The organism is Vibrio sp. J1-1, from assembly GCF_021728395.1.
Taxonomy (GTDB): domain Bacteria; phylum Pseudomonadota; class Gammaproteobacteria; order Enterobacterales; family Vibrionaceae; genus Vibrio.
Map to the genome: position 1 here is coordinate 75010 of NZ_JAKKCM010000007.1, position 115343 is coordinate 190352.

Sequence of the window (115343 nt, forward strand, 5' to 3'; positions counted from 1 at the left end):
ATACCTGTAACGCAAAGGCAAGTGAGACGGTTCTGATCTTTATATTTTTTCTATTTGTAGAAAGTAGCCATGCTACGAAGAGTATGGCTACGATACCAATAAGTGAGTTCATAAATTGAGTCCGACAGAATGGAGGTATGAAAGGCGTCGGATTGTATAGCGGACTCAGAATGCTGCAACTTGAGGTTGTTAACAGTGTGAAAAGTTTCAGCGGTCAATATTTACACTAAACATTAACCCATTGAATTTATTATTGATAAACGTTTGCTTTTTCTTTTTATTTCTATATGGAAAAATTGTTTCTAGATTCGGAAAAATTTTTGTGACAAAAATCACCTTATGTATGCGCTCATCATGACTTAGGAATGGAGATATACTGCGCTAATCGTTGATCCCAATGACACGGGTTACCAATCTTCTGTTTTATAAAGTTGATCACCGCGGATATTTTTTTCGGCATGTGCTGTCGGCTCGGATAAACCGCATAGAAAGGCATCGACTGGCTGGCCTTCCATTCAGGGAGCAATTGAATTAGCTTCCCAGTTCTGAATTCATCGCCAAGCAAATATGTCGCAAGGTAAGCTATCCCCCACCCTGCAATCGCTGCATCACGAACGGCTTCTGCCAAATCTACAGAATAATTACCAGAAACTTTCACGTTGAGTTCCTGATGTTGTTTTGTAAACGCCCAACTGGTGTAATCACGTTCCCAACTTCTGTAAATCAGGCAGTTGTGTAAAGATAAATCGTTCGGCTCTGTTGGCTTATCGTGTTTAAGCAAGTAATCCGGGGATGCCGCGACAACAAACTGACAATCTGTCAGCCGCTGGGCAATGTAACCTTCGGGCAAGTGTTCATTGTTGGTTACCCATAAGTCCAAACCTTCAGCTAACATATCCACCTTGTAGTCGAACAAGTGCACTTCAACCTCAAGCTGAGGGTATAGTTCTCTTAACTCCTGAATCGCAGGGATAATATGTAACGTGCCGAAGGATTGTGATATGCCTAAGCGAACTAACCCAGCCACTTCATCTCTCTGGCTTTCCATTTCCAGCGTCGCGCTGCTGACAGCCTGAACGACCTGCTCACAATGATGATAAAAGGTTTTGCCCGCTTCAGTCGGAGTAAAACTTCGCGTGGTGCGTTGGACCAGCTTGATACCAAGTGAGTTCTCTAATTGGCTAAGTTGTTTACTCACATGGGAGACGGATACGCCGAGGCTTTTTGCTGCCGCCGTAAAGCTTTTGTGTTTGATCAATGCAGAGAAAATGACCATTTGCGCGGCGCGTTCAGATAACACGAATTACCTCGATTTAAATGCAGTAAAAACTAAGGGCTCCGAAGAGCCCTTATTAACGAAAGTTTAATTAATAGGTGATGCGATCTGCTAAATGGCTGACAGCAAGAGCGAAGTAGTAAGAGCGGTTCCACTTCATCAACACATTGTAGTTGTTGTAAACCAGATAAGTCCGACCGCTTTCATCGTCTGGCATAATCAACCACGCTTTGATGTCTTCATCCAGTTTAGGTAACGGGCTACCATCAAACTTCGTGATGCCTAACTTAGTCCACTCTTGCAGGTACTTACCTTTCTCTTCGGTTCGACCTTCCAAGTGATGGTCAATGCCTTTCGGGACTTTTACCTGACGTCCCCAAGTGTACTTGTCATCCCAACCAGACTTGCTCAGGTAATTGGCCGTTGAAGCAAACACATCCGCTTCGGTCTGCCAGATGTCTTTCTTGCCATCGCCATTGCCATCGGCAGCAAAACGCAGGAAGGAGCTTGGCATAAACTGACACTGTCCCATCGCACCAGCCCATGAACCTTTGAAATTCTCAAGTTCAATATGGCCTTGATCCAGAATTTGAAGTGCAGCCATGGTCTCTTTGCGGAAAAATTCTTCACGGCGACCTTCAAACGCCATGGTAGAAAGCGCATCGATTACACGGAAATTACCCGTAAACTTACCGAAGTTACTTTCCACGCCCCACAACGCAACAATAAAGCGTGGCTGAACACCAAAGGTATCTCCAATGCGTTTAAGTTCAGTGTAGTGCTCTTTGTATAATCCTTTAGCTTGTTTAACCTTCCACTCAGGTACTGCGCGTGGGATGTATTCATCCAGCGTCAGTTTTTTCTCTGGTTGGTTTCGGTCTGCTTTCACCGCTCGTGGTTTATATTCCACATTAGCGAAAGCGGCGCTGATGACCTGCTCGGAGATGCCTTGAGCACGCGCTTCTGCACGCAACTTATCTAAGTATTCCTCAAAACCTTCACTACTTGCAAAAGCTGAGGCACACATGCCAACGCTAAGCAGTGAAGCCAGTATTTTTTTCATATTGCCCTCCTTGAGCAAGGCAGAAGTCTCAGCAAGATATGGAATTACTTCCCGTCTTTTTGCTGAGCTTTTTGTTCTTTATATTTTTCTAACAGATTTTCCGGTGGCGGTGGAACCTGCAGGAAGAAACCATCGTTAATCAACGAGGCTTTCACTTTCTCGATGTCCACCTGAGCCAATGTACGACCATCAAGTTTAATCGTCATGACAGCGATAGGCTTACCGAACATCTGCATCAAGGTGTCAGGAACCTGTGAAAAATCGTCCTTTTTCGGAATGTAGAGATAAGTACCTTCTTTTTTAGAGCTTTTATAAATAGAACAAAGCATGACACGCCTTTTATGCTGATTTAGCCGTTTTTATTACGGAATGAGTTGGAAACGTAAAATTGCCGCAAACTTAATAGCAAATTTGAGATTAATTCACCGAATTGCTTGCTAGAGAACTTGCTGCGTTAAAAGATGAAATATAACATGATAGACCTAGTTTAAGGCAACGCTCTTTCAACAGAGGCAAGAAGTCCACGATGACCCATTCACCAGACCTTAAAGGTAGCAGCTTTACTTTGTCAGTTTTACATCTTTCTGACAGCAAGATAGAAAAAACTATCGAATTTTTGCAAGAAAAAGTGTCTCAGGCCCCTTCTTTCTTTGCATCGGCACCTTTGGTTATCAACATATCGAAAGTCGAAGACGACATTGATTTTCCTGTACTCAAGCAAGGCATTGCCGATGCTGGGTTTATTCCGGTCGGTGTAACGGGCTGTAAAGATAAACGTGTACAAAACCTTGCTTCTGAAGCTGGCTTCGCCATCATGTCTGCAAGCAAATCGCCAAGCCAGGCACCCGCGAAAATGGCACCGACTAAATTCGTTCGTACACCGGTTCGCTCTGGTCAGCAAATCTATGCAAAAGATGGGGATTTAGTAGTACTCGCACATGTTAGCGCTGGGGCGGAGGTTATTGCCGATGGTTCTATCCATATTCACGGAACTTTGCGCGGGCGCGCAATAGCAGGCGCAAGTGGGCAGAATGAAGCGCGGATTATTTGCCACGATTTACAAGCAGAACTAGTATCTATTGCTGGAGATTACTGGTTAAGCGATCAAATTGAGAGTGAGTATTGGCAGAAGAAAGTAATGATCAGTAAATCCGAAGAATCATTACATCTCGAAACACTCACGATTTAGTATAAAAAGGAAAACAAATGGCACGCATTATTGTAGTAACGTCTGGTAAAGGTGGCGTCGGTAAGACCACTTCAAGCGCAGCCATCGCCTCTGGCTTGGCTCTAAAAGGCAATAAGACGGCGGTAATCGATTTCGATATCGGTTTACGTAACCTCGATCTTATTATGGGTTGTGAGCGCCGCGTGGTTTATGACTTTGTGAACGTCATTAACGGTGAAGCGACACTAAACCAAGCGATGATCAAAGATAAGCGCACTGAAAACTTATTTATTCTCCCTGCATCACAAACGCGCGATAAAGACGCACTCACGAAAGATGGCGTACAGCGTGTATTTACCGAATTGGACGAGATGGGTTTTGACTTCATCATCTGCGATTCACCAGCAGGTATCGAGCAAGGTGCTCTAATGGCGCTGTATTACGCGGATGAAGCCATTGTGACCACCAACCCTGAAGTCTCATCTGTACGAGATTCAGACCGTATTCTGGGTATTCTGGATTCGAAATCACTACGAGCAGAGCAAGGGTTAGAGCCGGTCAAGCAACACCTTTTGTTGACTCGATACAATCCGATGCGCGTAAACCAAGGTGAAATGCTGAGTGTTGAGGACGTTGAGGAGATCCTTCATATCCCGCTACTGGGTGTGATTCCTGAAAGCCAAGCGGTGCTTAACGCATCAAACAAAGGTGTGCCGGTAACGTTTGATGAAGAGACAGATGCGGGCATGGCTTACTCTGATACCGTAGACCGCTTACTGGGTAATAAAGTAGATTTTCGTTTCCTTACAGAGGAGAAGAAAGGACTCTTTAAACGACTGTTCGGAGGCTAGACATGTCACTATTAGAATTTTTCCGCCCACAGAAGAAAAAATCCGCAAGCCTAGCCAAAGAGCGTTTGCAAATTATCGTAGCAGAACGCCGCAGCCAAGATGATCCGGCACCGTCTTACCTGCCTCAGTTAAAAGAAGATATTCTGAAGGTGATCGGCAAATACGTAGACATTGACCCGAACATGGTCGATTTAACGTTTGAGCATAAAGATGATGATATCTCGGTGCTAGAGTTGAATGTAAAGCTACCTGACGACGAGAAGTAATTCGACATTACAAGTGGCATAAAAAAGGTTGGCGATATTGCCAACCTTTTTTGCGATTATCTCAGCGCTTTATTCATTTTCTCGCCGATAAGTTCTAGACGCCAGTTTTGCATCACGTCAGGCAATCTTGCCGGATCACGATCCTTTTTCCATACCCAACTAAGCAACTGATTGATTTGCTTTTTAGAGGCGAGAAACTCGGTCGCTAAGCCAGATTTCTGTGATGCACTTTTCACAATATCTTTCATGTTCTTGAAGACCTGCTTATAGCCTGGGTAGTCCATAAGACGTTCAATTTTCTCAGGGTATTCATCCGCAGGTGTCTGCTTGGCTTTTTTAACGATGTCAGCAATCTTAGCCCCGTGACGGTTAACCGCACGGATATCAATGTCTTCCGCTTCCATTTTCTTAAAGCTTGTTAGGCCAAGTCGGGCAACCGTTAATAAGTCCCCTTCTTTGAAAACAAAGTTCAGAGCGAGGTCACGTTTGATTGCCTGACGGTAACGCCAAGTGGCCAGAGGCTTTAAGATAGCTAACTCTGACGGTTTCAGTTGCCATGCACCTTTGATATCAAGATAAGCATTTTCTTCGTTCACTTCACGAATTCGCTTCGAAACCAGCAAATCGCTCTCCTGCTGCACCGCATGCCACCAGCCCGCTTCCGTTACTTTATCGAGCAAGATTTCGTAAAGCGGCAGCAAGTAGTGTACGTCAGCCGCAGCATAATCAAGTTGCTTTTGCGTCAGCGGACGAGCCATCCAGTCTGTGCGAGACTCACTCTTATCCAGTTCAACACCCAGATATTCTTCCACTAGCGTTGCAAAACCTGTTGATAGCCCATGTCCAAGAAACGCAGCCATAAGCTGGGTATCGACCATCGGAAATGGCGTGCAACCAAACGCATTTTGGAACACTTCGAGATCTTCACCACATGCATGCAGGACTTTTAATACCGAGGTATCTTTCAAAAGTTCAACAAAGGGTGACATGTCCGTCAATTCTGTCGGATCGATTAAGGAAAGGTTATTGCCGTCGAAAAGCTGAATCAAACCTAGCTGTGGATAGAAAGTTCTGATCCGTACAAATTCCGTATCCAACATAACGACATCTGCGTCTCTGGCTTGAGCGCAAACTTGTTCTAGGTCTTTGTTTTTAATAATAATCTTATAATTCACATGCTTCTCGCTATAAAAAATGCCAGCAAAACGCTGGCATTCTATCATTTTTTAATTCCGGCGACTTCACGAAATCGATTTATGCGCTCTTCTTCGCGAGCTCCGCATCGTTTTCTTCACGAAGAACACGACGTAGAATCTTACCCACATTAGTCTTCGGTAGTTCTTCACGGAACTCAACCAGTTTTGGCACTTTGTATCCCGTTAGATGTTCTCGGCAGTGAGATATCACTTCATCTTTGGTTAAGCTTGGATCACGTTTAACAACATAGATTTTCACTAGTTCACCAGAGACATCGTTAGGCTGACCAATCGCCGCAACTTCCAGAACTTTACCGTGCAACGCAACCACATCTTCGATTTCGTTCGGGTAAACGTTAAAGCCAGAGACCAAAATCATATCTTTTTTGCGGTCGACAATATGCAAGAAGCCTTCGTCGTCAAACTTAACAATATCACCAGTTGATAACCAGCCTTCTTGGTTAATGGTGTCTTTGCTTACTTCCGGACGCTGCCAGTAACCTTGCATCACTTGAGGGCCACGAACCTGAAGCTCACCCGTTCCTGTGTTAGGCAGAGCATTGCCCTCTTCATCAACGATACGAACTTCTGTCGACGGAACAGGCAAACCGATAGAACCATTGTATTCGATAAGATCATGCGGGTAAGCAGCCACCAGAGGAGAACATTCTGTCAGACCATAACCTTCTAGCAGATAGCAACCTGTTGTCTTCAGCCATTTTTCCGCAACGGCGCGCTGAACGGCCATGCCACCACCGACAGACAGACGTAGATTGCTAAAGTCCAGCTCATGGAAGTCTTCATTGTTAACCAGAGCGTTGAACAGCGTATTAACCCCTGTTATAGCTGTAAATGGATGCTTTTGTAACTCTTTTACAAAACCCGGAATATCACGTGGATTGGTAATGAGCAGGTTACGGCCACCCATTTCGATAAACAGTAAACAGTTCACGGTTAATGCGAATACGTGATAAAGCGGTAATGCCGTCACAACCAGTTCTCTACCAGGAGTCAGCACCGGGCCATATGCCCCTTTTGCCTGCAATACATTTGCGATCATGTTGCGATGGGTCAGAATTGCCCCCTTCGCTACGCCCGTTGTACCACCGGTGTATTGTAAAAAGGCAATATCATCACCAGACAAAAATGGCTTCACGTACTGCAAACGACGGCCTTGATGCAACGCTTTACGCATTGAAATTGCGCCAGGCAGGTTATATTTAGGCACCATACCTTTAACGTATTTCACAACAAAATCGACAACCGTTCCCTTCGCTCGCGGCAACATCTGCCCAAGGCTGGTCAGCACAACATGTTTTACTGAAGTATTATCAACGATTTGCTCTAACGTATTGGCAAAGTTAGAAACAATCACGATCGCCGTCGCACCAGAGTCGTTCAACTGGTGTTCAAGTTCACGAGGAGTGTATAACGGATTGACGTTTACCGCGATACAACCTGCACGCAAAATCCCAAACAACGCAACCGGGTACTGAAGCAAGTTAGGCATCATCAGAGCGACTCGATCACCCTTCTTTAGCTTTAACTCATTTTGTAGGTAAGCGGCAAATGCGCGGCTACGCTCTTCCAGCTTTCGGAAGGTCATAACCGAGCCCATGTTCATAAATGCTGGTTGGTCTGCGTACTTTTGTACAGACTGCTCAAACATTTCAACCAAAGACTCATATTGGTCTGGGTTAATGGTTTCAGGTACGTCACTTGGATAACGTGAAAGCCATGGTTTATCCACGATATTACTCCTCGTTCATCGCTGTCTTACGATAACAGCCTTTTTATTTTGAGGGCCATTACAGCACAGCGAAGGTGCTTGAGCACGAAACTCTCAAACACTTGTTTAAATTTTGTTAACTACACCAAAAATTCCGTCTGAAACTTCGAGCATTTGCTCTAAATGACAGTGATGACCTCCCGAGACAGTCATCACTTGTGGTGAATTCTGCCCCCAATCAACTTGGCTGGAGGGTAAATTTTGAAATCCTTGGTCGCCCAATACGATCAGGTGTGGACAACGTATTTGGCTGGTGATTGAGTTCGCATGCTCTTGCGCCATACGGTAAAGCGAAGCGCATTTTAACTTGGAGTCATGACGCCAATACCATACGTTTCCACGCTGCACAGTTCCGCGTTCTACGATTGGCAGAAGCTGTTCAGCGGTCAACTTGTTGGCCTGCATGCGTAACTTTAAAGCCAGATCAAAGGAAGATAAGGATCGTTCAGGCTTGTTTTGTTGCCGATGTCGACTTATAACGCCATCACGAAGTCTTTGCAAACTATGAGAAGGCTCCTCAGTGAGAGGGCCCGCACCTTCGATTTGCACTAACGCTTCGACCTGCTCAGGAAACGCAGCACTATAGCAACTTGCGACTAAAGCACCAAGTGAATGGCCTACTAATATCAGCCTGTTTGGCGACAATTCATCCAATAACTCATATAAGTCGGCAATATAATCATGGAAGAGGTAATAATTGTCGGATGATTTGTGGCTAGACAAACCGTGTCCAAAGTGATCAATGGCCAATAGGTGGAAAGCTGGATTGAGCTGATGCATCTGCTCCATCAACGCTTTGAAACTGCCTGCGTTGTCTAGCCAACCATGAAGAAAAACGACTGACAAGTCAGCCGTTTTTTCATTCCCTATTTCAAGGGCTGCCATTGTCCCTGTAGCAAGTTCAAATCGACGCTCATGCATGGCAGATTACTTGACCTGTTTGATGACTCTGCCATCTTGCGGGAAATCATGACGTAGCATACGGCAGTTAATAGAATAACAAGGATAGAAATAGCTTGGCGTATCGTACGTTCGTACTCGCTCTTCTATCTTCCATAAGCGGTAACCCTGACCTTTAATCAGCGGGAAGATATATTCATGCTCACCAATTTTTCCTTCTTCTTCACCCGCACTCTTACCAACCACAGTGACTAGTCGCCCCTGACTAAATGCCACAGGCTCTAAATACCCATCGAAGTAAACCGCAAAACGGCCTTCGGGTTCATCACTAATATCAGGCTTACCAGACTCGCTGATGGGTAGATTGACTATCTCAACACGCGTTTTGTCTTTGAAGTTATCGACTTTAGCAATGATGCCCCCAAGGCGAACATCATGGTTTGCCACTCCTTGAGACTCAGCAAATGTTTTATAGTCTGTTAATACTTGTTCAGTCCTTGCATTCAACTCTTCAGGAAGAGAGCTGCACGCTGACAGTCCAACCACCGCAAAGAAAGCCAGGAAGATGTGTCGAGATAAAGTCATAATTCACCATCTAAATCTATTGTTCTTGAACGAAACCGTTCCGCCCTTTACACATAAATATCGACACCAAGTAATTGAGCCAGTTCCTCTTTTTTCGCTCGATTCATAACATCCATATACTGTTCCATCGCTTTTCGTGCATTTCCCTCAGGAAGATCGTATTGCACTTGTGCACGGTGAATCTGAGACTCATCAACTTGTTTTATGGAGTGAGCAACAGCATCAGCAACCTTAGAAGGCTGGCCTACCGATTTCTTTGTCTGAGATTTTTTTACCTGATTCTTTTTACTGATTTTGTTCGTGCGAGTTGCACTTGTTATCAGTGAGGGTGGTAAACCATTAATTGATGCCATAACGCTCCATAAAAAGGCGGGGCAACAACCGCCCCGCCCTTATGTCATTCTTCTGATTACTCGCGCCCCGGAAGTTTCTTCCATGTCACGTTATCACGCAGATAAACAGGGCTTGATTCTTCAACTGGAACCGTGTTGCCTTTTTCTAACTCTTGCTTAGCCAGAATAACGATGTCTTGTGAATCTGGATATAGCACATCACTTGAACTAACACTGAATGGTAGGTTAGCCAACTCTTCCTGATAAGCCCCCCAACCTGTACCTGCTGTTGTCCAGGTTTTATCGTCGGCTTGAGCGTCTTCAGCCAGACGTGCTGGAGGAATCACACACTCTTCATCCACACCGGTCCATTCACCATTTTCTTGGCGAGAGTAACGAGCCCAGTACACTTCACTCATGCGCGCATCAATCGCGACGGCAACATCAGTCGAGCCATGAAGACGGTAGCTTGCTTGCGCCATCGCGGCGAGTGTTGAAATACCAATCATTGGCAACTCTGCACCAAACGCTAAACCTTGTGCAATACCAATACCGATACGTACACCCGTGAAACTCCCCGGACCACGACCAAATGCCAGTGCGTCCAGTTCTTGTAGAGTCAAACCCGCTTCTTTCAACACTTCGTCAACCATAGGTAAGACTTTTTTCGTGTGATCACGCGGTGCGACTTCGCTGCGTGAAATCACTTGGTCATTAACCAGTAGCGCAACTGAACAGTTTTCAGTTGCTGTATCGATGGCAAGAATTTTTGCGCTCATTTAACTCTCTACAACTCTATTTATTTGGTTAGGCCACAACATTCGTCTGTGACCGGCTATTCTGCTTTAAGAAAAGCTTTGATTCGTTCTAAATCTCGTGTTCTTGGAATTGGCGGTAAGCTTCCTAAGAAGGTGCCACCATAATCTCGGGTCACCAAACGATTATCACAGATGATCAATGCTCCATGATCGTTCTGATCCCGAATCAAGCGTCCTACGCCCTGCTTTAAAGTAATCACCGCATCTGGAATTTGCACTTCAGCAAAAGGCTCTCCACCACGTAATCGACAATCTTCGATTCGGGCTTTGAGTAACGGGTCATCAGGAGCTGTAAACGGTAATTTGTCGATGATAACACAGCTCAGTGCATCACCTCTAACATCGATCCCCTCCCAAAACGCGCCCGTTGCCACCAGCACCGCATTTCCGAGCTCCATAAACTCTGCCAAGGTCTTTTGTTTACTCATTTCACCTTGCATAAGAACAGGCAAATCCAGTTTTTCACGGAACTGTTCTCCCAACTCACGCATCATGCTGTGAGAAGTGCAAAGAAAGAAGCAGCGACCTTGGTTCTCTTCAATTACTGGCGCCAACATTCTCACTAATTTGTCTGCCAAGCCAGGACTATTTGGTTCCGGTAAATAACGAGGTACACATAGGCGTGCTTGCTTCTCATAATCAAACGGGGAAGGCAAAGAAAACTTCTGTTTGGGTTTCAAACCTAAGCGATCGGTAAAATGTTTAAAATCTCCCGACACGGCCAAGGTTGCGGAGGTAAATATCCAAGCCCCCTGCTTAATTTCTATTTGCTCATGAAACTTGTCGGCAACGGAAAGCGGAGTGATGTGCAACGCAAAATGACGTGGTGAGGTGTCATACCAATACGAATAACCTGTGATGTCGACGTCACATACCCGGTCAATCCGTCCTTTAATCAAATTGGCGCGTTCAAACGCCACATCCAGTAACTGGCTGCGACCTAAAGCAATTTTGAGAACATCAATGGCAAGCTCAAGGCTATCAGTTAGCCGAACGAGTTCACGTTTAATTGGTTCCGACTGCATCGCTTCTCGCCAGTTGCCACGAAAACCGGGTTCACCAAGAACAATACGCATGTCCATTGCACTTTGCAGCAATTTATCCCCGACCTTTTGCAGTTGACGCATGTCTTTTGCTTCAGTGCGGTAAGCGATTTCAATATCTTTAGCCAGATCATGAATTTGACGGCTAGAGACCGTCTGGCCAAAATATTCACTGGCAATGTCTGGTAACTGATGCGCTTCATCGAAAATAAATACATCTGCTTCTGGGATTAACTCACCAAAGCCGGTTTCTTTAATCGCAAGGTCAGCAAGAAACAGGTGATGGTTTACAACCACAACATCGGAGTCCATCGCGCGTTTACGCGCTTTCAACACAAAGCAGTCCGTATAACTAGGGCACTCTTTGCCCAAGCAATTATCATTCGTCGATGTAATCGTTGGAATGATCATGCTGTCTTCCGGCAAATCCTCGCAGTCACCCAAGTCCCCCGTTTTAGTCTCAGAAGACCACGATCTCACCTTAACCAATTGAGTCAGCAATGTAGGATCAGATTCGTTGGTGTGGCTTTCGACCATCTGACGACTCAGGCGATCCAGGCAAAGGTAATTTGCACGCCCTTTCAGCAGTGCTACCTGACCATAAAAGCCTAACGCACTGACCATTAGCGGTAAATCTCGATGGTACAGCTGCTCTTGCAGGTTTTTAGAGCCGGTACTGATGATGACTTTCTTTCCGCTTAGTAGAGCAGGAACTAAATAAGCAAAAGTTTTGCCTGTTCCAGTCCCGGCTTCCACCACCAGTTGACCTTGATCTTTGATCGCACTACTGACGGCTTCTGCCATATCAATTTGTGGCTGGCGAGCCTGAAAGCCCGGTATAGCTTTACCTAAAGCGCCCTCAGAGGAGAATGTTTTTGCGATCATATCTGGGTCTGATTAGTAAAATTGCCGAGATTATAACAGACGATAGGCGGAGACATCAGCCCACATTATGGCCTGCTTATTACTCATCGTTGATATTTTGTTGAAACCAGTCCCAGAATAGATTATTTATGGTGGAACATTGCAGTACGGTTGGTTCGTGTCAGCCAACGCTCTTTTCGTACGCTTCATTTTTATTGTATGGAAGTCCCCAATTTATGGAAAAGAAAACCCTGTTAACCCATTGTTCAGACGCTCCGGGTTTAATCTCAAAAATCACTAACATTTGTTACAAGCATCAATTAAATATCGTTCACAATAATGAGTTTGTTGATAACACCAGCGGGCACTTTTTCATGCGAACGGAGTTGGAAGGTTACTTCAACGATCAAACTCTTCTCGCCGATTTAGACCAAGCTTTACCTGTCGGAGCAAAACGTACATTGGTTAGCTCTCGCCGTAAGCGCATCGTTATCTTGGTAACCAAGGAAGCGCATTGTCTGGGCGATATTCTGATGAAAAATTACGATGGTGGCTTAGATGTTGAAATCGCGGCAGTGCTTGGTAACTACGACAAACTGCAAACGCTGACTGAACGATTTGATATTCCGTATCACTATGTGACTCATGAGGAGCTCAGCCGTGAAGAGCATGAACAAAAAATGCTCGAAGTGATCGACCAATACGACGCGGACTACATCGTACTAGCGAAGTACATGCGTGTATTAACTCCGTCATTTGTTGAGAAATATCACCACAAGATCATCAACATTCACCACAGTTTCTTACCAGCGTTTATTGGTGCGAAGCCTTACCAACAAGCCTATGACCGTGGGGTGAAGATCATCGGTGCTACAGCGCACTTTGTGACGAATGATTTGGATGAAGGCCCAATCATCAAGCAGGATGTCATTCCAGTCGACCACAACTTTAGTGCTCAGGACATGGCGCAGGCTGGTCGAGATGTTGAGAAGAACGTCTTAAGTAAAGCGCTGAATAAAGTGCTGAACGACCATGTCTTTGTCTACGGCAATAAGACTGTGATCCTGTAATAACCTCTTCCGTCACATACCAGAACGACAAGTAAACCCGCCTCATCGGCGGGTTTTGTCTTTTCAACATAATCCTCAGCTTTTAACGTCAAAACATAAGCGATCTGCGTCGAAACTTTTTCATTTCCCTACAATCATTTGTCTCATGAATGATTCGATTTATCATCCAGCCACCTTATAATAACCCCCTTTAATACCAAGGAATTGAAATGCAAAAAACGTTAGTGGCTTTTCTGATTGGGCTGACTTTACCTGCAACCGCAATCGCAGATAACCTTAAGCCTGTTCAGAATGATGTATCCACACGAATTATCGGCGGAGAGCCAGCCAATACTACCGACTGGAAATTTATTGCCTCTCTGGTACGTAAAGAAAAGCCTGCTTCTATTGGTCACTTCTGTGGCGGTAGCTTCCTGGGTGGGAAATACGTATTAACTGCGGCGCACTGTGTTGAAGGCACCAATGCGGGTGATATCGATATCGTTCTTGGTCTTTATGACCAAAAAAACGAGTCCCAAGCGCAGCGTATCGCGGTGAAAAATATCTACACACATACCTCATATGATAATCAGAAAGTTAGCAACGATATCGCCCTTATCGAACTAGAACGCAGTGTCGATGGCGCTACTATCGAGCTGGCAACCCCAACGGTGTTGGATAGTGTGCGTGCAGGGGATAACGTTATTGTGGCTGGCTGGGGCAACACCTCGACAACAGACACGGTATACCCAACTGTGCTACAACAAGTAGATCTGGAATATGTAGACCGAGCCACGTGCCAAAGCCTGGAGGGAAGTTATACCAACGTGTCAGATGATGGCATTTGCGCTGGATACTCTTCGGGAGGAAAAGACAGCTGCCAGGGCGATAGCGGCGGGCCGCTCATTTTCAATGATAACGGCATCAATAAGCTGCTGGGAGTGGTTAGTTGGGGTGCAGGATGTGCTCAACCTGACGCTTATGGCGTTTACGCCAACGTGGCTCACTTTCAGCAAAACGGCTGGATAGATAGCCATCGCAATACCATCAGCTATACCCAGTACCGCGACCTTCATCTGGTTGAGAGAAAAGCTCAGCAAGAGACCTTTACCATTCGTAATGACGAGGTAGATTCTCCACTCAACATCACTGGGGTCACCCTATCAAGCGGACTCACCATCGCCGAAAATACTTGTACTGAGACGCTGAGTCCTTCTGAAAGTTGTCAAATTACGGTGGGTTACTACCCTAGCTATAGGCGTTCAGAGGAAACGATCGAAGTCACCACAGATCACCCGAAACTATCCAAGCTTTCGACCACCTTTGAGTATATAGGTGTTGATAAGGCCAGCGATTCGCTGAGCAGTGCTGTTCCGATAACAAGCGCTAATGTTTATACCAATGGCTACGCTTGGACAGCCGTAAATGGTGAACTTCAGTCTGCAGATATGGGGACTTCTATCGGCGCGTCTATCTTGTATCTCACCGATCTGCCGAAAGGTAAACTGACGATGGACCTAAGTGTGTTGTCCAATGGTTTCGACGATTTTGTCGTCTACATCAATGGCCAGATGTATGATCACACCAACCAGCTTCTCGATTACACCGAGGTTTCCGCTGATCTATATAGAACGTCAAATACGGTTATGTTTGCTTACCTAAAAAACGACTCATCGACCGGTGGTTATGACGCACAAGCGTATATTCGCAATATCAAAATGTCAGTTAGCGCAGATACCAATAACGACAACAGTGCAAAAAGCAAATCCAGCTCAGGCGGCAGTTTATCTATTGGCCTGGTGATGTTGCTCGCTGCTGGCTCATTCCTTCGCCGTAAAAAAGGATAATCAGATGCAACATGCATTCAAGATAGTACTGCTTGGTTTGAGCTCTATCAGCTTAGCCGCTTGCTCAGCGAATGCGGAGATGCAGGAAAGCCCGGAACCTGAGCACCAGACAATGATGGTAGAAGCTTACCGTACGAGCGGGAGTACGATTTCATTTATCGCCGAGTCTACCGGCTGTAGTCAAAACGATGACTTTAGCCTGAAAGTAGAGCAAAGCTCGCAAACGGAGGCTCTGCTCACCATCGTTAGAGACAAAGTGGATCATTGTAAACGAATGCCGTTTTCCAAGACCTTCACATTACCACTGGACGAAGAGTTAAAAGGCAAAAAGCTTTCCATCACAAACCCAAAAGGCAAGTCACTGACGAAGTAGTGATTAGCTTATTTAAAGGGAGCCCTCGCTCCCTTTTCATCTTCTACAACTCTACAACAAAGAAAAGTACGAACGAACCTAATGAGATGACAATGATAAGCCTACATCTCAGTTCTGACCCTCTCGCTTTTATGCTTCAGACTCAACAATCGCCTTTAGTGAATGCGGATGAAGTTTGATACATACCCCTTGGTATTTAAATGCAACCGTTGGGTTGTTCAGTCGCTCACCCTCACCTTTAGGACTGGAGAGTTTGATTTTCACCCCCATTGCTTCGAGTTGAGCAAAACGCCCACCAAATGCGGGGTAAGTGTGTTTTAGGTCAGCTAGAAACTCATCCGCCGTCTCCGCATGAGACGGAATGACAAACTCTACGTGCTCCCAGCCTTCTGTTGGGTAAATTTTACCCTCAGCCGGATACGGTAACTCCAAGCACTCAATTTTCCAGCCCCGACTTTCTAGCATGTTTTCAAACTCAATCACGATGATTGGACGGCCATTGATTTGCGCTTGAGAAATGACTTTACCATACTGACTCCATGCTTGATGGGCTTGTTGCGCCGTTTGAGTATCGTTGATACGCAACGCAATATGGTCGGCTTGAGCCAAACTCAAATCCAGGCTAAGCATTGAAGCCAGTGCTTCAATTTTTTCCACAAACGCATCCAAGTCTTGGAGCATCAACTCGGGTGTTAAGCGTTTTTCTACTAATTCAGTCGTCATCGGTATTCTCTAAGAGGAGGATTTTGTCTTTTATACAGGCGCAATAGTAAACCCAAAGAACGTTATACCCAAATAGCTTCGCTATGATTGGTTCAGTAAGGATGAGGTTGTTTGGATGTACATATCCATTCATTCGAAAAAGTATAAATTTCCCCAAATCCTCTCTGTATGAAAAGCAATAAAGTTGTTATCATTAGCGCCATTTTTGTGAACTCCAACAGAACTCGACTCCGATTATAACGAGTTCTTAGTCCTCGAATTGAAGGAAACGCGTGTGAATATCCAAGCACTTATTAATGACAAAGTATCTCAGGCTCTAGAAGCCGCTGGCGCACCTGCAGGCAGCCCTGCAGCCGTTCGTCAATCAGCAAAGCCACAATTTGGTGACTACCAAGCAAACGGCGTAATGGGCGTTGCTAAAAAACTGGGTACTAACCCACGAGAATTTGCACAGAAAGTACTGGATGTTCTAGACCTTGACGGTATCGCGAGCAAAACAGAAATCGCTGGCCCTGGTTTTATCAACATTTTCCTAAGCGAAGAGTTCTTGGCGAAACAAGCGGATGCAGCTCTGGCAGATTCACGTCTGGGCGTGGCAGAAGAAGAAGCGCAAACTATCGTTGCTGACTACTCTGCGCCAAACGTTGCAAAAGAAATGCACGTTGGTCACCTGCGTTCAACCATCATTGGTGACGCTGTTGTACGTACTCTTGAGTTCCTGGGCCATAAAGTGATTCGCGCCAACCACATCGGTGACTGGGGTACTCAGTTCGGTATGCTGATCGCAAACCTTGAACGTGTACAGCAAGAGTCTGGCGAAGTGTCTATGGAACTGGCTGATCTTGAAGCCTTCTACCGCGAATCTAAAAAGCTATATGACGAAGACGAAGAATTCGCAGTTAAAGCGCGTAACTACGTTGTGAAACTACAAAGCGGTGACGAGTTCTGCGCAGAAATGTGGAAGAAACTGGTTGACGTAACCATGATCCAAAACCAACGCAACTACGATCGTCTAAACGTATCACTAACTCGTGATGACGTAATGGGCGAGAGCATGTACAACGACATGCTACCTAAGATCGTTGCAGACCTAAAAGAACAAGGCCTTGCGGTTGAAGATGACGGCGCACAAGTTGTATTCCTAGACGAGTACAAGAACAAAGACGGTGAGCCTATGGGCGTTATCGTTCAAAAACGCGATGGCGGTTTCCTGTATACCACAACAGATATCGCATGTGCGAAATACCGTTACGAAGAGCTAGGCGCGAACCGCGTACTTTACTTCATTGACTCTCGTCAACACCAGCACCTAATGCAGGCTTGGACTATTGTTCGTAAAGCTGGCTACGTGCCTGAGTCAGTCTCTCTTGAGCACCACGCATTCGGCATGATGCTAGGTAAAGATGGTCGTCCATTTAAGACTCGTGCAGGTGGTACGGTTCGTCTTGCTGATCTTCTGGATGAAGCAGAAGAGCGCGCAGCGAAGCTGATCGAATCAAAGAACCCATCACTAGACGCTGAAGAGAAAGAAAAAATCTCTCGCACAGTAGCGATGGCTGCCGTGAAATACTCAGATCTTTCTAAGCACCGTACGACTGACTACGTGTTTGACTGGGACAACATGCTTGCATTCGAAGGTAACACAGCACCGTATATGCAGTACGCCTACACTCGTGTTGCTTCTATCTTTGCAAAAGCAGGTGTTGCCATGGATGACCTTCAAGGTGATATCCAAATCTCTGACGAGAAAGAAAAAGCGCTCATCGCAAAACTTCTACAGTTCGAAGAAGCAGTTCAATCTGTTGCTCGCGAAGGTCAACCACACATTATGTGTAGCTACCTGTTTGAGTTAGCAGGTCAGTTCTCAAGCTTCTACGAAGCGTGCCCTATCCTAATTGCAGAAGACGAAGCAGTTAAGCAAAGCCGCCTGAAACTTGCAGCACTAACAGCGAAGACCATCAAGCAAGGTCTGTCTCTACTAGGTATCGAAACGCTCGAGCGCATGTAAGCTAATCTTAGCTAAAGCTTAACAACAAAGGCTGACGTGAGAGCGTCAGCCTTTTTGTTTATACTGAACTCAATCAATACAATTAAAAATCAACTGGAAAACAAAATGAGTTTCGAACTGCACCCTCAATTAGCAAAAGACACCACTGTTATTGGTCATTTTCCACTCTGCGTTGCTCTGCTACATAAAGATAATGCCGTACCTTGGGTCATTCTGGTTCCCAAGCGTGCTAATTTAAAAGAGCTGCACCACTTACCTATGCACGATCAGAGACAGTTTTTATTAGAATCTCAAGCGGTAAGCCAAGCGCTCGAAGCGACATTTCTTCCAGACAAACTCAACATGGGGGCACTGGGTAACATGGTGCCTCAACTGCATATTCATCATATCGCGCGCTTTAAAGATGACGTCGCTTGGCCAGGGCCTGTATGGGGCAACACCAAAGGTGAGTTTCGTAGTGAAGACGAACAGAACGAAGTGCTTGGGCGCATTCAGAATGTGTTATCACTCAGCTCTATTTTCCAAAAAGTGTAAACCTTGACAATGACTCCAGAGACTAAAAAGCCGCCTGTTAATGAGGCGGCTTCTTTCTGTCCGACGGTTTACATCGTCACGGTCAATGATAATCCATCTTGTCTTGTCACTGCATAACGAACGCGAGTCACATGATGTGCTTTATTGGTGTCAATCAAACGGGTGATACGGCCTTTGTTGATCCACACACTCAGCATTGCGTCGGCACCATCTTCACTCATCCCAAACTGCGTTGCCAGCTCTGACTGCGACACCGCCCCGTGGTCTTCAATATAGTTATAAAGCTGTTTTAAGATCATGCCACTTGTACCTCCAGCGAACCTTGCTGTTTCTTACCAATGCGCTTAAAGACACGATAAGTACCAAAGAAGATCGCTACGATCACTGCCATCCATATCCCGCTTGTAATTGGACTGTCTGAAAAGTGCATCATTTGATGATAAAAAGTCGCCGTTAGGTAGGCCAACCCCATCGTCCAAACCGCAATAAAGCGAGCAAAGTTATTACCAAATTCGCGCACATATGCCCCCATTGCAGCAACACACGGTGTGTACAACAAGATAAAGATTAAGTACGCAAACGCAGCATGACCTGAAACAAACTGAGATTTAATGTTGCCAAAAATAGAGGCGTCAATTTCTTGTTCTTCTGCTACCGCATATGAATCGGTTAAGTCACCAACCTCGATGCCTAATGGATCTGAGTAACTAAGACCTGCAAGATTCTCAGGTATACTCATTACCGCGGCTTCTAGGCTACCGATTAAATCGTATTCAGCTTCGTCACCATCCGTTGGCGTGGTATATAAACTATTCAGCGTACCAACGACGGCTTCTTTCGCGAAAATACCGGTAATAATGCCTACAGTCGCTGGCCAGTTGTCCTTTTCGATACCAATTGGCGCAAACACTGGTGTGACAACTTGTGACGCTTTTGAAAGGACAGATTTCTCACTATCTTCATTACCGAAGCTTCCATCAGTACCAAGTGAGTTTAGGAAACTGAGCAGTGCAACCACAATAACAATGGTTTTACCTGCACCTAGTACAAAACGCTTGAGCTTTTGCCAGGTTTTAATCACAACATTCTGTAATGTCGGTAGCTCGTAATTCGGTATTTCCATCACAAAGCTATCACTACTGCCTGGGTAAAGGGTCTTTTTCAGAAACAGGCCAGTGAAGATGGCAGCCACAATACCAAGCAGGTAAAGCGCAAATACGACGTTTTGACCAGAGTCGGGGAAGAACGCTGCCGCAAAAAGTGCGTAAACAGGCAGGCGAGCACCACAAGACATAAAGGGCACCATAGAGGCAGCCAGTTTACGTTCACGTTCTTGATCGAGTGTTCGGGTTGCCATAATAGACGGAACATTACAGCCAAATCCTAAAACAAGCGGTACAAAGGCTTTACCTGGTAAGCCAATTTTCTGCATCACTTTATCCAGAACAAATGCCGCACGAGCCATATAACCAGAACTTTCAAGTACCGCGAGGAATAAGTATAAACAGGCAATGACTGGAATAAAGGTAGCGACCGTCTGAATACCACCACCAATACCATCAGCAAGAACAGTCACTAGCCATACGGGTAAGTGATCATCAAGCAAGTAATGGCCACCATCAACCAGTAACGCACCGACTCCGATATCAAAGAAATCAATAAATGCACTGCCGATGTTAATCGAGAACATAAACATCAAATACATGACAGCCAAGAAAAATGGAATACCGACCCACTTATTTAAGATAAATTGGTCTAGCTTTTCTGTCACACTACGGCTGAGTTTGCCCTCACTACGGCGAATCTTCTTACACTGCTCATGCAAATGCGTATATTTGGTATCCGCAACATGTAAATCAATATCCAGACCGAGCTTTGCAATCGACTCTAAAACCATGCTTCTATCACTTTCTGAAAGACTGTTCAGAACTAACGCGTCTTTTTCTAAGGCGCGAACAGCAAGTGCACGATGAGAGACCGTTTGATCACTAAAAAGCGTCGAGACTTTTTCAATCGCCGCTTCCATTTGTTGACCATAGTTCAACGACAAATCTTTAAGAGCAACACCCTGAATGATGGATTTATGTAATTGTTCTTTAAAGTCTGCGACTTGTGCTTTGTCCGTTGCTGACAAGCTGAGAACCGGACACCCCAACATTTTCTCTAACTCGGCCACGTTAATTATTTGACGTTCGCGCTTTAACGCATCCATCTTATTCAAAACGACAATCATCGGACGGCCAAGCTCGCGAAGCTGCAGCGTCATATATAAACTGCGCTCTAAGCTTGTTGCATCAACAACATTGATGATCAAATCCGCTGGATGAGTTAGTACCGCACTCGAAGCAATTGACTCATCGATACTGTTGCTATCATTTCCGCTATCTAGTGAGTAAATGCCAGGAAGGTCTGTAAGCAAAAACTGATCACTGGCATGTTTAAATTGACCAGTCTTCTTCTCGACAGTCACACCAGCCCAGTTACCAACCTGTTGTTTTGCGCCCGTTAAACCATTAAAAAGAGTTGTTTTACCACTATTAGGATTACCTACCGTGATTACTTGATACTGCATTACACCCTCTCCACTTCGATTTTTTGAGCAATCGTATCTCTTACTGCAACAGACACACCACGCACTTCAACTTGTAATGGATCGCCCATCGGAGCGCGCCTTATTACTTTGACTACTGTATTAGGCAATAGCCCCATTACCATTAGCTTTTTTCTTACGTCAGGTGAAAGACCATCTAATAAACGAATAGTCACCGAATCGCCGGGTATAATTTCTGATAGCTTCATGATGGCTCCAACAAGGTTATTGCTAATGATAAATATTTTCATTTAAAGAATTAATGCTGCAATACTACTCCTATATATCCATTATTTTATTGTGTGAAATCAAAGTTATCACAAATGTTCAAGCCCTTACTTAAACGTCAACTCCGTCAACTTTGACCACGTCAATTTTGTCAAAACTATCTTCATGGGCGACTTTCAATTTTAGGAAAATGATAGAGATTAAAAGAAAAAACATAATTAATTCATATATATCATCAACTTAAATTGTAGCCCTGAATATTGTCGCTTTTTTCATATGAATGTGTCGTTATTTTTATAAGAAAAATAAGTAACCCCTCGTATAGTTAACCCATCGAGAGGGCGACCTCTCAAATGTATTCCAGAGGTGGCATGTCTCATGCCACTCCGGCAGCAAGCGAAGGTGTCATTGACACCCGTGGTATAGTCCCCCCGGCTATACCACGATATTTTTTTACTTATCCCTCCCCCCTTTAAACAACTACCCAATCCACTCAGTGATTTCCTCAATTGATATAGCACTATACTGGTGTACAAAGACTCCTTTTGATTTAAACATGTCAGTACTTATCTGATCTCGCATTAACCACATAAGCGTGGACAGCGCGATGACAACTCCATCCTACGAAGGCTATGTGGGACCAAGCACTGAATACATTGAGTTGAGGTACTAGATAGGAAGAAGCGTTGAACTTAGGAAGGGAAAATGGGGATTGTTCTCATGGGCAAAACACGGCTTTAATTTATGCAAGAAAAGAACCGATAGATAAAGCCCCCACACTTAGCGTAGAAACTATGGGATCCAAAAGAGTGAATAGCATAACGTGACTTATTGGTTCTCTTGAGTCAGTGCAAACTTCGAAGGAGGCAAGCCAAAATATAATCTGAACTTCTGGCTAAAATATGACGGATCGTTGAAACCGCAATTAAATGCAACTTCACTGATTTTCTCTCCGGCTAGTAGCTGCTCACAGGCGGTCTCTAAGCGTACTTCCGTTAGGTAATCTTTTAACGTTCTTGATGAGGCTGATTTGAAACGCCTTTGCAAACTGCGTTCAGACATAAATAACATCTTTGCCGCTGATGCAGTACCAAACTCAGCATCGTGGTAATGCTCAGCCACGAGCTGGTAAACCTTTTGCAGCCATTCATCTTCAGGACTAACCAAATCGCCACCCTCTTTTTCTGGCTCAAACTCTGACAACGGATCTTCTACGTGACTAAGCTCTTGAGCGACTGGCCATGTGATCTCAATTTTGTTCTGTGCATCAGAAGAAAATACAGCTAAATGACCACCACTCTCGCTGACTAATTGTGTGATACTGTCTATTCCTAGATCGGTAGTATTCCCATTTGATACCCGACCTAACGATATTTTGTTCGTCAATTGACTACCGTAATCTATAAAACTTAACCAGACGGATTCACTTCTCTCAGACAGCATGATCTTGACCGTTTGCCCACGATAAGAACGCTTAATGATATTGGCAAAAATGCTGTTAAAAATGACGTCTAAGTTGAAGCATTCCAGAGCAATTCTACTCGACTTGTTCTCATCAATAATCTCGGCCAGAATACCTGCTTTCGCAAAATCTTCTTTCCATACATCGACTACGGATTGCGTTATTTGACTCAAATTGTAGTTGTGGCTGCCACCACAGGATTCATCCGGAACACTTCTTAATTCATTTAATTGCCAATAGGCTTTAACAAAGTGATCTTGTGTTGGAGCATCCATCGCTTGGGGAAATTTAGAGGCAAGATGATCAACGCTTGATTTGATTGATTGAGCGACATGATCGACCAATAAGTTTCTTACTTGGATCTGTTTACGAAGTTGTTGGTTGCTGGTTAGCAGTACACGGCTTTGGTGTCTAAGTTGGTTGGTTTTGAGAGTAACTTGCGCGGCCAACGCACGATTGACTTGCACCATATAACGAGAGCGCCAATATGTGAGTAAGCCCAAAATTATGAGCGTTGCTGCTAGGAAAGCAAAAATAGCCAGTGAAGATAAATACCATGGTTGCTTAACCTTAAAGCGAGACTCTAATCCAATCAAACCTGCAGAAACTTGAGACTGGCTACTTACTTGAAGATGGTACTCGCCGGAATTAAGGTGTTCTAAGGTAAGTTGTCCGCCTTCCAATGTTTGCCAGGGCTCACCTTCACTCAATCTATAATACAAGTTTTGGCTATCGGGTCTTGGCATGGTACCAAAGCGGAAGCTTAATGATGAGCCATAAGGTAATTCAACGCCATCAAGACTAGCACTTCCTACCTGAAGAACTTCATTTTCATGCACTACCTGACTAACGATAAACCTAGACTCGGGGGCATTGGATACCAGTAAAGTTGAGGCTTTGGCTTTGACCAAGCCATATTTCGAGCCGAGTACTAGCTCGCTATCCTGGCCTTCTTCTCCTTGTATTACGGTACATACTCCTGGTAGAAACTCATTGTTTAACAAACCGGATGAAGAAGAGAAATGCTTTACCAACTCTCCAGAAAGATCGTAGTAGCTCAACCCGACAGACGAAGCAAGCCAGACACCTTGAGCGTCACTGATCATGCAGGCAGGTCTGGTATTAGAGACACTCAATTCTACGACTTGTTCTGAATCACCGACATTAACCGTTTTAAATAAACCATAAGAGGAAGCAAACCAAAGTTTGCCATCAGTAGCAGTAAGAATATCTAGGGATTCACCAAATTTTTCCGAAAATCGCTTGAAGCGAATTTGTTCATTGTCGTATTCATAAACACCGTGATCGGTGCCAATCAATAATCGATCTTGCGTATCGTATAAGCTAGTAATCTTTGCAGGTAAGTACTGGCTAACTAGCCATTCACTGCCAAGGCTCCTTACCCGTTGATTAGCGATATCAACGCTATACAGTTGATAACCACTTACTACCCAAAGACGTGAAGCATCATCGGCAGCAAGGTGTTCAACAGCATGTCCGGCCATAACTTGTAAGTAAGGAAAAGTGACCTCTTTTAAGCCATCAAGGTCGAATACTTTTAACCCTTGTGAGGTTGCGAGCCAAAGCAGCCCCTCTTGAAACACTAGATCATTGATTGGAGAGTGAGACTCTAGGATTATTTCATTACCTTGCAACCCTCTCCGATAGAGTTTGTAATCATCAGCAAACCACAACGCACCATCAGGTCCAGTCACTGTTTTTCTGATTCTTCCCGATAGTGTTTGTGAATCGTAACTACTGAAGGTAATCCGCTCAAACTTTTTACTGAACATGGAGTAGTAACGAATTCCCTGTCCAGTTGCTATCCACATCCCCCCCATGTTGTCGCTCAACAGTGAAAATATCTTGTTACTATCTAGCTCTAACTCAAGGAAACTTGAGGATTCAACTTCCGTCACCTCCCCGGTCAAAAACGAATATAAGTACAGACCATGTTCGGTGCCCACCCAATACTCTTGGTTGGTCTCTGCAAACGTTAACACATGTGAGCCTCCTACTTGGGTGACTTTCTTATTCGGCTCATTAATGTTGAAAACTAACGCACCGCGAAGCGTCCCAAGCAATATTTCACGTCGCGTAGGGGAATAGTAGATTTTTTCAATGTAGTTTTGGCCAGATTCAGCGACATGATCAAAGGCGTTTCCTTCGGACAGATAAAAGCCCGAAGTAGTGGCAAGTGCCCATTTACCTTCTATAAAAATCGCATCATTAATATAGACGTAACTATTGTTGCTATGGTGATAAAGATGGAGTAATGATAACGTTCTCAACTCACTAGTTTCGGTATTGTAAGTATAAAAATGTGCACCATCACTGACCCAGATATAGTGGTCTGAAGCGCCGATCTTTCTGATTTGGGAGCCAGGATTAAGGCTGAACACCAAACGCCGCTCTTGATTTGGATAGGTTTGGTAGACTTCATTCTCCACGAAAGTCCAAAACGCGCCTTTATTGTAGGCAAGTTGTTTGACAGGGTTCTTCAAAAAACTGCCTGATTTAGGGAGTATATTCTGACCATCATAGAACAAAACACGTCCATGAACGTCGTGTATCCAAAGGCCACCTTGCTCGCCTAAATACAAATTTTCCGCTGCAACAAAAGTCCCCTTAACCTGAGTAGGCAAAGGGTAAAAAATCGCATTAGCTTTATTAAACGCGAATGCATGACATGAAATAACCGCTCCAACGAGTAAGAGAGCCAGATAGCGTAGCAAGACGAAACCTTTAATATCTAAATTTATGCCGACTCGTCATGCTTCATGACTTCCTTAACATGGTTATTTCGAGTCGCTAATTATTAGGTAATAATATCTCAATTGGTTCTTGAGAAAAGGCTCGCCTTACCAAAGGTTGTAATTCTTACTGCTGGATCACGTAAAAACAGAAAATTCCGACAAAGAATAACAACCCCATAACTATTTGTTGCCTAAACACTGCTCGAAGCTATCTGCCATACCAGACAGGAACACGAAGTAACTTCCAGGTTTAGTTTCAACTGCGCTCCCTAATGGATCCAGCTCACCTTTAGCCACATTACTTCCACGCATAACACTTTCAACAACGGCTGGCGTAAATTGTGGTTCAGAGAACACACAGGCAACATCCCCAGACCTAAGGGCTTTGCGAATTTCAATCAGTGTTTTTGCTCCAGGCTTGCGATCAGGGCTTACGGTAAAGGCACCAAGTTGATTAAGTTGATACCTCTCTTCAAAGTAACCATAAGCATCATGAAATACAAAGTAGCCTTTATCTTTTACTGTATCGAGTTTGCCCTTAATTTCACTATCAGTCGCCGCCAATTGAGCTTCGAAGTGAGAAAGGTTCTCTTTGTACTTATTCGCATTGGTTGAATCAATCTCAATAAGTTTTTCCGTCAGCGCTTCAGCTACTTGTTTGACAGGTTCAACTCCTAGCCAAAAGTGCGGGTCGTAAGAGCCATGGTTATGCCCGTCGTGATCATGATTGTGCTCATTATCAAATTCACGTAATGCTAAATCCGGAATAGCACTGATCGTCATTGTATTTGCTTTGCCTGCCACGACTTTCTCAAGAAAAGGCTCTAGGTCATGTCCGTACCAAATGACCAGATCAGCTGAGGCGACTTTCTTCACGTCTGAAGGACGCAGAGCATAATCATGCGGGGAAGTATTTGACTGTAGCAATACCTCTGGCTCCGTCACGCCTTGGGTAAGTTCTGTCACCACCAATTGGATAGGTTTTATACTGGTAAGCACTGTTACCGCGTGCGCAGGTAACGTTAGCATTGCCGAAGCAATAAGAATTAAGGCTCTTTTCATAGTTTTACTTGGGATATCGAGTGGAAAGTGCAATAATGTTACATTATAACATTATTGATTTGCAAACGAGTTTCATTCATGTCCTCATTAGTCCATCTGGAACACTTATGCGTCGAATTCGATGAACGCAAAGTTCTGGACAACATCAGCATGGAATTAACCAAGGGTAAAATAACCACCCTGATTGGCCCCAACGGCGCTGGGAAATCAACTCTAGTAAAAGTTATTTTAGGGCTCCAGAAGCCGACTAGTGGGAAATTATCTAAAAAAAAGAAATTAAAAATTGGTTACGTCCCACAGAAGTTAAAGCTCAATGACTCTTTACCATTAAATGTCACTCGATTTTTAAATTTGGCAGGCAAATACAGCAAGCAAGAGTGTATTGATGCACTGAGACTTGTCGGAGCTGAGCACCTAATCAGCAGCAATATGCACAGCCTGTCTGGTGGTGAAAATCAGCGCGTCCTCCTTGCAAGAGCTTTGCTTCAGCGTCCTGAGCTTCTTGTTCTTGATGAACCCGCTCAAGGTGTGGATATTCAGGGACAAATCGACCTGTATGATTTAATAGAGAACATTCGTCACCGATTTGACTGCGCTATTTTTATGGTTTCCCACGATTTGCATTTAGTGATGGCCAAAACAGATGATGTCATTTGCTTACATCACCACGTTTGCTGTTTCGGTTCTCCTGCAACGATTACTCAGGATCCATCCTACATCGCCTTATTTGGTCATGCTGGTAGAGAATCATTAGCGTTTTATCATCACGACCATCATCACCATCATGACCTGTCCGGTGACCCAGTTTCTGGTGATGCGTCTTCTTGCGCCAAGCATAACCACGGACACCATCACCATGATTGAGTTTCTTCTCCCCTCTATTCTTGCCGGTATTGGCATCGCAATCATCGCTGGGCCATTAGGTTCATTCGTAGTGTGGCGGAAAATGGCGTACTTTGGCGACACGCTAGCCCACGCATCTCTGATGGGTCTGGCGCTTGGCTTTTTGCTTAATGTGAACATTTACCTTGCTTTACTTGTGTGTTGCCTCGCTCTAGCCGTACTACTGGTAACACTGCAGAAGCAACAGTTAGTCGCCACTGACACCTTACTCGGTATTTTGGCTCATAGTTCCCTATCGATAGGCTTAGTATCGGTTAGCTTTCTGGATAACGTGCGCGTTGATTTGATGAGCTACTTATTTGGTGATTTGCTGGCTGTTTCATTGCAGGACTTGGTATTTATTTATGCTGGTGTTGTTGCCGTTAGTGCGTGTTTATATATTTTCTGGCGCCCATTGCTATCGAGTACAGTCAGTGAAGAGCTTGCCGCTGTTGAAGGCGTGAATACCGATCTTGTACGTCTGGTACTAATGTTAATGGTGGGCGTAGTGATTGCGGTGGGCATGAAGTTTGTCGGTGCGTTAATCATGACATCACTGCTTATTATTCCTGCGGCAACGGCTCGAAAACTATCTTCTACGCCTGAACAGATGGCGCTGTTTGCCTCTATTATAGGCTCGATTTCTGTGTTGATGGGGTTAAGCCTATCTTGGCACTTTGACACTCCAGCTGGTCCTTCCGTTGTGATAAGCGCAACTTCGCTGTTTATGCTAAGCCAAATAGTCCAACGTAAAGCATAACACTGACATCAGTATGAGCTTGATGGTTAAGAACTTTAGCTCACTTTACTTATCCTCATTCTTAACCAAACTCCACGATCAAAAAAAGCCTGGCAATGCCAGGCTTTTGCAATCAAACAAGTTGGCATTACCAGCCTGTTACTTCACGTAGACCTTGACCGATCTCTGCTAGAGACTTAACCGTCTTAACGCCAGCCGCTTCTAGTGCAGCGAATTTGTCTTCAGCAGTACCTTTACCACCAGAGATGATCGCACCAGCGTGACCCATACGTTTACCAGGAGGCGCAGTTACACCAGCGATGTAAGAAACTACTGGCTTAGTCACGTTCTCTTTGATGAACGCTGCCGCTTCTTCTTCTGCTGTACCACCGATTTCACCGATCATTACGATCGCTTCAGTCTCTGGGTCTTCTTGGAACAGTTTTAGGATATCAATGAAGTTTGAACCTGGGATTGGGTCACCACCGATACCAACACACGTAGACTGACCGAAGCCTTCGTCTGTAGTTTGCTTAACTGCTTCGTAAGTTAGTGTACCAGAACGAGATACGATACCTACTTTACCTTTCTTGTGAATGTGACCAGGCATGATACCGATCTTACACTCATCAGGAGTGATAACACCCGGACAGTTAGGACCGATCATGCGAACGCCAGTTTCTTCTAGCTTCACTTTCACGTCGATCATATCTGTTGTAGGGATACCTTCAGTGATGGTTACGATTAGCTCGATACCCGCGTCAATCGCTTCTAGGATTGCATCTTTACAGAAAGGTGCTGGTACGTAGATGACTGTCGCTGTTGCGCCAGTTGCTTCTACTGCTTCGCGAACTGTGTTGAATACAGGTAGACCTAGGTGAGTTTGGCCGCCTTTACCTGGAGACACACCACCAACCATTTGCGTACCGTATGCGATAGCTTGCTCTGAGTGGAAAGTACCTTGACCACCAGTGAAACCCTGACAGATTACTTTAGTGTCTTTGTTAATTAATACAGACATTATTTAGCCTCCGCAGCAGCAACAACTTTCTGAGCAGCATCTGTTAGCGACTCAGCAGCAATGATATCAACATCAGAATTAGCAAGAACTTCGCGACCTAAGTCAGCGTTTGTACCTTCTAGACGAACAACAACAGGTACGCTTACACCTACCTCTTTAACCGCACCGATAATACCTTCTGCGATCATGTCACAACGTACGATACCGCCGAAGATGTTTACGAGTACCGCTTTCACGTTGTCATCAGATAGGATGATCTTGAATGCTTCAGCAACACGTTCTTTGGTTGCGCCGCCACCTACGTCTAGGAAGTTAGCTGGTTTGCCGCCGTGTAGGTTTACGATATCCATCGTACCCATTGCAAGGCCTGCACCGTTAACCATACAGCCAACGTTACCGTCTAATGCTACGTAGTTCAGTTCCCACTGAGCCGCGTGCGCTTCACGCTCATCTTCTTGTGATGGATCGTGCATTTCACGAAGTTTAGGCTGACGGTATAGAGCGTTTGAGTCGATGTTGATTTTGCCGTCAAGACATAGCAGGTTACCTTCACCAGTAACCACAAGAGGGTTGATCTCTAGTAGAGCTAAGTCGTACTGAGCGAACATCGTGCCAAGACCCATAAAGATCTTAACGAATTGTTTGATTTGGTCACCTTCGAGACCCAGTTTGAACGCAAGCTCGCGACCTTGGTAAGCTTGTGGGCCTACTAGTGGATCGATTGCTGCTTTGTGGATTAGCTCCGGCGTTTCTTCCGCAACTTTTTCGATTTCCACACCACCTTCAGTAGAAGCCATGAAAACGATCTTACGGCTAGCACGGTCAACTACCGCACCTAGGTATAGTTCGTTTGCAATGTTTGATGCTTCTTCAACAAGGATTTTTGTTACAGGTTGACCATTTGCATCTGTTTGGTAAGTTACTAGGTTCTTACCTAGCCACTTTTGCGCAAACTCTTTTACGCCATCTTTTGTATCGTGTAGTTCTACGCCGCCCGCTTTACCGCGGCCACCAGCGTGAACCTGACACTTAACTACTTTCTTAGCTGTGCTGATACGGCCTGCGGCTTCAAAAGCTTCTTGTGGTGTATCACACGCGTAGCCTTCTGGCACAGGCAAACCGAATTCTGCAAACAGCTGTTTGGCTTGGTATTCATGCAAATTCATTTCGATATTCCGTTTGTTTTTCCCCAAAGGGATTTATTATTTCCATAACGCCGCAGTCTTGGCTGCTTGTACGTCTGTAGGGTCTTCTCAAATCAATCACTAAGTGATTCAGATGAAGGCCAGACGTCGAGCTAGTCTAGCCATTGAAATTTTTAACGTCTAGCCGCCAAAGGCAACTAGACGTTTTAGCGATATTAAACGTCTAATAGGAGACGTGCTGGATCTTCTAGTAACTCTTTAATGGTTACTAGGAAGCCAACAGACTCACGACCATCGATTAAACGGTGATCGTAAGATAGCGCTAGGTACATCATTGGCAGGATTTCAACCTTGCCGTCCACAGCCATTGGGCGCTCTTGGATTTTGTGCATACCAAGAATCGCCGATTGCGGTGGGTTGATGATAGGTGTAGACATTAGTGAACCGAACACACCACCGTTAGTGATAGTGAAGTTACCGCCCATTAACTCATCTACTGTTAATTTACCGTCACGACCTTTAATCGCTAGCTCTTTGATACCTTTTTCGATATCAGCAAAACCCAGTGTGTCACAGTCTTTCAGTACTGGAGTTACCAGACCACGTGGCGTAGATACCGCCATACTGATGTCGAAGTAGTTGTGGTAAACGATCTCATCACCATCGATAGACGCGTTTACTTCTGGGTAACGTTTTAGCGCTTCTGTTACAGCTTTCACATAGAAAGACATAAAGCCTAAACGTGTACCGTGACGCTCTTCGAACTGGTCTTTGTACTGCTTACGAAGATCCATGATTGGCTTCATGTTGACTTCGTTAAACGTCGTTAGCATCGCTGTGCTGTTTTTCGCCTCTAGCAGACGGTTTGCAACAGTCTTACGTAGGCGAGTCATCGGTACGCGTTTCTCACTACGTGCCGCTGCAGGTGCTTCAACGATTGGCGCTTCAGCTTTTGTTGCAGCTTTTGCGTTTGCTAGGTGCGCTTCAATATCTTCTCGAGTGATACGACCGCCAACACCAGTGCCTTTTACTTGGCCTGCTTCTAGGTTGTGTTCAGCCAGTAGTCGACGAACTGCTGGACTTAGCGCATCGTTGCTCTCTTCAGTAAGTGCCGCTTTGTGACGCTTATCTGGAGATGCTTGTGTACCTTCCGTTTTATCTGTGGTTGGCTCACCCGCTACTGCACCAGGCTTCAATTTAGCAATCAGCTGCTTTGAAAGTACCGTCGCACCTTCGCCTTCAACAATAGCTTCTAAAACACCAGCTTCCGGAGCTGGCACTTCTAGCACTACTTTATCTGTTTCGATATCAACCAGTACTTCATCACGCTCGATAGTGTCGCCTGGTTGTTTGTGCCATGTCGCAACGGTTGCATCTGCAACTGATTCAGGTAAATCTGGAACCAGAATTTCAATTGTCATATCTGTTTCTTCCTTTAACTTCTAGTTCTTAATTCGAAGTTTTTGAGTTCACGTTCAGAGCGTCTTCAACCAACGCTTTTTGTTGTTTCAAGTGCACCGACATGTAGCCAACTGCTGGCGAAGCAGAAGCTGGGCGACCTGCGTATTTAAGATCTGCACCTGCAGGAATAGCGGCACGGAAGTTATGTTGACTACAGTACCAAGCACCTTGGTTCTGAGGCTCTTCCTGACACCACACAAAGTCTTCAACGTTTGTGTATTGAGCAATCGCTGCTTGCACTTCTTCCATTGGGAATGGGTACAGCTGTTCAATACGCACAATTGCAACGTCTTCTTGCTCGTTGTTGCGACGCTGTTCAAGTAGGTCGAAATAAACCTTACCAGAACAGAACACAACACGTTTCACTTTGCTTGGTTCCAAATTATCGATTTCTGGAATAGCCGCCTGGAAAGTACCTTCTGCAAGATCTTCGATAGTAGACGTACAAAGTGGATGACGAAGCAATGATTTTGGAGACATCACAATCAGTGGTCGACGCATTGGACGTACAACCTGACGTCGAATCATGTGGTAAACCTGCGCTGGAGTTGAAGGAACAACCACCTGCATATTTTGCTCTGCACACAATTGTAGGTAACGCTCTAGACGCGCAGATGAGTGCTCTGGTCCCTGACCTTCATAACCATGTGGCAGCAGCATAGTTAAGCCACATAAACGAGCCCACTTCTGTTCACCAGAAGAAATAAATTGGTCGATAACCACTTGAGCGCCGTTAGCAAAATCACCAAACTGTGCTTCCCAAATCGTTAAGCCGCCAGGCTCTGCTGTTGCGTAACCGTATTCAAACGCCAATACCGCTTCTTCTGACAATACAGAGTCGAATACCTGGAAAGGGCCTTGCTTATCATGAACGTTTGCTAACGGAATGTACGTGCTTGCATCTGTTTGGTTGTGAAGAACCGAGTGACGGTGGAAGAAAGTACCACGACCCGAGTCCTGTCCAGAAATACGGATACGCTTACCATCGTCAACCAATGTTGCGTAAGCCAGTGTTTCTGCCATACCCCAGTCAATTGCTTTTTCACCAGTCATCATTGCCAGACGGTCGTTGTAAAGTTTGTTTACACGACTTTGTAGCTTATGACTTTCTGGGTACTGACATAGACGGGTACCAAGCTCAACCAGACGTTGCTTGTCGTATTGAGATTCCCACTGCATGTCCCACTCGTGGCCTAAATAAGGAGACCAGTCAACCGAGTGCAATGCCATTGGACGCCACTCTTTCACCACAACTTCACCGCGGTCCAGCGCGTCACGGTATTCATTGACTAACTGAGTTGCAGTTTCAATATCTGATTCATTTTTATCGATCAGAACATCAGCGTAAAGCTTACGTGGTGTTGGGTGTTTCTTGATTTTTTGGTACATCAAAGGCTGAGTTGCATTTGGCTCATCTGCCTCGTTGTGGCCATGACGGCGGTAACATACCAAGTCAATTACAACATCACGTTTAAACTCGTTGCGGTAATCCAATGCGATACGCGTAACAAACGCAACTGCTTCTGGATCATCGGCATTAACGTGGAAAATCGGTGCCTGTACCATCTTAGCGATATCAGTACAGTACATGGTCGAGCGAGTATCACGTGGATTAGATGTCGTGAAGCCTACTTGGTTGTTAACAACAACGCGAACCGTACCACCAACACAGAAACCACGGGACAGAGACATGTTGAATGTTTCCGCAACCACGCCCTGACCAGCAACTGCTGAGTCACCGTGAATAGTGATAGGAAGAACTTTACTTCCTTCTTTATCACCTAAACGGTCTTGACGAGCGCGCACAGATCCGATAACCACTGGGTTTACGATTTCTAAGTGCGATGGGTTAAATGCTAGTGCTAAGTGAACGTCGCCACCCGGAGTCGCGAAGTCGGCAGAGAAACCTTGGTGATATTTAACGTCACCCGTTCCCCACGTTTCATCATGCTTGCCTGCAAATTCGTCGAACAGATCTTGTGGCTTTTTACCGAGTACGTTCACCAACATGTTCAAACGACCACGGTGTGCCATACCAATAACCACTTCACGCATACCACTTGAGCCAGCATGACGAATCAATTCTTTGGTCATCGGGATAAGCGCGTCACCACCCTCTAGAGAGAAGCGTTTTGCACCAGGGAATTTTGCGCCTAAGTAACGTTCAAGGCCTTCCGCTGCTGTCAGCTCTTCTAGGAAAGTACGTTTCTCATCGTTGTTGAATGATGGCTGGCCTACGACAGACTCAAGACGTTGTTGAATCCAACGCTTTTGCTCTGTGTCAGTCATGTGCATGTATTCAGCACCGATGGAACCACAGTATGTTTTTTTGAGGGCTTCGTAAATGTCTCTCAACTTCATGGTTTCTTGCCCAACAGCAAAAGAACCTACGTTGAAAGTTTCTTCGAAATCTTCTTCGGTAAGATTATGAAATGCAGGGTCTAGCTCAGCAACGGTTGCACGTTGCCATAGACCTAATGGATCTAATTCTGCAGCTTCGTGTCCGCGGAAACGGTATGCGTTGATTAGCTGTAGAACTTTTACTTGTTTTGCATCGACATCAGGGTCACTAACTTGGACATTGTAATGCTTTGTTTCTTGAGCGAGTCGTCGGAAGTAGTCACGGACACGTGAGTGCGGCTGTTCTGCCACTTCTTTTGATGGCTTAGGCAAGCCGTCAAAAACACGTTTCCACTCCTCACTTACCAGATCGGGATCACTTAGATACAGTTCGTAGAGTTCCTCTACGTACGTTGCATTGGCGCCAGCCAAGTGTGAAGACTCGAGCCATGCCTTCATCACGCCGTTGTGCATATTTTCCCTTAACCAGTAGTTTTCACGTTTGCTTCGGTCTACGCCGAGCTATAAATAGCCGACTCAAATAATCGGCAATTTTGATATTCTTCTACTCGAGTTATGCAGTTGCAGCGAAGTGACGGGGTTTTCTTTACACAACACTGCAACTGTATCATTTACGAGTCAATTACACCGAGCGATTTACCAGCATCGACTTAATGTGGCCGATAGCTTTCGTCGGGTTAAGTCCTTTAGGACAAACACTTACACAATTCATGATGCCGTGGCAACGAAAAACGCTAAATGCGTCATCAAGATCTGACAAACGTTCATCTGTCGCTGTATCACGGCTATCAATTAACCAGCGGTAAGCCGCTAGTAGGCCTGCAGGACCAATAAATTTGTCCGGATTCCACCAGAATGACGGACAAGAAGTTGTACAACATGCACACATGATACATTCGTACAAACCATCTAGATGCGCACGGTCATCTGGTGACTGCAGATTCTCACGCGATGGTGGCAATGCACCATCATCGATTAAGAATGGCTTAACTTTCGCATAGTTATCATAGAACTGCGTCATGTCAACAATAAGATCACGTACCACAGGTAGACCTGGTAAAGGACGAATTACGATCTTATCGCCTTGAAGTGCAGACAAAGGTGTTATACATGCCAAGCCGTTTTTACCGTTCATGTTCAGACCGTCAGAGCCACACACACCTTCACGACATGAACGACGGAATGCGATGCTTGGATCTTGCTCTTTAAGCAAAATTAGCGCATCCAAAACCATCATGTCTGAGCCTTCATCAACTTCGAGCGTGTACTCTTTCATGTAAGGCTTAGTGTCTACGTCCGGGTTGTAACGGTACAAAGAGAAGTTCAGTTTCATAGTCATATCCTCCCTTAGTATGTACGTACTTTCGGCGGGAACGCGTCACGGTGTACAGGCGTCATGTTAACATCACGCTTAGTCATCGCTTCTGTTTCCGGATTGTAGATTGAGTGGCACAGCCAGTTCTCATCATCACGCTCAGGGAAGTCAAAGCGGGCGTGTGCACCGCGGCTTTCCGTACGGTAGTTCGCAGCAACTGCTGTTGAGAATGCTGTTTCCATTAAGTTATCTAGTTCCAGACACTCAATACGCTGAGTGTTGAACTCTGAAGACTTGTCCGCTAGGTGAGCATCTTTTAGACGTTCACGGATAACTTTAAGCTCTTCCAGACCTGTTGCCATCGCATCACCTTCACGGAATACCGAGAAGCTATTTTGCATGCAGCTTTGCAGATCTTTACGGATTTGTACTGGGTCTTCGCCACCTGTGCTGTTTTCCCAACGCATCGTGCGCGCCAGAGAAGCTTCGATGTCAGATTCAGTTGCAGGACGAGCTTCAACTTGTGCTGCGAGTGTTTCACCTAGGTGAAGACCTGTCGCACGGCCGAATACAACCAAGTCTAGTAGTGAGTTACCACCTAGACGGTTTGCACCGTGAACCGATACAGAAGCGATTTCACCACAAGCGAATAGACCTTGAACTTCCGCTTCGCTGCCGTCAGCCTTCTGTGTAATTGCCTGACCAGAAACCTGAGTTGGAACACCACCCATCATGTAGTGACAGGTTGGGATAACTGGAATTGGTTCTTTCACTGGATCAACGTGTGCGAATGTGCGAGATAGCTCACAGATGCCTGGTAGACGAGATTCAAGTACGTCTTTACCTAAATGATCAAGTTTCAGCTTGATGTGTGGACCCCAAGGGCCGTCGCAACCGCGGCCTTCGCGGATTTCGATCATCATTGAACGAGCCACAACGTCACGACCAGCAAGGTCTTTTGCGTTTGGTGCGTAACGTTCCATGAAGCGTTCGCCATCTTTATTTAGAAGGTAACCACCCTCACCACGACAACCTTCTGTTACAAGAACACCTGCGCCAGCAATACCCGTTGGGTGGAACTGCCACATTTCCATGTCTTGCATTTGAACGCCAGCTCGTAGTGCCATGCCAACACCATCACCAGTGTTAATGTGTGCGTTCGTTGTCGAAGCGTAGATACGACCTGCACCACCAGTAGCCAGGATAGTTGCTTTTGATTTGAAGTAACAGATTTCACCTGTTTCCATACAAATCGCAGTACACCCCATGATCGCGCCGTCTTGGTTTTTCACCAAATCTAACGCATACCACTCAGAGAAAATGGTTGTTTTGTGTTTAACGTTTTGCTGGTAAAGCGTGTGTAGAAGCGCGTGACCGGTACGGTCTGCCGCTGCTGCTGTACGTGCAGCCTGCTCACCACCAAATTCTTTTGACTGACCGCCAAATGGACGTTGATAAATACTGCCATTATCAAAACGAGAGAATGGAAGACCCATTTTTTCTAGTTCGATAACAGACTCAGGTCCATTTTTACACATGTACTCGATAGCGTTTTGGTCACCAATGTAGTCCGAACCTTTTACGGTATCGTACATGTGCCACTGCCAATCATCCTTATGCGAGTTACCTAGAGCAACGGTGATACCACCCTGCGCAGATACTGTATGAGAACGAGTTGGGAATACTTTAGATAGCAAAGCACATGAAAGGCCTTGCTCTGAAATTTGTAGTGCAGCGCGCATACCTGCACCACCAGCGCCGATTACTACGGCGTCAAACTCACGAACTGGAATAGACACTTACGCACCCCACAAAATAAATAGACCAGAGAAGACATAGCCGAATAAAACGGCAATAACACCAAGTTGCAATGCGCCACGAAGTTTCGCGCACTTAATATAGTCGGTGAATACTTGCCACATACCAACCCAAGCGTGAATCAGTACCGAAACAAGAGCCAACATGGTGAATACTTTGGTGAAATTGCCACCAAAGAATTGGGTCCAAGATGCGTAAGAGATATCTGAGAATGCGCAGAAGCTAACCAGATAAATCGTATATAGAGTCATAATGATGGCAGTAGCACGAATCAGTAGGAAATCGTGTACGCCGTTACGACCAAATGAAGAGACGTGTTTTACCATACCATTATCCCCGCCAATAGTGACAATACTGCAGTAGCACCAAAAGCAACTTTCGCGCTCATCGTGCCTGAATCTAGCTCTTCAAAATAGCCTAGATCCATCATCAGGTGACGGATACCACCAGCAATGTGGTACGCAAGTGCAGTTAAAATTCCCCATAGGATGAATTTTACGAAGAAGCTATCGACGATATCGGCGGCTTCCATAAAACCCATTGGGGATGACAGAGAAATGGACAGTAACCAAAGTAGTATACCCACCGCAACAAACGTAATTACCCCGGACACACGGTGCAGGATGGATGCGATTGCTGTGATAGGAAAGTGGATGGTCTGTAAATCTAAATTAACAGGTCTTGACTTTCTTTCTTTCACGGGCTTGCTCACTCAGCTCCATTGAGCATTTATTGTTATAACCAATTTCAGCGTCCAAATGTACAAAAGTTAACATTTATTTAACAGATAGAACCGATAATTACCGAGAATATTGTAAACAAGTTGTTAACACCGGGAGCCATCACCAAACCTCACACTTTGTTATAGCCCCGTATTTATAAGGATTTAACTAAAATTTTCTTTGCCAATATACGGCGAGCAACATTCTAATACAATTGGTGTAACAAATTATGCTACATAGAACAGATTTTTAACGATTTCCAAAGAAAAAATCATAACAAGTGCACACAAAGATGTAGAAAAATTGACTTTATGCCTTAACAACAGTAAAAACATGGCACACAAACATCCTGGACGGATTAAATAATAAACAAAGGAGATTGTTATGGCGGATAAGAAAGCGACCCTTCATGTTGAAGGTAAAGCGCCAATCGAACTGCCAATTATGGATGGCACGTTAGGTACCCCTGTAATTGACGTTCGTAAACTAGGAGCCAATGGTTACTTTACTTTTGACCCTGGTTTTCTTGCCACTGCATCCTGTGAATCATCAATCACGTACATCGATGGCGGCAAAGGTATTCTTTTGCACCGCGGTTTTCCGATTGATCAATTAGCCAATAACGCAGATTACCTAGAAGTATGTTACATCCTTCTTTATGGTGAAGCCCCTACCCGAGACCAATACGAGCAATTCAAGAAAACTGTTACTCGTCATACTATGGTACATGAGCAAATCGCAAGCTTCTTCCACGGCTTCCGACGTGATGCTCACCCGATGGCGGTAATGTGTGGCGTAGTCGGTGCATTAGCAGCCTTCTACCACGATTCGCTCGATGTGAATAACGACGAACACCGTGAAATTACGGCGTACCGTCTGATTTCGAAAATGCCAACACTGGCGGCAATGTGTTACAAATACTCTGTCGGTCAGCCATTTATCTACCCACGCAACGATTTAAACTACGCGGAAAACTACCTACACATGATGTTTGCAAGCCCATGTGAAGAGTACGAAGTGAACCCTGTCGTAGCGCGTGCAATGGATAAAATCTTCACACTCCACGCGGATCACGAGCAAAACGCGTCAACATCAACAGTACGTCTTGCTGGTTCCTCTGGCGCTAACCCATTTGCATGTATTGCCGCTGGTATTGCATCTCTTTGGGGCCCAGCGCACGGTGGTGCTAACGAAGCATGTCTGAAGATGCTGGAAGAAATCGGCAGTGTCGATAACATTCCAGAGTACGTAGACCGTGCGAAAGATAAAGATGACCCATTCCGTTTGATGGGCTTCGGTCACCGTGTTTACAAGAACTACGATCCACGTGCAACCGTAATGCGTGAAACGTGTCATGAAGTTCTAAAAGAGCTAAACATCCAAGATCCTCTACTAGACGTAGCAATGGAACTTGAGCGCATTGCGCTTTCTGATGAGTACTTCGTTTCTAAGAAATTGTACCCGAACGTAGATTTCTACTCAGGTATCATTCTTAAAGCGATTGGTATCCCTGTATCAATGTTTACGGTTATCTTCGCGATTTCTCGTACTATTGGCTGGATTGCTCACTGGAACGAAATGCACAGCGATCCACTAAACCGCATTGGTCGTCCTCGTCAGCTTTACACTGGTGAGGCACAACGTGAATTTTCTCCTCTTCATGAGCGCGAATAATCACTTAGTGAAATGCTAAAGAAAAGAAGGGTTGAGATTCACATCTCAACCCTTTTTATTTTTGCTTATGGTTCTGCGCTAGACCGGATTATCAATATCCACAAACTCGACTTGTAAACCGTATTCATCGGCCAACCACTTACCAAGCGCTTTAATACCGTAACGCTCTGTTGCATGATGTCCCGCCGCGAAGTAGTGAATGTCCATCTCTCGCGCGGTGTATGTTGTGCGCTCAGATATCTCACCTGAGATAAAGGCATCTAACCCGTACTGAACCGCCAATTCGATAAAATCTTGCCCGCCACCAGTACACCAGCCTACGGTTTCAATCATTTTATCTGCATTTTCTGGTGCAATATGCAGGGGTTCTCTCTCAAGTGCTTGGTTGATCTTGCTCGCAAATTCAGCACCTGTCATCGGTTTTTTCAAACGTCCATACATCGCGACCGACTGCGGGTGACCTTCCAAACCACCTTCAACATCAATTTCCAGCAATTTTGCCAGCTCAGCGTTGTTGCCAAGTTCAGGATGAATATCAAGAGGAAGATGATAACCGTACAAGTTAATATCATTTTTAATTAAACTACGGATTCGCTTTCCTTTCATACCGCGAATTGGCTCTGGTTCGCCTTTCCAAAAGTAGCCATGATGTACCAGCAATGCATCGGCATTAAGCTCAACCGCTTTGTCGATCAAAGCCTGTGAAGCCGTCACACCAGTGACAATACGGTTCACCGTTGGCACCCCTTCTACCTGTAACCCATTAGGTGCGTAATCTTTAATTACCTGTGGTGATAGTTTGTCGTTAAGAACCTGTTCTAGCTTTAAGTTATTCATCATCACTTCCAATTTCTAATGCATGTTTAAAGTGTATATCGAACCTAGATACTGATGCCAGACATCGTGTCCCCATCGTTGGCAAATTTCGTTACAATAATACTGCGTCGTCACTTTATTGCTAAAGCTAAGGGTTAAAAGGAAACGGGATGAATCAACTGCAACGCTTTTATGATTGGATCGCAACATCACCACCACTTTTTCAGTTGTGCCCACCGTTTGCAACATTAGAAGATTTATCCGTAGCGCCCTTATGCGAATCTGAACAATATTGTGGTAATCCAAGACTGGGCTTTTTATATCAGCATTTGTGCACGGCTGTACTTTCTAATTCCGAACGATACCAAGTTGTCGCAGAGGAGATTCAACTCAATGACCACACTGGAAGAACGATTGGTGCGGTGGATTTAGTGTTGCAAAATACGGAGTCAGGTCTGTTGGAGCATTGGGAAGTGGCGATTAAGTTCTACCTACTTCATCAAGGCGTTTGGTATGGCCCCAACGCCCATGATCAACTACATAAAAAATTGGATAGAATGCTGACTCATCAATTAAAAATGAGTGAAAGGCCTGAATTCCAGCAAATTCTTCCACTAGACACACCGCCAGAAGAGCGATTGCTGATGCAAGGCCGTTTGTATATTAATCCGTTTTCATCGGAGACGACGCCAACAGAGTGTTTGGGCTATGAGCTGAATGCCTCTCAAATAAGCGGATATTGGTGCTACCAAAGTCAATGGGACTTGATTCCAAAGCCGCTTTATCACCTGAGCAAACCTTGCTGGGCAATGGGCACGGATGACTTTTCACACCCAATTGAGAAACCGTCTGACCGATTTGAACATGTACAAACTGCGAATGGTGAATTCTGGTTTATTGTGCCGGATCACTGGCCAAGTCAGCGCTGAGGCTTGAAACGTTATGTTTCTTTAATCTCAGAAAACCAAAAGAAAAAGGGCTGATGCGTTCACATCAACCCTTGTCTTTACCATTTATAAAAATTGTCGCGTTTTACAAACCAGCTGCTGCAAATACCTGGTTAACAATTTCTTGTGCTTCGGCTTCAATTTGTTTTAGGTGTTCTTCACCCTTGAAGCTCTCACAGTAAATTTTGTAGATGTCTTCCGTACCAGATGGGCGAGCTGCGAACCAACCGTTTTCAGTCGTGACTTTTAGACCGCCGATCGCCGCACCGTTTCCAGGAGCATGAGTGAGTCGTGCCGTTATTACATCACCAGCCAATGTTTCTGCTGAAACCATTTCAGGAGAAAGTTTCTTCAGTACATCTTTTTGTGGGCCATTCGCGACCGCTTGGATGCGGTTGTACTTAGATTCACCGTGTTTAGCCGCTAACTCTTCATAGTACTCTTGAGGGTTCTTACCGGTCACTGCTGTAATCTCAGCAGCTAAAAGGCAAAGTAAGATGCCATCTTTGTCAGTAGACCAAGGCGTGCCATCTTTGCGTAGGAAAGAAGCACCCGCACTTTCTTCACCACCAAAGCCGAACTGACCTGTGTAAAGGCCATCAACAAACCATTTAAAACCAACGGGTACTTCACACAGCTCGCGACCAAGATCCGCAACAACACGGTCGATAAGTGCACTAGATACCAGTGTCTTACCAACCGCAACATCTTTACCCCATGCATCACGATGGCGGTATAAGTAGTCGATACATACAGCCAGATAATGGTTTGGATTCATCAAACCTTTTGGTGTAACAATACCGTGGCGGTCATAATCTGGATCATTACCAAACGCTAGGTCATATTCATCTTTCAGTGCCAACAGGCCTGCCATAGCGTAAGGAGAAGAACAGTCCATACGAACAACGCCATCTTTATCCAGTGACATAAATTGGAAGGATGGGTCAATTGCTTCACTAACCAGTGTAAGATCTAGGTTGTAAGCTTTGCCAATTTGGCGCCAGTAGTCGATGCCGCTGCCGCCCAGCGGATCAACACCAATTTTTAGATTGGCTTTTTGGATAGCTTCCATATCGATCACGTTAACCAGATCATCGATGTATGGTTTTACTAAGTCGACTTCCACAAACAAATCAGAAGATTTTGCTTCTTGTAGAGGCAGACGTTTCACGCCTTTTAGATCTTCTGCAATCAGTGCATTCGCGCGGTCTTCAATCGCTTGAGTCAATTCCGCTTCCGCAGGTCCACCATGAGTCGGGTTGTATTTGATACCGCCATCTTGTGGTGGGTTGTGCGAAGGGGTAATCACAATGCCATCCGCTTTTTCATCGTGTTTGATGTTATAAGTCAGAATAGCGTGAGAGATACCAGGGGTTGGTGTATAGCCATTGTCTTGCTGAACGATCACTTTTACACCGTTCGCAATCAATACTTCGATAACACTAGAAAAAGCAGGTTCTGATAGTGCATGGGTATCTTTACCGACAAACAGTGGCCCTGTCGTGCCCTGCTCTGCACGAACTTCTGCAACCGCCTGTGCAATGGCTAAGATGTGATTCTCATTAAAGGTATGCTTGTCTGCAGTACCACGGTGACCTGATGTACCGAATAAAACCTTATGATCTGAGTTAGTCGCATCAGGTTGAAGCAAGAAGTAATTAGCAACTAACGCCGGAATATTATGAAGATCTTCCTGCTGCGCTTTTTGCCCAGCACGAGGGTGCATAGCCATGTTTGACATCCTTTCTTTAAATATAACAAACTAAAAAGCCTCATAATATCCGCTAAATGCTACACATTATGAGGCTTCTATCAGGTTTCTTATATTGAACCTGTTACTTTTTCTATTAAGTCCGGCTGGAAACCCATGTGCGTCATCACTTGCTCAACCATCTGTCTCTTACGGCTGGTATTGTTATTCGTGATAACCCAAAATGGCGTTTCTGGAATGGCTTTAGGTTTGGTTGTATTGCCGTTAGCCAGCAAGGTTTCTTCATTGTCCGCAAAGTAGACGCGCTTACGTCCCTTCACATTTGTCGCTTGCGCGAACCCTTCTGGATTTAATTTATGTAATGTTGATAGAACCAACATGAAGCGATCAATCGCTTTCTTAAGATCTGCAAACTCATCAGAGATTAACAGTGAACGCATTGCTTTCACTGTATCAACCTGCTCAGTTTTACCTGCATCCTTACTTACTACAATCCCTTGTGGCTTCTCTACTACAGGAGCAGCTTCTGCTGCCTGCAACTGACCATCAAGGTTTAAAAGGCGTCGCAAAATATCCGAGGCACTTTCACCGATATGCTTAGTTTGACCAGCAATGTAACGGTATAGATCCTCATCAACCTCAATTGTTTTCATTCGCTTTTCACATTCTCAATGTTTAAACTCTGGGGGATTATAACGAGATCCTCTCGGATACTCCACGTTAAACCCATCACGAATAAGATAAAATGTCAGCATTACTCAACTATAAGCAGGAAGGCCAAGGCCAAACAGTTGTTTTGATTCACGGATTGTTTGGCAGTTTAAGTAATCTGGGCCTTTTGGCTCGTGATCTTATCCAAGATTACTCTGTGATCAGTATTGATCTACGCAACCATGGCCTTTCTTTCCACTCGGATACCCACACTTACAGCGATATGGCGCAAGACGTTGCCGAGTTACTTCGCCACTTGAACATTGAATCAGCAATCATTGTCGGGCATTCCATGGGGGGTAAAGTCGCGATGAAACTTGTCGATATCGCCCCGCAATTTGTCAAACAACTGGTTGTATTAGACATGGCTCCCGTTGCCTATACAACGAATCGTCATGATAACGTGTTTAATGGTCTTCAAGCCGTCATTGCCCAAGAGCCAGCAAGCCGCCAGCAGGCGATGGACGTACTCGCACAACATGTGGAGATAGATGGCGTGAGGCAGTTTCTTTCGAAGTCACTGTATAAAGACGGAGATACAATGGCATGGCGCTTTAACGTAAAAAGCTTGTTGGAGAATTACGCTGAAATCATCGGCTGGCAAGAGATAACACCAACCGAGATCCCAATCCTCTTTATTAAGGGTGGTGACTCAGATTATATAACGCCGGAGCATCAACCTGCCGTAAAGAGACAGTTTAAGCGGGCCAAAGCACATATCATCGCCAACACAGGCCATTGGCTACATGCAGAAAAGCCAGCTGAAGTTATGCGAGTGATCAGGAAATACATTTCGGGTTAACAATTTCACCAACAACCCTTGATTATTGGGATAACCGCTCTGGTATTGCATTAACTTTACTGGTTAACAGTGGTATAGTGCGCGCAATAATTTTCGGCATGAAGGACTACAATGCTCTACGACTACATGGATATGCTCGAATCTATCGGGCTCGATCTTCTTTTTGCTGCTATCTTCTTCTTCATCGGGATGGCAATAAAAGATGTGCTAAAGCAAGGCAATGTACCTGTTTTCGGTCGTCGTATTGTATGGTTAGTCCTTTTTCTAGGCTGCGCTGGTTTTATCGCGAAAGGGATAATTCAGCTAACGTGGGAAGGCTCAGGGTTAGGCTAAACCCTTAGTACCATCGCCAACAACAAACAATGTAAAGGTATAGACTCTATGGCAAGTGTAGGTATCTTCTTCGGTAGCGACACAGGTAATACTGAAGCCGTTGCAAAGATGATTCAAAAGCAACTAGGTAAGCAACTAGTTCACGTTCAAGACATCGCGAAAAGCAGCAAAGAAGACATTGATAATTTTGATCTTCTACTTCTAGGTATCCCAACTTGGTACTATGGTGAAGCGCAATGCGATTGGGATGATTTCTTCCCTGAACTTGAGCAAATTGACTTCTCTACAAAGTTAGTCGCTATCTTTGGTTGTGGTGACCAAGAAGACTACGCAGAGTACTTCTGTGATGCGATGGGTACCGTACGTGACATCGTCGAATCAAAAGGCGGCACTATCCTAGGTCATACATCGACTGAAGGCTATGAATTCGAAGCATCGAAAGCGCTAGTAGAAGGTGACGATAGTCAGTTCGTTGGTCTGTGTATCGATGAAGACCGTCAACCAGAGTTAACGGATGATCGCGTTGAGAACTGGGTAAAACAGATTTACGAAGAAATGTGTTTAGCTGAGCTTGAAGGCTAATACAGATTCTGAGTTAAGACCTCCTTTCCCGGAGGTCTTTTTGTATGTAACGGTTACGAGGCTTCCGTTACTGCCTCTTCCTCTCGGTACTGAGGCTTTTTACGAACATACATCTTGCGTTTGACTTCAGAGACCACATTCCCGTCCCTGTCTTTGACATGAATAATAAACTCAGGGAACCATTTATCGCCATTACGTGTCTTTTTAAATATCTCTTCCATCATCCCTTGTGAGATTTCAAAATCTGCAAACAAGTCACTATGGCCAGGTTTGATAAAGTTAATGCTCGCTTCTTTATCCCAGACATAATATTCCTCCCGTAATATCCCGATCAGCATCATCGAATAAATGGGGTCAGTAAGAGAGAAGATACTTCCACCATATTGAGTTCGATTGGCGTTTTTATTCCACCAATTCAGCTTCAAACGTACTTTAACCAGACGAAAGTCATCAGAAATATGTAAGATTTTGATTCCAGCTCCCCAGAATGGGGGCCAAAGATTGAGTCCAAATTTAATGATTCCTGGCTTATAAATTTTGGCAATCCGCTTATCCATTGCAATCCTTGCTCTCCACGCGATTTATGTTACTAAATTGTAACAGGTAAGAGCTCTAATATAATTGACCGATTCCTAATTTACAAAGAAAGAATATATTAACCCTTTGAAGTTCGTGGTTTAATGTTTTTTGCCATTCGCCTATAATGGTATCAATATTGAATTCTGTTAAATCGCTGCAGATGATCCAACGGGAAAGTATATGTCAGATAATAATCAGGCGCTGAAAGACGCGGGTTTAAAAGTAACCCTTCCAAGGCTAAAAATTCTAGAAGTACTTCAGCAGCCAGACTGCCAGCACATCAGTGCTGAAGATTTGTACAAAAAGTTGATTGATCTAGGTGAAGAAATCGGTCTAGCAACCGTTTATCGAGTACTCAACCAATTCGACGATGCTGGTATCGTCACTCGTCACCACTTCGAAGGTGGTAAATCAGTCTTCGAACTGTCGACTCAACATCACCATGACCACCTAGTATGTCTCGATTGTGGTGAAGTTATTGAGTTTTCAGACGATCTTATCGAAGAACGTCAAAAAGAAATCGCGGCTAAATACAACGTAAGTCTTACAAACCATAGTCTTTACCTGTACGGTAAATGTGGCGATGGTAGTTGCAAAGACGATCCAAACGCACACAAGCCAAAGAAATAATCATTAATTAAAAATAAAAGTGCTCAATGAGCGCTTTTATTTTAACGCTTATCTGTTTGCCAAATATAAAAAATGCCAGTCCTAGGACTGGCATTTTTATTTTCATGTTCAATTATTTAGCTTCAATTTTCGCCCATGTATCACGAAGGCCGACAGTGCGGTTGAACACTAAGTTATCTGAACTTGAGTCTTTCGAATCAGCACAGAAGTAGCCCATGCGCTCAAATTGGTAACCTTTTTCTGCTTCGACAGACGCTAAGCTCGGCTCAACGAAACCATTGATCACTACAAGTGACTCTGGATTAATCGTCGTAGCAAAGTCTTCAGCTGCAGCAGGGTTTGGTACTGTAAATAAGCGGTCGTACAGGCGAACTTCCGCAGGCAGTGCTTTATCCGCTGATACCCAGTGGATCACACCTTTGACCTTACGGCCATCAGCTGGGTTCTTACCTAGTGTATCAGCATCGTAAGTACAGAAAATCGTAGTGATGTTGCCTTCCGCGTCTTTTTCAATACGCTCAGCTTTGATCACGTAAGCACCACGCAGACGAACTTCTTTGCCTAGCACCAAACGCTTGTACTTCTTGTTCGCTTCTTCGCGGAAGTCTTCACGCTCAATCCAAACTTCACGAGTAAACGGCACTTCGCGCTCACCCATTTCTGGTTTATTCGGATGGTTAGCAAGAGATAGGCTTTCTACCTTGCCCTCTTCAAAGTTCTCTATAACCACTTTCACAGGGTCGAGTACAGCCATTGCACGCGGTGCATTTTCGTTCAGATCATCACGAATACAAGATTCTAGCGAGCTAAACTCAATCATGTTGTCTTGTTTTGTAACACCGATACGTTTACAGAACTCACGAATAGATGCTGGTGTGAAGCCACGACGACGCAAACCAGAGACAGTTGGCATACGAGGATCATCCCAACCGTTTACCAATTTTTCAGTCACTAGTTGGTTCAGCTTACGCTTAGACATTACTGTGTATTCTAAGTTTAGGCGACTGAACTCATACTGATGAGGGCGACAAACAATGGTGATGTTGTCTAGTACCCAGTCGTAAAGACGACGGTTATCCATAAACTCAAGAGTACAAATTGAGTGAGTGATACCTTCTAATGCATCTGAGATACAGTGAGTAAAGTCGTACATTGGGTAAATGCACCACTTGTCACCTGTCTGATGGTGAGTTGCGAAGCGGACACGGTATATTACCGGGTCACGCATGACCATGAATGAAGACCCCATGTCAATCTTAGCTCGAAGACAAGCTTTACCTTCTTCAAACTCACCCGCGCGCATTTTTTCAAACAACGCTAGGTTTTCTTCTACAGGGCGATCACGGTACGGGCTAGGTTTCCCTGGCGCTTTTAGTGTGCCGCGGTATTCGCGAATCTGCTCTGGACTTAGCTCATCTACGTACGCTAAGCCTTTATTAATCAATTCAATTGCATATTCGTAAAGCTTATCGAAGTAGTTTGATGAGTAACATACTTCACCACTCCACTCGAAGCCCAACCAGTTTACATCTTTCTTGATAGACTCAACGTATTCGATGTCTTCTTTTTCAGGGTTTGTGTCATCAAAACGTAAGTTACATTGACCCTGGTAGTCCTGAGCAATACCGAAGTTCAAACAGATAGACTTAGCATGACCGATGTGCAGGTAACCATTCGGCTCCGGCGGGAATCGAGTATGCACGCTAGTGTGTTTGCCATCCGCTAGATCCTTATCAATGATCTGGCGAATAAAGTTTGATGGACGAGCATCAGCTTCACTCATCTATAGCACCTCAAATATTAGTATTGTCAGAGAAAACGGAACTCTGCACCCAAGTAAGGATTTGCAGAGTGAATTACTCCTAATGATCCACAATTCTAAGCAATTAGACAACAAGAACTCGTGTTAAATCGGCAATATTTATCGAGTTAGCATGAAACCTCAGCAGAATAGAAACCACAATATAAAAAAAGACCTCCCGAGGGAGGTCTTTTCCAATTCATTCGTACAATGTGATTATGGTAGTTTCACATTCGAAAGGTCTTCATTAGCACCGATTGCTTTCATTTCACCGGCAACGATTTCCGCTAGGGGACCAAGGATAACTTGAAGGTTGTTCTCACCTAGTTTCACAACACCTTTCGCACCCAGTTTCTTCAGCACATTTTCATCAGCTACTGAACGATCTTTCAGAGTCAGACGTAGTCGAGTGATACATGCATCGATTGCAGTTAGGTTCTCATGACCGCCAAGTGCTTTAAGGTATTGGCGAGCCAAGTCACCACTCTTCGCTTCACCAGATGGTGCAGCTGCTGTCTCTTCATCACCTTCACGACCAGGCGATTTCAGGTTGAACGCGCGGATAGCGAATGTGAATGTGAAGAAGTATAGAGCACCAAAGCCAAGACCAACAGCACCAAGCAGTAATGGTTTAGTCGCCAGGCCGAAGTTAAGTCCGTAGTCAATCAAACCAGCAGAGAACGTAAAGCCGTGAAGCGTACCAAGCATGTTAGTCACAACTAGCGACAGACCAGTAAACACTGCGTGCATCGCGTAAAGCGCAGGCGCTAGGAACATGAACATGAATTCTAGTGGCTCTGTGATACCTGTTAGGAATGAACAGAATGCCACTGAGAATAAGGCACCACCCACTTGGTGACGTTTTTCAGCAGGAGCAGCAAAGTACATCGCCAGAGCTGCACCAGGCAGACCAAACATCATGATTGGGAAGAAGCCGTTCATGAATGTACCAGCACCCTTATCGCCACCGAAGAAACGGTGTAGGTCACCAGATTTAACCGTTTCAGTCACTTCTTTCACTGTTGCTGTGATTTCAGGAGTTACTGAGTTAGCGAATTCAAACGTGTGAGTTTGGCCAGCAACAAGCGTCTTAGCTAGGGCCGGGTCAACACACAACTGCTGTACTGCTGGTAGAGCTTGACCCGCAGCAGAAGCACCTGCAATTACGATTTCCTGGCAAGAACCCATGCCAAACCAGAAGAAAGAGTTCAGTACGTGGTGTAGACCTACAGGAATAAGTGCACGGTTAAGCGTACCGTAGATGAACTGACCAATTGCGCCAGAAGTTGAGATACCGTGAGCAAGCGCATCCAGACCACCTTGGATCGATGGCCAGACGATACCGCCAACAGCGCCAGCAACTAAAGCGAATAGACCTGCCATAATCGGAACTAGACGTTTACCAGAGAAGAAAGCAAGCCACTCTGGAAGACGTGTAGCATGGAAAGCGTTGTAAGAGTGGCCAGCAATAATACCAGCGATAATACCACCAAAGAACGACATGTTAACTGATGGATCAATTGTTTCCGCTGTAGCTTTGAGCACAAAGTACGCAACCGCACCAGCAAGACCAGCCGCACCTTGACCGTCTTTAGATAGGCCGATCGCAATACCTAAGCCAAACAACAATGGAAGGTTAGAAAAGATTGAGTTACCTGCTTGTGCCATAAACGCGATGTCAAATACATCTGGCTGGCCCAAGCGCAGTAACAAGCCTGCGATTGGCAAGGTCGCGATAGGAAGCATAAGAGCTTTACCCAACTTCTGCGCGTATCCGAGAATATTCACCTTTAGTTCCCCCTATAGGATTAGATGTTATGTTGAATAACTTATTTTAGTCGTTCAATTTAGTCCTGTTCAGTTTATGACATTAATTTTGCCCCGCAAATTAAAAGCTCACTGTTTGTGATCCCAATCACCAGAATTCACCCCAAAAGAAGGTTTTTGCTAGCGGGATCATAAAACTTATTTTATCATACGAAAAAATGGCATTTCAAAGATAACATCCTCGCACTTTATGCAAGGAAGAATCAGTGTTATTTTAGTCTCCAGCGAGTAATCTACGGTAACTTCGCTCTGAAAAAGAATCCGTTAAAAGTAGTTCATTTAACATTTTCAGTCCGTTATGGTTAGTTACTCCACCATGGTCGAAATAAACACAACTTGCCTTATGTAACTCGTTATCTAATTTCATGGTACAGACTAAGTAGCCACATGACTCAAAACGTCATCCTTTAGATAGCATTACAGACATGAATTCTCACTATAAGGACTAGCTGACTATGTACGCGCTAAGTAACTGTAAAATCTATACCGGTAGTGATGTTCTACACGAACATGCGGTCATCATCGAAAACGACCTAATTCAATCCGTTGTACCAGTTGCCGAACTACCGAAAGGCATCGAGGTGAAAGATCTAAATGGTGCGAACCTAAGTCCGGGATTCATTGACCTTCAACTAAACGGTTGTGGCGGAGTGATGTTAAATGACGACATCACCCCCAAAACAATGCAAATCATGCATGAGGCAAACCTCAAGTCAGGCTGCACCAGCTACTTACCGACACTGATTACGTCTTCAGACGAAGACATGCGTGCAGCGATCAACGCAGCTCGTGAATACCACAATCAATACCAAAATCAATCTCTAGGTCTACACTTGGAAGGCCCGTACCTTAACGTCGCGAAAAAAGGTATCCACAATGTCGACTTTATTCGCACCTCAGATGAAGACATGATTGATCTGATTTGTGCAAATAGTGACATCATCGCGAAGGTGACTCTCGCACCAGAGCAGAATAACCCTGAGCATATTCGACGCTTAAAATCAGCAGGTGTGGTTGTTTCTATCGGACATACTAACGCTACGTATACTGAAGCTCGTAAAGGCTTTGAAGCTGGCATTTCTTTCGCAACGCACCTGTTCAACGCGATGACACCAATGGTTGGCCGTGAACCTGGAGTGGTTGGTGCTATTTACGATACGCCGGAAGTTTATGCTGGAATTATCGCGGATGGTTTCCACGTTGACTACGCAAACATCAGAATTGCTCATAAAATCAAAGGTGAGAAGCTTGTTTTGGTGACGGATGCCACAGCTCCAGCAGGTGCTAACATTGATCACTTTATTTTTGTCGGTAAGAAAGTATATTACCGAGATGGTAAGTGTGTTGATGAAAATGGCACACTAGGCGGCTCAGCCCTGACTATGATTGAGGCAGTTCAGAATACGGTTGAGCACGCAGGTATCGCTTTAGACGAAGCTCTACGCATGGCCACATTGTATCCAGCAACCGCTATTGGGGTTGAGGATAAACTTGGCCGAATTCGAACAGACATGGTAGCAAACCTGACTGTTTTCGATCGTGACTTCAATGTAAAAGCGACGGTTGTTAACGGACAATACGAGCACAATTAAGCATGAATGGCGGACAAATTGGTAATGTAGATTTAGTAAAACAGCTTAACAGCGCTGCGGTATACAGGCTGATAGATCAGCAAGGTCCTATCTCCCGTATTCAGGTCGCGGACGTTAGCCAGCTGGCTCCCGCGAGTGTTACCAAAATAACCCGCCAACTTTTAGAGCGTGGCCTAATTAAAGAGGTCGCGCAACAAGCTTCTACTGGTGGTCGTCGAGCTATCTCGCTGACCACAGAAGTGAAACCTTTTCATTCGGTCGCAGTTCGCCTAGGACGCGACTACATTCAGTTCTGCTTGTATGACTTAGGCGGTACAGCACTTGCCGAAGATCAGCACGAACTGCACTACACCAATCAGGAAGACTTGATTGCCGGATTAATCGACTTGCTGAAAAATTTCATTAATCGCAATCAAGATAAAATTGATCAGTTGATTGCCATTGGCATTACCCTGCCGGGCTTAGTTAACCCTTCCACAGGTGTGGTTGAGTACATGCCAAATACGGACGTTGATAACCTCGCCCTTGGTGAAATTGTCAGCGAGAAGTTTAATACCGCTTGCTTCGTTGGTAACGATGTTCGCGGGATGGCTTTGGCAGAGCATTACTTTGGCGCAAGCCAAGATTGTCAAGATTCCATCTTAGTCAGTGTCCACCGCGGTACAGGCGCAGGTATCATTGTTAATGGCCAGGTATTTCTCGGCTTTAACCGTAACGTTGGCGAGATTGGCCATATCCAAATTGACCCGCTGGGTGAACAGTGCCAATGCGGTAACTTCGGTTGTTTAGAAACGGTGGCAGCAAACCCTGCAATCATACACCGTGTAAAGCAGCTCCTCGCGCAAGGTTACGAATCCAGCTTGGCTGAGCTTGAAAACATCACAATTCAGGACGTATGCGCACACGCAATTAACGGTGATGAACTCGCAAAACAGAGTTTAGTTCGTGTTGGTAATCAACTAGGCAAAGCGATTGCTATCACTATCAACTTATTTAACCCACAGAAAATTGTTATCGCTGGTGATATTACTGCGGCGCAAGAAATTGTATTCCCGGCAATTCAACGTAACGTTGAAAACCAATCTCTAAAAACTTTCCATAACGCTCTTCCTATTGTTGCCTCACAAATCGATAAGCAGCCAACCATGGGGGCATTCGCTATGATCAAGCGTGCAATGTTAAACGGGGTTTTGTTACAAAAGTTATTGGAAGACTAAGTATATTTCATCAATTGAGTTACAATCTCGGGCTGTGCTTGCACAGCCCGTTTTTGCATATCAGGAAACTCAACCCAATTACTGCAAACTTTGCCTTGCTCTAAACGATTTTTCCTGCGCAATTACCTGACGTTAATTTACTGGCATGGGTATTACTTATCAGCATGGAAATAATTCTAATAACAACAGCATTTTTGGCTGGCTTCATTGCCCTAAAGTGCTCACTTCCTCCTCTAGTTGGCTTCTTACTCGCAGGATTTGGACTGCACGCGTTTGGCTATCAAAGCAATGAAGTGATCGTTGACCTAGCCGATCTCGGCGTTACCCTCTTATTATTCACGATCGGCCTAAAACTCGATGTAAAAACGCTGTTATCAAAAGAGATATGGGGAGGCGCTACAGCACATAACATCCTCTCCACAACGGTGTTCACCATCGCGCTCGCGGGATTAAAACTACTCGGCCTTACCTCTCTGTCAGGTATGGATATTGGTCAGGTTCTGCTACTGGCTTTTGCTTTGTCGTTTTCGAGTACCGTTTTTGCAGTCAAAACACTGCAAGAAAAAGGTGAGATGAGTGCCACATATGGCACCATCGCGATCGGCATACTCGTGATGCAGGATATCTTCGCTGTCGTATTTTTAACCGCTTCTACAGGTAAAATTCCTGAATGGTACGCCATAGCACTGTTCGGCCTTCCCCTACTTCGACCAGTTTTTTACAAATTACTAGACAAGGTTGGCCACGGTGAGATGTTGGTCTTATGCGGTATATTCTTCGCTCTTGTCGTCGGTCCTGGTTTATTTGACCTCGTAGGCATGAAGCCAGATCTTGGTGCACTGATTTTAGGCATGTTACTGGCTGGTCATCGAAAAGCATCTGAGCTCTCAAAATCGCTGTTTAATATGAAAGAGCTCTTCTTAGTTTGCTTCTTCTTGAATATTGGCTTATCGGCATCACTGAGTTTTACCAGCATCGCACTCGCCATTTTATTCATCCTCTTACTACCGATAAAAGGCTTGCTGTACTTTTTAACCATTAACTATTTTAACTTTCGGGTCCGCACATCGTTACTCGCATCATTGTCCCTGTTTAACTACAGCGAGTTCGGCCTAATCGTCGGCGGTCTGGCGTATAAAATGGGCTGGATGCCAAGTGACATGCTCGCCGCAATCGCTGTTGCCGTATCAATTTCATTTATTATCTCTGCGCCACTCAACCGTCTGAGCAATAAAATTTATCAACACTCAGGCAAGTGGCTACAAGAGACAGCAGCGGAAAAACTTAACCAACGTGATCAGCTGATCAACCCTGGGCATGCTCAGGTTCTAATCCTTGGTATGGGCCGAATAGGGACTGGTGCTTATGATGAGTTGTGCTCTCGTTACGGAAAGATCTCGCTTGGAGTGGAAATTCGGGAGGATGCCGCCGTTAAGCACCGCGCCGAAGGCCGTAATGTCATTTCTGGTGACGCAACTGACCCAGACTTCTGGGAGCGAATCCTCGATACAGGACACGTCCAGCTGGTGTTATTAGCAATGCCTCATCACCAAGGTAATCAAACTGCATTAGAACAGCTGCAGCGCCGACACTATAAAGGCCAGATAGCCGCAATTGCAGAGTACCCAGACCAGCTTGATGGTCTGCTGGAACAAGGCGTGCACGCTGCGTTCAATATCTATAATGAAGCTGGTAGTGGTTTTGCAAGACATGTTTGTCAGCAATTAGAACCCAAGTTTACACCAGCGAAATAAGCACTCAAGTGAATACCTAACAAAGCCTTCATGCAAAAAGAAGGCTTTTTTTGTGTTCTTTTTATACCAAACCTTGATTTTATCCATTAAAAGCAAGGAATAATTAGAAATCATTCACCCACAAGGGTCTTTTATCAATTTTTTAATCACAAAGCGTTGCTTTTTTTACTCAAACTGGCAAATTGAAGCCATACCGATTAGAAATTGTTTAGTTTAAAAGGAAGTTGTATGTGTTCAGTATTTGGCATTTTAGACATTAAAAGTGACGCAGCAGCGTTGCGCCCTATCGCATTAGAAATGTCGAAAAAGCTTCGTCATCGAGGCCCAGACTGGTCTGGTATCTATTCTTCAGATAAAGCAATTCTGGCTCATGAACGCTTGGCCATTGTTGGTCTTAATAGCGGAGCACAACCACTATACAGCCCTGATAAAAATCTAATTCTTGCAGTAAACGGTGAAATCTACAACCACAAAGAGATCCGTGCACGCTACGAAGGCAAGTATGAGTTCCAAACTGACTCAGATTGTGAAGTTATTCTTGCGCTTTACCAAGACATGGGCGCAGACCTTCTTGAAGAACTAAACGGTATTTTCGCTTTCGTTCTTTACGATGAAGAGAAAGACGAGTATCTCGTAGGCCGTGACCATATCGGTATTATTCCTCTTTACCAAGGTCATGATGAACACGGCAACTTCTATGTTGCTTCTGAGATGAAAGCGCTAGTGCCTGTCTGTAAAACAGTGAGTGAATTCCCTCCAGGTAGCCACTACAGTTCTAAAGACGCAGAGCCACAGCGCTACTACGTTCGTGACTGGAACGAGTACGCGGCAGTTCAAGGTAACAGCACGAGTAAAGAAGAGCTAACTGAAGCACTAGAAGCCGCGGTAAAACGCCAGCTAATGACTGACGTACCATACGGCGTACTTTTGTCAGGTGGTTTAGACTCTTCTATCACATCCGCGGTTGCTAAACGTTTTGCGGCAATGCGTATTGAAGATGACGAGAAATCAGCAGCCTGGTGGCCACAACTGCACTCATTTGCAGTTGGCCTTGAAGGGGCTCCAGACTTAAAAGCGGCGCGCGAAGTTGCAGACCAAATCGGTACTGTACACCATGAAATGACTTACACCATTCAGGAAGGTCTTGATGCGATTCGCGATGTGATTTACCACATCGAAACGTATGACGTAACCACAATCCGTGCTTCAACGCCGATGTTCCTGATGGGACGTAAAATCAAAGCGATGGGTATCAAAATGGTACTTTCAGGCGAAGGCGCTGATGAGATCTTTGGTGGTTACCTATACTTCCACAAAGCACCAAACGCGCAAGAGTTCCACGAAGAAACCGTTCGTAAACTGCTTGCTCTAAACATGTTTGACTGTGCTCGTGCAAACAAATCACTTGCAGCATGGGGGGTTGAAGGCCGTGTACCTTTCCTAGATAAAGAGTTCATTGATGTAGCAATGCGTCTGAACCCAGCCGACAAAATGTGTGGCAACGGTAAAATGGAAAAACACATCCTACGTGAGTGTTTTGAACATTACTTACCAGAATCAATCGCTTGGCGCCAGAAAGAGCAGTTCTCTGACGGTGTAGGTTACAGCTGGATTGATACTCTGAAAGAAGTAGCAGAACAGAAAGTAACGGAGCAACAAATGGAAACGGCTAAATTCCGCTTCCCTTACAACACGCCAACCACTAAAGAAGGTTATGTGTACCGTGAAATCTTTGAAGAACTATTCCCACTGCCATCAGCAGCAGAATGTGTTCCAGGCGGCCCATCTGTAGCTTGTTCTTCAGCAAAAGCGATTGAATGGGATGAGTCATTCCAAAACTGTGTAGACCCATCTGGTCGAGCAGTACAGGCCGTTCACAACGACGCTTACTAATTAATTAAAAGACACGAATGAAAAGCAAAAGGGCTGGTTTAACCAGCCCTTTTATTTATATATCAACATGTTATTTTAAGTCTAAATCATTATTGTCGATACTGACTGGAACACGTTTGGTAATCATCTGCACGAGCATAATTGAACGCTTCTCCCCATCTTGCTCCTGGAAAATAGCATCAATACCAGCAAACTGACCACTTTTGACCCGAATCTGATCACCGCGCTTGGGCATGCCTTCACAGGCCACTTTTTCATGAACGCACTTTTCTATTTTCTTCAGTTCAAAAACCAAATCGCCCTGAATTTCTTTTGGCTGAGCGCCAAAGCGGACAAAATCAATAACCCCGCGGGTAGAACGAACGGATGTAAAGTTCGGCCCTTCCTCGTAATCAAAACGAGCAAACATGTAGGAAGGGAACAGTGGTTCTTCGACTTTCTGTCTTTTACCACGTAATATTTTTTCGACTTCGACAGTCGGATAAAAGCACTCTACCCCTTGATTTTCAAGGTGTTGCTTCGCCCTAACCTGCTCTCCTCGTTTACAATAAAGTAGATACCAACGTTTCATTTTTTACTAGCCAATTCTTTTTTTTAGCATCCTAGCATTAAGCCAGAGTTGAGTCATGAGCAATTACTTTATCTATAGAATTATAAATAAATTATCGCTCACAGAAATCAAATTCTCTTCAATATTTGTACAGACATCCTCCATACCCAAAAATGGAAAATTAGTTTTAACTACATACCAACCCTTCAATTATTCCATAAATAAAATTAAAAACAGAGACTTATACAGGTATAGATGCAATTGTATAAAATTTTTTGTTTGTTAATTGTTAAATTTAAAGGTATATATTTTCTCCGGAAAATGTAACAACTATTACTAAAAGATACTATGTCAAACCAACATCAATATTTTGGCCATCCACGTGGCTTATTTTTACTGTTCGGCACAGAATTGTGGGAGCGTTTCTCTTACTATGCAATGCGTGCCATTCTCGTCCTCTACCTCACAGATACCACAATGAATGGCGGTCTGGGCTGGTCGACTAAAGACGCACTAGACCTATACGGCACTTATACTGGCCTTGTTTACATCACACCACTGATTGGTGGCTACCTGGCAGATAACTACTTAGGCCAACGCCGCTCTATTTTACTTGGCGGTGCACTGATGGCTATTGGTCAATTTACCTTAGCATTACCAGCAGATGCGCTGGGCCTTGGCTATCTTCACACCTTTTATTTAGGCCTTGCGCTTTTGATCGCAGGTAACGGTCTGTTTAAGCCTAATATCTCGACTATGGTTGGTGACCTATACAACGAAGGGGACAACCGTCGAGATGGTGCATTCACCATCTTCTACATGGGTATAAACCTTGGTGCTCTGCTTGCTGGTGTCGTTTCTGGCTCGGTGACCGACTCATTCGGTTGGAAAGCGGGGTTCGTCGCTGCAGGTATCGGTATGCTTATGAGCCTTGTGATGCAAATAACCTTCGCTCAATCTTGGTTAGGTGACATCGGCCGCGAGCCAGCTGCCAAACGTGCATTAGCGAATCAGAAATCAACTAAGAAACAACCACTAACTAAAGAAGAAGTGGATCGGATTAAAGTGATTCTGGTCATGAGCCTTTTCACTATCGTATTCTGGGCTGGATTTGAACAAGCAGGTGGCTTGATGAATATCTACACCCAGCAATACACTGACCGTATGATAGGCAGTTTCGAAGTCCCTGCGGCCTGGTTCCAGTCACTTAACCCGTTCTTTATTATTACGCTTGCACCTGTGCTTGCAGTGCTGTGGGTGAAACTTGGAAAACGCGAGCCAAACTCACCAGTGAAGTTTGCATTGGCGATGTTCTTCCTCGCTCTGGGCTTCCTATGTATGGTTGGTGCCGTACTTGAGCAAGGCGGTGATACCACGGTGAAAACTTCAATGCTGTGGCTGGTTGGTGCTTTCTTCTTCCATACACTGGGTGAACTTTGCCTATCTCCAATTGGTTTATCTCTGGTAACTAAGCTTGCGCCTCTACGTTTGGCATCATTAATGATGGGGGCGTGGTTCGGATGTAACGCGATTGCGAACTACGTAGCTGGCTATGTAGGTTCTCACGTTGGTGAGCTAGGTGCGATGGCAATCTTTAGTGGCATTGCAGCGAGTGCAACTATCAGTGGACTGATTCTGCTATTGTTCTCTAATACACTAGTGCGCTGGATGCACGGTGCTGAAAGTTCAGCGAGCAACGCTGAACAAGTAGAAGAGCAACAAGTACAAGTGGCTTAATACGCTTATTCAAACTGAAAAGGGTCGCACTTGCGACCCTTTTTGTTAAGAACGTTTCATAACAACAATTAAAGCTTATTACGTACCAACTCAGCCATCATATCGATATGTCGGTCATCATCATTCAGGCAAGGAATGTAATTAAACTGCTCACCGCCTGCTGCTAAGAAAATTTCTTTGTTCTCTCCCGCGATCTCTTCTAACGTTTCCAAACAATCCGAAGAAAACGCTGGTGTCATGATGTCGATCTTTTTCACGCCTTTTGCAGGTAACGTTTCCAGAGTTTTATCAGTATAAGGCTTTAACCATTCTTCACGCCCAAAGCGGGACTGATAAGATATCCCTATCTGCGTTTCTTTTAATCCCAGTGCTTCACCTAGCAAACGGGTGGTCATTTCACAATGCTGAGGATAAATGTCACCGTTATCTGCATAACGTTTTGGAATACCGTGGTATGAACATAACAGATAGTCCCCTTGTCCATGTTCAGCCCAGTACGCTCGAACAGATTGAGCCAAGGCATCAATAAACATTGGATGATCATGATAATCACGAATTAAGCTAAATGCTGGTATGACTGGTAATCTCTTAAATGCTTTGGTTATCCCATCAGAAACCGCTGCTGTTGTCGTACCTGAATACTGAGGATACAAAGGCAATACGATGACCTCATCAACACCTTGCGACAGTAAGGCTTCAAAACCAGCGTGCAAACTTGGGTTACCATAAGTCATACCGAGTTCTACTGGTATATCTAACTGCTGAGCAAGTTTCTTCGCTTGGCGCTTTGAGTACACCATGAGAGGGGACCCCTCTTCCATCCATACGGACTCATAAAGCTTTGCAACTTTTGGCGCACGTATAGGCAAAATAACCCCGTGCAGAATTGGACACCACAGCCATCGTGTCATGTCGACCACTCGGTGATCATGAAGAAACTGGCTCAAGAAGCGCTTTACAGCAGGAGCAGTTGGTTCGTCAGGTGTACCCAAGTTAACCAGAAGCACACCTTGTTTTTTTATTTTTTGCATAGCGTCCCTTTGTTTCCAGCGTATACCAATGCCAGCTATTTTAACCAGCAAGAATGAAAAGATAATGACTGGAATTGGTATTATAAAAATGTATAAAAAAAGCGACCTTACGGTCGCTTAACTATAACAAAATTCTTAAAAATTTTGATAATAGGTATTACCTATTATGCTAATGCCTTCTCGATATCAGCACTTACTTCAGCAACTTGCTTAGTACCATCGAATTTTAGGTACGTAGTTTTACCAGCTTCTGCTTCTTTACCGTAGTAGTTGATAAGTGGCGCAGTTTGCTCATGGTAAACACCTAGACGTGCACGTACTGTTTCTTCTTTGTCGTCATCACGAACAACAAGGTCTTCACCAGTTACGTCATCTTTACCTTCCACTTTAGGTGGGTTGTAAACAGCGTGGTAAGTACGACCTGAAGGAAGGTGAGCACGACGACCAGCCATACGCTCAACGATCACGTCATCAGCAACGTCGAATTCAATAACGTAATCAACGTCAACACCCATTTCTTTTAGGCCATCAGCCTGAGGGATAGTGCGAGGGAAACCGTCTAGTAGGAAGCCTTTTGCGCAATCGTCTTGAGCGATACGCTCTTTGATAAGGCCCAGGATGATTTCATCAGAAACTAGCTGACCAGCGTCGATAACGGCTTTCGCTTGTTTACCAAGCTCTGTACCTGCTTTGATCGCCGCACGAAGCATATCACCAGTGGAGATTTGTGGAATACCGTACTTTTCCATGATGAAGTTTGCTTGTGTGCCTTTACCTGCACCTGGAGCACCTAGAAGAATGATGCGCATGATTTATCCTCTTTAATATTTAAGATTTATACCGAAGCTCACAATAGCCTGCCTTCTCAGATTTCAAACCTAAGAAGCGCTCGCAACGATAAGTTTCGGTATAACGTTAGGCGGCAAAAATACACGCCTTGTGACTGACATTCAAGTCACAGATTCTAACACAGGTTATGTGAGCAAAGAGTGAATTAAGACTAAAGAATGTTAACAACCGCATCTTTCTGTCGCTATTGACTATTAACTCAACACCTATAGTGCAAATTTATGCGATAACAAACAAAAAGCTCGCTATATGCGAGCTTTTTAATGTCTAGCGACTATTAAACCTTAGTCAAAAGTTGGTTGATCGCGCCTAAGAACTGCGCAGGGTCTTCCATTGAACCTCTTTCAGCAAGCATCGCCTGCCCTAGAAGTACCTCAACCCAGCGGCCAAACGCTTCCTCATCAGATTCGTCAGCCATGCGCTTAACCAGTTCATGTTCCGGGTTGATTTCGAAGATGTACTTCACTTCTGGCACTGCTTGACCTGCTGCTGCAAGAAGCTTCGCCATTTGAGTCCCCATCTCATAATCATCCGTTACCACTACGGCTGGAGTTGAAGCCAGCTTAAACGTGGTACGAACTTCTTTTACGCGATCGCCTAAGTAAGATTTAGTGCGTTCAACGACTGACTTAAACTCTTCCTCAGTCTCTTTCTGCTTTTCTTTCTCTGCTTCATCTTCGAAGTTGCTCAGATCCAGGCCCGCCTTAGTGATTGACTGGAACTGCTTACCATCAAACTCTGTCAGGTAATTCATCAACCATTCATCAATGCGGTCGTACATCAGGATAACTTCGATGCCTTTTGCTTTGAACTGCTCTAGGTGAGGGCTGTTTTTCGCTGCAGCATAGCTGTCTGCTGTCAGGTAGTAGATCTTATCCTGACCTTCCTTCATGCGCTCAACGTAATCAGCTAGTGCAACAGTTTGCTCAGCAGAGTCAACCTCAGTAGACACAAAACGCAACAGACCAGCGATCTTCTCTTTGTTTGCGAAGTCTTCAGCCGGGCCCTCTTTTAGTACAAGACCGAACTCTTTCCAGAATGACAAATATTGTTCTGAATCATTCTTTGCCATGCGCTCTAGCATTGTCAGTACACGCTTGGTACAGGCATTACGCAAAGATTGCGTTACTTTGTTGTCTTGCAAGATCTCACGCGATACGTTCAGCGGAAGATCGTTTGAATCTATCAAACCACGAACAAAACGCAGGTAAGACGGCATAAACTGCTCAGCGTCATCCATGATAAATACACGTTGAACATACAGTTTCAAACCAGACTTATGGTCACGGTTCATCATGTCCCATGGTGCTTTAGATGGGATGTACAGTAGGCTGGTGTAGTCGTTTTTACCTTCTACACGGTTATGACTCCAGGTCAGTGGATCCGCGAAGTCATGAGAAACATGTTTGTAAAACTCTTGATACTCTTCTTCTGAGATATCAGATTTATTGCGAGTCCATAGCGCTTGAGCCTTGTTAATTTGCTCCCACTTTTTCTCGCCAGTTTCGTTACCTTCTTCATCGCGTACCGCAGTTTGGATAGAAACCGGGATACCAATATGATCAGAGTACTTACTGATCACTTCACGCAGACGCCATTCGCTCAGGAACTCTTTACCTTCTTCACGCATGTGCAGAATGATGTCAGTACCGCGAGACTCTTTTACGATATTTTCAATCGTGTACTCACCTTCGCCGGCAGAATGCCATTGCACGGCTTCTTCTGCTGTTACACCTGCTGCACGCGTGCGCACAGTAACGGCATCTGCCACGATAAACGCAGAATAGAAGCCCACACCAAACTGACCAATCAGTTGTGAGTCTTTACTTTGGTCTTCAGACAGTTTTGAGAAGAAGTCTGCCGTGCCAGATTTTGCGATGGTACCCAGATGCTCGATCACATCATCACGGCTCATACCGATGCCATTGTCAGAAATCGTTAAGGTATTTGCGCCTTCATCAAATGACAATTTTACGCCAAGGTCAGCATTACCCTGATACAACTCTGGGTTAGATAGCGCCTGAAAACGCAATTTGTCTGATGCATCTGATGCGTTAGAAATCAGCTCACGCAAAAAGATCTCTTTGTTGGAATAAAGAGAATGGATCATTAAATGCAGTAGTTGTTTTACTTCTGATTGAAAACCACGAGTTTCTTTATTTTGAGATACAGTTTCGCTCATGTTTGCTCCATAACATCTAAACTAACAAACCATCTCACGGAGAAAAGTAAACCCCTCAACTCCATAAAATAGCTTTTCTAATATGTCATGTAACATGTGGCTGACAAATGTAAATTCAAGGTCAATCCAACTAAAAACAGTGTTTTTTTACAAAAATTTAATTATCCTACCCTGCTAAAAGCACCTAAAACGTTGTGCATATCCCACACGCACAGTATTAATTTGTGATATAAATCACCATAATTTCAACATCATCCATCTAAGAAGAACTAAATGACTAGCATTGGCACCAAATTTCTACTTGCTCAAAGGTTTACTTTTGACCCAAATAGTAATTCGCTCGCTGACCAACAAAACGACAACGATGTTGTACGTTTAGGAAGCAACGAAAGTCGCATTCTCCTGATGTTGGCAGAAAGACCCAACGAAGTGTTAACCCGCAACGAACTCCACGAGTTTGTTTGGCGTGAACAAGGTTTTGAGGTGGATGACTCAAGCCTTACTCAAGCGATCTCAACCCTGCGTAAGATGTTGAAGGACTCAACAAAATCTCCAGAGTATGTAAAAACCGTACCAAAGCGTGGCTACCAGTTAATCTGTTCTGTAGAACGATTAAATCCGCTTTCTTCTGTTGTTAACTCAGACACTGAAGAGCTAGCTTCAGACGATGAGTCAGACAAAGCAAAAAGTATGGTTATTTCTGACGAGCCACCAGCAGAGGCGATCTCGGAAACAAAAGTAGAACACGAATTTCGTAGTGAACAAGCTCAGGTTCAGCCTCAAAGGAAACCGAATATGTGGTTGCCTCGCCTGATTTTATTGTTAGCTATATTGTTTCCAATTGGCGTACTGCTATTCACGAACCCCGCGGAGTCCCAATTCCGTCAGGTAGATATTTATCAAAATGTACCTGTGCTAACGCCTGTGAATCACCCTCAAATTAATGATTGGCTGCCTTCCATCAAGCAATGCGTGGAACGCTATGTGGAACATCACGCAAAGGGTTCCTTGCCTGTTGAAGTCATCGCAACGGGTGGCCAGAACAATCAACTGGTGCTGAACTATATCCATGACATTGACCACTCTTATGAGAATGTCACGCTGCGTATTGTTTCTGGTCAAAGTGACCCAACCGATATCTGTAAATAAGAGGAGGCCATTATGAAGATAAAGTTTGCATCTGCGGTTTTGGCCGTATCCGCTCTATTCAGTGGCTGGTTATATTGGGGCAGCGACCTCAAAATTGAACAGGTCCTGACCGCTAACGAATGGCAATCTGCCATGGTGACACTCATTACTGATAAGTTGCCGCATGACACGGTAGGTCCGTTGCGTAAGGTCAATGTAGAATCCAACGTGAAATATCTGCCTAATGGCGAGTACATCCGTGTAGCAAACATTAAACTGTTTGCCCAAGGTTCTACGGCGGAATCAACCATCAATATATCAGAGAAAGGTCGCTGGGAAGTGAGCGATAATTACCTGCTCGTTTCGCCGTCTGAGTTCAAAGACATTTCGTCTTCTCAGTCGAGAGACTTCTCTGAAGAACAGCTTCGCTTGATCACTCAAATCTTCAGGCTGGATGCAGAGCAAAGCCGCCGTATTGATGTGGTTAACGAGAAAACACTGTTATTAACTAGCCTGAATCACGGTTCTACGGTACTGTTTAGAAACTAATTTACTGACTAAAAGGGGGCGAAATGTCCCCTTTATTGTGCACATGGACTGGCTAGATACCTTCACGCTCTTTTTGGGCTCCCTTATCGCAAACACCTTAGCGTCGCTATCCGGTGGCGGTGCGGGCTTATTGCAATTCCCTTTACTCATTTTTTTAGGCTTACCTTTTTCTGTTGCACTTGGCACTCATAAAGTCGCCTCCGTTGCCTTAGGCTTGGGTGCAGCCAGCACGCATTTAAAAACCGGTACGATAAAACTCCCCGTAGCACTATATCTGATCCTAGTCGGTAGTATTGGGGTCATTATTGGTGCCAATATCATCGTCCATATTCCTGATGGTATTGCTGAGAAGATGTTGGGTACCATGATCCTCGCCCTGGGTATCTACTCACGACTTAAAAAACAGTTGGGGCAATCAGAGGTGATGATGCATCGCGATCGAACCGGTTGGATCATTGGTGGCTTTGGCATCATGTTGATTGGAATCATTAATGGTTCACTCACCGCTGGCTCTGGACTGCTGGTTACTCTATTTTTGGTTCGCTGGTTTGGGTTTGATTATAAACAGGCGGTCGCTTACACCATGATTTGCGTTGGCTTATTTTGGAATGGCATTGGAGGCGTCGCCGTCGTACAAGCCGGTGCACCTATTCACTGGGCATGGTTACCCGTATTGCTGTTAAGTTCCTTTTTAGGCGGAAGCTTGGGCGCTTGGGCTGCCACCCGATATAGTAACCGCGTGATAAAAATTGCGTTTGAAATTCTCACCTTTGCCGTTGGGTTTAAGCTACTGGTTTAACGCTAATGGCACTAATTATCTGGTCACTCTCGTTAAAAGGAAAATGAAATGGAAAAAGCAGTGATTAACATCTACTACTGTCGTCAGTGTAATTGGATGTTACGCTCAACTTGGCTTTCTCAAGAGCTGCTTCATACGTTCAGCGAAGAAATAGAATCCGTTACATTACATCCAGATACCGGAGGTCGCTTTGAAATATTCTGTAATGGAAAACAAATCTGGGAGCGTAAAAAAGATGGTGGTTTTCCGGAGGCAAAGGTATTGAAACAGAAGGTTAGAGACATTATTGCACCGGACAGAGATTTAGGACATTCGGATACAAAATAAGGGAGTATTGCACTCCCTCTATTCATGTGAACCGAACTAATCCCTCAGACTGACATCAAGCCTTATATCTCTGTCTGAGCCAACACTGTGCCCTCTGGTGTTTGTACTGTTAATGTCTTTCCATTCATCAAGCCATAGCTTCGTGGTAAGTCATTACGCGGAAACGTCATAGAACCAGGGTTGAAAATAGTCACCCCATCTTGTAACTCAGCGACAGGTATGTGAGTGTGACCATGGGCGATCACATCCCCTTCTTTCAACTCAGGGCGATTGTTACTGTTGTATAAATGACCATGGGTTAAAAACAGACGCTGCCCGGTCTCAAGTAACACCCAAGCATAGTCCATCATCATCGGAAAGCTTAATAGCATCTGATCTACTTCACTATCACAGTTACCTCGAACCGCGATAATCTGCTTGCTGTACTGATTTAAAAGCTCAGCCACTTGTGCAGGGTTATAACCTTCAGGTATCGGATTTCTTGGTCCATGGTAGAGAATGTCTCCCAACAGAACCAAATGATCCGCTCCAGACTTAACAAACAAATCGATGGTTTCTCTCGTCGCAGGTAAAGAGCCATGCAAATCTGAGGCAAAAAATAGTTTCACAGCATCATCTCCTCATAAAATTAGAGGCTATTCTACGTCATTCTGACTGCAGCTCAACTTACTGGTTGCGAACAAAATCGATCAGCATTGGTAGTAAATAAACCCATGCAGCATAACCAGCCCCTACAAGTATCAACAACCAAACAACCATTGAGATAAACTTTGACTTTGCTAAGTGATTCAGCGGATCCGGTTCCCCACACCCTGGACAGGTATGAGCTCGTTTAGAAATCTGTTTCTCACAGACCGGACAAGCAACTAAAGGCATGATAAAAATCCTCGACTATAAGCTTAAGGCACAAAGGATAAGTGCCAATGAACACATATGCAACATCACAAATAGCCAATGCATTATAAATGGTTAACTTTCGCCGACTTGAGAAAGGCAAAGCTTAGCCTTGATTTATCTTTCGGCTGATTCTCTTACCATGCCATTGATTACGATATTGTTGTAACTGACCATGCCAATGACCTCTCCATCTTCAATAACCGGAGCGCGACTAATGCCGAATCGTTCAAACAATCTGGCACAATATTTCACATTCATATCCGGCCCAACACACAGAGCTGGCTTAGTCATGATCTCGTATATATTCGTTCGCTTTGGTGGTCGATTATTCGACAACACTTTTTTGGCAATATCATTCATTAATACTATGCCGAATTCATCATTGTCATCGCGCTTTTTAACCACCAGCGCTTTAACTTGGTATTTCTTGGCTAGTGTAATCCCTTCATAAACCGTCATCAGCCCATCTACCATGACGTAAGTCGCAGCCATGACATCTCGAACCCGTACTATTGCCTGATTACTCATAACTCGTCCTCAACAACCTTAGCCAATGTTTCCACCTGGTGGGCGACACCGACCGCATCTTCAATATCAATTTGAATCGCAATGCCCTGACCGGACTCCTTGTCAAATTCACCGACATCACTGATGGTTTCTAAAATGTGCCGAGAGAGATGCTCCTCGACCACAAACAGCAGCACATCTTTTTGTACTTCCAAGGTCAACCCAAAAAAAGTTCGCTTCTGGTTTAACCCTTGACCTCGAGCATTATTAATCACCGTAGCGCCTGTTGCCCCGGCATCACGAGCAGCATCAAGTACCTTATCTGTTCTGGCATCCTCAACAAACGCAAGTATCAATTTAAAGCGCATTTTCTTCGTCCTCCGAGGTGTCTTTATTAAGCCATTGAGTAATTTGCGCATATCCCATGACGGATATCATTGGAAACAAACTGGCAAAGGCAATCAAACCAAAGCCATCTATCATAGGGTTTCTCCCTGGTACAGTAGAAGCCAGTCCTAATCCCAGAGCAGTCACGAGCGGCACAGTGACAGTCGATGTCGTCACACCACCAGAGTCATAAGCCAAAGGAACGATCATCTGGGGGGCATAAAAGGTCTGGGCCACCACCACGATATAACCTGACATGATGTAATAATGAATCGGATCCCCGACAACAATCCGGTAACTCCCCAGCGCAATACCAATCGCCACACCTAGTGCAACCGCAACACGTAGGCCATTCACACTAATACTGCCGCCGGAAACTTGATTCGCCTTGATTGCCACCGCAATTAATGACGGCTCCGCAATCGTCGTACTGAAACCAATACAAAAAGCAAAGGCGTACACCCAATAATAGTCAACCCACTGCAATTGCTGCCCTACCGATACTTTGAACTCTCGTACAAAATCGGGAGTGGTAAGTTGTACGGCCATGGTTTCGCCGAGGGGAAACAAGGCCATTTCCAGCCCGAGTAAGAACAGCGACAAACCCAAAATGACGTAGGCGAAACCAAAAAGCACTTTTCTCAGGTTATTCACCGGACGACGAAGTACCGCGAGTTGAAAGCCAAAAATAATGGCAGCGATAGGAATAACATCGCGAATGGTGGACAAAAGCGTATCAAAGAATTGTTCAAGTGAAATCATGCCACGACCATCCCATAAATCATGACAAACATCATTGGCAGTAACGAAGCAAAGGCAATTAAACCAAATCCATCGACCATTGGATTCCGCCCTTTAATTGCCGAGGCGAGTCCTACTCCGAGCGCCGTTACCAATGGAACAGTAATGGTCGACGTCGTCACGCCACCAGAGTCGTATGCCACGCCAATGATCGACTCAGGAGCAAACCAAGTTAGCACCACCACGCCCACATACCCACCTATGATCATGTAATGGATGGGCCAACCTTTGAGAATACGCAGCACGCCAACCACAATTGCAATACCAACAGACAGCGCAACGGTCACACGAAGCCCAGTGCCATATTCTTGGATCGATAACTCCGAGTTGGTAATCATTCCTCCCTCGGCCGCCACCTGAGCAGCTTTCTCCGCCACGGCAGTCAGTGCTGGCTCAGCGATTGTGGTGCCAAACCCTAAACAAAATGCAAAGACCAAAAGCCAAAAAACACTGCCCTTTTTAGCAAACGCCTGAGCCATGCTCTCACCAATAGGAAACAGACCCATCTCCAATCCAAAGATAAAACATGTCAACCCTAGAACGACGAGCAATAAGCCGAAAAGAATAGAGACCAGATTGGGTAAAGGCTCTTGTAACACCACCAGTTGAAAAAAAGTGATGACAAGAACAATGGGCATCAAATCGCGCGCACTATTAAGGAGAGCTCGAAAAAGAGCAATAAATGCTTCCATACCTTCTCCTTATTGAATGCTTTTGAATAATCTAACGATAATTAATTGAAATGATTTAGCTGACTCGTATCAGTCTGGCATAAAACTCTTGATGCAAATGTGAAGAAACCAATGTCATCAATAACAACTAGTTACAATTTTTCAATATGTGAAGTCAGTGCGGAGCAGAAGCTTTCGATCAAATGGTGATTAACGATGAATACATGGGAGAATCTGATCATACGGCAAACAAAGTGACTATAATGATTTCATGTTTTTGTCATTCAATGAGACGCCATGAAGATACTATTAACCGGCGGAACAGGATTTATTGGCTCAGAGTTGCTCAAGCTACTCACCACTCATCACGTGGTGCTATTAACACGTTCACCAGAAAAAGCAAAACAGCATTTGCAGCATGCTGATGTCGGTAATATTGAGTATATAGACTCTCTTGACCAACTTGCCGATCTCAATCACATTGACGCGATCATCAACCTCGCGGGGGAGCCAATCGCAGATAAACGTTGGACACAAAAGCAGAAAGATAAAATTTGCCAAAGCCGCTGGAAAATAACCGAACAAATTGTCGAGCTTATCCATGCGAGTACAAAACCACCGTCCGTGTTCATCAGTGGATCTGCTGTCGGGTATTATGGCGACCAACAAGAGCATCCGTTTGATGAGTGCCTGCATGTTAACAGTGAAGAGTTTCCGCACCTTGTTTGCGATAAATGGGAACAGATTGCTAAACGTGCAGAATCAGAGGACACACGAGTTTGTTTATTACGGACTGGCGTTGTACTCGGCCCCAATGGGGGTGCCTTGGCAAAAATGTTACTCCCCTATAAGCTGGGACTGGGTGGACCACTTGGAAACGGTAACCAATACCTACCCTGGATTCATATCCTAGACATGGTGCGTGCCATCATGTATTTACTAAACACCCCTCATGCCCATGGCGCGTTTAACATGTGTGCCCCACATCCAGTAAGCAATCGCATTTTCAGCGCGACATTAGCGAAAACGCTAAAACGACCGCATATACTGTTCACGCCTCAATGGCTCATGGAGTTGGTGATGGGAGAATCAGCTTGCCTGTTGTTTGACAGCCTTAGAGCCAAACCTAAAAAACTGACAGAATTGGATTTCCAGTTCAGTTACTCGAGAATTGAACCGGCACTTAAACACTTGCTTCATGAGCGAAGCTGTTGAATGATAAACGTTAATATACGTTTATTCTGAGCTTAATTTATGAACAAGTCGATTCTTATCACTGGTTGCTCAACCGGTATTGGTTATGTGTGCGCTCATGCCCTGAAAGCGCAAGGCTTTAATGTCATTGCCTCGTGCAGAAGCGCTGACGATGTCCAGCGATTGCAGGCCGAGGGCTTAACCTGCATACAACTCGACCTCAATGATCCCATCAGCATCACGCGTGGTGCTGAACAGGCGATAAGTTTAGCTCAGGGAAAACTGTACGCTTTATTTAACAACGGAGCATACGGTCAGCCTGGCGCATTAGAAGACCTCCCAACCGAAGCGCTCAAAGCACAGTTCCAGACAAACTTTTTTGGCTGGCATCAACTGGTACGAGAGATTCTTCCACACATGCGTTCCCAAGGCGAAGGCCGTATCATTCAAAACAGCTCGGTACTTGGCTTTGCCGCAATGAAATATCGTGGGGCATATAATGCGTCAAAGTTTGCTCTGGAGGGGTGGTCAGACACCCTAAGACTTGAACTGGCCGACACCAATATCAAAGTTGCGCTTATAGAGCCGGGACCTATCGAAACTCAGTTTAGACAAAATGCGCTTGCGGCCTTTGAAAAGTGGATCGACACGGAGTCCAGTCCACACCGCACCGCGTATGATGCTCAAAAACAGCGTTTAGATAATGACAAATCAAACAATAAATTTGTCCTGCCAGCAGAAGCGTGTATCCCCCCAGTCTTACATGCACTCACCAGCGATTCACCCAAAATCCGCTACCGTATTACCACCCCAACCAAGCTGTTTGCAGTGTTGAAAAGGGTGTTACCAGCACGACTGCTCGATAAAATTTTGCGACAAGCAGCATAAAAATCTTTTGTTGTAATGTAATTTCATCGTAACAATGTGATGTCATTATGAACATGTAGGCTAAAAAAGCCTCACCTGTTCGAATCAATATCTAGGCAACTCTTACTAAAATGAAGGCAATTTTAGGTATAGACTTGATTAGATTTGGTATCGCCACCCGTTCTGTTTTGTAGCAATTTCTTGTTCCGATGCGAGACAATAATGACATTAAATCAGCTTAACTGGCTTAGTGTGGGTGTAGTGGTGACCTTGTTCATCCTATTCTGATACCACACCTTGCACGATAAAAATGATGATCACCGTGCAGGACTCGCCAATTTCATAGCACTTTTGCTTGCTATTAGGACAACGCTGCTTCGGCAGCGTTTTTCCTTTCTATAAAATCTAAATCTCACCAATCCATCTCGAGGTTATTTAGCGATACTGCTTGATTTTCCTCTAAATCAACTCCATATCTACAAGCAACGACAAGAAACAAAAGCAAGGATACTCTGATGCAATCCCCATTTATCGTTGAGATCACAGAACAGAACTTTCGCGAAACGCTTGAAGGATCAATGAACACGCCCGTTCTGATCCATTTTTGGGCTAATGCTCAGCCAGAAAGCGCACAAATACTCCCTGAGTTACAAACGCTTGCTCAACAGTACAATGGAGCTTTTACCCTTGCTTTACTTAACTGTGAAGACCAACCAACCTTAGCGTCGCAGTTTGGTGTTCAGGTTCTACCGACTATCGCGTTGTTTATCAATGGACAGGCAGTAGACGGATTAGGTGGCCCCCAACCGATTGACGCCATCGCAGCCATGCTCCAGAAGCACCTACCAAGCCCAGATGAACAGCTACTGAAGCAGGTTACTGAACTTTTACAACAAGGTCAGCACGCAGAAGCTCTGAGTATCATCCACACACTGCCAGCAGAGCTACAATCTCGTGGCGATGTCAAACTGGCTACGGCAGATTGCTTACTGGAGACTAAACAGTTTGATGTTGCTCAAGAGCTATTAGGTTCTATTCCACTTGAGTATCAGGATAATTACTACAAAGGCTTAATCGCTAAGCTTGAATTGCATCTGCAAGCGGCTGACAGCCCAGAGCTTCAGCGCTTGGAACAAGAGTACGCCGCAAATACAGACAATCTGGAACTGGCATGTGAGTTAGCGGTTCAGTACAACCAAGTTGGCCGTGATGAAGAAGCATTAGAACTACTTTGGAACATTTTAAAAGTAAACTTAGGTGCTCAGGATGGTGAAGTGAAGAAGACCTTCATGGATATTCTTAGCGCGTTAGGTCAAGGTAATGCTTTAGCGGGCAAGTATCGTCGTCAGTTGTACTCGATCTTATACTAAGTTCGCCAAAGTATGGATTTGATATAAAGGCCGGAGTTTTCTGGCCTTTATTTTGTCTGACATCAAGCAACTTCACCTGTTCTCATATCTTCAATTGTCTAATCGTGATAAATGAGTAAAAATGAATCAGACTTTATGCATTTAAGGGAATATTCCATGCCAATTGATTCGTTGATTACTATCGGTATTTTTGTTGTCCTTGCCATTATTATTATTTCATCCGCCATAAAAACCGTTCCTCAAGGGAACAACTGGACCGTTGAGCGATTTGGACGTTATACCCACACTCTCAAACCCGGGTTAAATTTAATAATCCCTTTTATCGACCGTGTCGGTCATAAAATAAACATGATGGAGCGCGTCTTAGATATCCCCGCACAAGAGGTCATCAGTAAAGATAACGCTAACGTGACTATTGATGCCGTCTGTTTCGTACAAGTCGTGGAAGCTGCAAAAGCCGCCTATGAAGTTAACGACCTAGAGCATGCGATTAGAAACCTTACCCTAACCAATATTCGTACCGTATTAGGTTCAATGGAGCTCGATGAGATGCTCAGTCAGCGCGATATGATCAACTCAAAGCTTCTACTCATTGTTGACCAAGCCACCAACCCGTGGGGTGTAAAAGTGACGCGTATTGAGATCAAGGATGTACAGCCACCAGCCGATTTAACAGCGGCGATGAACGCACAAATGAAAGCCGAACGAAACAAACGTGCAGAAATCCTTGAAGCAGAGGGCGTACGTCAAGCCGAGATCTTAAAAGCAGAAGGTCACAAGCAATCACAAATATTGAAAGCTGAAGGTGAGAAACAGTCTGCTATTCTTCATGCAGAAGCGCGTGAGCGCGCAGCACAGGCAGAAGCCAAAGCGACTTACATGGTTTCTGAAGCAATAGCAAAAGGTGACATGCAAGCTGTTAATTACTTTATCGCTCAGGGCTATACCGATGCAATTAAGAGCATTGGCCAAGCTGAAAACGGTAAGATCATCATGCTACCTCTGGAAGCAACGGGGCTAATGGGCTCCGTTGCGGGCATTGCTGAAATGTTTAAACAACAAAACAAAGAATAAGACCTGCCTATGGACTTTATAAGCTTACTTGATGGAATCACCTTCTGGCACTGGCTCGCACTAGGGTTTGGTCTACTTGCTGTAGAATTACTCGGAACAGCGGGTTATTTTCTGTGGCTTGGTCTGTCTGCACTGTTGGTTGGTATTTTATTGTCTCTGATGCCGATTAGCTGGCAGCTACAGTGGTTGTCTTTTGCCACGTTCAGTCTTGTCACCACTTGGTTGTGGTGGCGACGTCAATGGAAAAAAGACAAACAAGATGATCAGTCCAGAGATCTTAACCAGAAATACAAGCAACTGATTGGACAAACTCTTACCATAGACGAAGACTTCTCCGTTGGATTGAATAGAATCCATGTTGCCGATACCACTTGGTCTGCCCAAAGTGACCAACCCCTTCCTGCAGGCACTAGAGTCAAAATCGTTGCGGTAAAGGGTATTATTTTAGTAATAGAACCTGTTGATGATTAATTTATGTCAAAGTAATGGAGCTTACATGGCTCCATTATTATTCCCCCTCACTACTTCTTTTATTTCATTACCTTAATTTAATTCCCAATAAAAATTAAGTCAAAGGTTACTATTATTATACTATCTATAAATTAGAAAATAACATTACCCTATGTTATAGAATCAAATAGATATTAAATTATCTCGTACTATATTTACTCTAATTTAAAATTGAAAAATTAACTTATCATAAATAAATTTTTGATCTTTATTAGTCTGGATATATACTTAATGAATAAGCATTGTAGTTTGATGCTTATATTTTAGGTAAGTAGGAATGCCATCCCAGCCTCAATTGTTGGCCTCCTCTGATTGGCATCAGCAGCCTTTCGAGAGTTAGTTTCAAAGGCGATGAGGCATATGATATGCAAACGCGCTTTCCAAGAGGATGAGTGAAAATTATCAAAGGTAGTGAGGCATGTTTTTGTTTGAGTAATTATCTCGTTAAAATGCAAAAACTTTGTGTATTTTTTCGAAATTAAGTCTTGAACACATGAGGGTGTACAATATGAAACTATTAGTTGGAATATTATTATTTTCAGCCACTATTCCATTTAGCATTCAAGCAAATGGATCTTCAGTAGGGAGAACATTAGCCCCTGAAATTAGATGTGAGTTGCCAAACGGTAATGTTGAAATTTTACCACCACTCTATTGCAAAATATATGGTGGGCAAGAAACAAAATAAGAAAAGGAGCCTGATGGCCCCTTTTTGATTACCCTAGTTCAACGAAACAAATAGTTTAGTTGAAGCTGTAAGGGATAAGAACTTGTAGACGTAAATCTGTCTCGTCAGCATCATTTGCACCTGCATACTCATCACGCTCTAAGATAGTTCCGTGTAGGCGAACTGTTGAGCCTTTAAGTGCACCGCTCTGTAGAGAGTAAGATACTGTTGCATTGAATGCGTACTCGCTTTCGTAATCCCAGTCACCTGATGCACCGCTAGCTGCTGAGTCAGCACCAGAACCGTAGCCAAAGCCTAGGTAGTAGTTCCAGCCATTACCTTGGTTGTAAGATAGACGGTTGTACCATGCTAGCTCGCCCGCTTTGTTCCAGTCAGATAGAGCATCCCACCACTGAGACCAAGTACCGTTGTTCATACCGTAAGTGTGAATAGTACGAGGAACGAAGTCAGAACGGTTATCTGTGTCTGTGTAACGTAGTTCAGACATCCATGATAGCTTGTCGAAAGATTGATTCCAGGATAGGCCTGTGTGGTAGCCCAATCCATCGTATTTAACATCATCGTCAACACCATAGAAATCGAATGCTATGCTCGCACTATCACTTACTGTGTACTTCAAGTACGCTTTGTAAGACGTGTTGTCAGTTTCATTGTGGTAGCTAGTTACTTGACCTGCCCCCCAATCGACATCATTCGCATATTTAACGCCTGTCGCTTGGCCAAAACCTAGTTGGAAGAACAAGCTGTCAGTGATATTGCCGTTTAGGCCTAAAGAGTGTAGGTAGCTCCATGAAGTGTCAGACCAAAGTGCTGGAGCGTAGTCATCTTCGTGAAGTAGCCAAGGTGCTGTAAATTGATCTGCACCGAAGTAGCTTAGGTTGAAATCGCCTAGCTTAGCATTTAGCTCGAAACCACGGTAAGTGCCAGGAACGAAGCTCCATACGTTACCGATAGTTCCGTTACCACCAGCTTGCAACATACCAAAACGCGCGTTGAAGTTTTCGTTCGCTTTAAACTTAAGCGCTGCTTTGTAAACTTTAAGTTGTTTGCCATCACCTGCACCCCAGTCGAGGTTATTACAAGTGGAGATTTCGTTACATAGGTAGCCTTCGTTTGAATTGTAAAGGCTGTCGTTGTAAAGGTCGCCAGAGTAGTAAGCCGCAACGTCCGCACCTAACCAACCACCGTGGTAACCTGAAGTAAAGTCTAAAATTGCGTTGTAAGAAGAGTAGTTTAGACGGCTCCAACGGTCTCCGTTATCACCACCAGGTTTACCTGACGTACGAGTACGTGAACGAGTGTCAACTACGAACAAACCATTTAAACTAGATTCGTGCATAAATTCGTTAACTTTCTCGACATATTCTCCACCAGCAGAGCTCTCAGTTGATGCACTGACTGGAGCTACAGCAACTACACCAAACATTGCCGCAGTTAGGGCAGATACCTTAAAAAATTTGTCCATGGATAAACTCCTAAAAATAGATATAGCTGTATTTTTCTATCTCACCTTTAGTTGGCCGCCGAAGGAGAGAAGTAATTTCATGGTAAAGCTTCGTTATTCCTAACTCGGCTTTTTTGTTCCTGCATACACACCTTGTGTAACACGCTATCAAGACTAACTTCGCGACTAAAAACATCCAAATGGAACTTATTTTTTTTCTAAAAAAATATGAGCCACAACAAAGTTCCATATAAGTTGTTGATCCAGATCTTATTTTTACAAACCTTAGACTAACCAGGAAAAATCAATATAAATCAAACAGATAATCACGCTAAAAAGTCCCATATGAAGTGCCTCGCAGAGTATGAAACAAAATAACTCTAATCCCCCAAGGAGAGATCTTGATCACTGAAAAGGTTAAATCATTCTAATAACAGAAATATCTGGACTTAATAAAAGGCATTAAAAAACCCCAGAAGCATAGCTACTGGGGCTTATTAGAAAGGTAATTACGTTTTGGCTTAACTTAATTCATCAAGTCGAGTAAGTCTTGTTCGGTTTTAATTTCGACCCCTAAATCTTGCGCTTTTGCCAATTTAGAACCCGCATTTTCACCTGCAAATAAAATATCGGTTTTCTTCGATACACTGCCAGTAACTTTAGCACCCATCGCTTGTAGTGCCTCTTTTGCTTCGGAGCGGCCTAGTTGAGAAAGCGTACCGGTTAATACAACCGTCTTACCTTCTAGCGGTAGGTCGGCACCTTGCTCAGGAGTACTAATTTCTGGCCAGTGAATACCTTGTTCTAGTAAATCTTTCACTACTGCCTGGTTTTGAGGTTCACTAAAGAAAGTGGAAATGTGCTTAGCCACAATAACGCCGATATCCTGCACTTCAATCAACTGCTCTTCTGTTGCAACCTGAATCGCTTCTAGCGTTTTGAAATGCTGAGCTAAGTTAGCAGCTGTCGCTTCGCCGACTTCTCTTATACCTAGTGAATATAAAAAGCGTGGTAATGTGGTTAACTTAGACTTGTCTAGCGCATTCACAATGTTCTGCGCTGACTTAGGCCCCATACGCTCTAAAACCGTCAAAATACCCGCCGACAACTTAAACAGATCCGCTGGAGTTTCGACCATTTCGCGATCAACAAGCTGTTCTATTACTTTATCGCCAAGACCATCGACATCTAACGCTTTACGTGACACAAAGTGCTTTAGAGCTTGTTTACGCTGTGCTTGGCAAACCAAACCACCTGTACAGCGAGTCACCGCTTCTCCCTCTATACGCTCTACATGAGAATCGCAAACTGGGCATAGCGATGGGAACACAATATCTCGCGCGTTTTCTGGACGACGCTCGCGGATCACTGAGACAACTTGAGGAATCACGTCACCAGCACGGCGGATCACGACTTGATCACCAATTTTAACTTGAAGACGTTCAATTTCATCAGCGTTATGCAAAGTAGCATTACTTACCGTCACACCACCGACAAAAACAGGTTCCAGTTTTGCGACTGGCGTAATCGCACCAGTACGCCCTACCTGAAATTCCACATCATTCAATGTGGTGATCTCTTCTTGCGCAGGGAACTTATAAGCAATAGCCCAGCGAGGAGCACGAGCAACGAAGCCCAGTCTTTCTTGAATCGCAATATCGTCGATTTTTATAACGACACCATCAATCTCGTATGGCAAAGCATCACGTCGCTGTAGAATATCTTGGTAGTACGCTTTAACATCAGCCAGGCTGTCGACACGCTTAGTCTCGGGACACATAGGTAGTCCCCATGACTTAATTTGCAGAAAGCGCTCATAATGACTCGACGCTAAATCTGCTCCCTGAACAACACCCACACTGTACGCATAGAAGCTAAGTGGGCGCGAAGCAGTAACACGAGAATCTAACTGACGTAAACTACCAGCCGCTGCATTGCGAGGATTAACAAAAACTTTGTATCCCTTTTGGCGAGCCAGCTCGTTCAGTTGTTCAAAGCCCGCTTTTGGCATGAAAACCTCACCACGTACTTCTAGGCGTTCAGGCCAATCATTTCCTCGTAGTTTTAGAGGGATGGCATTGATGGTCCGAACGTTTTCAGTAATGTTTTCACCCGTTGTACCGTCACCGCGCGTCGCAGCCTGAACAAGAACACCGTTCTCGTACAATAGGCTTACTGCTAGGCCATCCAGTTTAGGTTCGCAACAGTATTGTTTAACACTTTGATTGCCAACTCTGTCTTGTGCTCGTTTGTGGAAGCTGTCCAGCTCGCTGTCGTCAAAGGCATTATCTAATGACAGCATCGGAACTTCATGCTTAACTTCGCTAAATTCAGATAACGGCTTTCCGCCAACACGCTGGCTAGGCGAATCAACAGTAACTAGGTCCGGGTGTTGAGCTTCAATATCCAGCAATTCACGCATGAGTCGATCATATTCAGCATCCGGAATCTCTGGGTTATCTTCCACGTAGTAACGAACGGCGTGGTAATGCAACGACTCTTTTAATTCTTCTAGTCGTTGAAGTACTGATTCAGACATATTAAAGCCCCGTGTATTGTCAATCAATGAGGTTGGGAATCGAAGAAAAAGGGCTCCAATCGGAGCCCTTTTAAAAATTGGTGTCAAGATTATGCGTTCGCCGTCTTAAACTCAACTATTTGACGTCGATAAGCCGCTAATCGGTCAGGAGTCATCAAGTTTCTTTGATCATCAAGAACATTCCCTCCCATGTCGTCAGCAATCTGTTGTGCTGTACGAAGCATCAGGTTGAAGTTTTGTTCCGCTTCACCAAAGCAAGGTAGCGTCATAAAGAATGAGATGCCTTTAGTTGTAAATTCGGCTGGGTCTCCATGCTCTAAGGTGCCTGGTTGCATCATATTAGCAACGCTGAACAATACTTTTCCGTTACCCGACAAATCAACGTGTCGATGGAAGATATCCATCTCGCCATAAATCAGTCCATTTTGCTGCATGCTATCAAACAGTTCTGTGCCAACGAATGGCTCTTCACCAGCGCAATGCACATTGAGAACAATCACCTGCATTTCTGGTTCAGGTTTAGGCTCTTCTTGTTGCTCAGGCGCTGCTGCTGGTTGCTCTGCGACATGCATTTCAGTCTTAGGTTCTTCAAACGCTGAAGGTGCTGTTTCCTCAAAAACTGACTGTGCGGGCTCTTGCCTCACAGGTTCTTGAACTACGATGTCCTCATCATGACTCTTCTGTGCAACAAATGAAGGGAACTCTTCTGACTCTTCCTTAAACGGCTTGTCTTCCGGGACTCCACCAAGTAGAGGATCCACCTCAAACTTCGAATCAAACGCATTGTCCATGCCAAAGTCTGGTTCTTTACGGTCTTTACGAATAATTTCAAAATCGTCTTCAGGAGCAGAGGCGAAGCTTCGCTCTTGCTCTACTGAATCTGAATCCCCTTGGTCAACCTCTAATTTACCCAGAGGCTTGTTACCAAATTTCGCTTTGCCTTCTTTCTTACTGCTCCACAAACCATGAAACAGTAATGCCGCAATGGCTAAAACGCCAACAACAATGAGTACGAATCGCAATTCCTGCATTATTTACTCTCAATATACTTGTTTGTACTACTCGCAGTTCCTTGAGCAGCAACCCAAGTGTAATTATTCTGAATGATACGTTTACTTTACCAAAACTATATGGAGGTTTAGAACAACTTAATGCAAGAAGTTCACTTTTTTGTTGTGATTCTTGCCACGATTCCACTTTACGATAGACCTTTTGTTAAGGCATTGAAAGAAAAGTCGCGACAGGTACAATGAATTTTCTTTCTCTCAAAACGAAATGGATATGACGCTAAACAATCAGCCAAAAACCGGATTCGGTTATTTCCTGTATGGAATAAAGCTAGCACTATCTCCAAAGATCAGACGCTTTGTTGTATTACCACTATTAGCGAACGTTCTCCTTGTCGGTGGTGCCATTTTTTATCTGTTCTCTCACTTAAATGTATGGATTGAGAACTGGATTGGTCAATTGCCAGGGTTCCTATCCTGGCTAACCTATGTGCTTTGGCCTCTGCTCGCGCTAACCATACTTGCCACGTTCTCGTATTTCTTTAGTACTTTAGCAAACTTTATCGCTGCACCGTTCAACGGACTGCTGGCAGAGAAAGTAGAAGAATACCTAACCGGACAAAAAATCAATGATGACGGCTTCACTGCTGTAATTAAGGATGTTCCTCGAGTCTTAGCACGAGAGTGGCGTAAGCTGCTTTATGTATTGCCTAAAGCGATTGGTTTGTTTTTGCTACTACTGATCCCTGCGCTCGGTCAAACCGTTGGTCCATTCCTTTGGTTTATCTTCACGGCCTGGATATTGGCTATCCAGTACTGTGATTACCCCTTTGATAACCACAAAATTCCCTTCAACGATATGCGTTACAAATTGAAACAAAAACAAGGTAAAACCTATGGATTTGGCGTTTTAGTTTCTGTATTCACAACCATTCCAATTTTGAACCTTATCGTCATGCCCGTTGCGATATGCGGTGCCACTGCAATGTGGGTCGCTGAGTTCAAACACCAAAGGTAATCGATTCGTTTCCTGAAGCACGGGAAAGGCATCTGCTTTTCCCGATTACCTCGCTGAAATCTGGACAACCTAATAAGATATAACTTTTTAATCCTTTTCCTTTTTTTTAGACCTAATATTCTTCTAACTATATTCACAAAACGTGTAATGAAGGAACATAACTATGAGCAAGATCTACGAAGATAACTCTCTTACTATTGGTAACACTCCCCTAGTTCGCTTAAACAAAGTGAGCAAAGGCAACGTTCTAGCAAAAATCGAAGCGCGTAACCCAAGCTTCAGTGTTAAGTGCCGTATCGGTGCGAACATGATTTGGGATGCAGAGAAGTCTGGCAAACTTAAGCCAGGCGTAGAACTAGTAGAGCCAACCAGTGGTAACACAGGTATCGCATTAGCGTTCGTAGCAGCGGCTCGCGGTTACAAACTAACTTTAACTATGCCTGAATCTATGAGCCTAGAGCGTCGTAAGCTACTTAAAGCGCTTGGTGCAAACCTTGAGCTAACTGAAGCGGCTAAAGGCATGAAGGGTGCTATTGCTAAAGCAGAAGAAATCGTTGCTAGCAATCCAGACAAGTACCTACTTCTTCAACAGTTCAACAACCCAGCAAACCCAGAGATTCACGAGAAGACCACTGGCCCAGAAATCTGGGAAGCGACTGACGGTGAAATCGACGTGCTTGTTGCTGGTGTTGGTACTGGCGGTACAATTACAGGTACAAGCCGTTACATTAAAGGCGAAAAAGGCAAAGCGATTACTTCTGTTGCTGTAGAACCTGCAGAGTCACCAGTCATTGCACAAGCGCTAGCAGGTGAAGAGATCCAACCAGCACCACACAAAATTCAAGGTATCGGTGCAGGTTTCATCCCAGGTAACCTAGATTTAGAGCTTCTAGACCGCGTTGAGCCAGTTACTTCTGAAGAGGCGATTGAGATGGCTCGCCGTCTAATGGAAGAGGAAGGTATCCTTGCTGGCATCTCTTCTGGCGCAGCAGTAGTAGCAGCGAACCGAATTGCGGAACTTCCTGAATTTGAAGGAAAAACTATCGTAACAATTCTACCAAGCTCTGGTGAACGTTACCTAAGTACTGCATTATTTGCAGGTATCTTTACGGAAAAAGAGAACGAACAGTAATATGTGTTCAAATCAATTTTTCGTCTAAAAAAGCCCCGTTCAGGGGCTTTTTTGTTGATCCCTGCCCCACCTTTGGTAATATCAGGGTGTTTTATTTCTAGCTTCAAAATAAAGAAGCAGAACACAAAAAGGTTTCAAAGTGATTACGCACGCAAACAGTTGCGCAATCGCAAATCTTTTGACTAGTATCAGAACTAACACGCTTTGAACTCTCCCGTGCTAGCGCACAAGGTATAAAGCAGTTAAGCTCAAACTAGTCACTACTAACAAAAAAATACATTTATTGGGGTATATCACATGTACGAGAAGCAAGTAGAAATCACAGCAGAAAACGGTCTTCACACTCGTCCAGCTGCACAGTTTGTAAAAGAAGCGAAAGCATTCGATGCAGACATCACTGTGACTTCTAACGGTAAAAGCGCTAGCGCTAAGAGCCTATTCAAACTACAAACACTAGGCCTAGTAAAAGGTACTCAAGTAACTATCTCTGCTGAAGGCCCACAAGCTCAACAAGCAGTTGATCACCTAGTTGCTCTAATGGACCAGCTGCACTAATCGGTGTCTCCTACTCCAAAAGCCATTTTGTGAAAACAAAATGGCTTTGTTGGAAATAGGCTCTAAACTAAGCTAAAACTATTCGTTAGCACACCCATTATTCTCCCGTTTTATAAAGTTGACCAAACTTAAGGTAAGGCTATGATTTCAGGCATCCTAGCATCTCCTGGTATTGCAATCGGTAAAGCACTACTACTTCAAGAAGATGAAATTGTCCTAAACACAAACACTATTTCTGATGATCAAGTAGAAGCTGAAGTTCAGCGTTTCTTTGACGCTCGAGATAAATCTTCCGCTCAACTAGAAACAATCAAGCAAAAAGCGCTTGAGACGTTTGGTGAAGAAAAAGAAGCGATCTTTGAAGGTCACATTATGCTTCTTGAAGACGAAGAGCTAGAAGAAGAAATCCTAGCACTAATCAAAAACGACAAGCTGACTGCTGATAACGCTATTCACACAGTTATCGAAGAGCAAGCATGTGCTCTTGAGTCTCTAGACGACGAATACCTGAAAGAACGTGCAACTGACATCCGTGATATCGGTTCTCGTTTTGTTAAGAACGCACTAGGCATCAACATCGTTTCGCTAAGCGACATCAATGAAGAAGTTATCCTAGTCGCTTACGACCTAACACCATCAGAAACTGCGCAAATTAACCTCGATTACGTTCTCGGTTTTGCTTGTGATATCGGTGGTCGTACATCTCACACTTCAATCATGGCTCGCTCACTTGAGCTACCTGCTATCGTTGGTACTAACGACATCACTAAGCAAGTAAAGAACGGCGACATGCTGATTCTTGACGCAATGAACAACAAAGTTGTTGTGAACCCTTCTGAAGCTGAGCTAGAAGAAGCAAAAGCAGTTAAAGCTGCATTCATAGCGGAAAAAGAAGAGCTAGCAAAACTGAAAGATCTACACGCAGAAACGACTGACGGTCACCGTGTAGAAGTTTGCGGCAACATCGGTACAGTGAAAGACTGTGATGGCATCATCCGTAACGGTGGTGAAGGCGTTGGTCTGTACCGTACAGAATTCCTATTTATGGACCGTACTGCGCTACCAACTGAAGACGAACAGTACCAAGCGTACAAAGAAGTTGCGGAAGCAATGCACGGTCAAGCTGTGATCATCCGTACTATGGATATCGGCGGCGACAAAGATCTACCATACATGGATCTACCTCAAGAGATGAACCCGTTCCTAGGCTGGCGTGCAGTACGTATCAGCTTGGACCGTCGTGAAATCCTTCGTGACCAGCTACGTGGTATCCTACGTGCTTCTGCACACGGCAAACTACGTATCATGTTCCCAATGATCATCTCTGTTGAAGAAATCCGTGAGCTTAAGAAAGCAATCGAAGAGTACAAAGCAGAGCTACGCGCTGAAGGTCATGCTTTCGACGAAAACATCGAAATCGGTGTTATGGTTGAGACTCCAGCAGCAGCAGCAATCGCGCACCACCTAGCGAAAGAAGTGTCATTCTTCTCTATCGGTACTAATGACCTGACTCAGTACACACTAGCGGTTGACCGTGGTAACGAGATGATTTCTCACCTATACAACCCACTATCACCAGCGGTACTAACTGTGATCAAGCAAGTTATTGATGCATCTCACGCTGAAGGTAAATGGACTGGTATGTGTGGTGAGCTTGCAGGTGATGAGCGTGCAACTCTGCTACTTCTAGGTATGGGTCTGGATGAGTTCTCTATGAGCGGTATCTCTATCCCTAAAGTGAAGAAAGTTATACGTAACTCTAACTTCGCAGAAGTGAAAGCAATGGCGGAAGAAGCACTTTCTCTACCAACAGCCGCTGAGATTGAAGCAGTCGTTGAAAAGTTCATTGCTGAGAAAGCTCAGTAATACGTAGTACCAAGTAATTCAATACTTAATGGCCATTGGACGGCGAAAAAAGTCGTCTAATGAGCTATATTGGTATACTATAATTCGATAGAATAAAACTAAACCTTAGGAGCATGACACAATGGGTCTGTTTGACAAACTTAAGAAGCTTGTATCTGATGACAGCGCTGATGCTGGTGCAATCGAAATTATCGCACCGCTTTCTGGTGAGATCGTAAACATCGAAGACGTGCCAGATGTCGTTTTCGCTGAGAAAATCGTTGGTGACGGTATTGCTATCAAGCCAGCAGGCGACAAAATGGTAGCTCCTGTAAACGGTACTATCGGTAAGATCTTCGAAACTAACCATGCATTCTCTATCGAGTCTGACGACGGTGTTGAGCTTTTCGTTCACTTCGGTATCGATACAGTTGAACTAAAAGGCGAAGGCTTCACACGTATCGCTGAAGAAGGTCAATCAGTTAAAGCTGGCGACACTATCATTGAATTCGATCTAGCTCTTCTTGAAGAGAAAGCGAAATCAACGCTAACTCCAGTTGTTATCTCTAACATGGACGAAATCAAAGAGCTTAACAAGCTTTCTGGTTCTGTAACTGTTGGTGAAACTCCAGTTCTACGTGTAACTAAGTAATTTATACTTGCTTTCAAACACGGATAAACGCTGCCATTGGCAGCGTTTTTTATTGCCTGTTTTTTACGTCAAGTCTGCAATTTGGAGCAGTGAGCAGTCAGGTTATCGCGCTGAGGCCAAAGTGTAGATATCCGTAAACCGTAACTCCCTTCGCAAAACTAATAACGCCGCTAATTTATATCGCGACTAAAAACGATGTTAACCAGGGAATAATTTGGACTGACTTCGATTGGACTGAGTAAAGCGGGAAAGAAAAGCCCCTTTTCCTTTGAGAGAACTGGGGCTAGGTTGGTCGCCAGAGCCTATGTGAAGATCAAGAGAAATGAACACATTTCCGGCATACCGAGTGCAACTTTACATTGAAAATGATTGGCAGGTGAGAGATGAGAGAGCCGCTCATTCTGTTATAAAGCTGCTTGCCAATAGCCCGCATTACCATCCACGTCTGGATACATTGAATACAGGCTCTATACCCAAACAACTTCGAGATGCTAGGTTCAGCGAGGTCGATTGGGTATAAAAACTACTGCAATAGTGACATTGCAGAGTTTGGCAACTGTTTCGCTTGAGCAAGAATCGATGTACCTGCCTGTTGCAAAATTTGTGCTTTGGTCATTTGCGTGGTTTCTTTCGCAAAGTCTGTGTCTTTAATTCGGCTGTTCGAGGCATCGACGTTTTCCTGGATATTCGCCAAGTTATTGATGCTGTGGCTCAGGCGGTTCTGCTTTGCACCTAAATCTGCACGCTGTGAATCAACGTACTTCAGCGCGCTGTCCAATACAGAAATCGCATTCTGAGAGCCTTGCACTGATGTCATATCAATATCTTGTACAGATGTTCTAACAGGTTCGCTGTTTAAGCCTAACTCAGACGCGAGACCACCAGAGATAGAAATGTCACCTTGAACATTTGGATGAGCCACAAAAATCTGTAGCTTGCCGTCTTCGCTCACGGACGCGTTGATCATATCTGACTGACCATTAATATATGTCGCAAGCTCTTCAATGTCGTCACCCGCTTTAGCTGTAATGCTAATGTCTAGATCATCAACATTTCCGTCTTCATCCTTTCCCATTCCTGGCAGGGTAATATTGAGATCCGCTTTAGTCGGATCGACACTCCAGTCTTTACCTTTGCCGGCTTCAGAGAAGAAAGTCACACCCCCCATGCGAGTATCATCAGCACGAATACTGGTCAGGCCCATAATCATGGCTTCACCCGAACTCGCACCGATCTGAAACGCCGCTTCACCAAATGAACCGTTGAGTAGACGACGTCCACCGAATGAGGTTGTTTCTGCGATACGGTTTAGCTCATCAATCAAAGCAGAAGACTCTTCGTTAATCGCCTGACGCTCCGCCGGGGAGTTAGTACCGTTTGATGATTGAATCGCCAAATCACGCATACGCTGCATCACTGAGGTTGCTTCGTTCATTGCGCCTTCAGCGGTTTGAGCTATCGATATACCATCGTTCGCGTTACGCATCGCCACATCTAGGCCACGAGACTGAGCAGTAAGACGGTTCGAGATCTGTAAACCTGCCGCGTCATCTTTCGCACTGTTAATCTTGTGACCTGATGATAAGCGTTCCATCGAAGTATTTAGCTCATCTGTCGCTTTGTTTAAATAACGCTGCGCGGTCATCGCGGAGACGTTAGTACTTACTGTTACAGCCATTTTGCTCTCCTATGAGTTCGCAATCTTTGCGAAGCGGCCAGCTTTACTCTCATTTGGATAAGCACCGGCCGTAAAAGTTACTCACTAAATCTGCCTGAACACAGGGTTTAGAATTTAAAAGTCCGTTCTGATAATCTCAATACAATTTGTATGCCAACTTAAAACCCATATGGAAATTGAATAACAATGTAAATATAAACAACTAGTTACACGATAGAACTGCGACTGAGTTCGACAAAAACCACATACAAGTTACCGGCTTTTGCCGCTTTCGGTAACAATATGCCGCTAAAACACCTTAACGTTGGTTGGAAGTTTTCGCACTTAAGGCATGGCACATAAGGCATTAAAATCTTCCCAAACGATTTAGATGAAACTGAGTATGAGCCCTAGATATAATTAAATAACGTCAGGTCTTTGGTTTTACCAAAAGCTTGTTGTGAGGCTTGCAAAGCGCGTGAATTCTCGCTGAATTCAATAACGGCTTTCGAGTAATCCAAGTCTTCAAAATTGCTCTTTGCCTTGGCCAGAGACAGATTAAAGTCTTCGTGGTTTTGCTCCTGAATATCGAGGGTACTTAGCCTTGCCCCGACATCCGTGCGCGCCTTGTTGAGATGAATAAACGCTGCCTGAAACTCTTCGGTCATTTGGTGTAATTTCGCTGTTGAGGATGTATCCGAAACCGACTTATCCGACCATGACATGGCTTGTTTAAAGGTGTCGAAAATACTGAAAGTCTCACGCTTAGCGATACCAATGCTGTCACCGGGCGTGATCTGCCCTTTCACCTGCATTTTTAACCCGTAGTACTCAATGCCTTTCTCTGGGGAAAACTCATCCGCTTTCACGACTGCGCCGTCACGCTCTAACTGATAGCCAAACTTACCGTTATTCATATCAACGAAAGTCACTCGGTAGGAAGCCATATCTTCAGTGTCAGCGTTGGTCGCTTTACCTAACAACAACTCTGAGCCGTTCTGCAACTCGTAATCAGGCTGGTAATCACCAAAGGGGTTGGGGATGTCCATAAACAATTTGCTGCCCGGGTCGTTCATTGGCATTTCAAGCATGCTGGATACTTTCATCTTGCGCTGATAGTCATCACCGGCGTACTGCACACTGCCGTCTTTATCTCGATAAAAAGGCTGATTTTTCGGCTTAGTGCCCGCAAACACATAGTTGCCTGATTCGTCTTGTGCGTTTACTAAGTTCAGAAAGTTATTGGCAATTTCTTCCAGCTCACGCTTTTTGGCTTGTCTGTCTTCGACAGAGAGCGCACCGTTAATCATTTCCATCGTGAGACGTTTTGATTCGTCAGCGAAACTCTCTGCGTTGGCGATGTTCACTTCGTGGTTTTCTAAACGGTTACGTACTAAAACAATCGAGTTTAAATACTGCTGTATTTGCTCTTGTTGCTGACCGATATTCTGAACGTAATGCGCAGCCAAAGGGTCGTCACTTGGCTTGAGCAACTTCTTACCCGATGCAAGTTGTTCTTGGTTGTGATGAACCTTATTCTCTTGCCGACGCAAGTCATTTTGTACGGACTGATAGTTATGGAAACTAGAAATTCGGGTTAACACTTATTTCTTCTCCTTACCTCAGTTGTAAAATGGTGTTGAAGGTATCATTAGCAGCCTGCATCACACGTGACGACGCCATATAAGCCTGCTGAAATTTCATCATGTTGGCAGCTTCTTCATCTAAATTGACGCCGGAAATGGATGCCACACGTTCTTGTGCTGATTCGTGTTCCAGCTGAGCTACAGATGCCAAACGGTTAGCCGTTGCCGATTTTAGCCCCACCTCTGTATTTAGGTTGTGGTAAACATCAATCAAAGTACTCGACTTGCCATCCATCATTTTGTCGGTCTGCAACTGCTGCATTTTCCTCAAGTTGCCGTTACCACCAGGTGACGGTACTAAGTTGGCGGTAAATTTGTCGTTCAGCAGCGCGCCTTCCGAGAGTTCAAAGATCGTCGTATCACCATTTTTATATAACGGATGGCTCTTCGGCACTGAAATTTCGATGATTGGATTATCTTTATCCAACGGATAGTTATACTTATCGGATAACAAGTTTCCTTTGTTATCGGTAATCTTTAGCCACGCTTTGTCATGTTTTTCATCCGCGGGCTGAACCATCACCTCGAACTCTTTGACATCACCTGCTTCATGAATCTTGAATTTTGCACTGCCTTGAGCAAACGTGGTTGACGCTTCATAGCTTTGCGCCGCAATGGACTTCGCATCGTTGGTTTCCATTTTAATGATGGCAGCACCACTGCGGGTAGGACGCAACAATACTCGTTCGCCAGCGGCAAGGCCTTCACCAATCTGCACTCTCATCCCATCCAGCACGAAAGAAGAGTCCGACTGATCGATATCCAACTGAACCGGATCACCTTTCGGAGTCGTGACACTATACTGGTCGCCATCATAGCGCAGCGTATACTCCCCACCTTTGAGAGCCGAGATATCATCCACATACACGGCCACTTCTGCCTGAGAGTCAGGTGCGGCAGACACACGTGATTGCGCAACCAGCTCCGAGTTTATATCGGTAAATACGTCTTTACCGATTTTGCCATTGAGATCCAAACCTTGGGATTGCAATTGATTCACTTTGAATGAAAAGCCCGTAGCCAGCCTGCCCATCTCATCAAACAACTGGGGAATGTGCTGGTCACGCATATCAAGTAAAGCGCCAATTTTGCCGTCGATATCATCCGATTTAATCGCCTTAATACCATTCCCTTCCACCATGGCTAAACGTCGCTGGTGAACGTCTGGATAGCCATCAATCATTTTTAACTGACTGGCTTCGGTGCCAGACACTAAGGTGTGGCCATTACCAATGTGAACGTTAAACCCTTCTGCATTTTTACGTGGGGTGACCGTTACCTTGGTGTATTCAGACAGTTCCTTAATCAGTTTTTCATGTTGATCCATCAGATCATTGTGAGGCCCCGGAGTACGCATCATTAAACGGTGAGTATCGCGAACCTCTAACGCGATTTGATTGATACGCTCAATGCCCATATCCAACTTTTTGTTGGTCACATCAGACTGTAAACGCACTGTTTCATGGAAATCGTTCAATGTGTCAGAAAAGATTTTTGATTTTTCAAGCACCACTTTACGCGCGCCTAAATCATTTGGCGTGTCAGACATGGTTTTAACCGCATCAAACCATTCATTGAGGTTTTCGGGGATCTTCTTCGAGGTAACCGAGCTCAACATACCTGACAGCATATCGAGATTATCTTGGGTATCTACTTTGTTAGCATTGTTGGTTGACGCCAAGTTGAGTTCATTAACGGCAAACTGATCCCAAGAGCGGCGAACATTTTCCACATGCACGCCCATACCGTAAGTAGCCCCACCAAACTGGCGTGGATCGTTCGTACCTTGAACCACTGACTGACGACTGTAACCCTCTGTATTAACATTAGAAATGTTATGACCAGTGGTGTTCAACTGTCTCTGAGCAGTAAGCACACTTTGAGTACCTACATTCAGAAGATCTGACGCCATACATGCCCCCAAAAAACGAAAAAACCGGTAAAAGTCCGATCACTAATACAAACAAAGCAAAAGGTATGCCAAACAGGCACAAGGAGGAACTGTCGATAAAATAAAGGCTTGCTCAATGGCAAGCCTCAGAAATGAGAGAAAAACAACGGGGGACTACATGCTTTCTATTTTCTGTTGAACTTGCAGAACTTTATCCGCGTAGTCAGGGTCAGTTGCATAACCGGCGCGTTGAATATCACGAATGAATGACTCAGAATCGCCACGCTTTTGTAGCGCAACCTCATAACGAGGATTATCGTTTAAGAATCGAACATAATCATTGAAACTGTCTTGGTAGCTTGAGTATGAACGGAACGCCGCCGTTTCTTTCACTGGTGTATTATCATGAAACTCTAATGTTTGAGTGGTGACTTTACCCCCCTGCCAACTGCGATCAGCTTTGATATTAAATAGATTGTTGCTGCTGCCACGAGCGTTCTTGATCACTTTTTGTCCCCAGCCCGTTTCTAACGCGGCTTGAGCAAGAAGTAGCGATGGTTCTACCCCTAATGCTTTAGCTGCCTTTTCTGCATAAGGCTTCATTGAACTGACAAATGATTCTGGGGAATCGAATCGAGCCGGTACACTGTTAGAGCGAGATAATTCGCCAGATTCAATCAAGCGCTGCTCTATTTCACGTGCTTTTTGCGGGTCAACACGGCGATACTCCACGGCATTATTTGCCGCATCACGCACAGCGGTTTCACTCTTATCGTCACCCTGTCCTACTGTCAGCTGAGCCACAATCATATCTGCCAGCCCCATTGAACCCGAAGCACTCAACTCACTCGCCATCTGCTCATCCAACATCTGACGGTAAAACTTTTCGTTCTGACTGTTCATGAAGTTCGACTCGAAACCTTCGTTTGCTTCACGCATTGATTTGAGCATCATAGAGGTAAAAATGGATTCAAACTGACGCGCTGCTGCACGTAACGCTTCGTGATCGCCATCTTTACCCTCTTTTACTGCTTTCTGTCTTAGCGTATCGAGTGAGCTGATGTCGTGGATAAAGCCAATATCGTTAGGATTCTTAATCATTGTCGCCTCCTAATGACTTAGATGATGATCAACTGGCCTTCAATCGCACCAGCTTGTTTTAATGCCTGTAAAATCGCCATCAAGTCTGAAGGCGCAGCGCCGACTTCATTGACCGCGCGAACCAAATCATCCAACGTCAGGCCCGGCTCAAACTTGAACATCTTGCCCTGCTCTTCGTTTACTTCAATGTCAGAATCCGGAACGACAACAGTCTGGCCGCCCGAGAAGGCATTCGGCTGACTCACGCTGAGGTTTTCTTTGATGGAAACCGTCATACCACCATGCGTTACAGCTGCTGGCTTAAGGCGCACATGCTTACCGACAACAATGGTCCCCGTACGGGAATTAACGATGATTTTTGCGGCACTATCTGCTGGTTCGAATTCCAGGTTTTCAATCGCAGATAGAAACGCGACTCGCTGGCTAACATCACGTGGCGCGCGCACACGAACGGAAGTCGCATCGACCGGACTGGCCATTTGAGGGCCAAGGAAATTGTTAACCGCATCGGCCATATGTTGAGCCGTGGTGAAATCAGACTCTAGCAGGTTGAAAGTGATGTAGTCGCCGCGACCAAATGGGTTAGGAATTTCTCGCTCTACCGTCGCACCACTAGAGATAAGCCCCACTGTTGGGTTATTGCCAACTATCTTTGAGCCATCGGCACCTTCCGCACTGAAGCCACTGACAACCAGATTACCTTGTGCAACGGCATACACCTGACCATCTAAACCTTTTAAGAAGGTTTGTAGCAACGTACCACCACGCAGGCTTTTCGCACTACCGATGGATGATACGGTGACATCGACTTGCTGACCTGGCTTAGAAAAAGGCGGCAATGTTGCCGTTACCATCACAGCGGCAACGTTTTTGATTTTTGGCTTGGTGCCCGGCGGCATTTGAATGCCGAAGTTTTGCAGCATGGCCGCGAAGCTTTGTTCCGTAAACGGATTGGACTCGCCGGTACCTGGTAATCCTGAAACTAAACCATAACCCACAAGTTGGTTGCTACGAACCCCTGCCACTTGCGCGACGTCTTTGATGCGTGCGGCTTGAGCAGCAGTTGAAAACAGGGCAACACTCAGGAGGAGTAAAAAGATTTTTTTCATGCTTACCTATCTCTAGCAGTTAAATTGCCGCCGTGCGGCATCTTAAAGCGCTACATTAAAGAATCGTGCCAAGAACCCCGGCTCTTGCATATCTTGTTGCAAACCCGTCCCTGAATACTGAATGCGGGCATTCGATACGCGGTTTGAAGCGATTGTATTATCAAAATTGATGTCATCAGGGCGAATGGTGCCACTCAAACGAATGTACTCATCACCCGTATTCAGCGTCATCCACTTCTCGCCGCGGATAACCAGATTACCGTTAGCCAGTACTTCGATCACTTCGACAGTAATGTAACCGCTGATACTGTTACTCTGTTTCGCTGAAGAGTCCCCCACAAAGCTGTTACTGCTGTTCAAGTCGTAAGAAAAGTTATAATTGCCGCCGACTTGCAGTTCTTGCCCACCGACAGACAGCGGGTCCATGGTCGAATCGTTGCTTTTCGATAAATCCGCGTTAGCACTCTTGGTCGCGCTCGTGGTTTCATCTAACGTGACAGTGATGATGTCGCCAATACCACGAGGCTTGGAGTCGTCATAAAGATCAGTTATGTGTTCTGAACTGAATAATGAACCTGTTGCCGCAGCATAGTGTTCCGGCTTCTGTTTTGGATGGATTGGAGCCCATGCAGGATCGCCAGCCACCGGATCACTTCTGCCGCGTAAAGTGTCGACAATGCCACTGCTGTCTTCTGATTTATCACCTTCGACCGCGTCAACCACCGTTGTTGCTTGAGAGACTTCATCGGTTTCAATCGGCTCTAACATGGCACAGCCAGACATGGTGCTGATGAGCACAAGCAGGTAAATACGCTTCATCACAAGCTCCTTCTTAATCACGATGATTAACCGTTAAAGCTGTTGGTTAACGAAGCTCATCATCTTATCGACGGACGAGATCACTTTAGAGTTCATTTCATAAACTCGCTGCGCTTCGATCATATTGACCAACTCTTCGGTCACGTTAACGTTCGACGCTTCCAGCATGGATTGGCGTATTTCACCCAAACCGTCCAGCCCTGGTACACCTTCTTGCGGGTCACCGCTTGCACCAGTCGGTAAGTACAGGTTCTGGCCAATTGGCTCAAGGCCGCCCGGATTGACGAAATCGGTGATTGTCAGCTGACCGACGACTTGGTTGTCTTGCTGACCACGAACACGGACAGATACTTCACCGTCCGTACCAACAGTGATTGAGATTGCATCTTCAGGAATGACAATTTCTGGTTCTACTGGGTAACCAGAACCTGACGTCACTAGGGTGCCTTCACCGTTCAGCGTAAATTGACCATTACGCGTATAACCGATGTTGCCGTCCGGCAACGTCACCTGAAAGAAACCATCGCCTTCCACCATCATATCTAAGGCATTAGTGGTGGTTTGTGCGTTACCGTGGGTGTGCACTTTTTGCGTGGCAACCACTTTAGAACCCGCGCCCAGCATCAAACCACTAGGTAACTCTGTGTTCTGCGAAGACTGGCCACCCGGCTGATTAATGTTCTGATAAAACAAGTCTTCGAATACGGCACGGCTCTTTTTATAGCCAACCGTTGAGGCGTTCGCTAGGTTGTTTGAAATCGTTGCGATATTGGTTTGCTGGGCGTCTAAACCGGTTTTACTAACCCATAGTGCTGGATGCATTGTGAACCTCTAACTCTGTTAACTCATACGAAGCAGTGAATCTGAAGACTTATCCATCTCTTCAGCGGTGCTCATCATCTTGACTTGCATTTCAAATTGACGCTGAAGGTCAATCAGTGCCGTCATTTCACCTACGGCATTGACGTTACTACCTTCAATGGCACCCGTTTGGATACTGATGGTTGCGTCTGCTTCGTAAGGCTGGTTTGGAGTTTTATGGCGAAATAAGCCATTGGTGTCTTTAAATAAGTTTCGATCTTCAGTTTTTACAAGCTTGATACGATCAACTACTTGTAATTCTTCTGCCGGTGCACCTTGCGGCAGTACAGAGATGGTGCCGTCACGACCGATTTCAATTTTAGAGAGAGGAATAGGCAACGTAATCGGTGCATCATTCTCACCCAGTACAACGTGGCCACTTGCGTTAGTCAGTAAACCATTTTGATCGACTTTTAAGTTACCGTTACGGGTCAACCCTTCTTTGCCAGTATGGTCTAAGACGGACAGCCAACCACTGCCTTCGATAGTAATATCTAAATCGCGACCAGTGGTGATCACACTGCCTTGAGCAAAGTTATGTCCTGGACGCTCAGTCATGCTAAACACTCGTGAAGGATGTCCTTCACCATAGGCTTGCATCGAACGAGCTTGTGCCAAATCAGCACGAAAACCTGTTGTGCTTACGTTGGCCAGGTTGTTGGCACGCAATTGCAAGGCCTGCATGTTTTGCTTGGCGCCGCTCATTGCGAGAAACAGTGCGCGATCCATAAATTACTCCCTAAAGTCCTCTGTACTTGAGAGTAAAAGCAATACTTATGCCAAAGTGAAATAGGCTTAGTATTCAATACATTAAGCTAAACACAAAAGGTACGGAGGCAATTTTTCGAGAATGAACAAGGAAAGAGGCAAGCTTTTGATCCGCTAAGCGGCAATAGCGGCAACTTGGAGATCAAATTATGCTTAGCCCAAAATGAGGTTTTTTGGGCTAAGCATCAGATCAATATCATGAGGCAATCAAGTGAGCCGCCAAGAAGCGTCACTTGATAAAGCAGATTATCGGGCTATCGCCCTAGCGCCCTAGCGGATCTGCAAGATATTTTGTTGTAGCTGGTTATGCACTTCTAACGAACGGGAGTTAGCCTGGAAGTTACGCTGAGCAGAAATTAGGTCTACCAGCTCCTGAGTCATGTCAATGTTTGACTGCTCCAGTACACCGTTATTGAGGGTACCAAACGAACCTTTATTGGATTCGCCCCAGATTTTGTCACCAGAGAACTGAGTTGAGTCCCACTGAGTGCCGCCTTTCTTATCCAGACCTTGCTCATTAGGAACACGAACTAGAGCGACGCGACCCAAGGTAACGTTTTCACCGTTTGAATATGTACCTAAAACGCTGCCGTTTTCATCAAAGTCAACTTTCGTCAGGAAGCCCGTCGTTGCACCATCTTCATCAAACTTGGTCAGTTCAAATGGCGCCGCAAACTGTGTGGCAGAACCCAAACCAAAGTTAAGTGTTTGAGCGGGATCAGCACCATTCAAATTCATAGGAGAGGTGTTTGTAGCCTGATCACCTAACGCAACAGAAGTAATTGGATTGCCACTATTCAAACTTGCCAAGGTACCATCGTTATTGAATTTCATGGTGTGACCAACATGACCTGTTGCCGTTTGAGCATCACCTGCCGCAACGTCAAGCGGCTTCTCACCGTCTTTATCCGTTACCGTGTAGTAGGTATTCCAGGTATTCGGTTGAGTCTGATCTTTCAAGTAGTAGGTAGTTAACTTGTAAGACTGGCCCATTGAGTCATAAATGGTTGAAGACGTTGAACGGTTGTAAGTATCAGGATCAGAAAAATCAAACTGCATTGGATCTTTCAAATCACCGTTAGCTGGTAAGTTTACGCCTACTTCAATATTCGCTGTCTGTTTTGGCTTACCAAACTCGGCTGGAATATTGATTGGCTGTGGCTCATAGGATGACACCTCACCAGATTCAGGGTTTACCTGATAACCTAGCAGGAACTCATCGTTCGCCGTTACCATGTAGTTGTCTTTATTCAAATGGAACGCACCGTTACGTGTCATTTCATTTTGCTGTGGAATCAGGCGGTCTTTCGCCACGGCGAAGAAACCCGTTCCTGATACGCGCAAGTCCATCGGGTTATTAGTGTAAACACTTGACCCTTCATGGAACTGCTGTGCAACCTGGCTGGCTTGAACACCGCCACCCGGGGTGGTTTTGGCGTTGGTGAACAAAGAGCTTGAGTATACATCCGCGAACTCGGCACGAGATTCTTTAAAGCCATACGTATTGGCGTTCGCAATGTTGTTACTGGTGGTGTTCAAATCCAATTGAGCGGAGGACAAACCGCTTAAAGATACATATGACATTCCAAAGTCTCCTGATCTCGCGTGTTATGCGTTACGCTTTGCCGACTTCCAATACTTCTGCAAGTCGAACTGGCGATTCAAAACCCGCCAGATTGAGTAATACGTTTCCGTCGCCCTTGCCTAGCAATACACTGTTTACATTGGCGTAAGTGGAGACTGGAAACTCTTGCGACTCCCCATCAACTAAGCCAGATGCTTTCACTTTGTATTTACCAGCAGGCAATGGATTCCCGCTTTCATCATTACCGTCCCAGAGTACACGGGTGTCACCGGCTGGTTTCGCCCCTACCTCAAAAGTACGAACCAATTGGCCTGCTTCGTCTTCTACACGAACAAATAAATTGTCGATAGACTGCGAAAGCTTAACCATTGCTGCCATCGGTGCTTCGTCTTGCTTCACACCCGCTGCGCCGGGAACCAACACATCTCGCCCAACCAGAGAGGAAGCTTGTAGTGCTTGGTTCGATGTCATTGAAGAGTTCAAACTCTCAAACTGAGTGTTCATTTTTCCAATGCCATCGACGGTCGCAAATGACGCCATTTGCGCAATCATCTGGTCATTACTGACTGGCTTAAACGGGTCCTGCTGAGATAATTGCTTAGTGAGTAAAGATAGGAAGTCTTCCTGTTTCAGGTCTTGCTTACCTGTACTCTCTTCCGCTTTTTTGTTCTCTTGTAGGCTTTTGAGCTGGTCGATGTAGGACAAGCCGCTTTGACCAACGTTATTAAATCCGGCCATACGCTACCTCCTTATCCTTATTGACCCATCTGCAGCGTACGCAGCAGCATTTGTTTACTTGAGTCGGCAACTTGAACATTGGTTTGATATGCGCGAGAAGCCGAAATCATGTTTGCCATTTCTTCCATTACATTAACGTTTGGCTTGTAGATATAGCCTTCTTCGTTAGCAAGGGGATGATCAGGGTTGTACTCCGCATTTAACGGTTTATCACTTTCTACAATTCCCAACACTTTCACTGGCACGGTATTGCCACCACGCATGGCGTTACTTAATTCAGCACCAAATACCGCATGACGCGCTTTGTAAGTGTCTTTCGCAGAGCTGCTGACACTGTCGGCATTCGCCAAGTTGCTTGAGGTAGTATTCAGACGAACAGACTCAGCGCTCATTGCGGAACCTGTCACATTGAAAACGTTAAATAAGCTCATCTAAATTAATCCCCTTTGATTGCCTTGGTTAAGTTCTTAAATTTGCCACCTAGAAAGTCGAGCGATGCTTGGTGTCTGATTTGGTTTTGCATGAAAAGGTTACGTTCTAAATCCAAATCTACCGTGTTGCCATCACCCGTATCAGGTTGGGTAGGAAGACGATATAACTTGTCCCCTGTCAACGTTGTAGTGGCAGGAATATGCCGACCATCGGTTCGCTTAAGACTAATACTTGCCCCAGATGTTGCCGCTTGTAATTCCTTTGCAAAGTCTAAACCTCTTGCCTTATAACCAGGTGTATTTGCTTGCGCGATGTTGGTGGAAATCACCTCAGCATTACGCTCACGTACGCCCACCGTGTGTTGGTGGATGCCTAGTGCATTGTCAAAAGATATAGCCATGTTTGCCTCTACAATTAGAACTGACCGGTATAAACAACTAAAAAGCAATTACTATGCCAAAAACTGGCACACGTTTACGGCTAAAAGTTATCGATGCTTTGGATTGCAATAGGTAAGCCAAGGTGATTGATGGAATGTCAGTGTCAATTCACTTGGCTTAAGCGTAAAGATACCTGTGTTTTACGGTGCAGGCAAAAATGGTACAAGGCACATACAAAAAGCCTGACGCGAAGTCAGGCTAAATATTGGCTGTATCAGCGAATAGATGAGACTCTTTAAGCTTCTAATCTATTTCAATTTATAAATGATACCCGGGTTACAACGCACCATTTCAAAACGATCTGTCAGCCCGGTTAGAGATTCAGATGCCCCCAGCAGGAGATAACCGCCCGGGTTTAGCTGATTTGCCATTTGATTGAGTACTTTGGATTTCATCTCCGGGGAGAAATAAATCAGTACATTACGGCAAAAGATAATGTCAAACTTGCCCACCAGCGCGTAGCTGTCGAGCAAGTTTTGCGGGCGAAAGTTGACCAGACGCTTTACATTGTCTTTCACTTTCATGCGGCCATCTCCGTTATCTTCAAAAAAAGTACGACGACGTTCCGGAGAGAGGCCACGACCCAACGCTAAATTGTCGTACACACCAACGCGACACATCTCCAGCATACTGGTCGAAATGTCGGTCGCGGTGATAGAAACGCTTGGCAATAATCCCGGTTTACGCTGCTGCGTTTCCAAAATCGTCATCGCGATGGAGTACGGCTCTTGACCTGATGAGCTGGCAGCTGACCAAATTTTAATTGGGCGTTTGTTTGCCGCGACTTCCGGCAATAATTTCTCAGCTAAAACTGTGAACGGATACGTATCTCGAAACCACAGCGTTTCGTTGGTTGTCATCGCATCCACAGCCGCAATACGTAGCTCCCGATTGCGGCCGGAGACCACATCACGCAGTAAATCAGACAACGAAGCGAGCTTGAACTTGGTCACTAACGGACTTAATCGGCTGCGCACTAAGTACTGCTTACTATCGCCGAGCACAATGCCACATTGCGCTTCGAGAAAACGGCTAAAGTCACGATAGTCTTGATCGCCAATTGTAATAGCAGTCATTAATGTCTCTTTATTGTATTAATGCAGATTTAACCGCGTTACCCAGCTCGTCTGGGTTAAATTTCGCAATGAAGGTGTTCGCTCCCACGCGATCAACCATAGCTTGGTTAAATACGCCACTTAAGGAAGAGTGGAGAATAACATAAAGATCCTTCAAATCCGCATTTCTGCGAATTTCAGCGGTTAGGGTGTAACCGTCCATTTCTGGCATTTCGATATCAGAAATCACCAAAGAGATTTGCTCGTAGATGTCCCCTTCCTTCGCCATTTCAAGTAAGGTCTTGTATGCTTCTTTACCATCTTTCACCGACAACACCTCGAAACCTATCGAACGGATAGCTCGCTCCAGTTGTTTACGTGCAACGGTAGAGTCATCGGCAATCATGATACGGCGTACAATAGGTTTTATCTGCTCCGCCTGAGCGATTTCTTCACCAATCGAAGCGTCCATCGTCTCATCCACTGGCGCGATTTCAGCCAATACTTTTTCCACATCGAGAATTTCAACCAGCTCGTTATCAATGTTGGTTACCGCCGTCAGGTAATGCGCTTTGCCCGCGCCTTCTGGAGGCGGCAAGATGGCTTCCCAGTGCATGTTTATGATGCGCTCAACCGAAGACACCAAAAACGCTTGGATGGTACGGTTAAACTCAGCAATCACCACAAAACACTTATCGATGTCAGTAGTTGGACGGCCACCAATTGCCAGGCTCAAATCAATCACTGATACGGTATGGCCACGGATATGAGCGACACCTTTTACTAACGGGTGCAGATTGGGCATCACTGTCAGCTTTGGACATTGCAGCACTTCTCGAACTTTAAACACGTTAATGCCGTAACGCTGACGCCCCATCAATCTAAAGGTCAACAATTCCAATCGGTTCTGACCGACGAGTTGCGTACGCTGATTCACTGAGTCAAGAATCCCCGTCATATGCTCATCTCCATCTCAAACTTTTTGTTTTTAAATGATACTCTACCACTGGCAAGCATTGTTCCAGGGAGACCTTATGGCGTATTTCACTATCACTTCGACCACATTGACTAAGGCAGTATGTAGATCGGTATTCACAAAGTACGCTAAGGTTATCGGCATTTTGCTCAGTATATTTAGCTTTTTTGTTCATTCAGCCACTGAGAATCAGATCGAACAGATAAAAATGGCGGCAGAACAACATGTTTTAGCCACCGTCGAGCAACCTGCAGGCGGTGAGTTAACCGTCAATGCAGCAAACATCGACTCTCGAATTAAGGCCACCGATTGCCCAGATCCTCTCGACACATCAGCTTCTACCACCAGCAACACGCGCAGCAATATTAATGTGTTGGTTGAATGCCCATCTGATGACTGGAAAGTCTATGTCCCTGTGCGTATATCGGTTTCAGTCCCGATGATCGTGAGTACCCGCCAACTTGTCCGTGGAGAAATCATCAGCGCCTCAGACGTCACCACCTCGATGATTGAATTACAACGCTTTCGCAAAGAGGGCTTTACCGACCATTCTCAAGTCGTGGGGGCTAAATTAAAACGTAGTGTTCGACTTGGAGATGTCGTTGAGCGTAATGATGTGTGTGTTGTGTGTCGTAACGAGAGAGTGACGATTCAAGCCGTAAAAGCGGGGATGACGATCTCGACCCAAGGCACCGCATTGCAAGACGGCGCGGCTGGCGATCAAGTGAGAGTGAAAAATGATAAGTCACAACGTATAATAGAAGGCATAGTGACTGGCATTGCGGAAATCACCGTCAACTTTTGACCTTCGGCGAACAACAGCATGAGATGAAAATCGATCAATAAAAGTGCACAAAATGATTAAAGTTATTTTGGCGTTGGTCGATAGTCTGAGTACCAGTATTACGATACAAGGCAAAGGTTAAACATGGCAGGTATAGATAATATACGTTCAGGTCAGATGATGACGACTAATAAAAGTCGCGCGCCTGCACGTAATGACTCGAATGCGACCAGCACAGCTGAGTCGCAGAAAGTGTCTTCACAACAAAAAGATGCAGTATCATTGAGCCAACAAAGTAAAGATGTCAATAAACTCCAGAAGGATATGGCAGCTTCCCCGGCTTATGACAGTGCGAAAGTAGCAGCAATCAAAGAAGCAATCGCAAACGGCTCATACAAAGTTGACCCAGAAAAACTGGCCGACAATATGATTAAGCTTGAAAGCGAATTGCAAGGCAAGATCTAACTGACTTAGGCTCAAGGTAAGTATTCATGGCAGCATTAGTCGATCTCGTAAACTTCCAACTAGAAAATGCAAAAGCACTTTCTGTCGTTTTACGTCAGGAAACACAAGCCATCACTGCGCGTGTTTCTGCTGATATCGAACGTATTGCCAAACAGAAGATGACACTCATTGATCAGTTAAAGACCACTGATCAGCGTATCGCCTCTCACCCGCACGTCAATCAACTTACCGAAGATGAACACCTAAGTCAGGTGGTAAACCAGATCCAATCCATCGTTATTGATTGCCAAGACGTCAATAAAATGAACGGCGAATCGCTCAATCGAGCACAACTGAGCTTCAGTAAGCTCAATAACATGCTTCAACGCACCCACGGTAAAGTCGGTATGACTTACAACGCTGGAGGCCAAACTCACACCATTTCGACTTTAGGCACCAACATCAAAGCCTGAGTTTTACTCTTCGTTGTACCTATCGTTTATCTACTCTGAGTTACGCGCATAAAAAACGCCCCATTGTTACCAATGAGCCGCCAAAGAGATTATCTGAGGTTACTTAAGTATTAGAACAGAGTCTGCTGACGCTTCTCAGGCACCTGCTGCACTTCACCATAGTCTCGTAGCTTATCCATTTTGCGGATATCAAGACGAAGCTCTGTTACATAACTGTCTTCAACCAAGTAACTTCGCACCACTTCCGCTCCGCGAATAACACCATCCACTGCACCGGTTGTGCTTTCAGTTCCTAAACGCTGATCTTGTAACTCAGCTCGGCCACTGACACGCATGCCATAGACCTGCTCTGCCAGTTCACGATAGGCATCAATCTTGGATGCGCGCATTGCTCGAACACGTTTTTCTTCCACAGTGCGACCGGTTTGTTCACTCACGCTCGCATAACCTACTGCCACTAGCAGTTCATCCTGTCGCATCTGCTGCAATGGTTGGCAACCCACCAGCACCAAGGTGGCGATAATAAATAATAACTTTTTCATGGCTCTATCCTATGGGCGGAGAATCACTGTGTATGGCTGACGAATCGTCGGGTCTGAACGAATCAGCACACCATCTTGAGTACGAATACTGTTCAACGTATCTAAGTCGCGTCCAATGCGATCCGCAGGCAAGAAGCCTTGTGCCGTTGCTACGACAATTCGGCTTTGCATCCCCACTACGCGGGCGTTTACAAGCACGCCACCTTCTTGGCGTAGCATAGTGCCAGTTAATACGTATTGGATTTCTTGCTCTTTAGCAAGATCTTTCCAGTCTCGGCTCAGTGCAAAGTCACCTTGCTGAGTGACTTGAATCGAGCCCGTCGTTTTGAAGTCCACCACTTTAAACCCACGGCGCTGGAACTGATGGATGAATCCTTCAGATACCGAATTCCCCAACCAATTTGTCGCATCCATATTTTGTAAATCAACGAATGATGTGATCGCAATAGGCGTACGCGCAGAGACCGCTACGTTAGAAATCATCAACTCTTCCGTCATGCTTTCGATAAAAAAGTCCATCGTATGACGTGGGCTGTCCATCAGCATGAACTGGCTGCCTGAATAGGGTTCTTTACCATTGTAAATCGGTGAATACGCGCACGATGTCAAAAGCGTCATCATCGATGCGGCAACAAGCCATTTTTTCATGGATTGATTCTCCAGATAATCTTGGGTGTCACTGTTCCTTATCATTCATGACAAGAAACGAAATCTTGGAACAGTCTTTGCTTTTCTTTTGCCTGTCCAAACTAGAAAGCGCTACCAAACTTCACTGATGTTTGTTTTAGCAATATTTATACCTGAACGGTCGCAAGCCATGAAAAAAATATTAATTAGCGTGTTTTCAATTACTTTCGTTCTACTTCTGCCTTTTCGTGCAGTCGCCGCGTGGTACGAAGTGACAGGCGTTGCCACGATCGTTTCTTCCGACGATGCGGCAAGGCTACACGCCTTAGAGGATGCGCTTTTTAAAGCCGTCAACTTTTCGGGGGCAGATATTGGCAGCATCAGTAATTTAATGCCGCTATTAGAAGAAAACCGCAAAGAGTACCAGTTCACTAACCATGAAGTACGGTACATTCTGGTCGAATCAGAGCGAAAGAGAAGTGGAAAGATGGAGATGAAGCTCCGTGTCGACATCTATCCATCGGCAATGGGTTGCCACACGGCTCAATACAAAAAAACAATCCTCGTAGGCAATATTGATGTCGCTTCTCCCCAACAAGCCGTGATGGGACAAATTTATCAAGTTGGCGATGACTTTAGTCACGTTGTGAATCGTCAGCTCGATCAGACCTCGCACAGTTTCGTTTCTGTGGGCACAACCGACTACTCGATTAGCCGAAACTACCCTGATCGTACTCAGATGATTGCTGAGGATAATGGGGCACAGTACATCATTGGAGGGGTAATCACTGACTTAACCGCGACGATTGAATCTAAAGTACTAAAAGATGACATCATCAACCGCCAGTTTGCCTTAGAGATGAAAGTTTATGATGGTAAAACCGGCCATGACGTCTTTTACAAAACCTACCGCGAAGTGGCTCGCTGGCCGTTTGCCAAAACCAGTCAGGTCGACACACGAAGTGCTCGATTCTGGGCATCTACTTATGGTGAAATGCTGCTGCGCGTGAGTCGTAACATCATGTTAGATTTGGAATCTGAACTCTCTTGTAAGATAACTTTACCTGAGGTAGTTGCTGTCTACGGTAACACCGTTACCATGGATTTAGGCCGTATGCATGGTGTTAAAGAAGGCGACAAATTACAATTGTGGCACACCGCTTCTTTTATCGACCAAAGCGGTTTACCACGTAACAAAGTATCGCAAAGCGAAGTGACATTAACCGTGTCGCGTGTTTATGAACACGAAGCAGAACTGATTATCGATCAACCCAATCTGTCATCAAGCGTTCAAATTGGCGATGTAATGAACAAGATACTCTAAAAGACAACATTAGGTCTTGAGATATGCGTACTTTTGAATATTATAGGTGACGCATCTTATTTGATTATACCAATGAGTACTTGGTATTACGCCCTCATGGCACAGCTGGATAGCGCAGTCCCCTCCTAAGGGACAGGTCGTAGGTTCGAATCCTACTGGGGGCGCCACATCAGAACCTTAGTTCGCCATTGAACTAAGGTTTTTTCTTTCCTCTTAACCTGATATCACTCGAGACAGATCTCTAGAAGCTCACTCAGTGTCCAGCGTCTATTTCAAGAACATTCAGTGGCAGATCTAAATCAATTTGAAAGACAGCTATTTACAGTTTTATATTTTATGACTTTAATTATTGATGAGTTTTGCTTACCCTTTTTGGCTATTAATAAGAATATTAGTTAGCGCTATGTCTAAGAGCAATTTAATTACCAATACCGGACACCGTTTCATATCTAAAGGCAAAACAGCCTTTAAGATCCACATTCACACCCCAGAGGATACGGTACTTCACCGCTCTGTAGGGTTCGTGCGCATTGGAGAGGAGAAGGGACTAAAGAAAGCCATTAAGTTGAGAAATGAATTGGGCCTGCAGATGTGGGGCAAGTTTTGGCGGCGTCTTTTGAAAGATCCTTATCTGATGACAAGATTACCGCACAGTGTTGAACCGAAAATCGTTCATAAACCCAATCCAACACTCGAGAACCCAGACAATCGAGACACTTGTTACATTGCCAAGTGGCGTGAATTTAACGAACACGGAGAATATAAGTACAAGACGGTCGTGCGCTCAATCAGTAAATACGGCAAGCTTGCCGCATACATGCAAACCAAAAAAGCACTGCTGGAAGCACACAAGGAAAATCTGGAAATACTCACCTTTATGGGACGACTAAACAGCATCGATCTTAAATAACCCACTTTATCGAACTGTTTTTCCGATCTAATACTGTCGAGCACAACAAAAGTTAACTGACACTAGATGCAAAAATGCCCCAAAGCGCGAACGCTTTAGGGCATTTAAATTCAGGACTCTATTTGTTCAAATAGAAACTTATTGCTGAACTTGGTATTCGAACTCAGGAACAATCACTTCTACGCGACGGTTTTGTTGACGACCTTCAAGAGTGTCATTTGATACGATAGGGTTGTTTTCACCTTCGCCACGAGCTTGGATACGTGATGAGTCGATGCCTCGCTCAACCAAAGCGTTTGCTACAGACTCCGCACGTTGCTCAGAAATCTTTTGGTTGTAAGATGCGGCACCAGACGTATCTGTGTAACCAACCACTTCAACGTTAGCTTGTGGGTATTCGTTTAGGAAAGCAACCAGCTTATCTAGTTTTGATGCGCTTTCTGCTTTAAGCGTTGCGCTGTTTACATCAAAGCTACCCGTACCCATAGTTTGAGTTTCGAAGGTTTTCGTTACAACGATTGGCTCTTCTACCACAACCACCTCTTCAACGATTGGCGCTTCTTCAACAACTGGCTCTTCGCTGCCACCGAACTTGAATGAAACACCTAGCGTCGCAGTATTGCCTGTTGCGCGTACAACATCGTTGTTGATGTCAGTGATAGTTTGGTATTCTGCACGAGCGGTAACATTACGGCCTAGGTTAAACTCAAGACCTGCAGCACCAAGGTAAGAGTAATCATCTTTACCATCGAACATTACGTACGCGCCACCCACTTTACCGTAAAGTGCGATATCTTCAGTGATTGGTAAGCTGAATTTAGGTGCAAGCGTGATAGCTTCTACGTGACCACCAAAAGACGTGTTATCAAAATCACCAACGTTGTCGAAACCTGCTTCAAAGGCAATGTAGTCGTTGAACTCGTAACCAACAAAAGCACCAAGAGTCGAGTCATCTTTATCGCAAGATTGACCTGCTACACAAGCATCTTCCAACCAAGATTTACCCATTTTACCGCCAACATAAACTTCGGCTTGAGCTGCTGATGCCATAAGTAAAGATGCTGAAATTACCGCTGCTAGTTTTTTCATTATTGATTCCTATAAAGAATTACTTTTATTAGTTCTCGAAATGCGTCGCCGACTGACGTTGTATTCCAATTTGATTCATTCCTTGAGCGTATTACCGAAGCCAACCATGTGCATGTCTATGCAAATTAATTATCAAAGGTTGCTCGGGTAGCATTCCTATACAGTGATCAGAACCGCTATCTGCGTCTCACTGACGAGATGCACTATAACGCTAAGAAATCTCAAGAAAAATCCCAAAACTGTCAATTTAGTGTCATCAAAACCACAAACATTATGTGACACAGAGCACCTAAAGCCTAACACCACAAAGACGCAAACGTTTGCTTCAGAGGTTACAACAGAAGAACTAATGCAGATAACTGTCTCTATGTTGAGACAACATTTAGGGAACTTTATAGATAGTAGATATTAATCAGAAGGATAGTATAAAAATCAGCCATTAAATTTTCATCAAAAAGCATGGCTTTTGATTACAAATTATTATCAAAAAAACAACACACCCAGACCAACTGAGCATGTTTATAAGCAAAGACGATTTACCCCTTCGCTTTGATTATGATCTCAGGACATAAAAAAACCGCGGAAATTGCCGCGGCTTTTTGAATTGTTATGCACTTTAGTTATGCATTAGCTTCACGTTGAGCGATAAACGCTAGAGCCATTTTGATGCGAGCAATACAACGCTCTTGACCAATTAGCGCCATAACGGCGTCAACAGATGGAGACTGACCACCGCCTGTTACTGCTACACGTAGCGGCATACCAATTTTGCCCATGCCGATTTCTAGCTCTTCACAAACGGCTGTGATTACACCATCTTTGATGCTTTCAGTTGTCCACTCAGTTAACGCTTCTGCTTTTGCAAGTGCTAGCTCTAGAGGCTCTTTTGCTACACCACGTAGGTGTTTCTTCGCAGCGCCCGCTTCAAACTCAGAGAAATCTTCGTAGAAGTAGCGAATTTGCTCAGCCAGCTCAACAAGTGTATTACAACGCTCACCAACCAACTTGATCACTTCAGTGATTGCTGGCCCGTTAGTAATGTCCAACTTCTGTTGGTCTAGGTGCCATTGTAAGTGCTCTGCAACGTACGCTGGATCCGAGCTCTTGATGTAGTGGTTGTTTAGCCACTGCAGCTTATCCGTGTTGAATGCAGACGCTGACTTAGATACGGCGTCCAGACTGAACAAGTTAATCATTTCTTCTTGAGTGAAGATCTCTTGGTCACCATGAGACCAACCTAAACGAACCAGGTAGTTGTTTAGTGCGGTTGGCAGGTAACCCATATCGCGGTACTGCATTACCGACACCGCGCCATGACGTTTAGACAGTTTCGCACCGTCGTCACCCAGGATCATTGCACAGTGAGCAAATGTAGGTACTGGTGCACCTAGTGCTTCGTAGATGTTGATTTGACGAGGTGTATTGTTGATGTGGTCTTCGCCACGAACAACATGCGTAATGCCCATATCCCAGTCATCAACCACAACACAGAAGTTGTACGTTGGTGAACCATCGGTACGACGAATGATCAGGTCATCCATTTGCTCGTTGCGGATTTCGATACGGCCACGGATTTGATCTTCAAATACAACACTACCCTCTTTCGGGTTGCGGAAACGAATTACGCAAGGATCACCATCTTTCGCCGCATCGTTTGCCGCTTTGATTTTAGGGTGGTTTGCGTCGTAGCGAGGCATTTCTTTGTTCGCTTCTTGCTCTGCACGAATCTCATCCAGTAGCTCTTTAGATGCGTAACATTTGTATGCTTTGTCTTCCGCAACCAGCTTATCAACCATTTCGTTGTAACGGTCAAAACGTTGCGTTTGGTAGTAAGGACCTTCATTCCACTCCAGACCTAGCCATTCCATACCTTCCAGAATCGCATCAACTGCTTCTTTAGAGTTACGCTCAAGGTCTGTATCTTCGATACGCAGAACGAATTCACCACCTTGGTTTTTAGCATATAGCCAAGAGTACAGTGCCGTACGCGCACCACCAACGTGTAGATAGCCAGTTGGGCTAGGAGCAAAACGAGTTTTAACCGTCATTTGAGTTCCTTAGGGTTAATGTTCAACGAGAGGGTTCTCGTTGTATTGTCAAGGATAAAAGTGGCGACATTTTACCACCGTAAGTCAATACTACAATCCTTCCGTGTTTATATACCTAAATAACCACTGGCTATATGGTCCAGCGAAAATATCTTCATTGATAACAAACCTTGACCTTACCCTTGCAGTAAGGTTTAAGCTCGTTGTATTACGATTAATGAGGACAAGTTATGAATCAGTTTGTAGTACCGTTATCAGGGCTTAACTGCATGGGCTGTGCAAGAAAAGTTGAGAAGACTTTACATGCAAATCATAGTGTAGAGATCCTCAACTTGTCTCCGACCTCTGTAGAAATCAAAACCGATGCCTCTTTAGAAGAGATTGTTGAATCTATTGAGTCCTTGGGCTATCAAGCTGGTCACACTTATGACTTAAATTTGTCCGGGTTAAGCTGTGGCGGCTGCGTCAAAAAGCTCTCTTCTTTATTAGAGTCAAATTCAGACGTTATCTCATTTGAAGCTTCGACGACGCAATTAACTATCCGAACTCTTCTTTCTGAGCAGCAAGTGATCGACCTTGTCGCAAGCTTGGGCTATACCGCGAATAAAGAACTCATCACAGGCACCGAAAGAACAGAAGCTAAAAGTGCAAAGCCTGAAGATGAAATCCAACCGGCACAAAGCGAAGCAGCAGATAACCAACTGGAAGACATTCCACCAGCCAACAGCGCTCAACTGCAAATGTTAATCCATGAAATGACCTGTGCAAGTTGCGTTTCTTCAGTCGAAAAAGCATTAACTAAGGTTGAAGGCGTAGAAAAAGCTCAGGTAAATCTTGCTGAACAAAGTGCTTTGGTGTTCGCGACTCACGATTCAGAAGACTTACATCAGGCGATTGTCGAGTCGGTAAAACAAGCAGGATACCAAGCGGAGATCCTACAAGACGCCGCAACACAACAAGAAAAGCAAGCACAGCAGCAATTGGCACAGCAAAAACGCTTTAAATTTGATGCTATTGCAGGGTTAGTGGTTGGTGCTCCTTTAATGCTGTGGGGCGTGGCTGGCGGTAACATGATGATCCGCGACACCAGCGACCAGTTCGTTTGGGGCGCAATCGGTCTTTTATGTTTGTTGCTTCTGGCAACTGCTGGTCGCCACTTCTTCAGCAACGCTTGGTTAGCGGCAACTCACAAACGCGCGACTATGGATACACTTGTCGCATTAGGTACTGGTGCTGCATGGTTTTACTCCATGCTCGTCGTGGTTTTCCCAAATTGGTTCCCGCTCGCATCACGTCACGTCTACTTTGAAGCAAGTGCAATGATCATTGGTTTGATTTCTCTTGGCCACTATATAGAGGCCAAAGCCAAAGCCAACACTACTCGCTCGTTACAAGCTTTGATTAACTTGCAGCCACAACAAGCGACGGCCATTACAGAAAAAGGCGATCAGACCATCAGCGTTGAACAAATAACGCTTGGTATGAAATTAAGAATTAAGCCCGGCGAGAAAGTGCCAGTAGACGGCACCGTACTAGAAGGCGAATCCTATATAGATGAGTCAATGCTAACCGGAGAGCCTGTCCCCGTGATAAAAGGGCAGGATGCCGAAGTCTCTGCTGGTACGCTAAACACCGACGGTAGCTTGGTCATCGAAGCCACTGGCATCGGTGCCAATACGATGCTTGCGCGCATCATTCGTATGGTACGAACCGCTCAAAGCAGTAAGCCAGCCATCGCTAAATTGGCCGACCAAATTTCAGCGGTATTTGTGCCTGTCGTTGTCGGTATTGCCATACTTGCTGCGCTGGTTTGGTTTGCCGTAGGCCCAGAGCCGAAAGCAAGCTATATGTTGGTGGTGACAACGACCGTGCTGATTATCGCCTGCCCTTGCGCACTTGGCTTGGCAACACCATTGTCCGTTACTGTTGGCGTGGGTAAAGCTGCCGAGTTGGGCATCTTAATTAAAGATGCTGATGCACTGCAGTTAGCCAGCAAAGTCGATACTGTCGTCTTCGATAAAACCGGCACGTTGACACAAGGAAAACCATCTGTGCAGCAAGTGTTCACTCACGCTATCAGTCAAGATGAGCTGCTTGCTATGGCCTATTCCGCAGAGCGTCAGTCTGAGCATCCACTTGCCAAAGCTGTGTGTGATTTTGCGAAACAACAAGAAGCGAAAGAAGTCTCGTTAGACAAATTCGAAAACGTCCGTGGGCGTGGTATCTTAGCGACTTACCAAGGTAAACCATTACTTATCGGCTCCCTTCAATTTATGCAAGCCGAGAGCATTGATACAAGTAACCTAAAACAAGCGATAGAAGAGAGCGCAAAAAACGCTTGGACTCCGGTTGCAGTGGCTTTGGATAACAAGTTAGTCGGACTGATTGCGATTGCCGACCCAATCAAATCAGACGCCAAGCAAGCACTTTCAGCCTTAAAAGCTCGGGGAGTCAAAACCGTGATGTTAACGGGTGATAACCAGCACGTTGCGGATGCGATCGGTAAAGAGCTCGGCATTGATGAAGTGATTGCCCAAGTGTTACCAGATGAAAAAGCGCAGCACATTGAACAGCTTCAGTCTAAAGGCCATATTGTGGCTATGGTAGGCGATGGCATTAATGATGCTCCAGCTCTTGCTCTTTCCAACCTAGGTATAGCAATGGGAAGCGGCAGCGATGTAGCTATCGAAAGTGCACAAATGACGATTCTCAACACATCACCAATGGCCGTCGTGCACGCAATTGAGTTATCGCGCGCTACACTTAAAAACATGAAACAAAACTTGTTTGGTGCCTTTGTTTATAACTCGTTGGGCATACCTGTTGCGGCAGGCGTACTTTACCCAGCATTTGGCTTTTTGCTCAGTCCCGTTGTAGCAGGAGCTGCAATGGCACTGTCTTCAATTACTGTCGTTAGTAATGCAAACCGACTACGACTGTTTTCAGTAAAATGACGACTTCTTTCTGAGGGTATTATGAATTTGAAACTTTTGACTTTTGCAATGCTTGCGACCGTATCCGCCAATGTATTGGCAGCCGATGTCATTAATCACAAGTCGCCCTATTGTGGCTGCTGTGGTGACTGGACAAAACACATGGAAGAGAACGGCTTTACGGTCGAAGAAAAACTGCATGATGATATGAATACCATCAAACGCGAATTAGGCATTAAAAATCAACAGCTCTACTCTTGCCATACGGCAGAGATAAATGGTTATCTGTTTGAAGGACACGTGCCAGCAGCCGATATTAAAGCATTCTTAGAAAACCCACCAAAGAATGCGAAAGGTCTGACGGTTCCTGGAATGCCAGTAGGCTCACCAGGCATGGAATATGGCGACAAAAAGGACAGTTACACCGTTTACGCTTTTAATGAACAAGGACAAGTATCCGCGTTTAGCCACCACAAAGGTAACGACAAATAAAAATAAAGCCCAGCTCTTCACATAGATGCTGGGCTTTTTCTTAGCAACTTAATGGACAATTAAGATGAATTCGTTAGAAACCGTAAGAGGCACCAAATACAAAGGCGTTGTTCACTAGGCTGTCACCATTTGCATTTTCTGCACCGTGAGCCTGAGAACGAAGTTCAAAATATGGCTGAACGCCTTTACGAGTCCATGTCGCACGGAACTCGTGATCCATAGTATCGGCATCAATCATGTATACGTTGTTGTAGCTTAGCGTCACATCTTCATTCATTACGTAACCGATGCGGTTATCCATGCGGTAGTCCGTATCTGCATCCGCATCTGTCGCATCAATGTGTGCACGTGTACGGTTACTCAGAGAAATGCCGTTATCGAAGTTGTAACCAATCTTCACAAGAGGACGGTATTGAAGGTTTTCGCCCGCTGAGAACAAGTGTTGGTAACCTGCTGCAACCCAAAGATGTTCAGTGATATTAAATGACTGCTCACCCCCTACCGTAATGTAAGGAGTTATGTTCCCTGCTCCACCATTTTTGCTTTCTAGTTTGCCAAGTTGAATACCATCAAACTCGGTGTAAACCGTAAAGCCACCAAATGAATTATCGAAAGTATGACCAGCTTCTAGTGTAGAAGTCACGTCCGAGCCATGAATTCGGCCATCATCGTGAAATTGAACGTTACCTGTTACGTAAGAAGAACCAGCAAATGCGCTAGAAGCGAAAGCGAGAGAAAGAGCACTCAGTGCAAAAATGTATTTCATAATTACTGCCTTTATTTATTCACGTTATGTGATGGTTCCAGGTTCGTGGGTTCCCTTACATAACAAAATTTGGAATCTGCCTTAGTGGGCAGAGGCAATACTGAAACAATTAATTTTCGATGAAAAATAAATCCTTTAAAAAGGTGATCCTGTTCAAAATGGGCAACTCGATAATAAATAAAATCCATAAAATACAGATAATTATAGCTACCCCACAAAATCCCTCAAAAATTCAACATCCGACCCACATCACAACAAACCAAATAATTCAGAACAATTAACCAATTAAGATCACATTATTAATTTAAAATTTCACTCCAAACTTTATTATCAGAGCGAAATAATTAGATTTCGATCACACTTAATTCACGAATAAAAATAAATAACCCATCGCAAACGGTAAGTTTATCGTGACAATTCTATCAGCCACTCTATTGAACGGCTCGTATACACACGAGTTATTTAAAACGTGTTCTATGCTCAATATGGCATTTCACTCTCATTTCGGTATAAAGTGATGTGCAGATGCGCTTTAAAGATGCTGGATACAAAATGTTATCCGGGATTCAGTTCGAGGATAATAGTATGTTCCGCATAATGACCTTTGTATCATCGTTTTTCGTTCTTTTTACTTCCTTTTCGTCCAGCGCTGAGCCACAACATTGGTTAGCCAAAAAAGGCGAGACAGAATATATGATTATCGGCTCAGTACATGTCGGTGATAGAACCATGTACCCCTTGCCTAAAAACCTACTGGAGCACCTAAGCGAAAGTTCGGGGCTGATCATTGAAGCGGACGTAAGAAGTAATGAGGGTGCAGTTTACCCGCCAGTGTCTACGCGAACCAAAACTGTACTGGACAAAGCACAGCGTCAACAGCTAATCAAAATAGCAAAAGATTTGCAGATACCAGAAGCTCAGCTGCTAAATGCCCCACCATGGAATGCCGCCCTCACTATCCAACTCGCTTTAGTGAATAAACTGGGGTACGTCTCAACAGAAGGTGTCGATATGCACTTGATTGACTTGGCTGACAAAAACGACACTCCTGTCATTTCACTCGAAACCGTGCAGTTTCAAATCGATTTGATTACCGGCCAACCTGATGAAGGTAAAGAAATGCTGCTCTCATCCATCAATGAATATGAAGCAGGAGAAGAACTCGTAGAGTGCCTGATTGAAAGCTGGAAAAGTGGTGATGGTAGCATGCTAGAAGAGGCATCTTTAACTGACAAGGCGACAGAAGAGTTCAATGAAGCCTTTTTGTATGCGCGCAATAAAGAGTGGGCAGAAAAGCTCGACATCGGCAACATACTCCCGCAAAAGCAAGGTCGCTATACCGTTGTGGTTGGCAGCTTGCATCTCGTCGGTAAAGACAACCTAATTGATTTACTGGCCAAGCGAGGCTTTGAAATTACTCCGCTTGGCAATACCCGCAAAGCGAAGTGCAATATCCAATAACAGATACGCTGAATGCAAAAAAGGCTCTGTATTTCTACAGAGCCTTTTTTAGAAAGTGGTCGGTGAAGAGGGATTCGAACCCCCGACCCTCTGGTCCCAAACCAGATGCGCTACCAAGCTGCGCTATTCACCGAGATGTTTAACTGGGAAGTTGTCCCCGTCAACGAGAGGGTATATTACGGATTCTGATCTGAGACGCAAGTGCTTTTTCTAAAAAAATGTAATGTCTTAATCCGTTTGGTGAATTACTGAACACAAGCACGCAAAATGTGACTGACAACCCACTACAAAATACAGTTTATTAACCTCAGCAACATAATTGATCCAGATCAGTGTGCGAAAAAACGCCAACTATTAATTTGTGGATATCGGGAAAATCTTGGAGGAAACATATGGACTTTTGGCTTGATCTCCTATTTGGTAATGCAGTAGGTCTATCATCGATGATAGTAATCTTCGGAGCAATCGGTCTGATGTTGTTTTACGGCGGTTTCTTCATGTACAAGATCATGAACGATAAATCTCCTCACTAGATCTCGCTTAGCCCCTTAAACGCTTTGCACCGGAGTCGGTTACTTGCCTACTCCGGTTTTTTATTGATCTTTTCCCTATTCTCATTGATATAATCACTTGTACCTATCCTGTTCTTTATGAGATCGCCACTATGTCTCACGATGACGATTTTGAGTTGTTTCAACAAATGATGGGTGATGTAAAGCCAATCACTCAAGACACCGCAGAGCACAAGAAAGTTCACCAAGTAACCGATGCACAGCTTGCCAAGCGAGAAGCAGCAATATGGTTAACAGAGGACGACCCTGAGTATCTCTCCCTCGATCACGCAGAAGTGCTCAAGCCAGATGACTTTGTTGAGTTCAAACGTGATGGTGTTCAAGATGGCGTATATCGCAAACTTCGCTTGGGTAAATACCCGATTCAGGCACGT

The 115343-nt window shown here is 44.7% G+C and carries 110 protein-coding genes and 2 tRNA genes (2 of these 112 only partly in view); 48 read left to right on the top strand and 64 right to left on the bottom strand.

Annotated features, from left to right (window positions below; all coding sequences use genetic code 11):
- The 4 genes from L3V31_RS12730 to L3V31_RS12745 form a co-directional block, all read right to left on the bottom strand.
- On the bottom strand, window positions 1–112 hold the beginning of the coding sequence (locus L3V31_RS12730) for a NupC/NupG family nucleoside CNT transporter (protein ID WP_237316394.1). 1088 nt of this gene lie to the left of the window's left edge; the window shows 112 of its 1200 coding nt (coding positions 1–112); the start codon lies at window positions 110–112; its stop codon lies beyond the left edge, outside the window.
- Window positions 113–352: 240 nt separating this feature from the next.
- A complete protein-coding gene (locus tag L3V31_RS12735) occupies window positions 353–1300 on the bottom strand; it encodes a LysR family transcriptional regulator (RefSeq protein WP_237316395.1) in 948 nt (315 codons plus the stop codon).
- A 67-nt stretch (window positions 1301–1367) separates the two neighbouring features.
- Window positions 1368–2339 (bottom strand): lytic murein transglycosylase, encoded by a 972-nt coding sequence (locus tag L3V31_RS12740; RefSeq protein WP_237316396.1) that lies wholly within the window; start codon window positions 2337–2339, stop codon window positions 1368–1370.
- 44 nt (window positions 2340–2383) lie between these two features.
- Window positions 2384–2668 carry a YcgL domain-containing protein gene (locus L3V31_RS12745; protein ID WP_237316397.1) on the bottom strand — a complete coding sequence of 95 codons (285 nt, stop codon included), beginning with the start codon at window positions 2666–2668 and terminating at the stop codon, window positions 2384–2386.
- 197 nt (window positions 2669–2865) lie between these two features.
- Between L3V31_RS12745 and minC the strand changes: the two genes are divergently transcribed.
- Genes minC through minE form a run of 3 tightly spaced genes read left to right on the top strand, consistent with a single transcriptional unit; the run spans window position 2866 to window position 4624 of the window.
- Window positions 2866–3528: a septum site-determining protein MinC gene (minC, locus tag L3V31_RS12750; RefSeq protein WP_237316398.1), complete on the top strand. Its 663-nt coding sequence runs from the start codon at window positions 2866–2868 to the stop codon at window positions 3526–3528.
- Window positions 3529–3545: 17 nt separating this feature from the next.
- Window positions 3546–4358, top strand: coding sequence for a septum site-determining protein MinD (gene minD / locus L3V31_RS12755; RefSeq protein ID WP_237316399.1), 813 nt, complete (start codon window positions 3546–3548; stop codon window positions 4356–4358).
- Window positions 4359–4360: 2 nt separating this feature from the next.
- Complete coding sequence (gene minE, locus L3V31_RS12760; protein ID WP_014231174.1) at window positions 4361–4624, top strand: cell division topological specificity factor MinE; 264 nt, start codon at window positions 4361–4363, stop codon at window positions 4622–4624.
- Between the two features lie 56 nt (window positions 4625–4680).
- Here the strand turns inward: minE and rnd are convergent, their stop codons facing one another.
- The 7 genes from rnd to L3V31_RS12795 form a co-directional block, all read right to left on the bottom strand.
- Window positions 4681–5799: a ribonuclease D gene (rnd, locus tag L3V31_RS12765; RefSeq protein WP_237316400.1), complete on the bottom strand. Its 1119-nt coding sequence runs from the start codon at window positions 5797–5799 to the stop codon at window positions 4681–4683.
- Between the two features lie 79 nt (window positions 5800–5878).
- Window positions 5879–7570 (bottom strand): long-chain-fatty-acid--CoA ligase FadD, encoded by a 1692-nt coding sequence (gene fadD, locus L3V31_RS12770; protein ID WP_237316401.1) that lies wholly within the window; start codon window positions 7568–7570, stop codon window positions 5879–5881.
- Window positions 7571–7675: 105 nt separating this feature from the next.
- Complete coding sequence (locus L3V31_RS12775) at window positions 7676–8530, bottom strand: alpha/beta hydrolase (RefSeq protein ID WP_237316402.1); 855 nt, start codon at window positions 8528–8530, stop codon at window positions 7676–7678.
- 6 nt (window positions 8531–8536) lie between these two features.
- Window positions 8537–9094, bottom strand: coding sequence for a Slp family lipoprotein (locus L3V31_RS12780; RefSeq protein WP_237316403.1), 558 nt, complete (start codon window positions 9092–9094; stop codon window positions 8537–8539).
- Between the two features lie 47 nt (window positions 9095–9141).
- Window positions 9142–9447, bottom strand: coding sequence for a chromosome partitioning protein ParA (locus L3V31_RS12785; RefSeq protein ID WP_237316404.1), 306 nt, complete (start codon window positions 9445–9447; stop codon window positions 9142–9144).
- A 56-nt stretch (window positions 9448–9503) separates the two neighbouring features.
- Complete coding sequence (gene tsaB / locus L3V31_RS12790; protein ID WP_237316405.1) at window positions 9504–10205, bottom strand: tRNA (adenosine(37)-N6)-threonylcarbamoyltransferase complex dimerization subunit type 1 TsaB; 702 nt, start codon at window positions 10203–10205, stop codon at window positions 9504–9506.
- Between the two features lie 56 nt (window positions 10206–10261).
- Entirely contained in the window at window positions 10262–12172 is a 1911-nt protein-coding gene (locus tag L3V31_RS12795; RefSeq protein WP_237316406.1) for an ATP-dependent DNA helicase, read from the bottom strand.
- 215 nt (window positions 12173–12387) lie between these two features.
- Here L3V31_RS12795 and purU point away from each other — a divergent pair, with 215 nt between their 5' ends.
- The 3 genes from purU to L3V31_RS12810 all read left to right on the top strand — a co-directional run bounded on the left by purU (window position 12388) and on the right by L3V31_RS12810 (window position 15420).
- Window positions 12388–13221, top strand: a complete 834-nt coding sequence (gene purU / locus L3V31_RS12800; RefSeq protein WP_237316407.1) for a formyltetrahydrofolate deformylase — start codon at window positions 12388–12390, stop codon at window positions 13219–13221.
- A gap of 209 nt (window positions 13222–13430) precedes the next feature.
- Entirely contained in the window at window positions 13431–15047 is a 1617-nt protein-coding gene (locus L3V31_RS12805; RefSeq protein ID WP_237316408.1) for a serine protease, read from the top strand.
- Window positions 15048–15051: 4 nt separating this feature from the next.
- Window positions 15052–15420 carry a hypothetical protein gene (locus L3V31_RS12810; protein WP_237316409.1) on the top strand — a complete coding sequence of 123 codons (369 nt, stop codon included), beginning with the start codon at window positions 15052–15054 and terminating at the stop codon, window positions 15418–15420.
- Between the two features lie 129 nt (window positions 15421–15549).
- On the opposite strand, the gene L3V31_RS12815 is transcribed toward L3V31_RS12810, so the two are convergent.
- A complete protein-coding gene (locus L3V31_RS12815; protein WP_237316410.1) occupies window positions 15550–16143 on the bottom strand; it encodes a VOC family protein in 594 nt (197 codons plus the stop codon).
- A gap of 274 nt (window positions 16144–16417) precedes the next feature.
- Between L3V31_RS12815 and argS the strand changes: the two genes are divergently transcribed.
- Both argS and L3V31_RS12825 read left to right on the top strand, forming a co-directional pair.
- Complete coding sequence (gene argS, locus L3V31_RS12820; RefSeq protein WP_237316411.1) at window positions 16418–18151, top strand: arginine--tRNA ligase; 1734 nt, start codon at window positions 16418–16420, stop codon at window positions 18149–18151.
- A gap of 105 nt (window positions 18152–18256) precedes the next feature.
- Entirely contained in the window at window positions 18257–18685 is a 429-nt protein-coding gene (locus L3V31_RS12825) for an HIT domain-containing protein (protein WP_237316412.1), read from the top strand.
- A 68-nt stretch (window positions 18686–18753) separates the two neighbouring features.
- Here the strand turns inward: L3V31_RS12825 and L3V31_RS12830 are convergent, their stop codons facing one another.
- The 5 genes from L3V31_RS12830 to znuA form a co-directional block, all read right to left on the bottom strand.
- Window positions 18754–18984: a FeoC-like transcriptional regulator gene (locus L3V31_RS12830; RefSeq protein ID WP_237316413.1), complete on the bottom strand. Its 231-nt coding sequence runs from the start codon at window positions 18982–18984 to the stop codon at window positions 18754–18756.
- Window positions 18981–21257, bottom strand: a complete 2277-nt coding sequence (gene feoB, locus L3V31_RS12835) for a Fe(2+) transporter permease subunit FeoB (protein ID WP_237316414.1) — start codon at window positions 21255–21257, stop codon at window positions 18981–18983. The genes L3V31_RS12830 and feoB overlap by 4 nt, the downstream gene beginning before the upstream one ends.
- The gene (locus L3V31_RS12840) at window positions 21257–21484 is read right to left on the bottom strand and encodes a FeoA family protein (RefSeq protein ID WP_237316415.1); all 228 of its coding nucleotides are present in this window, start codon (window positions 21482–21484) and stop codon (window positions 21257–21259) included. Before L3V31_RS12840 ends, feoB begins: the two co-directional genes overlap by 1 nt.
- Before the next feature lie 847 nt (window positions 21485–22331).
- Window positions 22332–25700, bottom strand: a complete 3369-nt coding sequence (locus L3V31_RS12845) for an AraC family transcriptional regulator (RefSeq protein WP_237316416.1) — start codon at window positions 25698–25700, stop codon at window positions 22332–22334.
- Between the two features lie 201 nt (window positions 25701–25901).
- A complete protein-coding gene (znuA, locus tag L3V31_RS12850) occupies window positions 25902–26783 on the bottom strand; it encodes a zinc ABC transporter substrate-binding protein ZnuA (protein ID WP_237316417.1) in 882 nt (293 codons plus the stop codon).
- 78 nt (window positions 26784–26861) lie between these two features.
- Between znuA and znuC the strand changes: the two genes are divergently transcribed.
- Entirely contained in the window at window positions 26862–27647 is a 786-nt protein-coding gene (znuC, locus tag L3V31_RS12855; RefSeq protein WP_237316418.1) for a zinc ABC transporter ATP-binding protein ZnuC, read from the top strand.
- Complete coding sequence (gene znuB / locus L3V31_RS12860) at window positions 27640–28425, top strand: zinc ABC transporter permease subunit ZnuB (protein WP_237316613.1); 786 nt, start codon at window positions 27640–27642, stop codon at window positions 28423–28425. Before znuC ends, znuB begins: the two co-directional genes overlap by 8 nt.
- Window positions 28426–28552: 127 nt before the next feature.
- Here the strand turns inward: znuB and sucD are convergent, their stop codons facing one another.
- The 8 genes from sucD to sdhC all read right to left on the bottom strand — a co-directional run bounded on the left by sucD (window position 28553) and on the right by sdhC (window position 38237).
- Window positions 28553–29425 carry a succinate--CoA ligase subunit alpha gene (gene sucD, locus L3V31_RS12865; protein WP_053395190.1) on the bottom strand — a complete coding sequence of 291 codons (873 nt, stop codon included), beginning with the start codon at window positions 29423–29425 and terminating at the stop codon, window positions 28553–28555.
- A complete protein-coding gene (gene sucC, locus L3V31_RS12870) occupies window positions 29425–30591 on the bottom strand; it encodes an ADP-forming succinate--CoA ligase subunit beta (RefSeq protein ID WP_237316419.1) in 1167 nt (388 codons plus the stop codon). Before sucC ends, sucD begins: the two co-directional genes overlap by 1 nt.
- 194 nt (window positions 30592–30785) lie before the next feature.
- Window positions 30786–31991 (bottom strand): 2-oxoglutarate dehydrogenase complex dihydrolipoyllysine-residue succinyltransferase, encoded by a 1206-nt coding sequence (gene odhB / locus L3V31_RS12875; RefSeq protein WP_237316420.1) that lies wholly within the window; start codon window positions 31989–31991, stop codon window positions 30786–30788.
- 28 nt (window positions 31992–32019) lie between these two features.
- The gene (gene sucA / locus L3V31_RS12880) at window positions 32020–34845 is read right to left on the bottom strand and encodes a 2-oxoglutarate dehydrogenase E1 component (protein WP_237316421.1); all 2826 of its coding nucleotides are present in this window, start codon (window positions 34843–34845) and stop codon (window positions 32020–32022) included.
- 169 nt (window positions 34846–35014) lie between these two features.
- A complete protein-coding gene (locus L3V31_RS12885) occupies window positions 35015–35725 on the bottom strand; it encodes a succinate dehydrogenase iron-sulfur subunit (RefSeq protein WP_005382174.1) in 711 nt (236 codons plus the stop codon).
- Between the two features lie 14 nt (window positions 35726–35739).
- Window positions 35740–37506 (bottom strand): succinate dehydrogenase flavoprotein subunit, encoded by a 1767-nt coding sequence (gene sdhA / locus L3V31_RS12890; RefSeq protein ID WP_237316422.1) that lies wholly within the window; start codon window positions 37504–37506, stop codon window positions 35740–35742.
- Window positions 37507–37851 (bottom strand): succinate dehydrogenase, hydrophobic membrane anchor protein, encoded by a 345-nt coding sequence (gene sdhD / locus L3V31_RS12895; protein ID WP_237316423.1) that lies wholly within the window; start codon window positions 37849–37851, stop codon window positions 37507–37509.
- A complete protein-coding gene (gene sdhC, locus L3V31_RS12900; protein WP_237316424.1) occupies window positions 37845–38237 on the bottom strand; it encodes a succinate dehydrogenase cytochrome b556 subunit in 393 nt (130 codons plus the stop codon). Before sdhC ends, sdhD begins: the two co-directional genes overlap by 7 nt.
- Window positions 38238–38631: 394 nt before the next feature.
- Between sdhC and L3V31_RS12905 the strand changes: the two genes are divergently transcribed.
- The gene (locus L3V31_RS12905) at window positions 38632–39921 is read left to right on the top strand and encodes a citrate synthase (RefSeq protein ID WP_237316425.1); all 1290 of its coding nucleotides are present in this window, start codon (window positions 38632–38634) and stop codon (window positions 39919–39921) included.
- A 78-nt stretch (window positions 39922–39999) separates the two neighbouring features.
- On the opposite strand, the gene L3V31_RS12910 is transcribed toward L3V31_RS12905, so the two are convergent.
- The gene (locus L3V31_RS12910) at window positions 40000–40758 is read right to left on the bottom strand and encodes a Nif3-like dinuclear metal center hexameric protein (protein WP_237316426.1); all 759 of its coding nucleotides are present in this window, start codon (window positions 40756–40758) and stop codon (window positions 40000–40002) included.
- Window positions 40759–40907: 149 nt separating this feature from the next.
- Between L3V31_RS12910 and L3V31_RS12915 the strand changes: the two genes are divergently transcribed.
- Window positions 40908–41666, top strand: coding sequence for a DUF1853 family protein (locus tag L3V31_RS12915; protein WP_237316427.1), 759 nt, complete (start codon window positions 40908–40910; stop codon window positions 41664–41666).
- A 103-nt stretch (window positions 41667–41769) separates the two neighbouring features.
- Here L3V31_RS12915 and pgm read toward each other — a convergent pair whose 3' ends face one another.
- Window positions 41770–43416 (bottom strand): phosphoglucomutase (alpha-D-glucose-1,6-bisphosphate-dependent), encoded by a 1647-nt coding sequence (gene pgm, locus L3V31_RS12920; RefSeq protein ID WP_237316428.1) that lies wholly within the window; start codon window positions 43414–43416, stop codon window positions 41770–41772.
- A gap of 89 nt (window positions 43417–43505) precedes the next feature.
- Complete coding sequence (gene seqA / locus L3V31_RS12925) at window positions 43506–44048, bottom strand: replication initiation negative regulator SeqA (protein WP_237316429.1); 543 nt, start codon at window positions 44046–44048, stop codon at window positions 43506–43508.
- A gap of 92 nt (window positions 44049–44140) precedes the next feature.
- Here seqA and L3V31_RS12930 point away from each other — a divergent pair, with 92 nt between their 5' ends.
- The 3 genes from L3V31_RS12930 to fldA all read left to right on the top strand — a co-directional run bounded on the left by L3V31_RS12930 (window position 44141) and on the right by fldA (window position 45823).
- The gene (locus L3V31_RS12930) at window positions 44141–44908 is read left to right on the top strand and encodes an alpha/beta fold hydrolase (RefSeq protein WP_237316430.1); all 768 of its coding nucleotides are present in this window, start codon (window positions 44141–44143) and stop codon (window positions 44906–44908) included.
- 111 nt (window positions 44909–45019) lie between these two features.
- The gene (locus tag L3V31_RS12935) at window positions 45020–45241 is read left to right on the top strand and encodes a DUF2788 domain-containing protein (protein ID WP_005461613.1); all 222 of its coding nucleotides are present in this window, start codon (window positions 45020–45022) and stop codon (window positions 45239–45241) included.
- A gap of 48 nt (window positions 45242–45289) precedes the next feature.
- Complete coding sequence (gene fldA / locus L3V31_RS12940) at window positions 45290–45823, top strand: flavodoxin FldA (protein ID WP_237316431.1); 534 nt, start codon at window positions 45290–45292, stop codon at window positions 45821–45823.
- A gap of 53 nt (window positions 45824–45876) precedes the next feature.
- Here fldA and L3V31_RS12945 read toward each other — a convergent pair whose 3' ends face one another.
- Window positions 45877–46380, bottom strand: a complete 504-nt coding sequence (locus L3V31_RS12945; protein ID WP_237316432.1) for a DUF4442 domain-containing protein — start codon at window positions 46378–46380, stop codon at window positions 45877–45879.
- A 202-nt stretch (window positions 46381–46582) separates the two neighbouring features.
- Between L3V31_RS12945 and fcrX the strand changes: the two genes are divergently transcribed.
- Window positions 46583–47032 carry a ferric iron uptake transcriptional regulator FcrX gene (fcrX, locus tag L3V31_RS12950; RefSeq protein ID WP_237316433.1) on the top strand — a complete coding sequence of 150 codons (450 nt, stop codon included), beginning with the start codon at window positions 46583–46585 and terminating at the stop codon, window positions 47030–47032.
- 112 nt (window positions 47033–47144) lie between these two features.
- Here the strand turns inward: fcrX and glnS are convergent, their stop codons facing one another.
- Both glnS and nagE read right to left on the bottom strand, forming a co-directional pair.
- Window positions 47145–48815, bottom strand: a complete 1671-nt coding sequence (gene glnS, locus L3V31_RS12955) for a glutamine--tRNA ligase (protein WP_237316434.1) — start codon at window positions 48813–48815, stop codon at window positions 47145–47147.
- 234 nt (window positions 48816–49049) lie between these two features.
- Window positions 49050–50621, bottom strand: a complete 1572-nt coding sequence (nagE, locus tag L3V31_RS12960) for an N-acetylglucosamine-specific PTS transporter subunit IIBC (protein WP_237316435.1) — start codon at window positions 50619–50621, stop codon at window positions 49050–49052.
- Between the two features lie 494 nt (window positions 50622–51115).
- On the opposite strand from nagE, the gene nagA reads away from it, so the two are divergent.
- The 4 genes from nagA (at window position 51116) to asnB (ending at window position 57116) form a co-directional block, all read left to right on the top strand.
- Window positions 51116–52252: an N-acetylglucosamine-6-phosphate deacetylase gene (nagA, locus tag L3V31_RS12965; RefSeq protein WP_237316436.1), complete on the top strand. Its 1137-nt coding sequence runs from the start codon at window positions 51116–51118 to the stop codon at window positions 52250–52252.
- Between the two features lie 2 nt (window positions 52253–52254).
- Window positions 52255–53469: an ROK family protein gene (locus tag L3V31_RS12970; RefSeq protein WP_237316437.1), complete on the top strand. Its 1215-nt coding sequence runs from the start codon at window positions 52255–52257 to the stop codon at window positions 53467–53469.
- Window positions 53470–53633: 164 nt separating this feature from the next.
- Complete coding sequence (locus tag L3V31_RS12975) at window positions 53634–55223, top strand: cation:proton antiporter family protein (RefSeq protein ID WP_237316438.1); 1590 nt, start codon at window positions 53634–53636, stop codon at window positions 55221–55223.
- A 228-nt stretch (window positions 55224–55451) separates the two neighbouring features.
- Window positions 55452–57116, top strand: a complete 1665-nt coding sequence (gene asnB / locus L3V31_RS12980) for an asparagine synthase B (protein ID WP_237316439.1) — start codon at window positions 55452–55454, stop codon at window positions 57114–57116.
- Between the two features lie 70 nt (window positions 57117–57186).
- Here asnB and rfaH read toward each other — a convergent pair whose 3' ends face one another.
- Window positions 57187–57687 carry a transcription/translation regulatory transformer protein RfaH gene (gene rfaH / locus L3V31_RS12985; RefSeq protein WP_014231130.1) on the bottom strand — a complete coding sequence of 167 codons (501 nt, stop codon included), beginning with the start codon at window positions 57685–57687 and terminating at the stop codon, window positions 57187–57189.
- A 327-nt stretch (window positions 57688–58014) separates the two neighbouring features.
- Between rfaH and L3V31_RS12990 the strand changes: the two genes are divergently transcribed.
- Window positions 58015–59403 carry a peptide MFS transporter gene (locus tag L3V31_RS12990; RefSeq protein WP_237316440.1) on the top strand — a complete coding sequence of 463 codons (1389 nt, stop codon included), beginning with the start codon at window positions 58015–58017 and terminating at the stop codon, window positions 59401–59403.
- Window positions 59404–59471: 68 nt separating this feature from the next.
- Here the strand turns inward: L3V31_RS12990 and hemH are convergent, their stop codons facing one another.
- The 3 genes from hemH to htpG form a co-directional block, all read right to left on the bottom strand.
- On the bottom strand, window positions 59472–60434 hold the full coding sequence (gene hemH, locus L3V31_RS12995; RefSeq protein ID WP_237316441.1) for a ferrochelatase: 963 nt from the start codon (window positions 60432–60434) through the stop codon (window positions 59472–59474).
- A gap of 164 nt (window positions 60435–60598) precedes the next feature.
- Window positions 60599–61243, bottom strand: coding sequence for an adenylate kinase (gene adk, locus L3V31_RS13000; RefSeq protein ID WP_237316442.1), 645 nt, complete (start codon window positions 61241–61243; stop codon window positions 60599–60601).
- A 317-nt stretch (window positions 61244–61560) separates the two neighbouring features.
- Window positions 61561–63465, bottom strand: a complete 1905-nt coding sequence (gene htpG, locus L3V31_RS13005) for a molecular chaperone HtpG (RefSeq protein WP_237316443.1) — start codon at window positions 63463–63465, stop codon at window positions 61561–61563.
- Between the two features lie 273 nt (window positions 63466–63738).
- Between htpG and L3V31_RS13010 the strand changes: the two genes are divergently transcribed.
- Genes L3V31_RS13010 through L3V31_RS13025 form a run of 4 tightly spaced genes read left to right on the top strand, consistent with a single transcriptional unit; the run spans window position 63739 to window position 66268 of the window.
- On the top strand, window positions 63739–64614 hold the full coding sequence (locus tag L3V31_RS13010) for a transcriptional regulator (RefSeq protein ID WP_237316444.1): 876 nt from the start codon (window positions 63739–63741) through the stop codon (window positions 64612–64614).
- A 12-nt stretch (window positions 64615–64626) separates the two neighbouring features.
- Window positions 64627–65142 carry a regulatory protein ToxS gene (locus L3V31_RS13015; RefSeq protein WP_237316445.1) on the top strand — a complete coding sequence of 172 codons (516 nt, stop codon included), beginning with the start codon at window positions 64627–64629 and terminating at the stop codon, window positions 65140–65142.
- Window positions 65143–65185: 43 nt separating this feature from the next.
- On the top strand, window positions 65186–65941 hold the full coding sequence (locus tag L3V31_RS13020; protein ID WP_237316446.1) for a sulfite exporter TauE/SafE family protein: 756 nt from the start codon (window positions 65186–65188) through the stop codon (window positions 65939–65941).
- A gap of 48 nt (window positions 65942–65989) precedes the next feature.
- Window positions 65990–66268, top strand: a complete 279-nt coding sequence (locus L3V31_RS13025; protein ID WP_237316447.1) for a SelT/SelW/SelH family protein — start codon at window positions 65990–65992, stop codon at window positions 66266–66268.
- 62 nt (window positions 66269–66330) lie between these two features.
- Here L3V31_RS13025 and yfcE read toward each other — a convergent pair whose 3' ends face one another.
- The 6 genes from yfcE to L3V31_RS13055 form a co-directional block, all read right to left on the bottom strand.
- Window positions 66331–66876: a phosphodiesterase gene (gene yfcE / locus L3V31_RS13030; protein ID WP_237316448.1), complete on the bottom strand. Its 546-nt coding sequence runs from the start codon at window positions 66874–66876 to the stop codon at window positions 66331–66333.
- 58 nt (window positions 66877–66934) lie between these two features.
- Entirely contained in the window at window positions 66935–67144 is a 210-nt protein-coding gene (locus tag L3V31_RS13035) for a hypothetical protein (RefSeq protein ID WP_237316449.1), read from the bottom strand.
- 135 nt (window positions 67145–67279) lie between these two features.
- Entirely contained in the window at window positions 67280–67693 is a 414-nt protein-coding gene (locus L3V31_RS13040; RefSeq protein WP_237316450.1) for a CBS domain-containing protein, read from the bottom strand.
- Window positions 67690–68040 (bottom strand): P-II family nitrogen regulator, encoded by a 351-nt coding sequence (locus L3V31_RS13045; RefSeq protein ID WP_014231118.1) that lies wholly within the window; start codon window positions 68038–68040, stop codon window positions 67690–67692. The genes L3V31_RS13040 and L3V31_RS13045 overlap by 4 nt, the downstream gene beginning before the upstream one ends.
- Window positions 68030–68821: a DUF1538 domain-containing protein gene (locus tag L3V31_RS13050; RefSeq protein WP_237316451.1), complete on the bottom strand. Its 792-nt coding sequence runs from the start codon at window positions 68819–68821 to the stop codon at window positions 68030–68032. The genes L3V31_RS13045 and L3V31_RS13050 overlap by 11 nt, the downstream gene beginning before the upstream one ends.
- Window positions 68818–69552: a DUF1538 domain-containing protein gene (locus tag L3V31_RS13055; RefSeq protein ID WP_237316452.1), complete on the bottom strand. Its 735-nt coding sequence runs from the start codon at window positions 69550–69552 to the stop codon at window positions 68818–68820. Before L3V31_RS13055 ends, L3V31_RS13050 begins: the two co-directional genes overlap by 4 nt.
- 276 nt (window positions 69553–69828) lie before the next feature.
- Here L3V31_RS13055 and L3V31_RS13060 point away from each other — a divergent pair, with 276 nt between their 5' ends.
- The 6 genes from L3V31_RS13060 to L3V31_RS13085 all read left to right on the top strand — a co-directional run bounded on the left by L3V31_RS13060 (window position 69829) and on the right by L3V31_RS13085 (window position 75234).
- Window positions 69829–70746: a TIGR01777 family oxidoreductase gene (locus L3V31_RS13060; RefSeq protein WP_237316453.1), complete on the top strand. Its 918-nt coding sequence runs from the start codon at window positions 69829–69831 to the stop codon at window positions 70744–70746.
- 39 nt (window positions 70747–70785) lie between these two features.
- Window positions 70786–71613 (top strand): SDR family oxidoreductase, encoded by an 828-nt coding sequence (locus L3V31_RS13065; RefSeq protein ID WP_237316454.1) that lies wholly within the window; start codon window positions 70786–70788, stop codon window positions 71611–71613.
- A 494-nt stretch (window positions 71614–72107) separates the two neighbouring features.
- Complete coding sequence (locus L3V31_RS13070; protein WP_237316455.1) at window positions 72108–72962, top strand: co-chaperone YbbN; 855 nt, start codon at window positions 72108–72110, stop codon at window positions 72960–72962.
- A gap of 156 nt (window positions 72963–73118) precedes the next feature.
- The gene (locus L3V31_RS13075; RefSeq protein WP_237316456.1) at window positions 73119–74036 is read left to right on the top strand and encodes an SPFH domain-containing protein; all 918 of its coding nucleotides are present in this window, start codon (window positions 73119–73121) and stop codon (window positions 74034–74036) included.
- Window positions 74037–74045: 9 nt separating this feature from the next.
- On the top strand, window positions 74046–74507 hold the full coding sequence (locus L3V31_RS13080) for an NfeD family protein (RefSeq protein ID WP_237316457.1): 462 nt from the start codon (window positions 74046–74048) through the stop codon (window positions 74505–74507).
- Window positions 74508–75054: 547 nt separating this feature from the next.
- On the top strand, window positions 75055–75234 hold the full coding sequence (locus tag L3V31_RS13085; protein ID WP_237316458.1) for a hypothetical protein: 180 nt from the start codon (window positions 75055–75057) through the stop codon (window positions 75232–75234).
- A gap of 55 nt (window positions 75235–75289) precedes the next feature.
- Here L3V31_RS13085 and L3V31_RS13090 read toward each other — a convergent pair whose 3' ends face one another.
- The 3 genes from L3V31_RS13090 to zipA form a co-directional block, all read right to left on the bottom strand.
- Window positions 75290–76699 carry an OprD family porin gene (locus tag L3V31_RS13090; protein ID WP_237316459.1) on the bottom strand — a complete coding sequence of 470 codons (1410 nt, stop codon included), beginning with the start codon at window positions 76697–76699 and terminating at the stop codon, window positions 75290–75292.
- A 505-nt stretch (window positions 76700–77204) separates the two neighbouring features.
- Window positions 77205–79217, bottom strand: a complete 2013-nt coding sequence (gene ligA, locus L3V31_RS13095; RefSeq protein WP_237316460.1) for an NAD-dependent DNA ligase LigA — start codon at window positions 79215–79217, stop codon at window positions 77205–77207.
- An 89-nt stretch (window positions 79218–79306) separates the two neighbouring features.
- Complete coding sequence (zipA, locus tag L3V31_RS13100; RefSeq protein ID WP_237316461.1) at window positions 79307–80248, bottom strand: cell division protein ZipA; 942 nt, start codon at window positions 80246–80248, stop codon at window positions 79307–79309.
- Window positions 80249–80498: 250 nt separating this feature from the next.
- Between zipA and cysZ the strand changes: the two genes are divergently transcribed.
- From cysZ to L3V31_RS13130, 6 genes are all read left to right on the top strand, one after another.
- Window positions 80499–81242 (top strand): sulfate transporter CysZ, encoded by a 744-nt coding sequence (gene cysZ, locus L3V31_RS13105; protein ID WP_237316462.1) that lies wholly within the window; start codon window positions 80499–80501, stop codon window positions 81240–81242.
- A 163-nt stretch (window positions 81243–81405) separates the two neighbouring features.
- Entirely contained in the window at window positions 81406–82374 is a 969-nt protein-coding gene (cysK, locus tag L3V31_RS13110) for a cysteine synthase A (RefSeq protein ID WP_061778637.1), read from the top strand.
- Window positions 82375–82671: 297 nt separating this feature from the next.
- The gene (locus L3V31_RS13115; protein WP_005382043.1) at window positions 82672–82929 is read left to right on the top strand and encodes an HPr family phosphocarrier protein; all 258 of its coding nucleotides are present in this window, start codon (window positions 82672–82674) and stop codon (window positions 82927–82929) included.
- Window positions 82930–83070: 141 nt separating this feature from the next.
- Window positions 83071–84795: a phosphoenolpyruvate-protein phosphotransferase PtsI gene (ptsI, locus tag L3V31_RS13120; RefSeq protein WP_237316463.1), complete on the top strand. Its 1725-nt coding sequence runs from the start codon at window positions 83071–83073 to the stop codon at window positions 84793–84795.
- A 121-nt stretch (window positions 84796–84916) separates the two neighbouring features.
- Window positions 84917–85426 (top strand): PTS glucose transporter subunit IIA, encoded by a 510-nt coding sequence (gene crr, locus L3V31_RS13125; RefSeq protein ID WP_014231102.1) that lies wholly within the window; start codon window positions 84917–84919, stop codon window positions 85424–85426.
- 322 nt (window positions 85427–85748) lie between these two features.
- Window positions 85749–85946, top strand: a complete 198-nt coding sequence (locus tag L3V31_RS13130) for a hypothetical protein (protein WP_237316464.1) — start codon at window positions 85749–85751, stop codon at window positions 85944–85946.
- Window positions 85947–85949: 3 nt separating this feature from the next.
- Here L3V31_RS13130 and L3V31_RS13135 read toward each other — a convergent pair whose 3' ends face one another.
- The 14 genes from L3V31_RS13135 to L3V31_RS13200 form a co-directional block, all read right to left on the bottom strand.
- Window positions 85950–87104: a flagellin gene (locus tag L3V31_RS13135; RefSeq protein ID WP_237316465.1), complete on the bottom strand. Its 1155-nt coding sequence runs from the start codon at window positions 87102–87104 to the stop codon at window positions 85950–85952.
- A gap of 389 nt (window positions 87105–87493) precedes the next feature.
- Entirely contained in the window at window positions 87494–88687 is a 1194-nt protein-coding gene (gene flgL, locus L3V31_RS13140) for a flagellar hook-associated protein FlgL (RefSeq protein WP_237316466.1), read from the bottom strand.
- 13 nt (window positions 88688–88700) lie between these two features.
- Window positions 88701–90641, bottom strand: coding sequence for a flagellar hook-associated protein FlgK (flgK, locus tag L3V31_RS13145; RefSeq protein ID WP_237316467.1), 1941 nt, complete (start codon window positions 90639–90641; stop codon window positions 88701–88703).
- Window positions 90642–90794: 153 nt separating this feature from the next.
- On the bottom strand, window positions 90795–91721 hold the full coding sequence (gene flgJ / locus L3V31_RS13150; RefSeq protein WP_237316468.1) for a flagellar assembly peptidoglycan hydrolase FlgJ: 927 nt from the start codon (window positions 91719–91721) through the stop codon (window positions 90795–90797).
- Between the two features lie 17 nt (window positions 91722–91738).
- Entirely contained in the window at window positions 91739–92830 is a 1092-nt protein-coding gene (locus L3V31_RS13155) for a flagellar basal body P-ring protein FlgI (protein ID WP_237316469.1), read from the bottom strand.
- A 42-nt stretch (window positions 92831–92872) separates the two neighbouring features.
- A complete protein-coding gene (gene flgH / locus L3V31_RS13160; RefSeq protein WP_237316470.1) occupies window positions 92873–93649 on the bottom strand; it encodes a flagellar basal body L-ring protein FlgH in 777 nt (258 codons plus the stop codon).
- 33 nt (window positions 93650–93682) lie between these two features.
- Entirely contained in the window at window positions 93683–94471 is a 789-nt protein-coding gene (flgG, locus tag L3V31_RS13165; RefSeq protein WP_005382032.1) for a flagellar basal-body rod protein FlgG, read from the bottom strand.
- An 18-nt stretch (window positions 94472–94489) separates the two neighbouring features.
- Entirely contained in the window at window positions 94490–95239 is a 750-nt protein-coding gene (locus L3V31_RS13170) for a flagellar basal body rod protein FlgF (RefSeq protein ID WP_237316471.1), read from the bottom strand.
- A 309-nt stretch (window positions 95240–95548) separates the two neighbouring features.
- Window positions 95549–96862, bottom strand: coding sequence for a flagellar hook protein FlgE (gene flgE, locus L3V31_RS13175; RefSeq protein WP_237316472.1), 1314 nt, complete (start codon window positions 96860–96862; stop codon window positions 95549–95551).
- A gap of 31 nt (window positions 96863–96893) precedes the next feature.
- Entirely contained in the window at window positions 96894–97601 is a 708-nt protein-coding gene (gene flgD, locus L3V31_RS13180; protein WP_237316473.1) for a flagellar hook assembly protein FlgD, read from the bottom strand.
- Between the two features lie 17 nt (window positions 97602–97618).
- Window positions 97619–98032 (bottom strand): flagellar basal body rod protein FlgC, encoded by a 414-nt coding sequence (flgC, locus tag L3V31_RS13185; protein ID WP_237316474.1) that lies wholly within the window; start codon window positions 98030–98032, stop codon window positions 97619–97621.
- 5 nt (window positions 98033–98037) lie between these two features.
- Window positions 98038–98433 carry a flagellar basal body rod protein FlgB gene (gene flgB / locus L3V31_RS13190; protein ID WP_237316475.1) on the bottom strand — a complete coding sequence of 132 codons (396 nt, stop codon included), beginning with the start codon at window positions 98431–98433 and terminating at the stop codon, window positions 98038–98040.
- Between the two features lie 288 nt (window positions 98434–98721).
- Complete coding sequence (locus L3V31_RS13195) at window positions 98722–99549, bottom strand: protein-glutamate O-methyltransferase (RefSeq protein WP_237316476.1); 828 nt, start codon at window positions 99547–99549, stop codon at window positions 98722–98724.
- A 10-nt stretch (window positions 99550–99559) separates the two neighbouring features.
- On the bottom strand, window positions 99560–100486 hold the full coding sequence (locus L3V31_RS13200; protein WP_237316477.1) for a chemotaxis protein: 927 nt from the start codon (window positions 100484–100486) through the stop codon (window positions 99560–99562).
- A gap of 76 nt (window positions 100487–100562) precedes the next feature.
- Here L3V31_RS13200 and flgA point away from each other — a divergent pair, with 76 nt between their 5' ends.
- The 3 genes from flgA (at window position 100563) to flgN (ending at window position 102205) form a co-directional block, all read left to right on the top strand.
- A complete protein-coding gene (flgA, locus tag L3V31_RS13205) occupies window positions 100563–101309 on the top strand; it encodes a flagellar basal body P-ring formation chaperone FlgA (protein WP_237316478.1) in 747 nt (248 codons plus the stop codon).
- A gap of 123 nt (window positions 101310–101432) precedes the next feature.
- Window positions 101433–101753: a flagellar biosynthesis anti-sigma factor FlgM gene (gene flgM / locus L3V31_RS13210; protein WP_237316479.1), complete on the top strand. Its 321-nt coding sequence runs from the start codon at window positions 101433–101435 to the stop codon at window positions 101751–101753.
- 26 nt (window positions 101754–101779) lie between these two features.
- Window positions 101780–102205: a flagellar export chaperone FlgN gene (gene flgN, locus L3V31_RS13215; RefSeq protein ID WP_237316480.1), complete on the top strand. Its 426-nt coding sequence runs from the start codon at window positions 101780–101782 to the stop codon at window positions 102203–102205.
- A 110-nt stretch (window positions 102206–102315) separates the two neighbouring features.
- On the opposite strand, the gene flgP is transcribed toward flgN, so the two are convergent.
- Together flgP and L3V31_RS13225 are read right to left on the bottom strand one after the other, a co-directional pair.
- On the bottom strand, window positions 102316–102747 hold the full coding sequence (gene flgP / locus L3V31_RS13220) for a flagellar assembly lipoprotein FlgP (RefSeq protein WP_014231085.1): 432 nt from the start codon (window positions 102745–102747) through the stop codon (window positions 102316–102318).
- A 9-nt stretch (window positions 102748–102756) separates the two neighbouring features.
- Entirely contained in the window at window positions 102757–103395 is a 639-nt protein-coding gene (locus L3V31_RS13225; protein WP_237316481.1) for a FlgO family outer membrane protein, read from the bottom strand.
- Between the two features lie 169 nt (window positions 103396–103564).
- Here L3V31_RS13225 and L3V31_RS13230 point away from each other — a divergent pair, with 169 nt between their 5' ends.
- From L3V31_RS13230 to L3V31_RS13240, 3 genes are all read left to right on the top strand, one after another.
- Window positions 103565–104698, top strand: a complete 1134-nt coding sequence (locus tag L3V31_RS13230; RefSeq protein ID WP_237316482.1) for a flagellar assembly protein FlgT — start codon at window positions 103565–103567, stop codon at window positions 104696–104698.
- Window positions 104699–104788: 90 nt separating this feature from the next.
- Window positions 104789–104865: transfer RNA gene (locus L3V31_RS13235), tRNA-Arg, on the top strand.
- Window positions 104866–105101: 236 nt separating this feature from the next.
- Window positions 105102–105608: a Fe3+-citrate ABC transporter substrate-binding protein gene (locus L3V31_RS13240; RefSeq protein ID WP_237316483.1), complete on the top strand. Its 507-nt coding sequence runs from the start codon at window positions 105102–105104 to the stop codon at window positions 105606–105608.
- A gap of 138 nt (window positions 105609–105746) precedes the next feature.
- Here the strand turns inward: L3V31_RS13240 and L3V31_RS13245 are convergent, their stop codons facing one another.
- Together L3V31_RS13245 and gltX are read right to left on the bottom strand one after the other, a co-directional pair.
- On the bottom strand, window positions 105747–106697 hold the full coding sequence (locus L3V31_RS13245) for an OmpA family protein (RefSeq protein WP_237316484.1): 951 nt from the start codon (window positions 106695–106697) through the stop codon (window positions 105747–105749).
- Window positions 106698–107317: 620 nt separating this feature from the next.
- Window positions 107318–108745, bottom strand: a complete 1428-nt coding sequence (gene gltX, locus L3V31_RS13250; RefSeq protein ID WP_237316485.1) for a glutamate--tRNA ligase — start codon at window positions 108743–108745, stop codon at window positions 107318–107320.
- A gap of 230 nt (window positions 108746–108975) precedes the next feature.
- On the opposite strand from gltX, the gene L3V31_RS13255 reads away from it, so the two are divergent.
- Together L3V31_RS13255 and L3V31_RS13260 are read left to right on the top strand one after the other, a co-directional pair.
- Window positions 108976–111699 (top strand): heavy metal translocating P-type ATPase, encoded by a 2724-nt coding sequence (locus tag L3V31_RS13255; RefSeq protein ID WP_237316486.1) that lies wholly within the window; start codon window positions 108976–108978, stop codon window positions 111697–111699.
- A gap of 21 nt (window positions 111700–111720) precedes the next feature.
- Complete coding sequence (locus tag L3V31_RS13260) at window positions 111721–112170, top strand: DUF411 domain-containing protein (RefSeq protein WP_237316487.1); 450 nt, start codon at window positions 111721–111723, stop codon at window positions 112168–112170.
- A gap of 73 nt (window positions 112171–112243) precedes the next feature.
- Here the strand turns inward: L3V31_RS13260 and L3V31_RS13265 are convergent, their stop codons facing one another.
- Complete coding sequence (locus L3V31_RS13265) at window positions 112244–112936, bottom strand: oligogalacturonate-specific porin KdgM family protein (protein WP_237316488.1); 693 nt, start codon at window positions 112934–112936, stop codon at window positions 112244–112246.
- A 585-nt stretch (window positions 112937–113521) separates the two neighbouring features.
- Between L3V31_RS13265 and L3V31_RS13270 the strand changes: the two genes are divergently transcribed.
- A complete protein-coding gene (locus tag L3V31_RS13270) occupies window positions 113522–114397 on the top strand; it encodes a TraB/GumN family protein (protein ID WP_237316489.1) in 876 nt (291 codons plus the stop codon).
- Between the two features lie 56 nt (window positions 114398–114453).
- Here L3V31_RS13270 and L3V31_RS13275 read toward each other — a convergent pair.
- Window positions 114454–114530, bottom strand: a tRNA-Pro gene (locus tag L3V31_RS13275).
- 259 nt (window positions 114531–114789) lie between these two features.
- Here L3V31_RS13275 and L3V31_RS13280 point away from each other — a divergent pair.
- Together L3V31_RS13280 and smrA are read left to right on the top strand one after the other, a co-directional pair.
- Window positions 114790–114930, top strand: coding sequence for a DUF3149 domain-containing protein (locus L3V31_RS13280; RefSeq protein WP_014231074.1), 141 nt, complete (start codon window positions 114790–114792; stop codon window positions 114928–114930).
- Between the two features lie 131 nt (window positions 114931–115061).
- Window positions 115062–115343 carry the 5' end (the start) of a DNA endonuclease SmrA gene (gene smrA, locus L3V31_RS13285; RefSeq protein WP_237316490.1) on the top strand. 300 nt of this gene lie beyond the right edge of the window, so 282 of the gene's 582 nt are visible here — the first part of the coding sequence; it begins with the start codon at window positions 115062–115064; its stop codon lies beyond the right edge, outside the window.

Coding starts and splice junctions, on each gene's coding strand:
- L3V31_RS12740 (WP_237316396.1), bottom strand. CDS start 2,339: ATGAAAAAAATACTGGCTTCACTGCTTAGCGTTGGCATGTGTGCCTCA.
- L3V31_RS12745 (WP_237316397.1), bottom strand. CDS start 2,668: ATGCTTTGTTCTATTTATAAAAGCTCTAAAAAAGAAGGTACTTATCTC.
- minC (WP_237316398.1), top strand. CDS start 2,866: ATGACCCATTCACCAGACCTTAAAGGTAGCAGCTTTACTTTGTCAGTT.
- minD (WP_237316399.1), top strand. CDS start 3,546: ATGGCACGCATTATTGTAGTAACGTCTGGTAAAGGTGGCGTCGGTAAG.
- minE (WP_014231174.1), top strand. CDS start 4,361: ATGTCACTATTAGAATTTTTCCGCCCACAGAAGAAAAAATCCGCAAGC.
- L3V31_RS12775 (WP_237316402.1), bottom strand. CDS start 8,530: ATGCATGAGCGTCGATTTGAACTTGCTACAGGGACAATGGCAGCCCTT.
- L3V31_RS12780 (WP_237316403.1), bottom strand. CDS start 9,094: ATGACTTTATCTCGACACATCTTCCTGGCTTTCTTTGCGGTGGTTGGA.
- L3V31_RS12785 (WP_237316404.1), bottom strand. CDS start 9,447: ATGGCATCAATTAATGGTTTACCACCCTCACTGATAACAAGTGCAACT.
- tsaB (WP_237316405.1), bottom strand. CDS start 10,205: ATGAGCGCAAAAATTCTTGCCATCGATACAGCAACTGAAAACTGTTCA.
- L3V31_RS12795 (WP_237316406.1), bottom strand. CDS start 12,172: ATGATCGCAAAAACATTCTCCTCTGAGGGCGCTTTAGGTAAAGCTATA.
- purU (WP_237316407.1), top strand. CDS start 12,388: ATGGAAAAGAAAACCCTGTTAACCCATTGTTCAGACGCTCCGGGTTTA.
- L3V31_RS12805 (WP_237316408.1), top strand. CDS start 13,431: ATGCAAAAAACGTTAGTGGCTTTTCTGATTGGGCTGACTTTACCTGCA.
- L3V31_RS12810 (WP_237316409.1), top strand. CDS start 15,052: ATGCAACATGCATTCAAGATAGTACTGCTTGGTTTGAGCTCTATCAGC.
- L3V31_RS12815 (WP_237316410.1), bottom strand. CDS start 16,143: ATGACGACTGAATTAGTAGAAAAACGCTTAACACCCGAGTTGATGCTC.
- L3V31_RS12825 (WP_237316412.1), top strand. CDS start 18,257: ATGAGTTTCGAACTGCACCCTCAATTAGCAAAAGACACCACTGTTATT.
- L3V31_RS12830 (WP_237316413.1), bottom strand. CDS start 18,984: ATGATCTTAAAACAGCTTTATAACTATATTGAAGACCACGGGGCGGTG.
- feoB (WP_237316414.1), bottom strand. CDS start 21,257: ATGCAGTATCAAGTAATCACGGTAGGTAATCCTAATAGTGGTAAAACA.
- L3V31_RS12840 (WP_237316415.1), bottom strand. CDS start 21,484: ATGAAGCTATCAGAAATTATACCCGGCGATTCGGTGACTATTCGTTTA.
- znuA (WP_237316417.1), bottom strand. CDS start 26,783: ATGAAAAGAGCCTTAATTCTTATTGCTTCGGCAATGCTAACGTTACCT.
- znuC (WP_237316418.1), top strand. CDS start 26,862: ATGTCCTCATTAGTCCATCTGGAACACTTATGCGTCGAATTCGATGAA.
- znuB (WP_237316613.1), top strand. CDS start 27,640: ATGATTGAGTTTCTTCTCCCCTCTATTCTTGCCGGTATTGGCATCGCA.
- sucD (WP_053395190.1), bottom strand. CDS start 29,425: ATGTCTGTATTAATTAACAAAGACACTAAAGTAATCTGTCAGGGTTTC.
- sucC (WP_237316419.1), bottom strand. CDS start 30,591: ATGAATTTGCATGAATACCAAGCCAAACAGCTGTTTGCAGAATTCGGT.
- odhB (WP_237316420.1), bottom strand. CDS start 31,991: ATGACAATTGAAATTCTGGTTCCAGATTTACCTGAATCAGTTGCAGAT.
- sucA (WP_237316421.1), bottom strand. CDS start 34,845: ATGCACAACGGCGTGATGAAGGCATGGCTCGAGTCTTCACACTTGGCT.
- L3V31_RS12885 (WP_005382174.1), bottom strand. CDS start 35,725: ATGAAACTGAACTTCTCTTTGTACCGTTACAACCCGGACGTAGACACT.
- sdhD (WP_237316423.1), bottom strand. CDS start 37,851: ATGGTAAAACACGTCTCTTCATTTGGTCGTAACGGCGTACACGATTTC.
- L3V31_RS12905 (WP_237316425.1), top strand. CDS start 38,632: ATGGCGGATAAGAAAGCGACCCTTCATGTTGAAGGTAAAGCGCCAATC.
- L3V31_RS12910 (WP_237316426.1), bottom strand. CDS start 40,758: ATGAATAACTTAAAGCTAGAACAGGTTCTTAACGACAAACTATCACCA.
- L3V31_RS12915 (WP_237316427.1), top strand. CDS start 40,908: ATGAATCAACTGCAACGCTTTTATGATTGGATCGCAACATCACCACCA.
- pgm (WP_237316428.1), bottom strand. CDS start 43,416: ATGGCTATGCACCCTCGTGCTGGGCAAAAAGCGCAGCAGGAAGATCTT.
- seqA (WP_237316429.1), bottom strand. CDS start 44,048: ATGAAAACAATTGAGGTTGATGAGGATCTATACCGTTACATTGCTGGT.
- L3V31_RS12930 (WP_237316430.1), top strand. CDS start 44,141: ATGTCAGCATTACTCAACTATAAGCAGGAAGGCCAAGGCCAAACAGTT.
- L3V31_RS12935 (WP_005461613.1), top strand. CDS start 45,020: ATGCTCTACGACTACATGGATATGCTCGAATCTATCGGGCTCGATCTT.
- fldA (WP_237316431.1), top strand. CDS start 45,290: ATGGCAAGTGTAGGTATCTTCTTCGGTAGCGACACAGGTAATACTGAA.
- L3V31_RS12945 (WP_237316432.1), bottom strand. CDS start 46,380: ATGGATAAGCGGATTGCCAAAATTTATAAGCCAGGAATCATTAAATTT.
- fcrX (WP_237316433.1), top strand. CDS start 46,583: ATGTCAGATAATAATCAGGCGCTGAAAGACGCGGGTTTAAAAGTAACC.
- glnS (WP_237316434.1), bottom strand. CDS start 48,815: ATGAGTGAAGCTGATGCTCGTCCATCAAACTTTATTCGCCAGATCATT.
- nagA (WP_237316436.1), top strand. CDS start 51,116: ATGTACGCGCTAAGTAACTGTAAAATCTATACCGGTAGTGATGTTCTA.
- L3V31_RS12970 (WP_237316437.1), top strand. CDS start 52,255: ATGAATGGCGGACAAATTGGTAATGTAGATTTAGTAAAACAGCTTAAC.
- L3V31_RS12975 (WP_237316438.1), top strand. CDS start 53,634: ATGGAAATAATTCTAATAACAACAGCATTTTTGGCTGGCTTCATTGCC.
- asnB (WP_237316439.1), top strand. CDS start 55,452: ATGTGTTCAGTATTTGGCATTTTAGACATTAAAAGTGACGCAGCAGCG.
- rfaH (WP_014231130.1), bottom strand. CDS start 57,687: ATGAAACGTTGGTATCTACTTTATTGTAAACGAGGAGAGCAGGTTAGG.
- L3V31_RS12990 (WP_237316440.1), top strand. CDS start 58,015: ATGTCAAACCAACATCAATATTTTGGCCATCCACGTGGCTTATTTTTA.
- hemH (WP_237316441.1), bottom strand. CDS start 60,434: ATGCAAAAAATAAAAAAACAAGGTGTGCTTCTGGTTAACTTGGGTACA.
- adk (WP_237316442.1), bottom strand. CDS start 61,243: ATGCGCATCATTCTTCTAGGTGCTCCAGGTGCAGGTAAAGGCACACAA.
- htpG (WP_237316443.1), bottom strand. CDS start 63,465: ATGAGCGAAACTGTATCTCAAAATAAAGAAACTCGTGGTTTTCAATCA.
- L3V31_RS13010 (WP_237316444.1), top strand. CDS start 63,739: ATGACTAGCATTGGCACCAAATTTCTACTTGCTCAAAGGTTTACTTTT.
- L3V31_RS13015 (WP_237316445.1), top strand. CDS start 64,627: ATGAAGATAAAGTTTGCATCTGCGGTTTTGGCCGTATCCGCTCTATTC.
- L3V31_RS13020 (WP_237316446.1), top strand. CDS start 65,186: ATGGACTGGCTAGATACCTTCACGCTCTTTTTGGGCTCCCTTATCGCA.
- L3V31_RS13025 (WP_237316447.1), top strand. CDS start 65,990: ATGGAAAAAGCAGTGATTAACATCTACTACTGTCGTCAGTGTAATTGG.
- L3V31_RS13035 (WP_237316449.1), bottom strand. CDS start 67,144: ATGCCTTTAGTTGCTTGTCCGGTCTGTGAGAAACAGATTTCTAAACGA.
- L3V31_RS13040 (WP_237316450.1), bottom strand. CDS start 67,693: ATGAGTAATCAGGCAATAGTACGGGTTCGAGATGTCATGGCTGCGACT.
- L3V31_RS13045 (WP_014231118.1), bottom strand. CDS start 68,040: ATGCGCTTTAAATTGATACTTGCGTTTGTTGAGGATGCCAGAACAGAT.
- L3V31_RS13050 (WP_237316451.1), bottom strand. CDS start 68,821: ATGATTTCACTTGAACAATTCTTTGATACGCTTTTGTCCACCATTCGC.
- L3V31_RS13055 (WP_237316452.1), bottom strand. CDS start 69,552: ATGGAAGCATTTATTGCTCTTTTTCGAGCTCTCCTTAATAGTGCGCGC.
- L3V31_RS13060 (WP_237316453.1), top strand. CDS start 69,829: ATGAAGATACTATTAACCGGCGGAACAGGATTTATTGGCTCAGAGTTG.
- L3V31_RS13065 (WP_237316454.1), top strand. CDS start 70,786: ATGAACAAGTCGATTCTTATCACTGGTTGCTCAACCGGTATTGGTTAT.
- L3V31_RS13070 (WP_237316455.1), top strand. CDS start 72,108: ATGCAATCCCCATTTATCGTTGAGATCACAGAACAGAACTTTCGCGAA.
- L3V31_RS13075 (WP_237316456.1), top strand. CDS start 73,119: ATGCCAATTGATTCGTTGATTACTATCGGTATTTTTGTTGTCCTTGCC.
- L3V31_RS13080 (WP_237316457.1), top strand. CDS start 74,046: ATGGACTTTATAAGCTTACTTGATGGAATCACCTTCTGGCACTGGCTC.
- L3V31_RS13085 (WP_237316458.1), top strand. CDS start 75,055: ATGAAACTATTAGTTGGAATATTATTATTTTCAGCCACTATTCCATTT.
- L3V31_RS13090 (WP_237316459.1), bottom strand. CDS start 76,699: ATGGACAAATTTTTTAAGGTATCTGCCCTAACTGCGGCAATGTTTGGT.
- ligA (WP_237316460.1), bottom strand. CDS start 79,217: ATGTCTGAATCAGTACTTCAACGACTAGAAGAATTAAAAGAGTCGTTG.
- zipA (WP_237316461.1), bottom strand. CDS start 80,248: ATGCAGGAATTGCGATTCGTACTCATTGTTGTTGGCGTTTTAGCCATT.
- cysZ (WP_237316462.1), top strand. CDS start 80,499: ATGACGCTAAACAATCAGCCAAAAACCGGATTCGGTTATTTCCTGTAT.
- cysK (WP_061778637.1), top strand. CDS start 81,406: ATGAGCAAGATCTACGAAGATAACTCTCTTACTATTGGTAACACTCCC.
- L3V31_RS13115 (WP_005382043.1), top strand. CDS start 82,672: ATGTACGAGAAGCAAGTAGAAATCACAGCAGAAAACGGTCTTCACACT.
- ptsI (WP_237316463.1), top strand. CDS start 83,071: ATGATTTCAGGCATCCTAGCATCTCCTGGTATTGCAATCGGTAAAGCA.
- crr (WP_014231102.1), top strand. CDS start 84,917: ATGGGTCTGTTTGACAAACTTAAGAAGCTTGTATCTGATGACAGCGCT.
- L3V31_RS13130 (WP_237316464.1), top strand. CDS start 85,749: ATGAACACATTTCCGGCATACCGAGTGCAACTTTACATTGAAAATGAT.
- L3V31_RS13135 (WP_237316465.1), bottom strand. CDS start 87,104: ATGGCTGTAACAGTAAGTACTAACGTCTCCGCGATGACCGCGCAGCGT.
- flgK (WP_237316467.1), bottom strand. CDS start 90,641: ATGGCGTCAGATCTTCTGAATGTAGGTACTCAAAGTGTGCTTACTGCT.
- flgJ (WP_237316468.1), bottom strand. CDS start 91,721: ATGATTAAGAATCCTAACGATATTGGCTTTATCCACGACATCAGCTCA.
- L3V31_RS13155 (WP_237316469.1), bottom strand. CDS start 92,830: ATGAAAAAAATCTTTTTACTCCTCCTGAGTGTTGCCCTGTTTTCAACT.
- flgH (WP_237316470.1), bottom strand. CDS start 93,649: ATGAAGCGTATTTACCTGCTTGTGCTCATCAGCACCATGTCTGGCTGT.
- flgG (WP_005382032.1), bottom strand. CDS start 94,471: ATGCATCCAGCACTATGGGTTAGTAAAACCGGTTTAGACGCCCAGCAA.
- L3V31_RS13170 (WP_237316471.1), bottom strand. CDS start 95,239: ATGGATCGCGCACTGTTTCTCGCAATGAGCGGCGCCAAGCAAAACATG.
- flgE (WP_237316472.1), bottom strand. CDS start 96,862: ATGTCATATGTATCTTTAAGCGGTTTGTCCTCCGCTCAATTGGATTTG.
- flgD (WP_237316473.1), bottom strand. CDS start 97,601: ATGGCCGGATTTAATAACGTTGGTCAAAGCGGCTTGTCCTACATCGAC.
- flgC (WP_237316474.1), bottom strand. CDS start 98,032: ATGAGCTTATTTAACGTTTTCAATGTGACAGGTTCCGCAATGAGCGCT.
- flgB (WP_237316475.1), bottom strand. CDS start 98,433: ATGGCTATATCTTTTGACAATGCACTAGGCATCCACCAACACACGGTG.
- L3V31_RS13195 (WP_237316476.1), bottom strand. CDS start 99,549: ATGACTGCTATTACAATTGGCGATCAAGACTATCGTGACTTTAGCCGT.
- L3V31_RS13200 (WP_237316477.1), bottom strand. CDS start 100,486: ATGACGGGGATTCTTGACTCAGTGAATCAGCGTACGCAACTCGTCGGT.
- flgA (WP_237316478.1), top strand. CDS start 100,563: ATGGCGTATTTCACTATCACTTCGACCACATTGACTAAGGCAGTATGT.
- flgM (WP_237316479.1), top strand. CDS start 101,433: ATGGCAGGTATAGATAATATACGTTCAGGTCAGATGATGACGACTAAT.
- flgN (WP_237316480.1), top strand. CDS start 101,780: ATGGCAGCATTAGTCGATCTCGTAAACTTCCAACTAGAAAATGCAAAA.
- flgP (WP_014231085.1), bottom strand. CDS start 102,747: ATGAAAAAGTTATTATTTATTATCGCCACCTTGGTGCTGGTGGGTTGC.
- L3V31_RS13225 (WP_237316481.1), bottom strand. CDS start 103,395: ATGAAAAAATGGCTTGTTGCCGCATCGATGATGACGCTTTTGACATCG.
- L3V31_RS13230 (WP_237316482.1), top strand. CDS start 103,565: ATGAAAAAAATATTAATTAGCGTGTTTTCAATTACTTTCGTTCTACTT.
- L3V31_RS13240 (WP_237316483.1), top strand. CDS start 105,102: ATGTCTAAGAGCAATTTAATTACCAATACCGGACACCGTTTCATATCT.
- L3V31_RS13245 (WP_237316484.1), bottom strand. CDS start 106,697: ATGAAAAAACTAGCAGCGGTAATTTCAGCATCTTTACTTATGGCATCA.
- gltX (WP_237316485.1), bottom strand. CDS start 108,745: ATGACGGTTAAAACTCGTTTTGCTCCTAGCCCAACTGGCTATCTACAC.
- L3V31_RS13255 (WP_237316486.1), top strand. CDS start 108,976: ATGAATCAGTTTGTAGTACCGTTATCAGGGCTTAACTGCATGGGCTGT.
- L3V31_RS13260 (WP_237316487.1), top strand. CDS start 111,721: ATGAATTTGAAACTTTTGACTTTTGCAATGCTTGCGACCGTATCCGCC.
- L3V31_RS13265 (WP_237316488.1), bottom strand. CDS start 112,936: ATGAAATACATTTTTGCACTGAGTGCTCTTTCTCTCGCTTTCGCTTCT.
- L3V31_RS13270 (WP_237316489.1), top strand. CDS start 113,522: ATGTTCCGCATAATGACCTTTGTATCATCGTTTTTCGTTCTTTTTACT.
- L3V31_RS13280 (WP_014231074.1), top strand. CDS start 114,790: ATGGACTTTTGGCTTGATCTCCTATTTGGTAATGCAGTAGGTCTATCA.